General features: G+C 66.4%; 90 protein-coding genes, 3 tRNA genes, 1 other RNA gene and 1 CRISPR repeat array (2 of these 95 cut by a window edge). Of the genes, 20 read left to right on the top strand and 74 right to left on the bottom strand.

Annotated elements, in window-relative coordinates; all coding sequences use genetic code 11:
- Together FX134_RS00705 and FX134_RS00700 are read left to right on the top strand one after the other, a co-directional pair.
- On the top strand, nt 1–203 hold the 3' portion of the coding sequence (locus FX134_RS00705; RefSeq protein ID WP_080797073.1) for a sensor histidine kinase. It extends 1,216 nt beyond the left edge of the window; 203 of the gene's 1,419 nt are visible here — the last part of the coding sequence; its start codon lies beyond the left edge, outside the window; it ends in the stop codon at nt 201–203.
- An 85-nt stretch (nt 204–288) separates the two neighbouring features.
- Nucleotides 289–1,251: a hypothetical protein gene (locus tag FX134_RS00700; protein WP_080797072.1), complete on the top strand. Its 963-nt coding sequence runs from the start codon at nt 289–291 to the stop codon at nt 1,249–1,251.
- A gap of 239 nt (nt 1,252–1,490) precedes the next feature.
- Here the strand turns inward: FX134_RS00700 and FX134_RS00695 are convergent, their stop codons facing one another.
- Nucleotides 1,491–2,342 (bottom strand): DegV family protein, encoded by an 852-nt coding sequence (locus FX134_RS00695; RefSeq protein WP_080797071.1) that lies wholly within the window; start codon nt 2,340–2,342, stop codon nt 1,491–1,493.
- 176 nt (nt 2,343–2,518) lie between these two features.
- Between FX134_RS00695 and FX134_RS00690 the strand changes: the two genes are divergently transcribed.
- Both FX134_RS00690 and FX134_RS00685 read left to right on the top strand, forming a co-directional pair.
- Nucleotides 2,519–3,064 (top strand): DUF1836 domain-containing protein, encoded by a 546-nt coding sequence (locus tag FX134_RS00690; RefSeq protein ID WP_080797070.1) that lies wholly within the window; start codon nt 2,519–2,521, stop codon nt 3,062–3,064.
- Nucleotides 3,065–3,171: 107 nt separating this feature from the next.
- Entirely contained in the window at nt 3,172–5,217 is a 2,046-nt protein-coding gene (locus tag FX134_RS00685) for a cation:proton antiporter (RefSeq protein ID WP_080797069.1), read from the top strand.
- Nucleotides 5,218–5,275: 58 nt separating this feature from the next.
- Here FX134_RS00685 and argS read toward each other — a convergent pair whose 3' ends face one another.
- Entirely contained in the window at nt 5,276–7,003 is a 1,728-nt protein-coding gene (gene argS / locus FX134_RS00680; protein ID WP_080803599.1) for an arginine--tRNA ligase, read from the bottom strand.
- Nucleotides 7,004–7,225: 222 nt separating this feature from the next.
- Between argS and FX134_RS00675 the strand changes: the two genes are divergently transcribed.
- Nucleotides 7,226–7,660 (top strand): GNAT family N-acetyltransferase, encoded by a 435-nt coding sequence (locus FX134_RS00675; RefSeq protein WP_080797068.1) that lies wholly within the window; start codon nt 7,226–7,228, stop codon nt 7,658–7,660.
- Nucleotides 7,661–7,700: 40 nt separating this feature from the next.
- On the opposite strand, the gene FX134_RS00670 is transcribed toward FX134_RS00675, so the two are convergent.
- The 5 genes from FX134_RS00670 to arcA form a co-directional block, all read right to left on the bottom strand.
- Entirely contained in the window at nt 7,701–19,067 is an 11,367-nt protein-coding gene (locus tag FX134_RS00670) for a SpaA isopeptide-forming pilin-related protein (RefSeq protein ID WP_143412104.1), read from the bottom strand.
- 316 nt (nt 19,068–19,383) lie between these two features.
- Nucleotides 19,384–20,994 carry a YfcC family protein gene (locus FX134_RS00665; protein WP_080797066.1) on the bottom strand — a complete coding sequence of 537 codons (1,611 nt, stop codon included), beginning with the start codon at nt 20,992–20,994 and terminating at the stop codon, nt 19,384–19,386.
- Nucleotides 20,995–21,194: 200 nt separating this feature from the next.
- A complete protein-coding gene (gene arcC / locus FX134_RS00660) occupies nt 21,195–22,148 on the bottom strand; it encodes a carbamate kinase (RefSeq protein ID WP_080797065.1) in 954 nt (317 codons plus the stop codon).
- Between the two features lie 20 nt (nt 22,149–22,168).
- Complete coding sequence (gene argF, locus FX134_RS00655; RefSeq protein WP_080797064.1) at nt 22,169–23,164, bottom strand: ornithine carbamoyltransferase; 996 nt, start codon at nt 23,162–23,164, stop codon at nt 22,169–22,171.
- A 141-nt stretch (nt 23,165–23,305) separates the two neighbouring features.
- The gene (gene arcA, locus FX134_RS00650; RefSeq protein ID WP_080797063.1) at nt 23,306–24,523 is read right to left on the bottom strand and encodes an arginine deiminase; all 1,218 of its coding nucleotides are present in this window, start codon (nt 24,521–24,523) and stop codon (nt 23,306–23,308) included.
- A 540-nt stretch (nt 24,524–25,063) separates the two neighbouring features.
- On the opposite strand from arcA, the gene FX134_RS00645 reads away from it, so the two are divergent.
- Nucleotides 25,064–25,139, top strand: a tRNA-Arg gene (locus FX134_RS00645).
- Between the two features lie 296 nt (nt 25,140–25,435).
- Nucleotides 25,436–25,678, top strand: a complete 243-nt coding sequence (locus tag FX134_RS00640) for a glutaredoxin family protein (protein ID WP_080797062.1) — start codon at nt 25,436–25,438, stop codon at nt 25,676–25,678.
- Nucleotides 25,679–25,741: 63 nt separating this feature from the next.
- Here FX134_RS00640 and FX134_RS00635 read toward each other — a convergent pair whose 3' ends face one another.
- Nucleotides 25,742–26,662 (bottom strand): LysR family transcriptional regulator, encoded by a 921-nt coding sequence (locus tag FX134_RS00635; RefSeq protein ID WP_080797061.1) that lies wholly within the window; start codon nt 26,660–26,662, stop codon nt 25,742–25,744.
- Between the two features lie 224 nt (nt 26,663–26,886).
- On the opposite strand from FX134_RS00635, the gene FX134_RS00630 reads away from it, so the two are divergent.
- Entirely contained in the window at nt 26,887–28,617 is a 1,731-nt protein-coding gene (locus FX134_RS00630; protein ID WP_080797060.1) for an FAD-binding protein, read from the top strand.
- A gap of 378 nt (nt 28,618–28,995) precedes the next feature.
- On the opposite strand, the gene FX134_RS00625 is transcribed toward FX134_RS00630, so the two are convergent.
- A tRNA-Gly gene (locus FX134_RS00625) sits at nt 28,996–29,069 on the bottom strand.
- A gap of 95 nt (nt 29,070–29,164) precedes the next feature.
- Between FX134_RS00625 and ligD the strand changes: the two genes are divergently transcribed.
- Nucleotides 29,165–31,591, top strand: coding sequence for a DNA ligase D (gene ligD, locus FX134_RS00620; RefSeq protein WP_080797059.1), 2,427 nt, complete (start codon nt 29,165–29,167; stop codon nt 31,589–31,591).
- A gap of 7 nt (nt 31,592–31,598) precedes the next feature.
- Here ligD and FX134_RS00615 read toward each other — a convergent pair.
- From FX134_RS00615 to murI, 3 genes are all read right to left on the bottom strand, one after another.
- Nucleotides 31,599–31,675 (bottom strand) — tRNA-Pro (locus FX134_RS00615).
- Between the two features lie 327 nt (nt 31,676–32,002).
- Nucleotides 32,003–32,596 (bottom strand): RdgB/HAM1 family non-canonical purine NTP pyrophosphatase, encoded by a 594-nt coding sequence (rdgB, locus tag FX134_RS00610; protein WP_080797057.1) that lies wholly within the window; start codon nt 32,594–32,596, stop codon nt 32,003–32,005.
- A gap of 29 nt (nt 32,597–32,625) precedes the next feature.
- Nucleotides 32,626–33,507: a glutamate racemase gene (gene murI, locus FX134_RS00605; RefSeq protein ID WP_087881587.1), complete on the bottom strand. Its 882-nt coding sequence runs from the start codon at nt 33,505–33,507 to the stop codon at nt 32,626–32,628.
- 148 nt (nt 33,508–33,655) lie between these two features.
- Between murI and FX134_RS00600 the strand changes: the two genes are divergently transcribed.
- A complete protein-coding gene (locus FX134_RS00600) occupies nt 33,656–34,270 on the top strand; it encodes a flavodoxin family protein (RefSeq protein WP_080797055.1) in 615 nt (204 codons plus the stop codon).
- Nucleotide 34,271: 1 nt separating this feature from the next.
- Entirely contained in the window at nt 34,272–34,757 is a 486-nt protein-coding gene (gene ybaK / locus FX134_RS00595) for a Cys-tRNA(Pro) deacylase (RefSeq protein ID WP_080797054.1), read from the top strand.
- A gap of 17 nt (nt 34,758–34,774) precedes the next feature.
- Here ybaK and FX134_RS00590 read toward each other — a convergent pair whose 3' ends face one another.
- The 6 genes from FX134_RS00590 to FX134_RS00565 all read right to left on the bottom strand — a co-directional run bounded on the left by FX134_RS00590 (nt 34,775) and on the right by FX134_RS00565 (nt 39,956).
- Nucleotides 34,775–36,433 (bottom strand): L,D-transpeptidase family protein, encoded by a 1,659-nt coding sequence (locus FX134_RS00590; RefSeq protein WP_232050795.1) that lies wholly within the window; start codon nt 36,431–36,433, stop codon nt 34,775–34,777.
- A gap of 207 nt (nt 36,434–36,640) precedes the next feature.
- Nucleotides 36,641–37,009: a transfer-messenger RNA gene (gene ssrA / locus FX134_RS00585) on the bottom strand.
- Between the two features lie 114 nt (nt 37,010–37,123).
- Nucleotides 37,124–37,798, bottom strand: coding sequence for a hypothetical protein (locus tag FX134_RS00580; protein ID WP_080797053.1), 675 nt, complete (start codon nt 37,796–37,798; stop codon nt 37,124–37,126).
- Nucleotides 37,799–37,848: 50 nt separating this feature from the next.
- Nucleotides 37,849–38,313, bottom strand: a complete 465-nt coding sequence (smpB, locus tag FX134_RS00575) for an SsrA-binding protein SmpB (RefSeq protein ID WP_080797052.1) — start codon at nt 38,311–38,313, stop codon at nt 37,849–37,851.
- 6 nt (nt 38,314–38,319) lie between these two features.
- A complete protein-coding gene (locus FX134_RS00570) occupies nt 38,320–39,483 on the bottom strand; it encodes a M42 family metallopeptidase (protein WP_080797051.1) in 1,164 nt (387 codons plus the stop codon).
- Between the two features lie 191 nt (nt 39,484–39,674).
- On the bottom strand, nt 39,675–39,956 hold the full coding sequence (locus FX134_RS00565; protein WP_080797050.1) for a hypothetical protein: 282 nt from the start codon (nt 39,954–39,956) through the stop codon (nt 39,675–39,677).
- 207 nt (nt 39,957–40,163) lie between these two features.
- Here FX134_RS00565 and FX134_RS00560 point away from each other — a divergent pair, with 207 nt between their 5' ends.
- Nucleotides 40,164–42,509 carry a bifunctional alpha,alpha-trehalose-phosphate synthase (UDP-forming)/trehalose-phosphatase gene (locus tag FX134_RS00560; RefSeq protein WP_080797049.1) on the top strand — a complete coding sequence of 782 codons (2,346 nt, stop codon included), beginning with the start codon at nt 40,164–40,166 and terminating at the stop codon, nt 42,507–42,509.
- On the opposite strand, the gene FX134_RS00555 is transcribed toward FX134_RS00560, so the two are convergent.
- The 13 genes from FX134_RS00555 to FX134_RS00495 form a co-directional block, all read right to left on the bottom strand.
- Complete coding sequence (locus FX134_RS00555) at nt 42,506–43,054, bottom strand: hypothetical protein (protein WP_080797048.1); 549 nt, start codon at nt 43,052–43,054, stop codon at nt 42,506–42,508. The genes FX134_RS00560 and FX134_RS00555 overlap by 4 nt on opposite strands.
- The gene (locus tag FX134_RS00550) at nt 43,051–43,386 is read right to left on the bottom strand and encodes a GIY-YIG nuclease family protein (protein ID WP_080797047.1); all 336 of its coding nucleotides are present in this window, start codon (nt 43,384–43,386) and stop codon (nt 43,051–43,053) included. Before FX134_RS00550 ends, FX134_RS00555 begins: the two co-directional genes overlap by 4 nt.
- Nucleotides 43,387–43,390: 4 nt before the next feature.
- Entirely contained in the window at nt 43,391–43,846 is a 456-nt protein-coding gene (locus FX134_RS00545; protein ID WP_080797046.1) for a YhcH/YjgK/YiaL family protein, read from the bottom strand.
- A 3-nt stretch (nt 43,847–43,849) separates the two neighbouring features.
- Nucleotides 43,850–44,626: a plasmid pRiA4b ORF-3 family protein gene (locus FX134_RS00540; protein WP_080797045.1), complete on the bottom strand. Its 777-nt coding sequence runs from the start codon at nt 44,624–44,626 to the stop codon at nt 43,850–43,852.
- 377 nt (nt 44,627–45,003) lie between these two features.
- A CRISPR array of direct repeats spans nt 45,004–48,823; the repeat unit is 32 nt; unit sequence GTTTCAACCCGCGAGCCCGCGAGGGGCTCGAC.
- A gap of 184 nt (nt 48,824–49,007) precedes the next feature.
- On the bottom strand, nt 49,008–49,298 hold the full coding sequence (cas2, locus tag FX134_RS00535) for a CRISPR-associated endonuclease Cas2 (protein WP_080797044.1): 291 nt from the start codon (nt 49,296–49,298) through the stop codon (nt 49,008–49,010).
- A gap of 2 nt (nt 49,299–49,300) precedes the next feature.
- Nucleotides 49,301–50,326: a type I-C CRISPR-associated endonuclease Cas1c gene (gene cas1c, locus FX134_RS00530; protein WP_080797043.1), complete on the bottom strand. Its 1,026-nt coding sequence runs from the start codon at nt 50,324–50,326 to the stop codon at nt 49,301–49,303.
- Complete coding sequence (gene cas4, locus FX134_RS00525) at nt 50,323–50,946, bottom strand: CRISPR-associated protein Cas4 (RefSeq protein WP_080797042.1); 624 nt, start codon at nt 50,944–50,946, stop codon at nt 50,323–50,325. The genes cas1c and cas4 overlap by 4 nt, the downstream gene beginning before the upstream one ends.
- A gap of 3 nt (nt 50,947–50,949) precedes the next feature.
- Nucleotides 50,950–51,855: a type I-C CRISPR-associated protein Cas7/Csd2 gene (gene cas7c / locus FX134_RS00520; RefSeq protein WP_080797041.1), complete on the bottom strand. Its 906-nt coding sequence runs from the start codon at nt 51,853–51,855 to the stop codon at nt 50,950–50,952.
- A gap of 9 nt (nt 51,856–51,864) precedes the next feature.
- Entirely contained in the window at nt 51,865–53,691 is a 1,827-nt protein-coding gene (cas8c, locus tag FX134_RS00515) for a type I-C CRISPR-associated protein Cas8c/Csd1 (RefSeq protein ID WP_080797040.1), read from the bottom strand.
- Entirely contained in the window at nt 53,688–54,353 is a 666-nt protein-coding gene (cas5c, locus tag FX134_RS00510) for a type I-C CRISPR-associated protein Cas5c (RefSeq protein WP_080797039.1), read from the bottom strand. The genes cas8c and cas5c overlap by 4 nt, the downstream gene beginning before the upstream one ends.
- A gap of 54 nt (nt 54,354–54,407) precedes the next feature.
- Entirely contained in the window at nt 54,408–56,705 is a 2,298-nt protein-coding gene (gene cas3 / locus FX134_RS00505; RefSeq protein ID WP_172623321.1) for a CRISPR-associated helicase Cas3', read from the bottom strand.
- Nucleotides 56,706–56,804: 99 nt separating this feature from the next.
- Nucleotides 56,805–57,005 (bottom strand): helix-turn-helix domain-containing protein, encoded by a 201-nt coding sequence (locus tag FX134_RS00500; RefSeq protein WP_143412103.1) that lies wholly within the window; start codon nt 57,003–57,005, stop codon nt 56,805–56,807.
- Between the two features lie 125 nt (nt 57,006–57,130).
- Entirely contained in the window at nt 57,131–58,375 is a 1,245-nt protein-coding gene (locus tag FX134_RS00495; RefSeq protein ID WP_080797037.1) for a HipA domain-containing protein, read from the bottom strand.
- Nucleotides 58,376–58,733: 358 nt separating this feature from the next.
- Between FX134_RS00495 and FX134_RS00490 the strand changes: the two genes are divergently transcribed.
- Nucleotides 58,734–59,327, top strand: coding sequence for an NUDIX hydrolase (locus FX134_RS00490; RefSeq protein WP_080797036.1), 594 nt, complete (start codon nt 58,734–58,736; stop codon nt 59,325–59,327).
- Here the strand turns inward: FX134_RS00490 and FX134_RS00485 are convergent.
- Together FX134_RS00485 and FX134_RS00480 are read right to left on the bottom strand one after the other, a co-directional pair.
- Entirely contained in the window at nt 59,267–60,346 is a 1,080-nt protein-coding gene (locus FX134_RS00485) for a GNAT family N-acetyltransferase (protein ID WP_080797035.1), read from the bottom strand. The two genes, FX134_RS00490 and FX134_RS00485, sit on opposite strands and share 61 nt — an antisense overlap.
- A gap of 61 nt (nt 60,347–60,407) precedes the next feature.
- Nucleotides 60,408–61,145, bottom strand: coding sequence for an SH3 domain-containing protein (locus tag FX134_RS00480; protein WP_080797034.1), 738 nt, complete (start codon nt 61,143–61,145; stop codon nt 60,408–60,410).
- Nucleotides 61,146–61,397: 252 nt separating this feature from the next.
- Here FX134_RS00480 and FX134_RS00475 point away from each other — a divergent pair, with 252 nt between their 5' ends.
- Nucleotides 61,398–64,646: a DEAD/DEAH box helicase gene (locus FX134_RS00475; protein ID WP_080797033.1), complete on the top strand. Its 3,249-nt coding sequence runs from the start codon at nt 61,398–61,400 to the stop codon at nt 64,644–64,646.
- Nucleotides 64,647–64,700: 54 nt separating this feature from the next.
- Here FX134_RS00475 and FX134_RS00470 read toward each other — a convergent pair whose 3' ends face one another.
- From FX134_RS00470 to FX134_RS00380, 19 genes are all read right to left on the bottom strand, one after another.
- A complete protein-coding gene (locus FX134_RS00470; RefSeq protein ID WP_080797032.1) occupies nt 64,701–67,223 on the bottom strand; it encodes an acetyl-CoA carboxylase carboxyltransferase subunit alpha in 2,523 nt (840 codons plus the stop codon).
- 19 nt (nt 67,224–67,242) lie between these two features.
- A complete protein-coding gene (fabZ, locus tag FX134_RS00465) occupies nt 67,243–67,692 on the bottom strand; it encodes a 3-hydroxyacyl-ACP dehydratase FabZ (protein ID WP_080797031.1) in 450 nt (149 codons plus the stop codon).
- A 204-nt stretch (nt 67,693–67,896) separates the two neighbouring features.
- The gene (fabF, locus tag FX134_RS00460) at nt 67,897–69,186 is read right to left on the bottom strand and encodes a beta-ketoacyl-ACP synthase II (protein ID WP_080797030.1); all 1,290 of its coding nucleotides are present in this window, start codon (nt 69,184–69,186) and stop codon (nt 67,897–67,899) included.
- On the bottom strand, nt 69,183–69,947 hold the full coding sequence (fabG, locus tag FX134_RS00455) for a 3-oxoacyl-[acyl-carrier-protein] reductase (protein WP_080797029.1): 765 nt from the start codon (nt 69,945–69,947) through the stop codon (nt 69,183–69,185). Before fabG ends, fabF begins: the two co-directional genes overlap by 4 nt.
- A 12-nt stretch (nt 69,948–69,959) precedes the next feature.
- Nucleotides 69,960–70,919 (bottom strand): ACP S-malonyltransferase, encoded by a 960-nt coding sequence (locus FX134_RS00450; RefSeq protein ID WP_080797028.1) that lies wholly within the window; start codon nt 70,917–70,919, stop codon nt 69,960–69,962.
- The gene (locus FX134_RS00445; protein WP_080797027.1) at nt 70,916–71,887 is read right to left on the bottom strand and encodes a nitronate monooxygenase; all 972 of its coding nucleotides are present in this window, start codon (nt 71,885–71,887) and stop codon (nt 70,916–70,918) included. The genes FX134_RS00450 and FX134_RS00445 overlap by 4 nt, the downstream gene beginning before the upstream one ends.
- A gap of 66 nt (nt 71,888–71,953) precedes the next feature.
- Complete coding sequence (locus FX134_RS00440) at nt 71,954–72,175, bottom strand: acyl carrier protein (RefSeq protein ID WP_080797026.1); 222 nt, start codon at nt 72,173–72,175, stop codon at nt 71,954–71,956.
- A gap of 207 nt (nt 72,176–72,382) precedes the next feature.
- Nucleotides 72,383–72,835, bottom strand: a complete 453-nt coding sequence (locus FX134_RS00435; protein ID WP_080797025.1) for a MarR family winged helix-turn-helix transcriptional regulator — start codon at nt 72,833–72,835, stop codon at nt 72,383–72,385.
- 83 nt (nt 72,836–72,918) lie between these two features.
- Nucleotides 72,919–74,904 carry a ribonuclease R gene (gene rnr, locus FX134_RS00430; RefSeq protein WP_080797024.1) on the bottom strand — a complete coding sequence of 662 codons (1,986 nt, stop codon included), beginning with the start codon at nt 74,902–74,904 and terminating at the stop codon, nt 72,919–72,921.
- Nucleotides 74,905–74,907: 3 nt separating this feature from the next.
- Nucleotides 74,908–76,188, bottom strand: a complete 1,281-nt coding sequence (locus FX134_RS00425; protein ID WP_080797023.1) for a S41 family peptidase — start codon at nt 76,186–76,188, stop codon at nt 74,908–74,910.
- Nucleotides 76,189–76,206: 18 nt separating this feature from the next.
- Nucleotides 76,207–77,112 carry a permease-like cell division protein FtsX gene (gene ftsX, locus FX134_RS00420; protein ID WP_080797022.1) on the bottom strand — a complete coding sequence of 302 codons (906 nt, stop codon included), beginning with the start codon at nt 77,110–77,112 and terminating at the stop codon, nt 76,207–76,209.
- Complete coding sequence (ftsE, locus tag FX134_RS00415) at nt 77,105–77,947, bottom strand: cell division ATP-binding protein FtsE (protein ID WP_080797021.1); 843 nt, start codon at nt 77,945–77,947, stop codon at nt 77,105–77,107. Before ftsE ends, ftsX begins: the two co-directional genes overlap by 8 nt.
- A 56-nt stretch (nt 77,948–78,003) precedes the next feature.
- The gene (locus tag FX134_RS00410) at nt 78,004–78,969 is read right to left on the bottom strand and encodes a transketolase family protein (RefSeq protein ID WP_080797020.1); all 966 of its coding nucleotides are present in this window, start codon (nt 78,967–78,969) and stop codon (nt 78,004–78,006) included.
- Nucleotides 78,962–79,801 carry a transketolase gene (locus FX134_RS00405; RefSeq protein ID WP_080797019.1) on the bottom strand — a complete coding sequence of 280 codons (840 nt, stop codon included), beginning with the start codon at nt 79,799–79,801 and terminating at the stop codon, nt 78,962–78,964. The genes FX134_RS00410 and FX134_RS00405 overlap by 8 nt, the downstream gene beginning before the upstream one ends.
- A 54-nt stretch (nt 79,802–79,855) precedes the next feature.
- Nucleotides 79,856–80,950 carry a peptide chain release factor 2 gene (gene prfB, locus FX134_RS00400; RefSeq protein ID WP_080797018.1) on the bottom strand — a complete coding sequence of 365 codons (1,095 nt, stop codon included), beginning with the start codon at nt 80,948–80,950 and terminating at the stop codon, nt 79,856–79,858.
- Nucleotides 80,951–80,954: 4 nt separating this feature from the next.
- Nucleotides 80,955–83,759, bottom strand: coding sequence for a preprotein translocase subunit SecA (gene secA, locus FX134_RS00395; protein WP_080797017.1), 2,805 nt, complete (start codon nt 83,757–83,759; stop codon nt 80,955–80,957).
- 219 nt (nt 83,760–83,978) lie between these two features.
- Complete coding sequence (gene brnA, locus FX134_RS00390) at nt 83,979–84,230, bottom strand: type II toxin-antitoxin system BrnA family antitoxin (RefSeq protein WP_080797016.1); 252 nt, start codon at nt 84,228–84,230, stop codon at nt 83,979–83,981.
- Complete coding sequence (locus FX134_RS00385) at nt 84,208–84,513, bottom strand: BrnT family toxin (protein ID WP_080797015.1); 306 nt, start codon at nt 84,511–84,513, stop codon at nt 84,208–84,210. The genes brnA and FX134_RS00385 overlap by 23 nt, the downstream gene beginning before the upstream one ends.
- A 50-nt stretch (nt 84,514–84,563) precedes the next feature.
- Nucleotides 84,564–87,143 carry a BTAD domain-containing putative transcriptional regulator gene (locus FX134_RS00380; protein ID WP_080797014.1) on the bottom strand — a complete coding sequence of 860 codons (2,580 nt, stop codon included), beginning with the start codon at nt 87,141–87,143 and terminating at the stop codon, nt 84,564–84,566.
- A 248-nt stretch (nt 87,144–87,391) separates the two neighbouring features.
- On the opposite strand from FX134_RS00380, the gene asnB reads away from it, so the two are divergent.
- Nucleotides 87,392–89,374 (top strand): asparagine synthase (glutamine-hydrolyzing), encoded by a 1,983-nt coding sequence (gene asnB / locus FX134_RS00375; protein ID WP_080797013.1) that lies wholly within the window; start codon nt 87,392–87,394, stop codon nt 89,372–89,374.
- An 11-nt stretch (nt 89,375–89,385) separates the two neighbouring features.
- Here the strand turns inward: asnB and FX134_RS00370 are convergent, their stop codons facing one another.
- From FX134_RS00370 to dltA, 18 genes are all read right to left on the bottom strand, one after another.
- Nucleotides 89,386–89,694, bottom strand: coding sequence for an addiction module antidote protein (locus tag FX134_RS00370; protein WP_080797012.1), 309 nt, complete (start codon nt 89,692–89,694; stop codon nt 89,386–89,388).
- Nucleotides 89,687–90,013 (bottom strand): type II toxin-antitoxin system RelE/ParE family toxin, encoded by a 327-nt coding sequence (locus FX134_RS00365; RefSeq protein WP_080797011.1) that lies wholly within the window; start codon nt 90,011–90,013, stop codon nt 89,687–89,689. The genes FX134_RS00370 and FX134_RS00365 overlap by 8 nt, the downstream gene beginning before the upstream one ends.
- A gap of 288 nt (nt 90,014–90,301) precedes the next feature.
- Complete coding sequence (gene rsfS / locus FX134_RS00360; RefSeq protein WP_232050793.1) at nt 90,302–90,739, bottom strand: ribosome silencing factor; 438 nt, start codon at nt 90,737–90,739, stop codon at nt 90,302–90,304.
- Nucleotides 90,736–91,374: a bis(5'-nucleosyl)-tetraphosphatase (symmetrical) YqeK gene (yqeK, locus tag FX134_RS00355; protein ID WP_080797009.1), complete on the bottom strand. Its 639-nt coding sequence runs from the start codon at nt 91,372–91,374 to the stop codon at nt 90,736–90,738. Before yqeK ends, rsfS begins: the two co-directional genes overlap by 4 nt.
- A complete protein-coding gene (gene nadD, locus FX134_RS00350; RefSeq protein WP_080797008.1) occupies nt 91,371–92,048 on the bottom strand; it encodes a nicotinate-nucleotide adenylyltransferase in 678 nt (225 codons plus the stop codon). The genes yqeK and nadD overlap by 4 nt, the downstream gene beginning before the upstream one ends.
- Nucleotides 92,048–93,358, bottom strand: a complete 1,311-nt coding sequence (locus tag FX134_RS00345; protein WP_232050792.1) for a glutamate-5-semialdehyde dehydrogenase — start codon at nt 93,356–93,358, stop codon at nt 92,048–92,050. The genes nadD and FX134_RS00345 overlap by 1 nt, the downstream gene beginning before the upstream one ends.
- The gene (locus FX134_RS00340) at nt 93,355–94,209 is read right to left on the bottom strand and encodes a hypothetical protein (RefSeq protein ID WP_143412102.1); all 855 of its coding nucleotides are present in this window, start codon (nt 94,207–94,209) and stop codon (nt 93,355–93,357) included. The genes FX134_RS00345 and FX134_RS00340 overlap by 4 nt, the downstream gene beginning before the upstream one ends.
- Complete coding sequence (locus tag FX134_RS00335; RefSeq protein WP_080797006.1) at nt 94,199–95,872, bottom strand: Eco57I restriction-modification methylase domain-containing protein; 1,674 nt, start codon at nt 95,870–95,872, stop codon at nt 94,199–94,201. The genes FX134_RS00340 and FX134_RS00335 overlap by 11 nt, the downstream gene beginning before the upstream one ends.
- An 85-nt stretch (nt 95,873–95,957) precedes the next feature.
- Nucleotides 95,958–97,097, bottom strand: a complete 1,140-nt coding sequence (proB, locus tag FX134_RS00330; protein ID WP_080797005.1) for a glutamate 5-kinase — start codon at nt 97,095–97,097, stop codon at nt 95,958–95,960.
- Nucleotides 97,094–98,488, bottom strand: a complete 1,395-nt coding sequence (gene obgE, locus FX134_RS00325) for a GTPase ObgE (RefSeq protein WP_080797004.1) — start codon at nt 98,486–98,488, stop codon at nt 97,094–97,096. Before obgE ends, proB begins: the two co-directional genes overlap by 4 nt.
- Nucleotides 98,489–98,640: 152 nt before the next feature.
- Complete coding sequence (gene rpmA / locus FX134_RS00320; protein WP_080797003.1) at nt 98,641–98,892, bottom strand: 50S ribosomal protein L27; 252 nt, start codon at nt 98,890–98,892, stop codon at nt 98,641–98,643.
- 18 nt (nt 98,893–98,910) lie between these two features.
- Nucleotides 98,911–99,291, bottom strand: coding sequence for a 50S ribosomal protein L21 (gene rplU, locus FX134_RS00315; protein ID WP_080797002.1), 381 nt, complete (start codon nt 99,289–99,291; stop codon nt 98,911–98,913).
- Nucleotides 99,292–99,619: 328 nt separating this feature from the next.
- Nucleotides 99,620–102,247, bottom strand: coding sequence for a DNA polymerase I (gene polA / locus FX134_RS00310; protein WP_080797001.1), 2,628 nt, complete (start codon nt 102,245–102,247; stop codon nt 99,620–99,622).
- Between the two features lie 124 nt (nt 102,248–102,371).
- On the bottom strand, nt 102,372–102,533 hold the full coding sequence (locus FX134_RS14500; protein ID WP_172623320.1) for a hypothetical protein: 162 nt from the start codon (nt 102,531–102,533) through the stop codon (nt 102,372–102,374).
- Entirely contained in the window at nt 102,530–103,717 is a 1,188-nt protein-coding gene (gene dltD / locus FX134_RS00305) for a D-alanyl-lipoteichoic acid biosynthesis protein DltD (RefSeq protein ID WP_080797000.1), read from the bottom strand. The genes FX134_RS14500 and dltD overlap by 4 nt, the downstream gene beginning before the upstream one ends.
- Nucleotides 103,718–103,966 (bottom strand): D-alanine--poly(phosphoribitol) ligase subunit DltC, encoded by a 249-nt coding sequence (dltC, locus tag FX134_RS00300; protein WP_080796999.1) that lies wholly within the window; start codon nt 103,964–103,966, stop codon nt 103,718–103,720.
- Complete coding sequence (dltB, locus tag FX134_RS00295) at nt 103,959–105,143, bottom strand: D-alanyl-lipoteichoic acid biosynthesis protein DltB (protein ID WP_080796998.1); 1,185 nt, start codon at nt 105,141–105,143, stop codon at nt 103,959–103,961. The genes dltC and dltB overlap by 8 nt, the downstream gene beginning before the upstream one ends.
- A 12-nt stretch (nt 105,144–105,155) precedes the next feature.
- Nucleotides 105,156–106,694: a D-alanine--poly(phosphoribitol) ligase subunit DltA gene (dltA, locus tag FX134_RS00290; protein ID WP_172623319.1), complete on the bottom strand. Its 1,539-nt coding sequence runs from the start codon at nt 106,692–106,694 to the stop codon at nt 105,156–105,158.
- A gap of 319 nt (nt 106,695–107,013) precedes the next feature.
- Between dltA and FX134_RS00285 the strand changes: the two genes are divergently transcribed.
- Nucleotides 107,014–107,976: a glycosyltransferase family 2 protein gene (locus FX134_RS00285; RefSeq protein ID WP_197735956.1), complete on the top strand. Its 963-nt coding sequence runs from the start codon at nt 107,014–107,016 to the stop codon at nt 107,974–107,976.
- Between the two features lie 748 nt (nt 107,977–108,724).
- Here FX134_RS00285 and FX134_RS00280 read toward each other — a convergent pair.
- The 3 genes from FX134_RS00280 to FX134_RS00270 form a co-directional block, all read right to left on the bottom strand.
- The gene (locus tag FX134_RS00280) at nt 108,725–108,928 is read right to left on the bottom strand and encodes a hypothetical protein (protein ID WP_143412101.1); all 204 of its coding nucleotides are present in this window, start codon (nt 108,926–108,928) and stop codon (nt 108,725–108,727) included.
- A gap of 617 nt (nt 108,929–109,545) precedes the next feature.
- Nucleotides 109,546–110,220, bottom strand: coding sequence for a winged helix family transcriptional regulator (locus FX134_RS00275; protein ID WP_080796996.1), 675 nt, complete (start codon nt 110,218–110,220; stop codon nt 109,546–109,548).
- A gap of 14 nt (nt 110,221–110,234) precedes the next feature.
- Complete coding sequence (locus tag FX134_RS00270) at nt 110,235–111,578, bottom strand: glutamine synthetase family protein (protein ID WP_080796995.1); 1,344 nt, start codon at nt 111,576–111,578, stop codon at nt 110,235–110,237.
- Nucleotides 111,579–111,721: 143 nt separating this feature from the next.
- Between FX134_RS00270 and FX134_RS00265 the strand changes: the two genes are divergently transcribed.
- The 4 genes from FX134_RS00265 (at nt 111,722) to FX134_RS00250 (ending at nt 114,723) form a co-directional block, all read left to right on the top strand.
- Entirely contained in the window at nt 111,722–112,213 is a 492-nt protein-coding gene (locus FX134_RS00265; RefSeq protein ID WP_080796994.1) for a universal stress protein, read from the top strand.
- 156 nt (nt 112,214–112,369) lie between these two features.
- Complete coding sequence (locus tag FX134_RS00260) at nt 112,370–112,729, top strand: Hpt domain-containing protein (RefSeq protein ID WP_080796993.1); 360 nt, start codon at nt 112,370–112,372, stop codon at nt 112,727–112,729.
- A gap of 160 nt (nt 112,730–112,889) precedes the next feature.
- Nucleotides 112,890–114,107, top strand: a complete 1,218-nt coding sequence (locus FX134_RS00255; RefSeq protein ID WP_080796992.1) for a DegT/DnrJ/EryC1/StrS family aminotransferase — start codon at nt 112,890–112,892, stop codon at nt 114,105–114,107.
- 16 nt (nt 114,108–114,123) lie between these two features.
- The gene (locus FX134_RS00250) at nt 114,124–114,723 is read left to right on the top strand and encodes a sugar transferase (protein WP_080796991.1); all 600 of its coding nucleotides are present in this window, start codon (nt 114,124–114,126) and stop codon (nt 114,721–114,723) included.
- A 37-nt stretch (nt 114,724–114,760) separates the two neighbouring features.
- Here the strand turns inward: FX134_RS00250 and FX134_RS00245 are convergent, their stop codons facing one another.
- On the bottom strand, nt 114,761–115,343 hold the 3' end of the coding sequence (locus FX134_RS00245; RefSeq protein WP_172623318.1) for an acyltransferase family protein. The gene runs 656 nt beyond the window's last position; only the last 583 of its 1,239 coding nucleotides appear in the window; its start codon lies off the right edge, out of view; the stop codon is at nt 114,761–114,763.

Genomic DNA, 115,343 nt, shown 5'->3' with positions numbered 1-115,343 from the left:
CCACGCGCGAGGAGCTGGCCGCGCTCGAGGCGCGCCTGGCCCGCTCGCGCACCGCGAAGAGCGCCGCCGGCTCCTACGGCGAGGAGCACGGCCTGGGACTGGTGCTGGTGGACCGCATCGCGCGGGCCCACGGCGGCGCGCTCTCCCTGGCCAGCGACCCCGGCCACGGCTTCGCCGTGGAGATCTCCCTGCCCCTGGCGTGAGAAAACGGAGGGCGGCTCAAAATCCGCGTGCGGCGACAATATTTCTTTGAAGGAGCGCGGCCGTGAACCGTGGTATCGTCAGCGCATGGACCGCCCCGCGCTCTACATATGCGACGATTCCGCCCTCGCCTACTGGCGCTCCCTCGGACCGCACGGCAAGGTTTCCCCCGCACGCGTCGGAAGGCCCCCGATCACCTCCGGCAAACCCAGCCCCGAGCGCATCCGAAGCCTACTCGGCCGCCATCCCGCCCTTGCCCGCGAACCCCTCGACCTGCTCGTGCGCGCCGGCGACGACCGGTTCAGGGGGAACGACGTGCGATGCCGCGTACACGCCTCCCCGTTTCCCTCGGGAAGCTTCTTCGAGATGGAGCCGGGCGTCTTCGTGGCCTCCCCGGAGCTCCTTCTCATACGCCTCTCCCCGAAGCTCTCCCTCCCTCATCTGGCTCAGCTTGGAACGGAGTTCTGCGGAAGATACGGCCTCTCCCCCGAAGACAAGAAGGCGTATGAAAGGCCGCCTCTCACCGATGTCGTTCGGATCGAGTCGCTTGCCGAACGCTGCGCCGGGGAAAGCGGGATAGGAAGGATGCGCGACGCCCTGCGATACATCCAAGACGGATCCGAGTCGCCGAGAGAAACGACTATCTCCCTGCTGTTCGATTTGCCCGTCAGGCTCGGAGGAGGCGGCCTCCCCGTTCCCAAGATGAACTACGTCATTCCGACCACCCGCAACGTCTGGAGGGCTACGGGAAGGAGATCCTTGCGATGCGACCTCATCTGGCCCGATGCGAAGCTGGCCATCGAGTACGACAGCGACCTCCACCATTCCGGGGACGATCGCATCGCCAGCGACGCAACGCGCAGAACCGCCTTGGCCCACATGGGGATAGAGGTGGTAACCGTGGCGAACAGGCATCTGCACAATGCGGCGGAGTTCGAAATGGTCATACGCCACGTTGCCAGCCGTCTCGGCAAACGTCCGCGATTGAGCCCGGCGGGATGGTTGCCGAAGCACATCGAGCTGAGGAACCATCTGCTCGATCCATACTGAGGAGTCAGCCGGAGTGCCAGACCTCTAACGCGGATGCACGACACAAAAACCGGTCGGTTTGGCACTGAACGAACGGAAAAATCAGCCTTGAATGGCCGTCGGTCATTTTCGAATGAACGTTTTCCCAGCTCGCATCAAACAGAAGCGATGCGGATGCGCGCATCGAGTGCCAAACCGACCGGTTTTTGTGTCGTCGGGGCGATCCCGGGTGCACGGGAAGGGGGTCGCGACGCGCTCCCTTACGCGCCGCAGACGCCGATGCCGATGAGGCCGGGCCCGGTGTGCACTACGAGCACGGGGCTGATCTGGCCCTCGTACCACGCTTCGGCGTCGATGCGCTCTCCCAGCTCGGCGCGCACCTCGGCGGCCTCCGCGGCCGCGTCGCCGTTCACCACGGCCATCGTGCGGCGCGGGAACTGCGCGGCGAACTTCTCGGCGCACGCCATGGCCTTCTTGAGGGACTGGCGGCGGCCCTTCGCCTTCGACACCGTCACGTACACGCCCTGCTCGTTGCACGTGATGACCGGGCGCATGTCAAGGAGGCTGCCCACCGCGTAGGTCACGTTGCCGATGCGCCCGCCTTTGTGCAGGTACTCCAGCGTGTCCACGCAGAAGAACACCTTCGTGCTGGCCACGATGCGGTCGGCCTCGCGCCGCACGTCGTCGAGCGTCGCGCCGCCTTCCAGCATGCGCGCGATGGCGAGCACGACGAGCCCGGCGCCCATGCCGATGTTCTTCGTGTCCACCAGGCAGCATTCGAGGCCCGCGATGCCGGCGGAAAGCGAGCGCATGAGCTCGAAGGTGGCCGAGAGCCCGCTCGAGATGGTGACGATCACCGCCTGCTCGTACCCGTCGGCCACGACGCGCTCGAGCACCTCGCGCGCGATGGCCGGCGTGGGCGTGGACGTGGTGGGGATCTCCTGCGCGAAGCGGTCGTACACCTCCTGCGGCGAGATGGTCACCTTGTCGAGGAAGCTCTCGTTCTCGTAGTTCACCTGGAGGGGCACCACGTACATGCCGTAGCGCTCGATGTCCTCCGGCGGCACGTCGGTGCACGAGTCCACGATGAGGGCGATGCGGCTGGTGTCCATGATACCTGCTTTCCGGTCTGCGGGGCGACCCGTTCAATCTAGTTTCCAATACTAGGTTATTGGTTGAAGATAACCAAGTCAAGCGGTATCGAAGATTGACGCGAAACGCCCTTCTTGCTATCCTCGAAGGCGGCTTCGGCGCACACCGCCCCCGTCCAGAGCGAAAGGCACCTTCCGTGAACATCGCGTCCGTCAACGAATCCCCCTACGCCACCCGCCTCGCCGCATTCAGGCTGCCCCGCTACGACGACATCCCCGGCATCGACCTGTACATGGACCAGCTCATAGGCTACCTCGAGCAGACGCTCGAGCCCCTCTACCAGCCCGACGAGAAGATCATCACGCGCTCGATGGTGAACAACTACGTGAAGCAGGGCGTGCTGGCTTCGGCGGCCGGCAAGAAGTACACGCGCTCGCACATCGCCTACCTCATCGTCATCTGCACGCTCAAGCAGACGTTCTCCATCGCCGAGATCGACCGGCTCATCCGCATGCAGATAGCCAGCTTCGACACGCACGTGGCCTACGACTACTACTGCGACGCGTTCGAAGCCGCCCTGCGCGCGCTGTTCTCGCCCGAGCCGTCCAGCCCGCAGGGCCTGATGAGCGGCCTAAACGATGGGGATTTCGAGCGCGATCTGGTGCTGGCGTCCACGGCGGCGGTGGCCTACACCCTCCACATCAAGGCGAGCATCGCGGCGGCCGGTTCCCCCGATCGGTAAACATCCTGCGAACTTTCGGCGGCGCGGCGCGGCGCGCTCGGAGCGCTCGGGTACAATGAAGCTCCCGCCCATCACCCGCCGAACCGTCCGCCGTTAGGAGGCCCGCCTTGGAAGCGCTCATGCTCGCCCTCCTCATGCTGGCCGCGGTCCTCCTCTCCTCGGTGATCGACCAGCTCGTGCCCAAGGTATCCTCGCCGCTCATCCAGATCGCGCTCGGGCTGGCCATCGCGCTTCTCGCCCAGCAGCAGATCAACATCCGGCTCGACCCCGAGCTCTTCCTCGTGCTGTTCATCGCGCCGCTTCTGTTCGACGAGGCGAAGAACGTGGACAAGGGCGCCCTGTGGCGCAACCGCAGGCCCGTGCTGTCGCTGGCCGTGGGGCTCGTCATCGTCACGGCGGTGATCATCGGGTTCTCGGTGAACCTGCTTCTACCCGTGGAGCTGGCTGTGGCCATCGCGCTCGGCGCGGCGCTCGGGCCCACCGACGCCGTGGCCGTGGCGTCGCTCTCGAAGGAGACGGACCTCTCGCCGCGCGCGAAGAGCATCCTGGAGGGCGAGTCGCTCATCAACGACGCGTCGGGCATCGTGGCGTTCCAGTTCGCGCTGGCCGCCGCCGTCACGGGGTCGTTCTCGCTCGTCAACGCCACCACCGACTTTTTGTTCAGCTTCTTCGGCGGCATCGCGGTGGGGCTCGTGCTGGGATATCTCGGCAACCTCATCGTGCGCAAGGTGCGCTCCTGGGGGCTCGAGAACACGACGTTCCACGTGCTGTTCGAGGTGTTCACCCCGTTCATCGTCTACCTCGCGGGCGACGCCCTGGGCACGAGCGGCATCCTCGCCGTCGTGGCGGCGGGCCTGGTGAACGTCATCTCGCCGCGCACCATCGGGCCGTCCATCTCGCGCATGAACATCGTATCCACGAGCGTGTGGCGCGTGGTGTCCTTCGCGCTCAACGGCGTGGTGTTCGTGCTGCTGGGAACCCAGCTGCCGCGCGCCATGCAACGCTCCTGGGACGATGCGAGCATCGAGAACGGCCTGCTCATCGGCGTCGTCCTGCTGATCACGTTCATCTATCTGGCCGTGCGGTTCCTGTGGCTTCTCGGCGTGGAACGCGTGCACGACCGCTCCTTCCCGGCGGAGAGGCGCACGGGCTGGAGGCAGGCCGCGCGCTCGGCGCTCACGATGGCGCTCGCGGGCCCGAAGGGGACCATCACCCTGGCGGTGATCTTCACCATCCCCTTCTACCTGCCCGCCGACGCTGCGGGGGCCTCGGCTCCCTTCCCCCAGCGCGACCTCGTCATCTTCCTGGCATGCGGCGTCATCGTGGTCACGCTGCTGCTCGCCACGTTCGTCGTGCCGCTGCTCGCGCCCAAGAAGCCCGCCTCCGACGAGGACATACGTTGCGACGAGACGCAGGTGAGCCTTCAGATCCTGCGCTCCGTCATCGAGGAGCTGGCCTCGCGCCAGACCCCCGAGACCCGCGCGGCCACGCAGGTGGTGCTCCGCTCCTACAACCAGCGCGTCGCCCGCATCAAGAGCACCAACGACATCGAGCAGGAGCCGAACATCGCGCTTCGGCTGCAGGCCGTCCACTGGGAGCAGGAGCTCGTCGAGGGGCTCATCAACCGAGAGGACATCTACCCCCTCGTCGGCTACCAGTACCTGAGCCGCCTCGGCCGCATCGAGAACATGCTCCGGCACCATCGGGGGCGCTGGTCGGTCCACAACTTCCTGTTGCGCGCCCGCGCCATCCTCCGCTCGGGGTGGCACCGCTTCGTGCGCGGCCTCCCGGGCGCAAGCATGACCGAGCGTACCCAAGCCGTCCGCGACCTGCAGATACGCTCGGCCGAGCACGTCTCGGAGAAGCTGCGCGCGATTCTGGCCTCGCCCGAGGCCGACGTGCCCGCCGAGGACGTGAGCGCGCTTCTGCTGGAATACCAGCGCGCCGTGCGCAACCTGAAAAACGCCAACCCCTCCATCACCGCGATGGCCACCACGGCGGGCAAGGCCGTCGAGATCGAGCGGCTGGGCCTGCGCCTGGAGCTCGAGCAGATCCAGACCCGCTACGAGAAGGGCGAGCTCTGCCGCTCCTCCTACAAGCGCCTCCGCGAGAACGTCTACCTCATGCAGGTTGACCTGGAGGACAATGTGTGAGCGTGTAGACGAGAACGAAAAAAGCCGCCCGAGGGCGGCCTTTTTCGTTCGATCCCCGTTACATCTTCGCGGGGGCGCTCACACCGAGGAGGCCGAGCGACAACGCTAGGACGATGCGGGTGGCGTCCACCAGCGCCAGGCGGGCGTCGCGCAGGGCCGGCTCCTCGCCGATGACGTGGCAGTTCGTGTAGAACGAGTGGAACAGCGACGCGAGGTCCTGCGCGTAGTGCGTCAGGCGGAACGCGGCGCGGTCGCGGGCGGCCTGGGCCACGAGCGGGCCGAAATCGTCCATCTTGCGCATGAGCGCGAGCTCGGACTCGTGCGTGAGCGGCAAGAGGTCCACGCCCTCCGGGATCACCTTCGCGGCCAGGTCGTCCATCGACATCTCGCCGGCCTCCGCGGCCGCGGCGTCGGCCGGATCGGCGGCCTTGCGCAGGATGGAGCAGATACGCGCGTGCGCGTACTGCACGTAGTACACCGGGTTGGAGGCGTCCTTCTTCTTCGCCACCTCGATGTCGAAGTCGATGGGCTGGTCGCTCGACTTCGCGAGCATCAGGTAGCGCGTGGCGTCCACGCCCACCTCGTCGATGAGCTCCTCGAACGTGATCATCTCGCCGGTGCGCTTGGACATGCGCACGGCCTCGCCGTCGCGGAACAGGTTCACCAGCTGCCCCAGCATGATCTCGAGCGCGCCGGGCCAGCCCCAGGCCGCAAGCATGGCCTCGCAGCGGGCGATGTAGCCGTGGTGGTCGGCGCCCCAGATGTTGATGAGGTGGTCGAAGCCGCGCTCCATCTTGTTGTAATGGTAGGCCACGTCGCTCATGAAGTACGTCATCTCGCCGTTGGCCTTGATGAGCACGCGGTCCTTCTCGTCGCCGAACGCGCTCGACTTGAACCAGGTGGCGCCGTCCTCGACGTAGATGTAGCCCTTCTCGTCCATGGCCTCGAGGCTGCGGTCCACCGCGCTCTTGCCCGTCTCGTCGGGCTCGTAGAGCGAGTTCTCGGAGAACCAGCAGTCGAACGTGGTGCCGAAGCGCCCGGTCACGCGGTGCTGCTCGGCCAGCTCGTAGGCGTAGGCGCGGTCGCGGAAGTTCTCCATGCGCTCCTGCGGGTCGGCGTCGAGCCATTTGTCGCCGTCCTCGTCGATGATGGCCTGCGCGATGTCCTTCACGTAGGCGCCGGCGTAGCACGCCTCGGGCAGCTCGACGTCGCGGCCGAGCAGCTGCTGGTAGCGCACGGCCACCGACTCGCCGAAGTTGTCCATCTGGGTGCCGTGGTCGTTGATGTAGAACTCCTCGAACACGTCGTAGCCCGCGTGGCGCATGACGCGCGCCGTGGCGTCGCCGAGCGCGGCCCAGCGGCCGTGGCCCACGTGCATGGGGCCGGTGGGGTTCGCGGAGATGTACTCGAGGTTGATCTTGCGCTGCCCCTCGGGGATGGTGCCGCGGCCGAAGTCGCCCTTCTCGGCGCGCGCCTGGGCGGCCACGCCCTGCAGCGCGGCGGGGGCCAGGCGGATGTTGATGAAGCCGGGGCCGGCGATGTCCACGTTCTGCACGAGGTCGTTCTCGGGCAGGTGGTCGACGATGATCTGGGCGATCTCGCGCGGGTTCTTCTTGGCGAGCTTCGCCGAGCGCATGGCCACGGTGGACGCCCAGTCGCCGTTGGCCTCGTCGCGCGGACGCTCGAGAGCGGCCTCGGGCTTCTGCTCGAGCGCGAGGGAGCCGTCCTCGCACGCGGCCGACACGGCCGCGTCGATCAGCTGTTCAAGTTCTTCGCGAATTTGCATGATGCGCATCTTTCCTGTTCGGCAAGTCCTACATACATATCGACCGATTCTACCATCTTTTCGCGCTTTCGGGACGCACACGGGCCGCGAAGCGGGGCCGCGCCGTCCCCTTATGCAGAAAACATCCACACGACCTCGCGCGGAGCGGTTTTCGTTGGGCGTTTTCGCGGCGCTATGGTATCGTGTGCCCCTTGGGAAGGCGACCGGAAAGGCTGGCCGAGCATGAGCCTCATCTTCGAGCAGGGGAACTTCGAGGACGCGCGAGAGGTGCGCACGCGCGTGTTCATGGAGGAGCAGGGATTCGCGAACGAGTTCGACGAGATCGACGACGATCCCGCCGTCATCCACGTGACCGCCTACGACGGCGGCGCGCTCGTGGGGTGCGCGCGCACGTTCCCCGACCCCGACGCCGCCGATGAGCCGGGCCGCTGGGTGTTCGGCCGCCTGGCCGTGCTGCCCGAAGCGCGCGGTCGCGGCTTCGGCGCGGCGCTTTTGGCCGAAGCGGAGCGCAGGGCGCGCGAAGCCGGCGCGACCGAGATGCGCCTGCACGCCCAATGCCGCGTCACCGCGTTCTACGAGCGCGTCGGCTACGAGCGCTACGGAGACGTGGAGCTCGATGAGCACGTCCCCCACGTCTGGATGCGGAAACCCCTATAAAATGGCATAAAAGGGGACTGTCCCCTTTTATGCCATTATCTCAGCTTTTGCGGCGGCGCCTGAGCGAGGCGGCGCCGGCCACGGCTCCGCAGGCCAGGGCCACGCCTCCCGCGAGCAGCGCCATCTGCGCCGCAGGGTCGCCCGTGCGCAGGAGGGCGCCGGGCTTCGGGCTCGCCGGCACGGCGGGCAGCGGATGGTCGACCATCGTCACGTGCTGCACGTGGCCCTCGTCGGGCCCGAGCTTAGGATCGTCCACCGTGAACTCCACGTCGGCCGCCTTCTGGTAGCCCGTAGGCGCCTGCGTCTCCACCAGGCGGTACGTCTTCCCGGCCGTGAGCACGCCCTCGATGAGGTGCTCCCCGTCGGCCGACGACGTCCACGGCTCGCCCACCACGGCGCCCGCCTCGTCCACCACCTGCAGCTGCGCGCCCGCGAGCAGCGCGCCCGACGGGTCAGTCTTCGCGAAGCCCACTATCACCTGCGGCTCGCGCCACACGATGTTGCCGTTCTCGTCCACCTTGGCCGTGCCCGAGCCGTCCTCGAACGCGACGATGCGCGGCGCGCCGTCCTCCCCCATGGCGAACGTCAGCTTGACGGGGTTCTTCGACACGAGGCTGCCGTCGGGCGCCACCAGCTCCTGGATGACGTACTCGGTATCCATGAGGATGCCCTTGAACGTGAGGAAGCCGTCCGGGCCGGTGGTGGCCTTGGCGACGAGCTGCAGGCCGCCCTCGGGGCCAGCTGCCTGCGGAAGGATGGCCCGCGCGAGCATGCGAGGCGCAGGTGCCACGCGCTTGAACAGGCCGTACACCGAGTTCGGCAGCACCTTGCCCTCGTCGGTCTCCGCCACCTTCTTGATGCGGATGTCGGCGCGGTGCACGTCGTTCACCACCTGGGTGAGCACGCCCTCGCCCTGGCCCGTCGGCGCGAAGCGCGTCACCGTGCCGTCCGTCGCGATGTCGAGCGCGTACACGACGGGGTTGTCGGCGCGCCCGTCGGGCACCGCCGTCTCCTTCACGAAACAGGATCCGGCCACCACGCGCTCGAAGCGCACCAGGCCGCCCGCATCGCTCGCCGCCGCTGCGGGGCTGCCGTCCGCCAGCTTCACCGGCTGCGTGCACGCCTCATCGGCGAACAGCGTGAACTCGGCGCCCTCCAGCGGGCGCACGGCCGCCGGGTCCTCGGCCCCGAGCACCGGGTCCGAGCAGCTCTCGGCGTACAGCTCGAGCTTGTCGAACGAGAACACGATAGGATCGTTGCCCACCGTGCCGAGGTCGATCGAGAGCTCGGTCGCGCCGATGGAGAACTCGCGATGCGTCGCATCGAGCTTGTAGCCGTCGGCCCGCGCCTCTTGCAGATAGTAGTCGCCCCAGGCCAAATCCGCGATGGACAGCACGCCGTCGCCGGCAGGATCGCCGGTCGTGTAAGTGCCCAGCAGCGTGGCCGGATCGCCCGCGGCGTACAGCTCGAACTCGGCGCCGTTCAGCGGATCGCCCGTGGAGGCGTCGGCCTTCGCGAGCGTCACCGTGCCCAGCTTGCGCTCGTTGGCCACGAAGCCGTCCTTGTACCGGGCGTTCTCCACCGTCAAGTCGTACTTCGCCGCCGTGGCGGCATCCACGTTCTCCGCCAGCTCGAGCGTCTCGTTCTGGAACGCGCGGGTGTTCTCCACCGTGAACTCGGCCGTGTAGGGCGCGCTCGCGTCGTACACGTAGCCCACGGGCGCGGCCGTCTCCTGGACGCGGTAGGTGCCCCGCTCGCCCATCGTGAACGACACCATGCCGTGCTCGTTGGTTGACACCGGCGAGCCCACCGGCTGGAAGGCGCCGCTGCCGTCCTGCTTGAACAGGGCGAACTGCGCGCCCGCCAGGGCCTCGCCGCTCGTGCCGTCCACCTTCGCAAGCGACACGGAGGTCTTGAAGCTCGTGTTGTCCATGGCCACGGGGACCACCGTATGGTGCTGGCCCTCGCCCACCGTGAACGTCTGGTGGTCCGTGTCCACCACCGCGCCGTCCACCGTGGCCGTCTCCACGAAGTAGTAGCTGCCCTCGGGAAGGCCTTCCACCTTGATCTTGCCGTCCGCATCGGTGACGAGGCCGGACTTCAGGGGAGAGCCGGCGCCCTCCTCGTACAGGTCGAACGTCACGCCCGAAAGCGCGCCGGCGCCGTCGAGCGTCTTCGTCAGCTCCACGTCGGCCGCGATGGCCACGTTCAGCAGGTTGAGCCGCAGGCCGTTGTCCACGAGGGAGGCCGCGTCCACCATGCCGTCCGTGCCGTCGAGCTGCTGGTTGCGCGTGATGGACAGGACGCCGTCGTCGCCCACGGCCAACTCGATGCCTTCGGCGGGCAGCGTGAGGTGCCCGGCCAGGCGCGGCTCGGTGAGCGTGTACGTCTCGCCCGCTATGAGCTTCCCGTCGAGGTTCCACGCCTCGGTGCCCGACGACGTCCAGGTCAGCTTCGTCTCAGCCGTGTTGGCGAACTTCCCCGCCAGTTCCAGCGTAGCGCCGGCCAGAAGCCCGCCGTCCTCGCCCACCTTCGCAAGCGACGCTTTGATCTGCTCGTTCTTCACCTTGATGGCGTTGCCGTCACGGCTCACGCCGTCCGGCGTGCCCACGAGCGAGAGCGTGCCGTCCGCGCCCATGGTCACCTGGAAGTCGCCCACCGGCTTGTATCCCTCCGGCGGCGTCTTCTCGTGCAGCGTGTAGGAATTGCCGCCCACCAGCATACCCGGGTTCGTCTCGGACTTCGCGCCGTTCAGCAGCTCGCGCGTCTCCTCAGCCGTGCCGCCTGCGAACGTGCCCGCGATCTCGAACGTGGCACCCGCCAGCTCTGTCGTGCCGTCCTCGGCGTACTTCGCAAGCGTGAAGGTGTTCTGCACGTCCTTCACGACGATGGCATGACCCTCGATGGACACGCCGTCCGGCAGCGTGCCGTCGGCCTTGACGGTGCCGTCGGCGTTCATGACGATGGCGAAGTCGTCCATCTTCACGTAGCCGTCGGGCGGCACGACCTCGTGCACCGTGTAGGAGTTGCCGGCCACGAGCTCGCCGGTCAACGTCGCGGACGACGCGCCGTCCAGCATCGTGCGCACCCCGGTCGTACCGTCGGCGAACGTGCCCTTGATCTCGAACGAAGCACCTGACAAGGGATTGCCGCCCTCATCTTGCTTGGACAGCGTAAGCGCGTTCTTAGCGTCCTCGACGACGAAGCGGTTGCCCGCCTCCGCGACCCAGTCGGAGCCGTCCTTGCGCTCCAGCTGGCCGTCGTTCGTCATGCGCAGCGTGGCCGGCAGCGTGGTCGGCAGCGTGTAGCCGGGAGCCGGGGCTTCCTCAGTGAGCACATATTCCGCGCCAGCGACGAGCAAGCCTTCCAGCGGTTCGTCGGACGCAGTCGAGGTCCACGTGCGTTCCGTGGAGCCGTCGGCGAACGTGCCGGACAGCTTGAACCGCGCGGCGGCGAGGTTGGCGCCCTCGGCGTCTACCTTCGCGATGGAGGCCGTGTTCTTGGGATCGCTCACCTTGATGGTGGTGGTGCCGTCAAGCATCACGCCCTCGTGCGCGCCAGGGAAGGACAGCGTGCCGTCCGCGTTCATGATGACGTCGAAGGCAGGCACCGTCTGGTAGCCCTTCGGCGGGACGGTCTCCGTGATAGCGTAGGTGCTGCCGCCCACGAGCTGGCCCGTCCACGTGACGGACTGCGCGGCGTCGAGCAGCGTGCGCGTCTCCTCACCCGTGCCGTCGGCGAACGTGCCCGTGATGGTGAATGTGGCACCGGAGAGCCCCGTCGCGTCGCCGGCCGCGTATTTCTCAAGCGTGAACTCGTTCTGCTTGTTCGTGATAGCGCCATCGCCGGCAACGGTGAAGTTCTTGGTCAGCACGCCCTTGCCGATGGCGAACCCATGAGGCGTGTCGTCGAGCACGTAGCCGGCGGGCACAGCCGTCTCCACCAGGTAGTAGCTATCCCACGGCAGGTCGGCGAACGTCGCTTTGCCCTGGCCATCGGTCGTCTTCGAGGCGACCGCCTTGTCGTCTGACGCCTTGCGCACCTCGAACGTCACGCCCGCAAGCGCGTTGCCGCCCGCATCCTGCTTCTCCACGTTCACCGTGCCGGGCACGCGCTCGTTGGAAAGCGAGCCGGCCAGCAGGTGTGCCTCGTCGGCGGCGATTGTCAGGTTATACGGCGCCTGGCCCACCGCATCCCTACCGATGACGAGCGGCACGTCCTGGCAGCCGTCGGTCACCGTGAACGTGGCCTCGAAGCCGCCGTTCTTGTAGCTGGCGTCCGTCCCCGTCTCCTTGAGGGTGTAGCTGCCCTTGCCCAGGTTCTCGGCCTTGATCAGGCCGTCGGATCCGGTGGTCAGCGTGGTCGTCGTCGAGGAGGTCGACCCCGCAGGCGTGTAGGCAAGATCGAACGCAGCGCCCTCGACGGGCGTCGCGGTAGCCGACGCGTCCACCTTGAGCAGGCTCATGGACGCGTTCATCTTCTCGTTCACGGCCTCCTTCTCAACCGTCGTGCCGTGCGTCGCGTTGTCGAGCGTGAACGCGAGGTGCGTCGCATCGTCTAGCACATGGTCGTTGTCCGTGGCGGTTTCGACGAAGTAATACTCGCCGTTCGCCAGGCCCTCGCTGAACGGCTCGCCCGTGTCGGGATTCGTGCCGGAAGCGCTCTGCGTCGACCACGACGCCTTCCCGTCGCCGTCGATCGCGAGCGTGATGCCGCCGATGAGGACGGTGCCGTTCTTCTTGCACAGGTCGAACGTGGCGCCGGTGAACGGCGCGCCGCCCGTTTCGGTCTTCACGATCTTCGCGTGCGCGAGCGACAGCTCGTTCACGAACGCGAGCGCGTTGCCCGCCACGTCGTCCCAGCCGCCGGAGGCGTTCTTCACTTGCAGCTGCCCAGCAGCCGTCATGCGGATGACCTGGTCGGCGGCCGTCAGGTAGCCGTCGGGCGTCGCGCTCTCATGGAGCGTATACTCGTTGCCGGCGATCAGCTTGCCCGTGATGTCCTTCGGGTTATCGGTCGAAGTATTCCACTCAATGATGGGACTCGTCACATCCCCGACCGTTTCCAACAACTGCAACGTCGCTCCAGAGACAGATTTGCCGAACTGGTCTTTCTTCGCAATAGACAATTTGTTGAGTTCGTTCGTCACCGTGAGCTTGTTGTTCTCCACCGGCGTCCATGGCCCGGCGGCGGACGTGCTCTGCTGCAGGTCGCCATTCTTCGTCATCTGCAGGTACACGTCGGCGGCCAGCTGATAGCCGGGAGCCGGCGCCGTCTCGGCGAGCTTGTACACGCTGTCGGCAATAAGCTCTCCCTCGATTACATGGTTGGTCTCGGAATCCGTGACCTCCCAGGAAATCGGGCCGACGCCCGCCTCGGCGAACGTTGCGCCATCCACACCTGAGAGTTCGAACTTCGTCCCTACGATGCTCTGACCGCTCTGCCCGGCCTTCTCGACGGAGAATTCATTGACTTCATTGGTAATCCAACCGCTGCCATCCGTATCCACCCGATACTCAACATTGGCGCGCTCTCGCGTAACGACCACTTCTTCAATCTTCTGCGTGGGATCAAGTTTGCAGCCGGGAGGCGGAACCGTCTCCACTACTTCATAGGTGCCCTCTGGCACATTCACGAACAAAAGCGATCCACTCATGAAATTCGACGCCGTAGGGATGTTGCCGTTTGAGTCGGTCTCCTTGATTGTGTTTTTAAATACACGATTTCCCCAGTTCGTCTTTTGGCGGTCGACCACTTGGCCCGTAGCCTTATCGCGCAACTCGAACGTAGCACCAACGCCTGGGTACTGCATTTCCGTTCTACTTTTCCAAAGGAGCACCGTTGCGTTCAGCGGCTCGTTCGTTATAATGCCGCCGTCCTTGGTCACGGTTGCCACATCGCCGAAGGAGCCGCCGCTCTTCCAGGTGAAGTGCTGGCCCGCTCCGTCCACGGTGAACGTGTCGGTGACGAGGGGATTGTCCTTGTCGAACACGAAGTCGTCGTACGTGGCGACTTCCTTGAAGTAGTACGTGCCCTCGGGCAGGCCCCGGCTGATGGGCTCCCCCGCCATCGCCGTGTCCAGGTCGCTCGCAAACTTGAGCGTCGAGTCCTGCGTGGTCACCTTTCCGTTCGCGTCGCTCACGAAGTGGCCGGTATTCACCAGCGTGTCGCCTGTCGTGCCCTTCAGGTACAGGTCGAAGCTCACGCCCGCGAGCGTCTTGTTCGTGCCGTCGTCCTTCAGCGTGGTATCGTGCTTCACGAACTCGGCGTGGCCCACGATGCGCTCGTTGCGCATCGTGAACGAGTTGCCGTTCTGGGAGTTCTTGAACGTCCCGTTGGCCCCGTCGAACGCTTGGCCGTTATGCAGGTCGGTATTGGTTACCTTGCCGTACTCGTCGATGGTGAACTCGATCACCTGCTGGGCCTCATGGTTCGCCGTCACATAGCCCGCTGGCAACGTCCCCGTCTCGACCACGCGATAGGTGGCATCGCGCTCGAGCCCGCCGAAGTCGTGGCCGGCCGCAGCATCCACCGCCGTCGCCGGCGTCCATGCAGCGCCGGGCACGGGTACCCACGTCGCGCCGTCGCGCTTCTGCAGCTCAAGCGTCGCGCCGGCGACGCCCGCGCCCCACTGGTCGAGCTTCTTCACGGACACCTTGTTCGCCTCGTCGACCACCTTGATGGTCTGGACGTCGGCGCTGCCGCCGCCCGAGAGCACCGAGAGCTTACCGTACTTGTCGACCTCGAACTTCACATCCTCGAACCTGCCCACGTCGGGGTCGGTGGGAGCGGTGTCCTCGCTCAGCCAGTACGTGCCCGCCGGCAGGCCGGCGATTTCCCAGGTGAACGATTCGCCCCTCGAAGCCGTGTACTCGAAGGGGCCGTCGGAATCGAAGGGATCTTTCGCAAGCCCGCCCTTCGTCCCGGCGTTGTCCTCGTAGATCCTCAGAACCGCGCCGGCCAGGTCGTTGCCCGTAGGCGTGGTCTTATTCACGGCGATGAGCGTCTTCGCGTTCTCGATGCCAGCGCTCGCGCCGACGGCTTCCGGAGCGTTCGCGGGCGCGTAGTTCACGCTCCAAGCGCCGCCCGCAACGGCGGGTGCCGCCACCGAGAAGCACTTCATGCCCTCGTAGGCGGCGTACCCCCGCGCGGGGTCGACCTCCTCCAGGCCGTAGTCGCCCCACGGCAGGCCCGAAATCACAAGCGTACCGTCAGCGGCCCTATTCTGAAGCTCCTCCGAACCGACGCCGTCCGCATAGCTATACGAGCCATCCGCGTTAGCTTCCACCTTCACGGCCACCTTCTTGCCGCCGTTGAAGCCGTTGGGGTACAGGTACAGCTTGAACGTGGACTGCGGGTTCAAGCTCCCCGCGCCCTCGAACGTCTTCGCGATCTCCACCGGCACTTTGCTCGTAGTGCGCTTGTTCTTCACGGCGGCGGATGCGATGGTGCTCGACCCCGCATCGCCGGTGGTGAACTGGCATGTGGCCTCGCTGTAAGCCAGCACCTGGTACTTGCCGGGAACGCTGGCCAGGTCTTCCTCGTAGTAGTACGTCGTGTACTTCTCCAGTCCGTAGAACGCCACGATGCCCTGGGCATTCGACACGGCCGTCTTGACGAGCTTGGTGCGCGCCGCGTCCTCGTACAGCTTGAACACGATCCCCGCGATGGGCGTGGCCTTCTCGCCGAACTCGTCGGCCTTCACGAACTTGTAGATGGCCTTCTTCGTGAGCCATCCCCACGAGCTGGAGTCGACCTCCGCCTCGCAGCGGTCGAAGCCCTCCTGGCCATCGGTGGAGACGAGGTTCACCTTGTTCGTGACGGAGTTTCCTGAGGGCGCGCTCACCACCCGCGCCCGGTACTTCAGCACGTAGGACGCGGTGCCGTCAGGCAGCCCCACCTTGAGCACGGCGCGATCCGCGCCCGCGTCGTAGGCGAGCTCCTTCGTCCATGCGGATGCGTCCACCGCAGCGCCCACGGCCTCGGCGATCGCGCCGCCCTCCTCATGCTTCGCGCGGTAGAGCGCCACCGAGTCCGGATCGATCTCGATCGACGGGTCGGGCGTGTCGGTGATGACGGCGCCGGCGAGATCCGAGCCGTTCGGGTTGATGTTGATGCGGTATTCCAGGTAGCCGTCGGCCTGGTGCGACCCGTCGGCGCTCTTCGCCACCAGGCGGTTGTCGATGTCGTCCGAGTCGGCCGCACCCGTGCACGTCACGTCAACCGGCGTGCCGCCTTTGAATGTATCGGACGAGGCCGTGGCCTTGTTAACGGGCCGAAGCGAGAACGAGCCGCCGTACTTCTTCTGCAGCCGCTGCAGCTCGGCCTTGTCGAGGGTGAGCCAGAGGTCCACCGTGTAGCATGCCGAGGTGTCGCCGAACGACGCGTCGATCTTCCTGTCGGCGATCCACTTCGCCACCTGCGTGGCATCGGTCACGTCAGCCGTCGTATCGCCCTCCGTCTTCGTCACCTTGATCGCGTGCGCCGCGTCTGTGGCGATGTTCCACTTGTCGGCGGGCACGTCGTCGATCTTGGCGCCCGACGCGTCCACCACCTGCGTCGCCAGCGCGCCCAGGTTGTCGGAGAGCTTCAGGTTCTTGCTCGGCATCTGGTTTTTGTTGAGCACGATTTGGTAGTGCACGTAGCCCGTGGAACCGCCGCTCGGGTCGTCCACCACGGAGTAGTCGCTCGTCTTGGCCAAGAACTCGTTCTGGAACGTGCGCCGGGCGGTGTCGTCGGCCTGGAACTTGCGGTCGGCCCCCTGGTACACGTCGAGATGCGCCGCGTTCACGTACTCATGGTTCACCATGTTCTCGTTTTGGAAGTTGAGCGCCTTGGTTTTGAAGGATATCTCGATGTCGTTGAGATCGTAGTCGGTCTTGTCGAACGTGAAGGTCAGGCGGGATCCGGCGCGGCTGAACACGGCGGCCAGCTCGGCGGCCGAGAGCGGGACGCCCCCGCGCTTCACGACCACGGAGCCGTCGACGAATTCCTGGTCGGCGGGGATATCGTCGGTTATCACGCCGCGCGTGTAGTTCCCGGTGCGCGTGGAGGGCTTGATGGTCCAGTCGATGACGCCGGTATGGGAATCGTAGTCCGGCGTCTCCTTGTCCAGGTACACCACCTGGAAGTCGGTGCCGATGTTCAGCGGCCTGGGTGCGACGCCCGGCCCGACGCCTGTGCCGCGCGGCCAGTTGTAGGTCATCCACGCCGTGTTCGGAAACTTTATGGTCTCGTCGGGTTGGGCGGAGGCGTTGATGTTCGTGTCGAACGTGATGTGCCGCTCGTCGCTCACCGTGCCGGCGAAATGGATCTCCATGAGCGTGGATCCGGGATTGTCAAGATCGGGCGTGATGAGGGCGTAAGTCTGGTCGGTCGGGGTCGGATTGGGATTCACTGGCACCTTGTCCTTGCCCACCATGAGCGTGCCGTCGATGTAGGCAGCGCGCTGGTCCAGCCGGTCGTACACCACCACGTTCTGAGCGCTGCCCGCGGCATCCTTGTTCACCACGATATCCCAGGCGATGATGCTGCTGTTGAGCGGCGTGCCCTGCTTGTCCAGGCCGAACGGGGGCACGGTCGCGGAGCCGGCTGCGTGCGGATCGCCCGTCACCGTGACCGACGAGTTGACGGGAGCGCTCATCTGCGCCTCGTTGCCCAGCGTCTGCTCGCCATTGGCGGCGGCCTTCAGCACGTCGTCCGCCACGTCGGCCGTCACGGTAAGCTCGTAGGGCGCCACGGCGGTCGAATCGTCCGGGAACGTGTACTCGAAGCCCGCGGGCGTCTCGGTCACGGAAAGCTCGTTGCCCTGCGCGTCGCGCACGACGACGCGTTCCTGCTTGGCCTTGTCGTACGTGTCGGCCACGGTGACGCCCTTGAGGGGCGCGCCGGCCGACTTGGGATCGGTGCCCACGGCGATGGTCCACGTCACCGTACCCTCGCCCTTGTTGAAGACGCCGGTCTTCTCGATGCCCTCGAGGTCGGTGGACGACTTGGGGGCTTCGAACACGTACGTGGTGCCGCCCGTCTGCAGCGTCCACTCTTCCTCGATCGGGCCGGTGCTGCTCAGCTCGTCCCCGTTGAGGTCGAACTCGCACGCCACGCCGCCGACGATGTCGATGTTGCCCTCGTCGATGTTCACGGCCTCCGCGAACTCCACGCGTATCACGCCGCCCACGATGGTGAACGTGCCCAGCACGTCGCCGGTGGGCGCCACGATGTTCTGCGGAGTCGGATTGTCTGCGATGGTGAATATGCGCGGGAGCTTGTAGCGGTAGTAGTCGCCCTTCTCGATGGCGCGGGTCGCGTCGTCGAGCAGGATCTGGAAGTCCACCTCCATGCTCATCTTCCCGATGGAGGCGAAGGGCACGCTGGAGAAGTCGAGGTGCTTTTTGCCGGCGGCGTCCTCGGTGACGGGCACCTCGTGCTTCTTGCCGGCGGCATCCAGGTAGGAGAACGTCACGAGCCCCAGATCGAGCTGGTCCGTGTCCTGCGTGACGTCCGTGCCGGTGGAGGCCGGCGCGGCGAGCATCATCGGAGCCGCGCCCAGGACCGCGTCGTCCTCGGGGGCCGGACCGGCGTCCTGCGGCTTCGCAGGGAGCGTGAGCGTGGCGGCCGCGCCGCCTTGCAGGGGCAGCTCCACGGTGGCGGGCTCGTCCTTCAGCGCGCCGTCGGCGAGCGCGAGCGGATAGGCCAGCCCCAGCTCGAAGGCTTCCACGGCCTCGGCGGCCGCCTCGGTGAACGTGACGACCAGCGCGCCGTCCGCAAGGGCGAGCGTCGCCCGGTCGCCCAGCTGATCGTTGGCAGCGGCCAGCTGCTCGCTCGCGGGCAGGGCGCACCACGCCTGCGGCACGGACACGGCGAACGTGTCGCCCGCGCGCACGGCGCCCGGCTGCACCGTCGCCTTGAGGCGCAGCTCGGCGTCGGCCAAAAGCTGCGGGTCGACGCCCGAGGCATCCACGTCGCCCTCGGCATCGGCCGCAACGAGGGCCTCGGCGCCGTCGGCGTCCACGTAGGCCAAACCAGCCAACGCGATGTCCAGGACGCCCTCGTCATCGGTGAGATCGCGCGGCTGAGGATCCTGCGGGGCCTCGCCGGCGGGGCCGTCGGTCTCGGGGCCCTCCCCTTCGCCCTCGCCTGCGGAGGGCGCGCCCGTGCCGGGCTCGGGGTCTGCGCCGAGCTCGCCCGTAGGAGCGTTCGAGCCTTCGACGGGCGGCGCGGTCTCGACGACCTCGGAGCCCTCGCCTTCGCCGACGGCCGCCAGCTGGGACCCGGGCTCGGCGCCCGGATCGGCCTGGGCCGCGAACGCCTCGAAGGGCACGCCCATGAAGGCTATGAAGAATGCGAGGGCGACCGCAGTCGCCTTTCGTCCCAGAGCAGTGGCGTGTTTGAGCGATGTTGATGCCATGGTTCGATCCCCCGTTGAAACAGATGCTGCGCATCAGGTGTCATTCTGGTGCTTATGGTATCCCTCCCGCTCTTGAAATGCATGCTGAACGGGGGTTTTACCGTTCGTTTCAACGAAGTTTTTAGGGGATTTGCCCCAGCCCGACCGATGTGCTAGCCGTCTGCGTCGCGCGCTGCCCGGCCGCCCCGCCCCGGACGCAGGGAAGGCCCCCCGAAGGGAGCCTTCCCGAAGGCGCAGGGAAGGCCCCCCGAAGGGAGCCTTCCCGAAGGCGCGGGGACGAAGGAGCCCCGCAGCCGGTCGATCGGAGCCGGTCGCGCTAGGCCATCGCACCCGGTATGATCATCATCGCCGCAGTGAGGATGATGATGCAGGCCACACCCAGGATGATGAACAGCTTGCCGCCGAACTTCAGCCAGGTCGAGTACTCGACCTTGGCCAACGCCAGGCCGCCCATGATGGCACCGGACGTGGGGGTGAACAGGTTCACCAGGCCGTTGCCGGCGCTGAAGATCATGATCATGACGTCAGGCGAGAAGTTGAGCGAAGCCGCCAGCGGGCCCATGATGGGCATGGACACCGTGGCCATGCCGGACGACGACGGGATGAGGAACGACAGCACCACGTAGAGCAGGAACGACATCGGGGCGAAGATGATCGCCGACAGGCCGTTCAGCGCGTTGGCCGCGTTCTCGAGGATCCACATGTCCAGGCCGGTCTCGCCCATGAGCACCGTGATGGAGCGGGCGAGCGCGATGATCAGCACGACGCTCATCATGTCGGCCGCGCCGTTGATGAAGGCCTTGACGAAGCGGCTCTCGGACACGCCGCCCACGACGCCGATGATCAGCGCCATGATGAGGAACCACGTGGAGGCCTCGTCGAAGTACCACTGCCCCAGCGGAAGGCCGGTCAGGAACGCGGACCAGCCGTCGGAGATCTGCTCCTCGGTGGTCACCGTGCCCTCGACCTCGCCGTTGAAGGCCAGCTCGCCCATGTCTCCGTCAGCGTAGACCGCGGAGATGTCGTCGCCGCTGACCTGGGTCGTCATTTCCTCGGTGGCAGCGCCGGCGTCGAAGATCTCCACGCCGAAGTCGCCCCACGGGATGAAGCCGATGATCATGACCACGAACGTGAGCGCGAACACCACGAGCGTCCACTTCTGGCGCCCGGTCATGAGCTTCTTCTCCGTGTTCGCCTCAGCCGATCCGGCCTCCTGCTGGGCCTCGCCGAATTCGGCCTTCATGGTCTCCTGCTCCTGCAGCGACAGGATGGTGGAGCCCTTGTTCTCCTTGACCTTCTTCGCGTAGCGCATGACGAAGACGATGGAGATGGCCAGCGTCACGAGCCAGAGCACGACGCCGAGCAGGATGATGGTGCCCTGGTTGATCTCGATGCCCGTGCCGGACAGCGAGTCGACGGCCGCGCCCACGGCGAACGGGTTCACCGTCGAGCCGAGCACGCCGCAGCCGGCGCCTAGAAGGACGACCGCCGCGCCGACGACGCTGTCGAAGCCGGCCGCCACCATGGTGGCCGCGAGCAGCAGGTAGAACGGGACCGTTTCCTCGCACATGCCGTACGTCGTGCCGCCGATGGAGAAGATGAACATCAGAATCGGGATGAGCACGAGTTCGTTGCCCTTGAGCTTCTTCACCAGCGCGGCGATACCCGCGTCCAGCGCGCCCGTCTCCGTCACGATGCCCAGGAAACCGCCCAGGATCAGAACGAACAGGCACACGGGCAGGGCATCGGTGAAGCCCTTGACGGGAGCCGTCGCCACGTTGGCGATGGTCGCTCCCTCGACTCCCTCAACGCCGGCGAAAGACATCGCCACCGTGATCAGAGCAAGCGCAACGAGCATGATGAGCAGGATGGTGAATGACGATATAGATCGCTTCTTCTTGCTTTTTTCCTTCGCTTTCTCGGTCATGACAACCCCTCCTTATAGAGGATCGAGATGAATACTGTGGCGAACGAGAAATTGCACGCGAGCCGGCCGGAAGCATAACCGCACGACCCGCGGGTACCCCTTTTCCGGGCGGCACCCGTTCTACGCGGATGCCGCCCGTTCAACGAACTGCCGGGTCATCGAGGCGAGTGGCGCGCCCCGAGCCCGGGTGAAGCAGGTTCTTACGCCGTGATGACCGTGCCGGTCTCGCCGCGCAGGCCCGCCGCGGCGCACTCGAGGCTCGTGATGAGGGCCTTGCCGGCCGGGTACTGCTCGACGTACTCGATGCACGCCTCCACCTTAGGCAGCATCGAGCCGGGGGCGAACTGGCCCTGGGCGATGTACTCCTCGGCCTCGGCCACCGTCATCTCGGAGATCTCGGCCTGGTCGGGCTTGTTGAAGTTCACGCACACCTTCTCCACCGCGGTGAGGATGATGAGCATGTCGGCCTTGAGCTTGCGGGCGAGGAGCGCGCTCGAGCGGTCCTTGTCGATGACGGCCGGCACGCCCTCGTAGGCGCCGTCGACCTCGAACACCGGCACGCCGCCGCCGCCCGTGGAGATGACGACGTAGCCGTCGTTGACCAGGTCGCGCACCGCGTCGAACTCGACGATGCGCACGGGCTTCGGGGAGGCCACCACCTGGCGCCAGCCGCGGCCCGCGTCCTCCTTGTAGGTCCAGCCGGTCTCGGCGGCCTTGGCCTTGGCCTCCTCCTCGGAGAGGAACGCGCCGACGGGCTTGGTGGGGTTCTGGAACGCCGGGTCGGCGGGGTCCACCACGGTCTGGGTGATGACGTTGGCCGTGGAGCGCAGGATGTTGCGGGCCTTGAGCTCGTTCAGGATCGCCTGGGAGAGCTGGTAGCCGATGTAGCCCTGGCTCATGGCGCCGGCCTCGGGGAAGGGCATCTCCGGCGTCTTGCCGTCGTTGGCGCTCGCGTAGGCGAACGCGTTGTTGATCATGCCGACCTGCGGGCCGTTGCCGTGGGAGACCACGACGTTGGTGCCGTCCTCGATCATGTCGACGATGTGGGTCGCCGTGTTCTTCACCAGGTCGAGCTGCTCCTGGGGCGTGTTGCCCAGCGCGTTGCCGCCGAGCGCGATGACGACGGTCTTGCCTTCGCCGATTGTGTAGGGCATATCAAATCACCTTCGACTTTCTAGGAGAGCGTCGCGTACATGACGGCCTTGATGGTGTGCATGCGGTTCTCGGCCTCGTCGAACACCTTGGACTGCTTGGACTCGAAGACCTCGTCGGTGACCTCCATCTCCGTGACGCCGAAGCGCTCGGAGATGTCGGCGCCGATGGTGGTGTTGGTGTCGTGGAACGACGGCAGGCAATGCAGGAAGATGGCGCTCGGATCGGCCATTTCCATGCACTCCTTCGTCACGCGGTACGGCTCGAGGAGCTTGATGCGCTGAGCCCACACCTCATCGGGCTCGCCCATGGACACCCACACGTCGGCGTAGATGGCATGAGCGCCCGTGCAGGCCTCCTTGATGTCCTCGGTCAGCTTGACCGTGGAGCCGTTGCCGGAGGCGATCTCCTCGCAGGTCTTCACGAGGTCGGCGTCGGGCATGTTCTCCTTGGGGCCGCAGGCGACGAAGTTCACGCCCAGCTTGGCGCACACGACCATGAGCGAACGGGCCACGTTGTTGGCGGCGTCGCCCATGAACACCAGCGTCTTGCCCTTGATGTCGTAGTTGAAGTTCTCCTGCATGGTGAGGATGTCGGCGAGCATCTGGGTGGGATGCCACTCGGTGGTAAGTCCGTTCCACACCGGGACCGTCGCGCCGTCGGCCAGCTCCTGCACGTCGGACTGGGCGAAGCCGCGGAACTCGATGCCGTCGTAGAAACGGTCGAGCACGCGGGCGGTGTCCTCGATGGACTCCTTCTTGCCCATCTGGGAGCTGCCCGGATCGAGGTAGGTCACGCCCATGCCGAGGTCCATGGCGCCGACCTCGAACGCGCAGCGGGTGCGGGTGGACGTCTTCTGGAACAGGAGGACGATGTTCTTGCCCTCCAGGTAACGATGGGGGGTACCCGTCAATTTCAGGTTCTTGAATTCGCGGGACAACTTCAGCAGGTACTCGATCTCCTCGGTCGTGAAGTCGAGGAGCCTCAAGAAGTCGCGTCCGCTCAGGCTAGTAGGCATAATCCGATTCCTTTCGTCGTGCGTGATAGACAGACAACACTATCGGCAGGCAGCGCCAAGTTACCGCCCGCCTCTTTTCGGCAGCCAGGGCCGCTTGCGACGGCCCCGGCCAACCGGAAAAGACAAAACAGGCGCGCGGGCTTAGTCCTCGCGCTCGAGCGGCATGCTCATGCAGCGCGGGCCGCCACGGCCGCGGGAAAGCTCTGCGGAAGGCATCTCGAGGACCTTGAGGCCCTTCTCCTTCAGCAGCGCGTTCGTCACGTCGTTGCGCTCGTACACCACGATGGTGCCCGGAGCGATGCACAGCGTGTTCGAGCCGTCGTTCCACTGCTCGCGCTCGGCCGCGATGCGGTCGCCGCCGCCGCAGGGGATGAGCTCCACGGGGTTGCCGACGTACTTCTCGAGGATGTCCTCCAGCTTGCCCGTCATCTCCTTGACCTTGATGCCGGTGCCCTCGGGGGTGATCTCGAAGACGGTCAGCGGGCCCATGATGCCGGGATGGATGGTGAACTTGTCGACGTCGATCTGGGTGAACACCGTGTCGAGGTGCATCATGGCGCGGTTGTTGGGGATGTTGAACGCCAGGATGGTCTCGACCGGGCTGGTCTCGTCGTTGAAGATGTTGTGCGCGATGGCGTCGATGGCGTCGGGCTCGGTGCGCTGCGAGATGCCGATGGCCAGGACCTTGTCGTTGATGTTGAGGATGTCGCCGCCCTCGATGTGGAACGTGTTGTAGCGGCTGTAGTACTCGGGGACGTCCTTGAAGTCCGGATGGTTCCCGAAGATGTACTCGGCGTAGATGGTCTCGCGGTTGCGCGTGACGGAGTACATGCGGTTGATGGACACGCCGTTGCCGATGGACGCGAACGGGTCGCGGGTGAAGTACAGGTTCGGCATGGGGGCGACGACCATCTTGGAGGCCTCGCTCACGAGGTCGACGAGCGAGTTGGACTTGTCCGTGTGAAGCTCGGTGAGGTTGATGCCCTCCATCGTCTTCAGGACCAGCTCGAAGTTGTCAGGGTAGTTGTCGTTCATGTAGTCGTAGATGATCTTCTGGTAGCGGTCGGTGCGGATGCCGGCCTCTTCGATCCACTGCTTGAGGAACTTCTCGCGCAGCTCGGGGTTCTGATCGAGCACTTCCGCCATGAGCTTCTCGAGGTAGACGACCTCGACGCCGTTGTCACGCAGGATCTGCGCGAAGGCATCGTGCTCTTCCTGGGCGACCTTCAGAAACGGGATGTCGTCGAACAGCAGCTCTTCGAGCGTGTTCGGCGTCAGGTTCAGAAGCTCTCGGCCCGGGCGGTGCAACAATACTTTTTTCAAGGGCTTGATTTCGCTCTTGACGTTCACACCAGCCATAGCAACCCTCCTTTTCTTTATGCATTTTCCAGATTTTCGACCATCGGAGCAGCCCGTTGCGCACCGGGCGTCCGGTTGACAGGGTCAAAATCTCATGGTTCGAGGTAAATTGCAACCACAAAAACGAAACAAAATCGAGGGCCGGGAAATACCGCGTGGTTTTTCGGCGAACGGCAGGCGCTAATTATGACTGTCTTCACAGTTTATTCATATTTGCTTTGGCGCGATAGAGCAATGAAGTAGGTGAATCGGGATCGAAACGGGCTTTGGGAAAGGGCCGAGGCGGTGCGAGGGCCGCTGATCTGATTAATCGGAATGCATAAATATTCAGAAACATGCATTTCCGATGCAAGCGCGTCATCGATGGGGCGGCCCGTCGGCTGCCGCAGGGGCCCCCGTTTGCCCAAGGCGCTCCCCTGCCGCCCGCAAAAGCCCAGATGCACCGGCACATTTGCACGAGAGCCGGCAGAGCGCGCCCCCTGTCGCATCCGTTCTTCCCGCGCGGGGGTTTTACGGTATAATACCGGTGCTCGATAAAACGCGCTCGTGGCTCAATGGATAGAGCAACGGACTTCTAATCCGTCGGTTGCAGGTTCGAGTCCTGCCGGGCGCACCAGAATCCGCCCGCCGTTCCGCCCAAGCGGGACGGCTTTTTTGCGACTTCGATAACAAAATTAATATAGCATCGCACAAACCAATGGCAAATGCAAGAATTTTTTCTCAAGAGCGCCGTTCCGAAACCACTCGGGCACCTTCGCGGCACCCCTCCCTTTCCCTCTTGTTAAGGTAGTATACCGATTGGCAACAGTCGCCCGCGCCGAGCCGCACGCTCGCGCGCGATACCGTAGAATTGGAAGCTCCATCAATCCAAGCTCACTCGCCTCTCCGATCGAGCATCGAAAGGAGCCCCGCATGCCCTACTTGGAGGACCATACGCTCTATTACAAGAAGTCCTGCCCGTTCTGCCAGAAGGTCCTGCGCTTCATGGACGAGAACAAGATCATGATGGACACGCGCGACACCCTTCAGCCGGGCAACCAGAACGACCTCGTGCACATCGGCGGCAAGAAGCAGGTGCCGTGCCTCGTCATCGGGGGCAGGCCCCTGTACGAGTCCGACGACATCATCGCCTACCTGCGCGAGCGCCACGTCTGACGCCCTCGCCCGAACCCTGCGAAACGCCCTCGAGACGCATCGGCCTCGAGGGCGTTTCCCTTTTCATCGGGCGACGATGCCGCGGGCGGATGCCGTGCGCAGGGCCCCCGCCCGTTTGGCCACGTAGTCCACGAAGTCCTGCTCCCGGCGGCTCAGGCTGCGCGTCTTCAGATGCGAGATGCCGAACGCCCAGGCGAGCCCCTCGAGCGGGACCGCCCTCACCTTCTCCCCCGCGAACACGTCGAGCCGGGCCAGGTGCGGCAGGCAGAACCCCAGGCACTCGCCTCTTTGGGCGAACTCGTAGATCCAGAATATCTCGGAGCATTCCACCAGCTCGGGCGGCTCGACGCCCGCGCGCTCGCACGCGGCGAGCAGCGCGTGGTGGCATTTGTACTCCCGGCCCGGGATGGCCACCTTCCTGCCGCTCAGATCCGCCAGCCCGAGCCGCTCCCGTCCGCTCAGCGGGTCATCGCGGTGCACCCAGTACTCCACCGGCGAGGAGTACAGCGGCACGGTGGCGAAGTCGTCGGGGCTCGGGAGGATGGTGAGCGCAAGGTCGTAGAGCCCGTCGCGCAGAAGCGATTCGCACAGCGAGTCGGGCAGCTCGTTGATGGTCACCGAGGCGTCGGGGTGCTCACGCTTGAAGCCGTCGAGGAAGTCCGGGCCCAGCATGCCGAACACGCCGAGCGACGACGCGATGCGTATCTCCAGGTAGCCGCTCTTCGCAATGCACTCGAAGGCGCCGGCCAGGAGGTTGCGCTCGGATTGCACGTGCCGGGCGTACTCGTAGAACTCCTCGGCGTAGGGCGTCGGGCGGCGCACGCCGTCGTCGCCCAGCACGAACAGCGGAACGCCCAGGTCGCGCTCCAGGTTGTGGATGGCCTTGGCGAAGCCCTGCGGCGACATGGGCACCTTGGCCGCCGCCGCGCTGAAGCTGGGCGAGTCGTAGGCCAGGATGAAGTAGTCGCACCTGTCTTCCAGCATGTCGGATCCCCTTCCCTCGCCGGCCATTGTACTACGCCGCCGGCGTGCCGAGGCCGCGGCAAGCCGGCTGAAACCAAGTGTTTCACCTGCAAACAGTTAGCTGAATGTCAACCTATTGTGCTCGATACGCCGCTTACTCCACAATAAACCCATGCCGCAGGAGGGCGGCACGGCAAGGGGCAGCCCCTTCGCCAACGGGAGGACCGAATACCGAGGAGGACATCATGATGGAGAATGCGAAGCAGATGAGCAGGCGCTCGTTTCTGGCAGGAGCCGGCGTGCTCACGGCAGGCCTGGCGGGCGCGGCGCTGACGGGCTGCGCGCCCCAGCAGACGAAGGGCGCGTCCGCCGACGCCGCCGAGCCGAATGCCGCCGGAGCCGGGGCCGCCGCTCCCGAGGCAGCCGCCGCGAGCACCGACGCCATCTGGGCCATCCCCGAGCTGGCCGAGCCGAGCGAGACCATCAAAGCCGACGTGTGCATCGTGGGCGCGGGCGGGACGGGCACAGCGGCGGCCATCCAGGCCATCGACCTGGGCCTCAAGCCGGTTGTGATCGAGCGCTTGGGCGGATATGGCGGGTCGTTCATCGGCACCGAGGGCATGACGGGCCTCGAGACGCACTTCACCGAGGCCGACGGCGGCGTGAAGTTCGCCGGCGCGTACAGCCCCGACGCGCCCTACGGCGTGAGGAACGCCATCAACACCTGCCTGAACTACCATCATTGGATCCCGCAGCACAAGCTCTACGAGAACTTCTTCGGCCAGACCTCCGAGACCATCGACTGGCTCGAGAGCCACGGCATCAAGTTCGAGGGCAATATCTCCATCGGCGTGGGCCCGAAGGTGTGGCACGTCTACGACAAGGGCGACAACGCGAGCCCCGGCGGCTACTTCATGCAGTGCTTCGGCGAGGAGGCCGAGAAGCTGGGCGTGGAGGCGCGGTTCAACACGTTCGGCCGCAAGCTCATCGTGGAGGACGGCAAGGTGGCCGGCCTTCTGGCCGAGACCGAGAAGGGCGACGTCATCAAGGTGGAGGCGCCTGTGGTGATCGTGGGCACCGGCGGCTACGCCAACAACTCCGAGTTTTTGTACGCCGTTTCCGAGACGAAGAACGAGAACATCCAGGCGCTCGGCATGGACTGCCGGGCCGGCGACGGCATCAAGATGGCCAAGGACGCCGGCGCGGCCATGGCCGAGGGGCTCGGCACGGTCATGTGGTGCGGGCCGGTGACCATCGGCGCGGTGAACGCCACCTGGACGACCGACGCGTACTCCGCCGGCGTGCAGCCGACGCTGTGGCTCAACGAGAAGGGCGAGCGCTTCTGCAAGGAGGACCTCTGGCTCGACGACTTCGCCGGGGCGGGCATCTGCGTGCGCAACCAGGAGAAGACGTTCGCGCTGTTCACCGAGGCCGACATGCTGCGCTGGGAGAAGGAAGGCCCCGACGGCCAGGTGTTCTCGTTCGGCACGCCGGGCACGCCGCTCGCCGAGGCCCGCGCGGTGCTCGAGAAGGCCGAGGGCTGCCATGTGGGCGACACACTGGAGGCCGTGTGCGGCGAGGTGGGCCTCGACGCGGCCGCGGTGAAGGCCACGCTCGACCAGTACAACGCCTACTGCGATGCGGCCGCCGGCCTCGACGGCGATGACACGAGCGCCGACGAGGAGTTCGGCAAGCGCGCCAAGTTCATGCACAAGATGGACGCGGGCCCGTACTGGCTCTGCGAGACGGCCGACGGCTTCTACACCACCTGCGGCGGTATCAAGGTGAACGAGAAGGCGCAGGTGCTCGATGAGAACGGCCAGGTCATCGGCGGCCTGTACGCCGGCGGCTCGGACGCGGGCGGCCTGTACGGCGACTCCTACGACGTGAAGTTCGCCCCCGGCTCGCAGGCCGCGTGGGCCGTGAACTCCGGGCGTTTGGCCGTGAAGGACGCCAAGGAGTACCTGGGCAAGTAACCGCCTCCCCTTCCCCGCGCGCCGGCAGCGACTCCCCTCCCGCTGCCGGCGCCTCCTGCTGTCGAGACGGCGAGCATTCGCAGGTACCCGCACCTCATCGGCCAATCGCGCAGCGGCAAAGGGAGTCATGGACAAAATCGGCCTTCGGGACTGATTTTTTGCCCAACACCTTTGGCTCGGCTTTTCGTCACCTGGGGTTTCTCTATTCTTCAGCGGCGGCAGCGCGACAAAATCAGTCCCGAAGGCCGATTTTGTCCATGATGCTGCAAGTTATATATGATGTGCGAAGGGATGAGGAGGGGCTTTTCGCGAGAAATCGGCGGTTCGCCACGAAGAAGGGCCGGGTCGCTTGCGGCGATCCGGCCCTTTCGCATTCGGTGGAGCGGGTGACGGGAATCGAACCCGCGTCATGAGCTTGGAAGGCTCAGGTTCTACCATTGAACCACACCCGCGTGACGCGTCGGCTATTGTACCGCAAGATGGCCGCGCGCGAGCGAGAATGTGCCCAGCATCCAAGCAAAACGCGGAAGACACGGAGGTGCCCGCCATGGCCGCGAAGCTGAGCGCCTACAACACGAAACGCGACTTCGAGCGAACCCCTGAGCCGGAGGGCGGCGACTCCCTCGCACCTGCCGGCGGGCCGCTGCGGTTCGTCGTGCACCGCCACTGGGCCTCACGCGAGCACTACGACCTGCGACTCGAATGGGACGGCGTGCTGCTGAGCTGGGCCGTTCCCAAGGGCCCCTCGTACAACCCGCACGACAAGCGCCTGGCCGTGCACGTGGAGGACCATCCGCTCGACTACCGCACGTTCGAGGGAACCATCCCGAAGGGCGAGTACGGCGGCGGCGAGGTGATGCTGTGGGACGAGGGCACGTGGGAGCCGCACGGCGACGTTGACGCGGCGCTGCGAGACGGCGAGCTCAAGTTCGCGCTGCGCGGGCGACGCCTCAAGGGCGACTGGGTGCTCGTGCGCCTGAAGCCCCGGCCGAAGGAGCACGGCGAGAACTGGCTGCTCATCAAGGAGCACGACGGCCTCGAGCGCGATGTTGCGGGCATCGAGGGCCTCGACACGAGCGTGGCCACCGGGCGCACGCGCGCTCAGATCGCCGAGGGCGACGACGGGCAGCTGGCGCGCAACCCCTTCGACCAGGTGGACGTGGAGCTGGCGAAGCTCGTGAGCGAGCCGCCTGCGCGGGGTACCTGGCTCTACGAGGTGAAGTACGACGGCTACCGCATCGTCGCGTTCGTCGAGGCGGGCGAATCGCGGCTCGTCACCCGCAACGGGGTGGACTACACCGGCCGCTTCCCTTCTGTGGCTTCGGCGCTCGCCGACCTCGCGGGCGGGCGCGCGGCGGTGCTCGACGGCGAGCTCGTGGTGACCGACGAGGAGGGTCGGTCGGACTTCCAGGCGTTGCAGGGCTTCCTGAAGCACCCCGCCGGCAAGCATCCCTCCTACGTGGCGTTCGACCTGCTCGCGCTCGACGGCGAGGACCTGCGGGCGCGCCCCTTGGCCGAGCGCAAGCAGCTGCTCGCGGGCGTGCTCGCGGCCGCGCCGCCCGAGGTGCGCTACAGCGAGCACGTGGAGGGACGGGGCCAGGAGAGCTTCGAGGCCGCCTGCAAGCTGGGGCTCGAGGGCGTGGTGGGCAAGCGGGCCGACTCCCCCTACCGCGGCGCGCGCACGGGCGACTGGATCAAGCTCAAGTGCGACCACCGCCAGGAGTTCGTGGTGGGCGGCTTCACCCGCACGGCCAAGAAGCCCGGCGGCGTGAGCGCGCTTCTGCTGGGCGCCTACGAGGGCGGCGCGCTCGCCTACGCGGGACGCGTGGGGTCGGGCATCGGCGAGGACGACGCGCGCGAGCTGCTGGCGAGGTTCGAGGGCCTCGAGCGCGCGGACGCCCCGTTCGCGAACCCGCCGAAGCCGCGCTCGGGCGAGGAGTCGTTCTGGCTCGAGCCCGAGCTGGTGGCCGAGGTGAAGTTCGCCGAGTGGACCGACGACGGCCAGCTGCGCCACCCGAGCTACCAGGGGCTGCGCATCGACAAGGACCCGCGCGACGTGCGGCGGGAGGAAACGGAGGACGGCATGGCCGAGAAGAAGGCGGTTACAAGCAGCGAGCTGGTCGTGGACGGCGTCACCATCACGAGCCCGGGAAAGCTCCTGTTCACCGACCCCGACGTGACGAAGGAGGACGTCGTGCGCTACTACGCGCGCGTCGCCGACGCGATGCTGCCCTTCGCAGGCGGGCGCGTCTTGAGCATCGTGCGCTGCCCGCGCGGCATCGGATCGGCCTGCTTCTTCAAGAAGCACCCGTCGCCGCACGCGCCGGGCATCGTGACCGTGGAGGTGCCGTCGAGCGACGGCGAGCCGGAGGAATACTTCTACGTGGACTCCGCACGCGGCATCCTGGAGGAGGCGCAGATGGACACGCTCGAGTTCCACGTATGGGGCAGCCGGGTGGAGACGCTTGAGCAGCCCGACCTCATGGTGTTCGACCTCGACCCGGACAAGGGCCTCGGGCTCGATCACGTGCGCCGCGGCGCGCGCGACCTCAAGGGCCTGCTGGAAGAGCTGGGGCTCGAGACGTACCTCAAGACGAGCGGCGGCAAGGGCTACCATGTGGTCGTTCCGTTCCAGCCGGAGGCTTCGTGGGACGCGTTCCGCGACTTCGCGAAGCGCATCGCGCAGACGATGGCCGAGAAGTGGCCCGACCGCTACACGAGCAACGTGCGCCTGGCCAAGCGCACCGGCAAGGTGTACATCGACTGGATGCGCAACGGCCGGGGCGCCACGAGCATCGCGCCCTACTCGCTGCGGGCGCGCACGGGCGCGCGCGTGTCGCTGCCGATAAGCTGGGACGAGCTGGACGACGTGGCGCCCGACGCCGTCACCATGGCCGATGCCCTCAAGCGCGTCGAGCGCGGCGCAGACCCCTGGAAGGGCATCTTCGAGCACCGTCAGGCCTTGCGGGGGTGAGAGGAAATGGTCGGGATGACAGGATTCGAACCTGCGACATCCTGCTCCCAAAGCAGGCGCGCTACCAGACTGCGCCACATCCCGACGCCGAAAACAGCAGAAGCCAGTATACCAGAAGTCTGACTCTGCGCTTAACGCATAATCCGGCGACAGCGCCCTCCTCTTGCACGCGAATCGGGCCCTCTCGACATGACGAGCCGCACGTAGTCCTGCGTCTGGCGAAACACGTGGGCGACCACGAACGAATCATAACCGTCCATCGTCAGCGTGACAGGGGCAGAAGGCTCCTCCACGAGCGCGGTGAACGCAACCATGTTCTTCATATCATGACGATAAGGTCTTTCCTGGGGCTGCGACATTTCAAACTCACCTCATTTCGTGGCCAAACTGCACCACAACCCCACTGCGTTCCTACGCCAGCTTCGCGCGGAGCTCGCGGAGGGCGTTGCCTCGGTGGGAGACGGCGTTCTTCTCCTCGGGCAGCGCTTCGGCGAGCGTGCGGACGCCGTCGAACACGTCGGGCAGGAACAGCGGGTCGTAGCCGAAGCCGTGGCTCCCCCGCCCCTCGTGCCCGATGCGGCCCTCCACGGTGCCGCGCGCCACCGTCTCGGCGCCGTCCTCGTCGATGAACGCGAGCGTGCAGACGAACCGCGCCGTGCGCCCCTCGTCGGGGACGTCGGCCAGCTCGGCGAGCAGCTTCGCGTTGTTGGCCGCGTCGTCGCACGGATCGCCCGCGTAGCGGGCCGAGAACACGCCGGGCGCGCCGCCGAGCGCGTCCACCTCGAGGCCCGAGTCGTCGGCGAGCACGGCGCGTCCGCCGCTCGCCTCGCGGGCCGCCTGCGCTTTGATACGCGCGTTGCCCTCGAAGGTGTCGGCGTCCTCGGCCGGGTCGGACTCGATCCCCAGCTCGCGCAATGTTCGGAACTCCCAGCCGGGGAAATCGAGTGCCTCGGCGATCTCGCGCGCCTTGTGGGCGTTGTTGCTGGCGATGACGACGGTCTTCATGGGCTTCTCCTCTTGAATAAGCGGCGCGCCTACGCGCCGAAATCGACGTGGCCCACCGTGTCCACGGGCAGGCGGAACACGCGGCTGCCGAACGAGCGGAACTCCTCGACGTCGGCCCCCGTGGTGTAGAACTCGTGGCTCGGCACACGCCCCGGCTCCGCAAGCGCCCCGCGGCGCTCGAGGATGGCCGCCACGTCGCGCGCGGCCTCCTTGGCCGACGAGATGAGCGTGACCTCGCGGCCCACGACGCTGCCGATGAGCGCCTTGAGCAGCGGGAAGTGCGTGCAGCCCAGCACCAGCGTGTCGATGTCGCACCGCCGCAGCGGCTCGAGGTACTCGCGCGCGATCTCCTGGAACGCCGGGCGCACGTACACTTTCGACGCGAGCGAGGTGAGGTCCTCGATGGGCCCCTCCGCCATGCGCAGCCCCTGCTCGGCGATCTCCACGAAGCGCGGCGTGGCCGTGGAGAACACGGTGATGCCGGCGTCGAGGTGGCGGATGGCCGAGGTGTAGGCCCCCGAATCGACGGTGGCCTTCGTGGCGATGACGCCCACGCGGCGGCTTTTCGTGGCATGCACCGCCGCCCGCGCGCCGGGCTCCACGACGCCGACCACCGGCACGGGAAAGGTCTGCTGCGCGTGCGCGAGGCCGGCCGCCGTGGCCGTGTTGCAGGCGATGACGATGAGCTTCACGCCGCGCTCGACGAGCCAGCCGCCGATCTGCTGCACGAACCCGTCCACCTCCTCGAGCGAGCGCGGGCCGTAGGGGCAGCGGGCCGAATCGCCCAGGTACACGATGGACTCGTCCGGCAGCGCCTTGGCCACCTCGCGCGCCACGGTGAGCCCGCCGAACCCGGAGTCGAACACCCCGATGGGCGCGTTGTCGAACGAGGGGGCCGCGTTCTCGTCCATTTCGGCGTTCGCGCCGGTCAATGTCAGGTTTTCTTCCATGGGGACAGTATAGCGCAGCTCTGGCGGTTGTCTGCAAAAGGGCGCGCGCGGCCACGGTTTCTGCTAATCTGGATGCGAACGAAACGCCCGCACAAGGAGAGGATGCCCCATGAAGGTCCTGCTGATCAACGGAAGCCCGAACGAGAAGCGCTGCACCTACACCGCCCTGAGCGAGGTGGCCGGCGCGCTCGAAGCCGAGGGCGTGGAGGCCGAGATCGCCTGGATCGGGCGCGAGCCCGTGCGAGGCTGCCTCGGCTGCGGCGGCTGCGCCAAGCGCGGCGAGGGCCGCTGCATCTTCGACGACGACGCGGTGAACGGCCTCATCGCCAAGGCGGAGGCGGCCGACGGCCTGGTGGTGGGCACCCCGGTGTTCTACGCGGGCGCGAACGGGGCGCTCCTGGCCGTGCTCGACCGCATGTTCTACGCCGCGTCGGCCCGGCTGCGCTTCAAGCCGGCGGCGGCCGTGGCCTCGGCGCGTCGCGCGGGCACGACGCCGGCCATCGACCAGGTGAACAAATACTTCCAGTTCAACTGCATGCCGCTGGCCTCGGCGAACTACTGGCCCATGGTGCACGGCCAGAGCGCCGAGCAGGTGCGCCAGGACGCGGAGGGGCTCCAGGCCATGCGCGTGCTCGGCCGCAACCTGGCCTGGCTCGTGAAGGCGACGGCCGCCGTGCCCGCGCCCGAGCTGGAGCCCAAGATAGCCACGAGCTTCATCCGCTAGCATGGCGCGCGACCGCGACGCGAAGACGAACGCCCTGCGCGAGCTGGACGCGGCGGGGCTTCCCTACGAGGCGCGCTTCTTCGACTGCGCGCAGGCGCTCTCGGGCGTGGAGGTGGCGCGCCTGCTCGGCCTCGACCAGGACCGGGTGTTCAAGACGCTGGTCACGCAAGGCAAGTCGGGCGCGCATTACGTGTTCATGATCCCCGTGGCCTGCGAACTCGACCTCAAGAAGGCCGCGGCCGCGGCGGGCGAGAAGGCCGTCGCCATGGTGAAGTCGCGCGAGCTTCTGCCCCTCACCGGCTACGTGCACGGCGGCTGCTCGCCCATCGGCATGAAGCGGGCCTTCCCCACCGCCATCGACGAGACGGCGGACCTCTACGACCGCATCGCGTTCTCGGGCGGCCGCATCGGCTGCCAGGTGGAGATGGCGCCCGACGACCTCGCGCGCATCGTGCCACTCAAGCGCGCCGACCTCGTCGTGGTGTGAGCCGGGGGAACGAAGTCCTACCAGTGGCAGACCACCACGTCGCCGCCTTGGAGCAGGGCGTAGAGCTCGGCGGCCTTCGACGGCGGCAGGTTGACGCAGCCGTGGCTGCCGGCGCCGTCGGCGTAGAGCGTGCCGCCGAAGTCGGTCTGCCATTCGGCGTCGTGCAGGCCGATGGCGTTGCCCACGAACGGCATCCAGTACTGCACCTCGGTCTCGTAGATCTTCGTGTCGCCGTTGTAGCCGATGAGCTTCGAGGGGCTTTGCTTCTGGTTGAGCCAGTACACGCCGCTCGGGGTGTCGTGCTCGCCGTCGGGGATGCCGGTGATGCACGCCGACTCCCAGGCGAGCGCGCCGGAGTCGTCGTAGAAGCGCACGTACTGCTCGGACAGGTCGATATCGACGTAGCGGCTGCCCCAGTCGCGCGCGCCCGCGCCGTTGTAGGCGGTGCCGGTGGTGGTGCAGGGCACGTCCACCGTGTCGACGCGGCCCGAGGCCACGCCCTCCTTCACGAGCGAGAGCAGCGCGTCGTGGTCGACCGACCAGCCGTAGACCCCGCCCGACACGGTGAGCGCCTTGCCGTCGGCGCGCGTGTAGGCGCGCGTCGTGCCCACCGTGTCGCACTTGGCGGCCAGCTCGTCAACCCACGCCGCAAGCGCCCCTTCGTCGAGCGTGACGTCGAGGTTCTCGTCGAGCTTCACCCACTGCGACACGAGGTCGGCGTTCACCTCGCCCGCCGTCGTGCCCGACATCTGCAGCACGAGGTCGGCCTGGATCATGGTGTTGGCCTTCTCGGCGGCCCCCACCAGCTTCTTGTCGGTGGAGAACGCCTTGGGCCGAAGCAGGAAGCCCTCGTCGAGGGTCACGCTCTGCTCGAGGTTGGCGATGGCCTCGTCGGCCGCCTTCACCACCTTGTCGGCATCGAGCGCCGTGCCCTCGGTCTCGGGCACCACGACGAAGGAGGCCTGAGCCGCATCGTAGGTGATCGAGGCGTCCACGGGCTGGACGGCCGAGGCGTTGAACTCGCCCACGGCCGTGCGCACAGCCTGGTCGAGGCCCGATTCGCTGTAGCGCGCGACGAGCTTGTCCGTCTCGTCGTGCTGCTTGGCCAGCTCGAGGGGCCAGCTCCACGGATTCACGTCGGCCAGCATGTCGCGCACGACCGCCGCTCCGTCGAAGAACATGTCGGCCTCCGCCGCGGTGAGCGAGAGGCTGAAGCCCTGGCCGTCGATAGAAAGCGCGTAGTCGTCCATCGCGTCGGCGAGCAGGCCCTCCACCTCGGAGGAGGACATGAGCGACACGTCGCGCTCGCCCACGGCGGTGTTGGGCATGAACCGCCCCGTGAAGTACAGGGCGATGCCCACGTAGGCCACGAGGAGCAGCGCGATGAGCACGCCGATGACGATGCCGACGATCTTGAGGGGGCTGCGGCGCTTGTCGGGCATGGCCATCTGGTGGCCCGCCGCCACGGGGCGCATCGGGGCGCCGGGAGCGTAGGCGGGCTCGCCGGCGCGATGCGCGGCGCGTCTGCCGGCGGCCTTCGGATCGGCCGGCCGCACCGGCTGCGGCATCGGGCGCGTCGCGTCCGGAGGGATGACGGGCGGAACGGAGATGCGGGGAGCCTCGGGCTCGCCGCCCTCGGGGCGGGCGTGCTTGTTGTCAGGCGTGTTCTCGGTCATACTCGTCCTCATGCGCTCGGATTATCGTGTTCCATTGTACCAAGGGGCTCGTGCTTCCCCGGTAACAAAAACGTCCGGCGCCCCCTCGATGTTGCGAACGCCACAATATCGCCACGCCGCAAGCACGCGGCCTCCGCAACCCGAGCGGGCAACCCCGGATGCAGCGACGCCCCGCCGGTTGGCCCGGCGGGGCGTCGATCGTTTGTGTGGTGGAGGCGCGGAGAATCGAACTCCGGTCCATACTACCTTCTCCATGAGGCCCTACAAGCTTAGTCGGCGATCGGCGTTCGGTCGCGCGCGGCACGCCGACAGGCGTTGCGCTTCCTAGCCGGTTCGATCTTTGCCTGAGCCATACCGGCTACGTGCTCAAGCGCATTCCCCTAAGTTGATGCCGAACCGCGAGTCGGGGACGTCACGCGGACGACAGCCAGGCGCTATTAAGCAGCCATGGCGAGCGCCGGAGCGCTCTGAGTCTTAGCTTTGCCAATTAAATTGACGGTACCCCTGTTTAACGTGGCGAGGAGACCACGGCCTGCTCCTCATTTCGAACGTACCATGTCGAAACCAGTCGCCCCCAGGAAATCGAGCGGGGTCGAAGGCCCACCTTTTCAACGTGCGTTCGCGATGCGCTGGGCGCTTCGCGAACATCCATTCTATACGCCGCGCGCCGTTTGTCAAGCGACAGGCCGGCTACTTCTTCAGGAAGCTGAAGTCCAGCGCGCTCTTGATGTCGTCGAAGGCGCCCTTGAGCTCGGCGGCTATAGCAACGCCGTCCTTGTAGATGGCGTTCACGTCCTGGGTGGCCTCGGCGACGCCCTCCTTCGTGATGCCGAGGTCGTAGGGGTTGTCCTCCTCGTCCGCGTCCGCCTCGTCCTCGCCGGATTCGACGTAGAAATACTCGACCTCCTCGCCGTCCTCGAGGAGCACGAAGCCGATGGCCTCGCCGTCCTCGTCCTCGAGGTAGCGCACGATGTCGTCGTCGTCCAGCTCCAGCTCCACCAGCTCGTAGCCGTCGTCCTCGTCGGAAGGCTCCATGATGGACGCCTCGTCGGCCTCGTCGGCCAGCTCGTCGCCGTCGACCAGGTGGAAGCCTTCCTCGGACAGATCGATGCCCTCGGCACGCTCCACCACTGCGGCCAGGCCGCCGTCGTAGCCCTCGGGGCTCGTCTCCCCCTCGCCGTCGGGGCCTTCCTCGGCGAAGAAGCCCTCGTAGGCATCCTCGAGGTCGGACTCCTGGGCGTTGGGGTCGAACTCCTCGTCGTCCTGGAACTCCTCCACATCCAGAAGCTCCGTCTCCTGGTCGATGCGCTCGGCCTCCGTTTCGGCGCCGTCCTCGATGTTCTCAAACTCTTCGTCCAAGCCCATGTCAGGCCTCCTTCGCATCGGGCGCCGCGCACGGCGCCGGGATTCACGTCCTACCGGCTGCGTTCCTTGAGCGCGCGCTCCACCTCGCGGCGCGAGTCGCGCTCGGCCATGCTCGCGCGCTTGTCGTAGAGCTTCTTGCCGCGGGCGACGGCCAGCTCCACCTTCACGAGCGAGTTGTCCTTGAAGTACATCTTGAGCGGCACGAGCGCCATACCCTTCTCCTTCACCTGCTCCTGCAGAAGCCTGATCTGGCGCTTGTGCAGGAGGAGCTTGCGCTTGCGGTCGGGGTCGGGGTTGGCGATGTTGCCGTTCACGTAGGGCGGGATGTGCACGTTGTGCAGCCACGCCTCGCCGTCGCGGATGAGCGCGAAGCAGTCGGTGAGCTGGCAGTGGTTCTCGCGCAGCGAGCGCACCTCGGTGCCCGTGAGCTCGATGCCCGCCTCGTAGGTCTCGAGGATCTCGTACTCGTGGAGCGCCTTCTTGTTCTTGGCGATGGTCTTCTCTTCGCGTTTCATGAGGGGCTACTCCACGCCCGTCTCGTCGAACTGCGCCTGCTCGGCGGACTCGGGCGCCTCCTCTGGGGCGGCGTCGTCCTCCTGCGAGGAGAAGCCGCCCATGCCGGGCACGAAGCAGGCGTCCTCGCCCAGGTCGCGGGCGAAGCGCACGATGAGGGCGACCGCGCCCTCGAGGTCGTCCAGGCACACCACCTCCGTGGGCGTGTGCATGTAGCGCAGCGGCACGGACACGAGGCCCGTGGGCACGCCGCCGCGGGCCATCTGGATGGCGCGCGCATCGGTGCCGGTGACGCCGGGCTCGGCCTCTATCTGGTACGGCAGGCCCTCGGCCTCGGCGGCGGCCACCAGGCGCTCGAACACCTCGGGGTTGATGTTGGGGCCGCGCGCGATGACGGGGCCCTCGCCGCAGACGATCTTGCCATGCTTGGCCTTGTCGATGCCGGGGTAGTCGGTGGCGTGCGTCACGTCGAAGGCCAGGCCCACGTCGGGGAACACGGAATACGCGCTCGTCTCGGCGCCGCGCACGCCGATCTCCTCCTGCACGGTGGCCGCGAACGTGAAATCGCCCGCAGGGCGCTCGCCGTGCGCGAGCTCCTCCATGACGCGCGTGCCTATCCACACGCCGGCCTTGTCGTCGAACGCGCGCGACACGGCCATGTTCCGGCCGAAGCGCTCGAAGCCCACACCGAACGTGATCACATCGCCCACGCGCACGAGCTTCTTCACCTGCTTGGCGGGAAGGCCGAGGTCGATGACCAGCTTGTCGAGCGGCGTCACGCTCTTGCGCTCGTCGGGCTCGATGAGGTGGATGGGCTTGCGGCCCACCACGCCGCGCAGGGGTTTAAGCGAGTTGGAGGCGTGCACGTCCACGCGCAGGCCGGGCAGGATGGCCGCATCCACGCCGCCGACGGCCGCCACCGAGAGGAACCCCTCGTCGGAGACGTAGGTGACCATGAGGCCGATCTCGTCCATGTGCGCCGACAGCATGAGCGACGGGCCCGCGCCGGCGCCGCGCAGCGTGGCGTGGACCGATCCCATGACGTTGGTCTGCACCTCGTCGGCCGCGCCGGCCAGGCGCTCGCGCACGAGCTCGGCCACGGCGATCTCCGTGCCGGTGGCAGACGGGGTCTCGAGCAGCTGCTTGAGGAATTTGACCTGCTTCTTCTTCATGATGCTCCCTGGATGTCTGATCGGGGGCCGCGCGCCGAGGCCTTCGGGAACCCGGAGCGCGGCGGTTGTCGTTTCGAAGCATTATAGCGCCTCGCGCGGACGGAGTGCGCCCTGGGGGACACGATGACGAAAGGACGTCACCGGGACTTCACGGGCGGATGCGCGCGGCGCGGCGGACGGGCGCAGGCGGCCTACCACCACTCCTTCTTCTTCGCGCGCTTGCGCTCGGGCTTGGGCGGGCGGAAGTCGAGCTCGAGCTGGCCGTCGGACGCGGGCGCGGCCGCCTTCTTGCGCTCCACGCGGTCGACGTTCCACGACACGGCGTCCTTGCCGAAGAGCTCGAGCATCTTCAGGCGCGCGTCGCGCAGGTTGCCCTTCGTGCCGGCGCGCGACTCGCTCTCGAACTCGAACAGGCCCGTCCCGCGGACGTCGGCGGCGGCGGGCGAGCGGTAATGGGCGATGTAGGTCTGCATGTCCTTCCTTCGGCGCGTCGGGGGGAGCGGTTCGGTTTCCCTGCATCATACCGCAAGGACCCGCCGGCGGGCGCGAAGTTCAGATATTGACCGCAGCGCGGCGCGGTTCACGAAGGCCTGACGGGCGCGCAACAAGGGCCCTACCGCTTCGGCGGCGCGCGGGGAGCTTCCCTACAATGGGAGGAAAGGACAGCAAAGGCGGACTCCATGAACACGATCTACAGCAGCACGGCGGCGCGCGACGGCAGAAGCGCGCTCCTCGAGCGCCTGCCCGAACCGGCGGCGGCCTTCGAGCGCCCGGCGGCGGGCGCGGCGGCGGCTCCTCGGCTGGCCGCGCGCACGATGGACGGCGAGGGCCGCGAGGGCCGGCTCGTCATCGTGTCGAACCGCCTCCCCTACCGCTTCGAGGACGACGGACGGGGCGGCTTCGCGTTCGAGCGCAGCGTCGGCGGGCTGGCCACGGGGCTCGGCCCCCTGCACGAGCAGGCGGGCAACCTCTGGATCGGCTGGGCGGACGCGGGCGACGCGCTCGACGCCGAGGGGCAGCGGGAGCTCGCGGAAGCCCTCGGCGAGCGCGCCTGCCGGCCGGTGTTCCTCGACGAGGACGACGCCGAGCGCTACTACGAGGGCTTCTCGAACTCCGCCGTGTGGCCGCTCTTCCACGGCTTCCCGCAGAACACCCGCTTCGAGGAGGCCGAATGGGAGGCGTACCGGCGCGTGAACGAGCGCTTCCGCGACGCGGTGGTCGCCGAGGCGCGGCCGGGCGACACGCTGTGGATCCAGGACTACCACCTCATGCTGCTGCCGTCGCTTCTGCGCGAGGCGCTGCCCGACGCGCGCATCGGCTTCTTTCTGCACATCCCCTTCCCCGACTACGAGACGTTCCGCATGCTGCCGTGGCGCGAGGAGGTGGTGCGCGGCCTTCTGGGCGCCGACCTGCTGGGCTTCCACGCCTACGACTACGTGCGGCACTTCCTGTCGAGCTGCCGGCGCATCGCGGGCATCGAGAACGCGAGCGGCACGCTCACGGTGGACGGGCGCCTCGTGCAGGCCGACGCGTTCCCCTTAGGGATCGACTACGGGCGCTACCGCGACGCCGCGCGCAAGCCCTCGGTGCGCCGCGCGGCCGCCGAGTTCAGCGCGGAGAAGGGGCATGAGGGCTGCAAGGTGATGCTGTCGGTGGAGCGGCTGGACTACTCCAAGGGCATCCCCGACCGGCTGCACGCCTTCGACGCGTTTCTGGACCGCCACCCCGAGTGGAAGGGCAAGGTGGTGCTCGCGCTGGTCACCGTGCCGTCGCGCGAGAACGTGGAGTCCTACCGCGCCCTCAAGAAGCGCATCGACGAGCTGGTGGGCCTCGTGAACGGCAAGCACTCCACGATGGACTGGACGCCGGTGGACTACTACTACCGCTCGCTGCCGTTCGACCAGCTGGCGAGCCTGTACGTGGCGAGCGACGTCATGCTGGTCACGCCGCTTCGCGACGGGATGAACCTGGTGTGCAAGGAGTACCTGGCCTGCCACGACGGCGAGGGCGGCGTGCTCGTGCTCTCCGAGATGGCCGGCGCGTCCTACGAGCTGCACGAGGCGCTGACCGTGAACCCGTTCGACCTCGAGGGCGTGGTGCGCGCCATGGAGCAGGCCCTCGCGATGCCGCCCGACGAGCAGCGCCGCCGCAACGCCCCCATGCAGGAGCGCCTCGCCCGCTACACGTCGCGCAAGTGGGCGCGCGAGTTCTTGGGCGCGGTTGACGAGGTGAAGCGCCGCCAGGAGGGCATGAGCGCGCGCCTGCTGGGACCGGCTACGGCCGGCAGGCTGGTCGAGGCGTACGGCGGCGCGCGGAGGCGGGCGCTTCTGCTGGACTACGACGGGACGCTCATGCCGTTCTCCGACGATCCGGGGCGCGTTGCCCCCGACGAGCGGCTGCTGGAGCTGCTTTCGCGGCTGGGCTCGACGGAGGGGACGGACGTGGCGGTGGTGTCCGGGCGCGACCGCGACACGCTGGAGGCATGGCTGGGCGCGGCGCCGGTGGACCTCGTGGCCGAGCACGGCGTGTGGTTCCTCGACCGCGCGCAGGGCCGCTGGACGCTGGAGGAGCCGCTCGACGCCGCCTGGAAGGACGCGCTGCGGCCCGTGCTGGCCGATTTCGTCGACCGCACGCCGGGATCGCTTCTGGAAGAGAAGGATTACTCGCTCGTGTGGCACTACCGCATGTGCAGCCAGGAGCTGGCCGAACGTCGCGTCATCGAGGTGAAGAACGCGCTGGGCGGCCTGGCCGACCGGGGGCTCTCGCTCATGGACGGCAACAAGGTGATCGAGATCAGGCCGCGCGGCGTGGACAAGGGGCACGCGGCCCACCGGTGGTTCCGCGACCCGGCCTACGGCTTTCTGCTGGCCGCCGGCGACGACCGCACCGACGAGGACGTGTTCGAGGCCGCGCCCGATCAGGCCTGGACGGTGAAGGTGGGCGGCGGGCCGACCCGCGCGCGGTTCGCGCTGCGGGACTGCCGCGAGATGCGCGAGCTTCTGGAGGCGCTGGCGCGGGCCCGCTAGAACGTGCGGGACACGAGCGCGACCGGGCCTTCGGGAGCGAAGGGGCCGTCGGGGAGCTCGCCTAGGAGGAACGCGAGGACGAGGCCGAGGAGCGCGTCGAGGTCGTCCTCGGAGAACGTGCGGGCCAGGCCGCTGTCGGCGAGGTTCTGGAACGCGGCGGCGTCGCGGTAGCGGATGCCGTCGAGGAGGAGCGCCTTGCGGCGGTTCTCGCGGTCGCGCGCGACGAGGATGGTCTGGGACGGCAGCGCCTCGTAGGCGGGTCCGTCCACGCCGAGCTTTCGGCCGTACCATTCGGGAACGCTGCGCACCCCCTCGTCCGCGAAGAACTCGCGGATCTCGCCGCAGCCGGCGAGCGGGTACGGCGGGAGGTCGTAGCCCTGGCGGCGCGCGTGCGCGAACAGGTAGCGGGACGCGTCGCCCACCTGGATGCGGTCGCCCAACAAATGCGACAGGAGGTCGGCCAGGCGATGGGGCCGCAGACGGCCGGCTTCGAGCTCGAGCAGGCGCGCGAGGCGGGTGACGTTGGCAGCGCCGTCGGCGGTCATCGGGGCCCCTCCCCTTCTTCCGCGTCGGGCATGAGGGCGCGCAGGACCTGCTCGAACGGCTCGTCGGCGGCACGGCGCACGAGGCGTTCCTTCTGGCGGCGCGTGAGGCGCTTGAAGCGGTACTCCGCGCTCATGGCCTCGTGCTTCGAGGCGAACCGGGCCGACGCAACGAGCGTGGCGGGCGTGCGTCCGCGCGTGTACTTCGCGCCCTCGCCGGCGTTGTGGGCCCGCACGCGCTCCTCGACGTCCACGGTATAGCCGGTGTACCAGGTGCCGTCGGCGCATTCGAGCACGTAGAGGTAGAACGAGGCCTGTGGATCCTGCGGGGCCATGCGATTACGCGCGCACCTTCACGACCACCTTGCGCACGCGGGCCGGCGCGGCGAGGGCGCATCCCGGCTTGTGCGCGTCCTCGGGCGCGAGCACGGCCACGTCCCCCGCGCGCAGCACGATCGAGGAGGGCCGGTCGGGCGGAAGGTACAGCCCGAAGTCGCTCCCTTCGTCGAACGGCTGCGCCGCGGCCAGGCCTTCGAGCGGCGCGTACTCCATGACCTCTTCGCCTGAGACGACGAACTGGACGTCGTAGTAGCGCCGATGGGCCTCCATGAGCTTCTCGCCGGCGGGGACGGTGGCGTACTCCTGGACGTTCGCGAACACCTCGTCGCCATCGATGTCGACGCGCCCGAGCGGCAGAGAGGCGAGATCCGCGCGCTTCAGGAACGCGAAGGCGGACTTGAAGCGCGCGGAGAGGTAGTCGTTGTCGGCGACGTGGCCGATCGTCGATGCGAGCATGGGCTACGCCTCGTCGTCTTCGCCCGCCACGCCGTCCATCGACAGGCCCACCACCATGACCATCTGCTGCGCCAGAAGGTCCTTGCACAGCTCTTTGAGCTCGTCGGGGTCCTCGGGCAAAAAGTCGTCTTCCATCGCGTCGACCATGTCGTAGGCGAACTGCTCGTTGAGGCCGAGGATGTCGAAGAACTCCGGGTCGAAGTCCGCGCCGTCGTCGTAGCCGGCCCAGTCGCACGCGTCGCGGTAGCCGGGATCCTTCGGATCGGCGAGGGTGCGGCACAGGTCCTCGTAGCCGCCCATGCCTCCCGAGTCCTCGAGCGGGGCGTGGCGCTCGCCGTCAAGACACACGGGGAGGAACGGGACGAACGCCTCCTCGGCGGACACCTCGTCCTCCACCTCGACGGCGACTTCCCAATTGTCGCCCAGGTCGTAGGTGTAGACGAGGGAGTCGCCCACGCTCAGCGTTTCGCCGATGCCCGCCTTCGACGCGTCGCGGTGCGCGCCGTTGAGCGCGGGCGATGCGGCGAGCTCGTCGCAGAGCTGCGGCGCGTCGTAGGACATGCCGTCTTTCTCGAAGGTGTACAGGTGGTAGCCGGCCCACCCGAAGGAGCGCGCGAGGAATTCGTGGAGCGCGTCCATGTCGACGGCGACGGGAACCAAAAGCCTGCGCCAGATGGGCGGCTCGGATTCGAGGATGGTGGCTTTCACCTGGTAGAGCATGATGTCGCGATCGGAGCCGGGCACGTCGGCACCGGGGAATTCGATGATCTTGGCAGCCATGGGCGGCCTCCCTTCCGTTGATGATCCGGGTAAGTGTAGCAGGTTTCCAAGCGCAACGTCCGCGAGAAAGGACTTTGGCGGACGACGGGAAGGATCTCGTTTCTCGAATCAACCCGCAGCCTTTCGCGAAGAAGCGGCCGGCGAGCGCGAAAGGCCGGAGCTCCGCCGAATCGTTGATGCGGCTCCGCCATGATGTTTCTGGCGACCCCATGGCGGACTTGCGTTTCGGAGCTTTCGGCACAGCCTCTTCCAACCAGCGAGTTCGCGAGGGTTCAACGTAATGACCGGCGCAAGGCTGAAATGCATATCGCGCTTCAGTCGGCGAGCCCATGAGGACTCTACAACCAGGTCAAGCGCGGTGATATGGAGTTCGCCAAATATCAACCCGCGAGCCCGCGAGGGGCTCGACGCGAGGTGCTCGACGCGTGGCGGCCTCGGTCGTCTCGGCCTCCACGTCGTTTCAACCCGCGAGCCCGCGAGGGGCTCGACGAGAAGCCGAGGGACAACGGGCTCCGGCTCAGCGTTTCAACCCGCGAGCCCGCGAGGGGCTCGACCATTCCGGAATAAGGAGGATTGAAGCCCGGATAGTTTCAACCCGCGAGCCCGCGAGGGGCTCGACCGCTGTTGGGCATGTACGGGGCGGGACGGTCGAAGTTTCAACCCGCGAGCCCGCGAGGGGCTCGACTGTCGCTCCGAGGAGGCCAGCGAGTGGGCCGAGAGGTTTCAACCCGCGAGCCCGCGAGGGGCTCGACCCAAACGGCTAGGCCGTCACCTCGGCGTCCCCATGTTTCAACCCGCGAGCCCGCGAGGGGCTCGACCGACCAAGTGCGAGACGCCTACATTTGCACTCGTGTTTCAACCCGCGAGCCCGCGAGGGGCTCGACATTGACGTCCTCTACCGCTTCCTCGACCTTCTGCGTTTCAACCCGCGAGCCCGCGAGGGGCTCGACCGCGTAGAGCGTCTGGTAGACCGATCCGGGCGTGTTTCAACCCGCGAGCCCGCGAGGGGCTCGACTGAGATGCAAGCAGGACTGCTCTTCGAGACGCGTGTTTCAACCCGCGAGCCCGCGAGGGGCTCGACGTCACTTCGGCGATGCCGCTCGATTTGGAGGGGGTGTTTCAACCCGCGAGCCCGCGAGGGGCTCGACGCGCCTTGGGTATAACGGCGAGTAGGTGCGAAGCATGTTTCAACCCGCGAGCCCGCGAGGGGCTCGACGTTTACGCCAACACCGAAGCAGCAACGGGAGTGGGTTTCAACCCGCGAGCCCGCGAGGGGCTCGACGTACTCGGCGAGCACCGTGCCGTCCGAGTTCCTCAGTTTCAACCCGCGAGCCCGCGAGGGGCTCGACCGTGATTGATGACTTAATCGAGGTCGCCGAGGCGTTTCAACCCGCGAGCCCGCGAGGGGCTCGACACGGTGAGATGATGGCGATGCGAGCGCACATCATGTTTCAACCCGCGAGCCCGCGAGGGGCTCGACTTTAACGAAAGGTGGTGTTTGATGGGCGTATCTGAGTTTCAACCCGCGAGCCCGCGAGGGGCTCGACCTCGGCATGGTCGCGCACGTCCTACATTCCCGGCACGTTTCAACCCGCGAGCCCGCGAGGGGCTCGACATCCGAGAAGTCCATCGTCGCCGTCCTGCCCATGTTTCAACCCGCGAGCCCGCGAGGGGCTCGACGCCGCAGTCTCACTAGTAAAGACACGTGTGATAGTTTCAACCCGCGAGCCCGCGAGGGGCTCGACCCAACGACGCAGCGTGGGACGGCGCGCGTGTTGACGTTTCAACCCGCGAGCCCGCGAGGGGCTCGACCGAGCTTGCTTGACCTTCTCGCCCTTGTCGCCCTTGTTTCAACCCGCGAGCCCGCGAGGGGCTCGACCAACCTCCTGGAGCACGCCAGTATAAGGATCGGGTTTCAACCCGCGAGCCCGCGAGGGGCTCGACGCCGAGCGAGATCGCGACCAAGGCCAGCGACAAGTTTCAACCCGCGAGCCCGCGAGGGGCTCGACTTCGTGGCTCGCCGGGCAAGCGCTCGTGGTGTTTGTTTCAACCCGCGAGCCCGCGAGGGGCTCGACGGCCAGTTCGATACTTTCGATGACGTTCCCGGCAATGTTTCAACCCGCGAGCCCGCGAGGGGCTCGACCGACATCGAGGCCGAGTACCGCATGCGGCTGGAGTTTCAACCCGCGAGCCCGCGAGGGGCTCGACCTTGACATATTCAGCGTGTCGTTCGCTCAAAGCGGTTTCAACCCGCGAGCCCGCGAGGGGCTCGACCTGCGGCAACAGCACGCACGCATCCCTAGATCAGCTGTTTCAACCCGCGAGCCCGCGAGGGGCTCGACGCCAGGCCGGTGAGGCCGGTTCCGAGGGATGCCAGGTTTCAACCCGCGAGCCCGCGAGGGGCTCGACGAGGGAGCCGACGCGGGCGGGCGCGCCGTCGAGGGTTTCAACCCGCGAGCCCGCGAGGGGCTCGACTCTTTCGGATCGTCGCCCATGTCCCCACGGAAGGGTTTCAACCCGCGAGCCCGCGAGGGGCTCGACCTGTATCCGTCGCCGTTGCGCTGTACTGGGCTACCGTTTCAACCCGCGAGCCCGCGAGGGGCTCGACGCCGGCAACAAGGCCAAGGCCGTCAAGGTGGAGTGGTTTCAACCCGCGAGCCCGCGAGGGGCTCGACAGCAATGACGTACTCCATGCGATCACTTGGCCCTGTTTCAACCCGCGAGCCCGCGAGGGGCTCGACAGCACGTCCGCGCCGGCCTCGGCCATACCGTCAACGTTTCAACCCGCGAGCCCGCGAGGGGCTCGACTAGGGCGCGGGGCGCTTCCCACCGAGGTCATGCAGTTTCAACCCGCGAGCCCGCGAGGGGCTCGACCATAAGTGAGAACGTAATTATCCGAGGCCCGGATAGTTTCAACCCGCGAGCCCGCGAGGGGCTCGACTTGTATCTAGCTCTTCATCTTTCGCTTTATCTTTCGTTTCAACCCGCGAGCCCGCGAGGGGCTCGACCGGCGGCTTCGACGCGATAGACGACCTTGCCGAGTTTCAACCCGCGAGCCCGCGAGGGGCTCGACCTTCGGCTCGTACTTCACGTCGTCGTTGGCGGGGTTGTTTCAACCCGCGAGCCCGCGAGGGGCTCGACCTGCATGACGGCCGTCAGGAGCAGCATGGAGTTGTTTCAACCCGCGAGCCCGCGAGGGGCTCGACCCGACGCACATCAGCGACCGCCAGTCCTGCTCGGTGTTTCAACCCGCGAGCCCGCGAGGGGCTCGACTTGGCGTGCCGCTCGACTTTGACGCATCGTTGCTTGTTTCAACCCGCGAGCCCGCGAGAGGCTCGACGTACCACATAAACGATGTGTCTGTTTCCTATCTCGTTTCAACCCGCGAGCCCGCGAGGGGCTCGACACACCTCCGCAAACAGCGGCGGCTACGTGTACGGTTTCAACCCGCGAGCCCGCGAGGGGCTCGACAGCCATCGGCGGATCGACGCCTCGGCCGTCAGCGAGTTTCAACCCGCGAGCCCGCGAGGGGCTCGACCGAGCGCAGGGAGAGCAGATAGACGACATGCACGCAGTTTCAACCCGCGAGCCCGCGAGGGGCTCGACCTTGAGGATGATGCCGATGGCGACGATAGCGCCGTTTCAACCCGCGAGCCCGCGAGGGGCTCGACCTCGCCGCAAGCGCGGCGGCGGTGCCGGATGACGTTTCAACCCGCGAGGCCGCGAGGGGCTCGACGAGCTGTTCGCCGATGCGTTCGCGGCCTATATCGTTTCAACCCGCGAGCCCGCGAGGGGCTCGACCGTCGCGGGAAAGTGGGAGGAGCTCCCAAGCTTCGGTTTCAACCCGCGAGCCCGCGAGGGGCTCGACGGTGATCTTGTAGAGCCCGGACCCATGGGCCGCGTTTCAACCCGCGAGCCCGCGAGGGGCTCGACCCCACCGGCACGCCTCCGGCGACATGCTCGATGAGTTTCAACCCGCGAGCCCGCGAGGGGCTCGACGTTCTCCATGCGTCCTCCTCTTCTCGATGGATGAGTTTCAACCCGCGAGCCCGCGAGGGGCTCGACGCACCTCGTCAGGGGCCTTCATCGAGACGACAGACGTTTCAACCCGCGAGCCCGCGAGGGGCTCGACACGCATGATCGAGCGGTCGCCGTCCTCGAACGTGTTTCAACCCGCGAGCCCGCGAGGGGCTCGACTGTCAGAATATGCATATTTCTGTATATTCCGACTACATTTTTCATTTTCAAGAGATATGTCATTCCCTGATGCCACCTACTGCTAGTTTACCCCGTGAATTCCTGCGCGAACCTCCTGAATGGCGTGCCAGCACTTGAGGTTCGCGCATCAAAGCTCTTCCGTTGTCAAGGTGCATAGCGCCGTTCACACGCATAGAAACCCTTCGGGGTCGTACGCTTCCTTTGCTCCCACGTGCTCCACTTTTCGCTTCCAGTTCTTCCCAAGATTATAAAACCTTAGGCTATCGCGAGTTAGGTCAGCTGCTTTCATTAGCTCGTGTTTCATCGTCTCGAACTGCGCCGGATCGAGCGAACATTCGAACACTGAGTTTTGCACGCGCTGCCCGTACTGCACGCAGATCTTCGCCACGCGGCGCAGTCGGCGAGCCCCCTGCGAACTCGCCGTCTCCACATCGTATGTCACCAGCACGTACATCGTCACCTCCAGAGAAACGCCGGGTAATCGTCCAAATCGCCGCGCAAGTGGCGCGCCAGCAGCTGGACCTGCAGAAATGGCACGAGTCCCACCGGCACCTTCTCCTTCAGATAAGGGTGCATGACCTGCTCCTGCTTGCGCTGCTGCCACAGGCCGAGCGCGTTCTTGCGGGCCGCGTCAGTCAAGATGACGCCCGAAGCCTCGCTCGAAGAGAAATCGGCCTCACTCACCTGTCGCCGATTGATCAGGGAGACGACGAAGCGATCGACGTACCACGCCCGCAGCTCTTCCATGGCGTCCAGCGCAAGGCTCGCCCTCCCCGGCCGGTCACGATGGAAGAAACCCACCTGTGGATCGAGCCCGACCGTCTCGCACGCGCTTGCCACCTCGCGTGCCAGCAGCGAGTAGAAAAACGACAGCAGGGCGTTCACCGGATCCCGAGGCGGCCGCCTCGTGCGCCCCGAGAACGCGAACCCGTCCCCTGCCCTCAGCAACCGGTCGAACACGGCGAAGTACCGGTGCGCCGCATCGCCCTCGATTCCCCTCAGCTCGTCGGCGTCGACCGTCGAGAATGCTCCATTCTCGTGAATCCTGAGCGCCTCGATAGCCTCGTCGAAGGCTTCGTCCACATCTTCGGGATAATCGCGTCTGCAACGCTGAAGGACGGTCCGGGCATTGCGGATCTTGGCCGCCACGAACCGCTGCGCGAGGCGCAGGGCGGCAGCGGGATCGTCGGAGGCTCGGTACTGAGCGCGCCGAAGAAGCACGTTTCCCGAGACCGGCCCCTCGACCCGCGCGAGAAACCGCCCAGCATCGTCCAAGAACGAGATGGTGATCCCCCGCTCGGCGCAGGCCCCCAGAACGGCAGGCGAGCAGCCAAGATACCCGAACATGACGATTCCCTCTAGGAGGTGGAACGGCAGCTGCAGCGCCTTCTCGCCATCCACGCGCACCACAAGCGCGTCGTCGCCCTTGCACACGTACGCCTCGGGATTCGTCACGTAGAGCGTGTTGAGGAGCTTCTTCAAAACCCGGCCTCCTTCCAATACGATGCGGCATCATGGTCGAACGTCTCGGGGAGGCAGGAGTCGGCCAGCGAGCATCGACGGCACTTAGGGCCGCGCACGGCGCGAGGCGTCTCGCCCCGGTCGAAGAGCTCGTGCATGCGGCGCGCCAGCCCCGCGACGCGCTCGCGCAAGGCATCGTCGAGCACGACGCGCTCACGGCGACGGGTGGCGCCGTAGAACAGGTTGCCCTGCCCTACGGCGCATCCGAGCATCTCCTCCAGGCACAGAGCTTGCGCGCACACCTGGATGCGATCCCACTCCTCGATCTTTGGTTTCCCCACCTTATACTCGACGGGTCGCACCGCCGCCTCGACACCATCGCAGTCCGCGGCGAACTCCACGACATCAGCGATGCCTGATATACCGAGGTTGCGGCTCACAAGCCGATACCCCCGCTCGGACCTGACCCCCTTCGACGCGGAGTAACCTTCCAAGTGCACCCGCCCGTGGAACAACTCGCCGCGCACCGTGTCGTAGCTCTCGTCCCATATCTGCTCGAGGTGGATCAGCGCCCATTGCCGCTCGCAGTATGCGATGTGCTGCAGCCCCGATAGCGGCAGCAGCTCGTCATCGGCGTACATCGGCTACTCGTCGGGAAACTTCAGCAGCTCCACCTCGCCGGGAATCGCAGCTTCATCGATGACGATCTTGTAGTCCGAGAACGCGCGGGCCTCCGCGCCGTCCTCGATGAGTCGCTTCACCGACACGGTGTCAAACAGGCAGTGCGCCGGCGCGTTCCCCAACTTGCTCTCGTGTTTGAACGCGAACAGCTTGCGCGAGGTCATGAGCCCGCGCGCGGCGCTGCGGTCGTTCTCGAACATATTCATCAGCGCCTCGAAGAACAGGTCGAGGTCGTCCTGCGAGAACCCGGTCTTCTCGGCGAGCGCCGCGGAGATGAAGCCTTCAGCCCGGTACAGCCCATAAGGCACGTACTGCTTGCGCCCCATAGTCTTCTCCTTCTCGGCGTCCTTCTCGTTGGTCACGGCCATGCGCGTGATGCTCATCTCAAGAGGCAGCACCGGGTCGATAGACTCGGCGAAGCACAGCTGGATGGGGCCGCGCACCTGTCCGCAGTTCACGTCCGTGGTCATGACCGCGCCGAACGTGCGGATGTCATAGAAGTTGTCGCACATGAACTTCGTGACCTTGAGCTGGTCTTCCTTGGCCTTCGGCAGCTTCTTCGGCGTGGACTTCATATCGTAATGCACGTATGCCTTACGGTTGCGGTCGTTGAGCACGGCCGCCTCCTGCACGTAGATCTTGTACCCGAGCTCGCCCTCGGCCACGTCGGGGTCGTCGATCTCCTCGCCTTTCACCAGGTCGACGTAGTTGCGGATCTTGCGCTTGAGGCACACGTCCGATACGATGCCGCGGCTCGTGTCGGGGTCGATGCGCGGCATGTTGCCGGCATCCGGGTCGCCGTTGGGGTTTCCGTTCTTCACGTCGAAGAAGAAGACGAAGTCGTAGCGGTTCTTGATGGGCTCTGCCATGGTGTCCTCCTAGTTGGTTTCGGTCTCGTCGTCGATGCCGTCGGCGTCCGCCGCCGCATCGGCCTCATCGTCGTGTTTCTTCCACAGGTCGACGCGCTGTTGGTAGTACCCCACGAAGAACTCGCCTTGGTCTTCCGCGTCGAGCGTCTTGGGGAACAGAACGGAGCCGTCGAGCATCGCCATGATCTCGTCGTTCGCCTTCTCGAACTTCACGTAGAGCCCGTGATTGAACTTGCTCAGCTTCGAGAGATGGTGCTGCGTGTTGTGCAGCAGGTGCGGGAACACCCGGGCAGGCGTCGTGGAGGCGGCCCCGATGTAGCGGTCGCGGATGGTCGCATTCACCTCGCCGAGCGCGCTTCGCTGCGCGTGCTCCATGACGGCGAACAGCCTTCCCAGCACGTAGCCGCGGTTAGTCCTTTCCTTGTCCAGATACATGTCCAGGCTCCTTTCTCCGTCGACGCGCTCAGCGCCGTTTCGTCCATCCGAATTGTCCGCCCCGAGCCGCGCCTTGCGCACAAGGCACGCCTTGAGCAGCGCCGCTCGCTGGCCCATGTCCCATGAGTTGCGCCGCGCATGGTCGGAGCGCATGCGAGAGAGCACCTCGTAGTAGAGCGCCTGCGGGAACGCGCGCCCGGTGAGCATAGCCTCCATGCAGCCGTTCACCAGCGTCGAGGGCAGCTGGTCGGCGGAACCCATGGGCGCCGTCTGCTGCAGCAGCGTACGCAGCGAGCGGGCGCGCACGTCGGCCATGGACACGTCGCGCAGGAACGCGCCGAAGCTCTCGGCCATGCGGCCGAGCGTGTCCGTCTCGAAGAACCGCACGGCCAAGCGCGCCGCGTTGGGCGCGAGCCCCAGCACGAAGTAGCGCGTTTCCGTGTCGACCCCCGTCAGGGGAAGCCCGCGCTCCATGCTCTCGAGCGCCGCACGCACCTCCTGCACGGCATCCTGATCCTCGGCCCTGTCAAGCTCGTCGGGATCGAGCATCCCCAGCATGACCAGATCCTCCGCCGGTGCCGGGCGGTCGGCCCAGAACACCACCGTCGTCTGGCCAAGGCGCACCCGATGCGAGCGGTCGGCGCAGAGCTGCCGAAGCGCCGAGCCGGCGTTGAACGCTACCGCTTCCGAGACCGATGCGTTGTACGCCTGCGACTTGCCGTACGACTCGAACGACTGCAGGTTGAACGACACGAGCGACGCTCCGGCCGACTGCGCTCCGGGAACGCCGGTCACCTGGGGGAACAGGCGCGCGAGCGGCCCTTCCTCGCCCGTGACGGCGCACTGGCCCACCACCTCGCCTGCCGTTCGGTCCTCGCAGTAGGACGTCCACGCGGCAACGACCGCAGGCCGTTCGTGCAGCCGATCTCGGTCGCCGTCCAGCCGGAACACCGCGAAGCCGCCGCCTTCCGCCAGATCGGAGCGCACGCCCTCGTCGAGGTCGGCGTCGCGATCCTCGCGTTCGAAGAAGCGCAGCACGGCCTGCGCGCCCTCGTCGTCGCACTCGCCCAGCACGGCCTCGTGCAGGGCACGCGCGCTCGCCAGCTTCTCGGGTCCGCGCTTCTCGTCATAGCCGAGCAGGTAGGCCGCGTTGTCGCACAGGAAGAACGGCAGCATGCCGGTTCCGCTGCGCGTCGCATGCTCGGGCACGCGCAGCGAGATGAACTTCCGCAGCTCCTTGCCCGCGCCCGACGTGAGCGGGTGCGCGCCCAGCAGCCTGCCGTCGCGGGAGATCCTGAGCTCCCACGCCGCCTTCTCCACGCTCCAATGGCGGGCGGGCACATCGCGCTCCGGGTCGGCCAGCAGCCGCTCGTAGTACTTGTTGAGCTCTTGCAGGATCATCTGACCACCGCCTCGCGCGCGCGGGCGACGTCGATCACGCCGTCGCGCATCGAGGCGCGGAAGAACTGGGGTTCCATGTCATGATCGAAGTCGATGTCGAACAGCATGAACCCCAGGTCCCGCTCGCCGGAGCCGGCGTAGAACGACGCGGGACGCTCTTCCGTGCCCTCCACAAGCGACACGTCGGCGGGGAACTCGCGGCAGCCGAAGTAAGGCTGGTTGAAGCACTGCCCCTTGCGCAGGCGGCGCAGGGCGATGTTGTAGTGCTTCTCCACCGTATCGTCCTCCCCCGCCTGCTCCGTCAACGCGAAATGGGCGTCGATCAGGTATGCGACATCCTTCAAATACATCGTCGCGCGCTGCTGGCGGTCGTCGTTGGCGGTCGCGTACACCTCCTCGCCGCGCTCCATGGCGCCTTTGGCGTTGCGGTAGCTCAGCTTGCCGCCCAGCTCGTTGCGCCTGAATGTGTCGAAGCGTATCTCGTTGAGCACCTCGATACGGTCGATGTGCCAGCGGATCGCCGGCTTCCAGTACACGGCCTCGATAAGCCCGCGCGCCGCCGACGGCGTGATGGCGTCGTAGCTGACGCGCTCGGCCTTCATCTCGGGTCGCGTAAAACACGCCCGGGGGCCTTGCGCAAGCACCTTGATGCCATATCCCATATCGAACCTCCTTCCTCTCTCGTCCTGGCCGCGCTCGCAAGGGCGGCCCCTGTATCAGCAGCTCAGCAGCTCGAGAGCCTCCTCTCCCACCGCGACCAGCCCCACATCCTCCCGGTAGAAGGATCGGCAACCATCCTCTTTCAAGATGAGGAACGGCTCAAGCTCTTCAACGGCGCCTGCTTTTTTATACTTATCGATGTTCCAGATGGGCACCCCCACGCTGAACCGCTGCAGGCGCATGGCCATGCCCGCAGGGCTCTCGCTTCCGAGCAGCTCCTTGAGGAGCGCGCGCCCTTCGACGCCCCACGGCACGAACACGGGGACGGAATCATCTTCGATGATGCGGTAATCCAGGGCGCACTGCTCGAACGGCATGGTTTTGAATCCGTCCAAGATCAGGTCCTTCGTGGCCGTTTTTTGGAAGATGCCTTTGGCGTCGAGGCATTCGGAGTCGTAGCGCGTTTTAAAGAACGTGGGAATCAACCCCTCGTCGACTTTCCCGCCGTTTTCGCGGACCACGTCGCGGGCGATGCCCTTCATCTTCTCGAGCCACGTTTCCGTCTTCTGCCGCTCGCCGTCGATGGACAACTCGAACACGTGCACCGTGCCCGCGCCCGGCAGGCGTCCTTCGCGGTTGCAGCGCCCGGCGGCCTGCACGACGGAGTCGAGCCCTGCGAGCTCGCGGTACACCTCGGGGAAATCGACGTCCACGCCCGCTTCCACGAGCTGCGTGGACACGACCACGCAACGCTCCTTGTCGCTCAGGCGCTTGCGGATGCGCTCGAGCATGGCGCTGCGGTGGGCCGGGATCATGAAAGCGCTCAGATGGAAGAACCCCTTGTCGAACGCGCGCTTGGCGTCCGAAAGGTCACCACGCTCCACTGCCCGAGCTACCACATCGTCGTAGATAGTGCGAGCGAGGCCGCGCGTACCCACCACGCAGAGCACTTCGTGGCAGTCGACGATGCAATCAACGAGGTTAACCTCCTCTATCGTGCCGAGCGACTCGTAGGCCACCCGCCCGCCGAACGCCTCGTCGAACGAGTCGCGGCGCTGCACGATCTCGCGCGGCTCGGCACCGAACGGCCAGAGCCCTTCGAGCGCCGGCTGCGTGGCCGTGCACAGCACGACGCTCGCGCCGTAACCCGCCACCAACTCCTCGAGCATGGCGAGCGAGGGCTTGAGCAGCTCGTCGGGAAGCGTCTGCGCCTCGTCGAGGATGATGACGCTTCGCGCAATGTTATGCACCTTGCGGCTCTTGCCCGGCTTGTTCGAGAAGAGCGACTCGAACAGCTGCACGTTCGTCGTCACCACGATGGGCGCGTCCCAGTTCTGGACGGCGAGGCGCTGCTTGACTTTCTCCTCGCCGTCGAGGTCGCGGAAGTCGTAGTTGGAGTGGTGCTCCAGCACGTTCGCCGCTCCGAAGACGGCTTTGAGCGTGGCGGCCGTCTGTTCGACGATGCTGGTATAGGGTATGGCCACGATGACCCGTTCCATCCCCTGTTCAACCGCATGCTGCAAGGCGAAGGCCAGCGAGCTGAGCGTCTTGCCGCCGCCGGTCGGCACCGTCATAGTGTAGAGTCCGGAAGGCCGCACGGCGGTTGCGAGGCAATCCTCGTACACCGAGCGGCGTGCTCGATTGACCGGCGTATCGCTTGCCTTGCCCATGAGTTCAGTCATGTGGCTTTCGAGCTTCACCAGGAGTTCTTCCATGCTGGCGAGTTCCCGCGCCTCGCGCGCTTCCGCGGCCTCGGGCGTCATGAAGCGCTCGGTGTCCAGGTAATCAGCATCGACCAGGCTGGAATATATGAAATGCTCCAGTACGAACATCGAGAACGCCTTGCGTGCAGTACCCTCGAACGTTCGCCCAGAGCGAATAGGAGCCCCTAACTGCGCAAGGTCGGGAAGGCTGACTTCCCCCGCTTCTACTAGTTCGAAGAAGGCATCGTACGGTTCGACCTCACTGTCGAGGCGATCTTTGAGCGGCTTGCGCAAGGATCCCATCAGGGAACGCGGGCATTCCGACCAAATTTTGCCGTTAGGCAGCCCTCCGTGGTGGCCGCAGAGCGCGTAGGCCATGAATTGCCCGCACATTCCGTATCGCTCGATAGCGACCTTCGCTCCCGCCGTCGAATGATCGACCGACTTGCCGCCCTCCAAACGCTTCCGGAATCCGACGCTCACCTTTCCCGCGTCATGCAGCAATCCCAGCACGCGACCCCATATCCCCATGCCGAACTTCTCCGAGAACGTCTCGGCCCGTCGTGCCACCTCGTTCACATGCTCCGAAAGCGTCTGCCACGTGGAAACGTCATCAGGATCAGAACCGGTATGCGCGTAGTACTCGGTCATGGGACACCCATTCATTGAAATGTTTAGCAATAGAATGATTATATACTTTCCTTTTTCATCGCATGTCCCACTATCGGGTCAAGCGAGAAAAAGAAATTGTTATTGTTCTAAATTTCGGTATCTCTTGAGATCTTCAATGTCAAAAGCCCAACAGTTTCCGATTTTTTCGGCTTTTACATTACCGTCTAAAGCAAGCTGTCGCATTCGGCGAGCCGAAAGATTAAGCAACTTGGCGGCATCATTGGTATCAACAAGTGTGTTCGCCATAATTTCCTTCATTTGATTGGTGATTATGGACATTTTTGCTCTTTGACAAGCACACAATACCACAGCGCGAGGGTCAACGCAATCGCGTTGACCCTCGCGCTACCATAATCAACAAACAAATGTTTCAATCCACGCACCAAAAGTGCGACAAAGACAGTTTACCCGATATCTCCCAATATCTTCTCAGGATCAACGGTCGGCAGCGCAAGAAGCGTCTCGGCACGGCGAGCCACGTAATCGTTCAGGATACTTATGCGCTCGTCGCTGAAGAAGTTGCGGGTATCGCCTTCCTCGAACTCGTCCATGACCGAGTGTCGCTCGAACGCGAATCCGTCGAGTCTTTCCAGCTGCTGCTTCTGCACGGGGCCGATCACGAGGGCTGCCTGCTCGTCGAGCGAGGGGGCGAACGCGCCACGGCCGATCGAGGCCTTCCCCATCATCGCGCCCACGTTCAGCTCGTCGGGCATCGCCCCCGCGAACAGCGCCATATTGTGGTCGAACAGCGGCGCCATCCCCTGCACGACGCCCGTGGAGCCGTCGCGCAGCACGCCGTAGTTTCCCATGTGGCGGTCCTCGTTGCAGATGAGCGCATCGAACACGAGCATCGACTTGAACTTCTCAAGCTCCCCCTCGCCGAGACCCGCGAAATACGCGAGCGCCTCGCGCAGGTTCATGTTCTTGAAGCGCTCGGAGGAAACCGCGAAGCCGAAGGGAACGAACGCTACATCCTTCGAACAGAACAGCTCGCAGGTCGAGCAGAGCTTCCCTCTCCACAACGCCAGATCGTACGGAACCGCGTCGATACCTATGCGGTACGCGATCTGCGAAGCGAGGTATTCCGAATAGGGCTCCTTGCCCACGTTCGCGCCCTCGAACAGGTGGCCGGCTTTGTACAGGAAGCGCTTAGACCCCCTCGCGCGCCACGCTTTGGGGAACATGCCGCTGTTGGTGAGCTCGCTCGGGATGCCGCCGTCGGCGAGCGCGTCGGAGGCGACCCCCGTGTACGCGACGAGTTGCAGGGCCGTGCTCATCTCGTTCTCGTAGAGGTTCCATTCGGCGAACGTGCCCTCGAGACCCTGGGGGACGACCCAGTAGGAGTCGTTGAGCGAGAGGCCCTTGCTCACGTCGATGATCGATTTCGCGTCGTCGGATTCGATACCGCATGACTTGAGGATCTCGTCGACATAGGCGCGGTTCTTCGGGATGCGGCGCCGGCGGATCCATTCGAAGAGACGCTCATCGGTCGCCTCGCCGGCGAACGAGAGCGGAAGGAGGCGATTGGCTGACGAATCGGTCGAGAGCACTTCGACCGAAAGATCGCCGTATTCGCCGCGCGACATGCGGAAGACGATCAGCACCTGATCGAACAACCGCAGCTCGTATATGTCGCTCTCGCGTATCATAGGTGCAATTGTAGCATGAGGGCAGCGCATCCACGCCCCCCCCCCGGGGCTCCCGCCGGCCCGACCCTGCGCGCACGCGAACCGGTCTTTCGTGGCAGTTTTTGACGCTAATCGATCATCGCCTAGCACCGTCGGGACGGACGCGAAAAACGCCGCCTAGCTGAACTGGGGCGATGCACGGGCGTGGGGCCGGTGGCCGCGCCGGGGCGGAATCCGACGCCTCCAAATGATCGATTAGCGAAAAAACCGCCACGAATCTGAGATTCTGCTGCGCCCTGCGCCGTCCCGGCCTCGGGCGCGGATGAAAGGCTGCGAAGCTCCCGTTGCCCCGGCATCGCCGACCGCGTACAATGCCTCCATGGCACTCATCGACGACATACGCGCCTACCGGCCGTTCAACGAGCAGGAGGAAGCCGACCGCGCGGTCATCCTGCGGCAGCTCGAACGCGACCCGCACGTGTTCGAGCGCACGTCGCTCGCGCATATGACGTGCTCCGCCTGGACGGTGGATCCCGCCAAGGCGCGCACGCTCATGGTCTACCACAACCTCTACGACTCGTGGAGCTGGATCGGCGGCCACGCAGACGGCGAGCGCGACCTCGCCCGCGTCGCCCTGCGCGAGCTCGAGGAGGAGACGGGCGTCGCCGACGCGCGGCTCGTCGACTCGTGCGGGCCGGGCGGCATCTTCTCGCTCGAGGTGCTCACCGTGGACGGGCACGAGAAGCGCGGCCGCTACGTGGGCTCGCACCTGCACCTCAACGTCACCTACCTGGCCGTAGCCTCGCCCGACGCCCCCTTGCGCGCCAAGCCCGACGAGAACGGCGGCGTGCGCTGGTTCAGCCTCGACGACGCCCTCGCCGCCTCGAACGAGCCCTGGATCCGCGAGCGCGTCTACCGCAAGCTCATCGACAAGCTGGCCTGCATCGACACCCAGCGCTCGCGCGTGAGGTAGTACGTCTCAAGGTCCTGCAGCATGCCGTCGGGCGCGGCCTCGGCAGCGTGGAGGGTCCCCTCATGGACGAACCCCGCCTTCTCGATCACGCGCCGCGAGCGCTCGTTGAACGAGTAATGCGTGCACGAGATCATCCCCAGGCCCAGCTCCTCGAAGCCGTAGCGCACAACCTCGCGCGACGCCTCGGTCATGTAGCCGCGCCCCCATGCCGTGCGCGCGAGCGCGTAGCCCAGCATGAGGCAGTCCACGTTGCGCCGCTGCGGATCGGCGATGAGGCCGATCGACCCGATGCACGGCCCCGTCGCCCCCTCGCCCGTCTTCTCGAACACGCCGAACACATGCGGCTCGCGCGCGATCACCTCCACGAACATCCGGGAGTCCTCGCGCGTGCGGTGCGGGGCCCATCCGGCGTCGGGGCCGATGGCCGGATCGCTGCAGTAGGCGAACACGTCATCGATGTCGCCGGACGCAAGCGGGCGCAGCACGAGCCGGCCGGTCTCAAGCGCGGGGCACTCCGCCGACGTCGCCGCGAGCAGTGCCACCGGCTGCCCCGGACGGCGCGCCTCGCTCGCGCGCAGGCACGCCGCGAGCAGCACTTCGTCCACCGTGCGCACGCCCGCCTCCCGCAGCGCGCGGGCGGCCACGCCGTATCCCGGCACGAGCGTCCCCGAGAACGCGCCGTCGTAGATGCGCCCGCATCCGCACGCCGGGCTCTTCGCCTTCAGCACGGCCAGCCTGCAGCCCCGCTCCTGCGCCCGCTCCACCGCCTTCGCCGCGCCCGCCAGGTACGCGTCCGTCACGTCGGCCCCCTCGGCGTCCACGACGCGCAGGGCGCGCTCGGCCGTCACGATCTCGCTCGGCATGCGCGGCGTCGGCAGTCCTCCCAGCTCCTCCGGGCACAGGGGCACCAGCTCGACGCCCGACACGTCGCGCAACGACCGCACGGCCTCGTCCGGGCACGACCGGCCGTCGTAGCGGCACGGCTCTCCCAGCAGACAGGAGCTGACGGCTATCTTCATGAGGGGCCTTTCTCGAAACGAGGCTGACAAGGCCCCCATTCTAGCACGCTTCGGCGAACGCCTACTTCAGGTACTCGCCGTAGCAGTAGCCCGCCTGATCGCCGTACTTCACCTTGTACCAGTCGCCTTCCACCGAGATCGTGCCCACGACCTCGCCGGCAGAGAACGACCCCAGGATGCGCGCGTCGGTGCTCGGCTCGGCGCGCACGTTCAAGGGCGCCGTGGCGGTGAGGTCGTTCATGTGGCTGTTCGACACGTCCTCGGCCGGGGTCGCCTGGCACGCGGCACCCGTCTGGCCGAAGCCCAGGTACTCGCCGTAGCAGTACGCCTCCTGGCCGTTGAAGCTCACCTTGAACCAGCCGTCGTGCTTGCTGATCACCGGCACGTACTGCCCCTCGGCGAGCGAGCCGTAGATCTGCGCTCCGGTGTTGGGCTGCGCGCGCACGTTGAGCGGCGCCGTGGCGTACATGTCGGTCACATGGCCGTCATGCACGGTGCCTTCGGCCGTGCCCTCGAAGTTCAGGTACTGGTACCAGCAATGGCCGCGCCGGCCGTCGTATTCCACATCGTACCAGCCGTCGGCCGTCATGCCGAACACCTGCACCGACGTGCCCTGGGGCATGGTGGTCACGATGTTGGCATCGATGCTCGCCCCGTCGCGCAGGTTGAGCGGAGCGGTGGTGGCCATGGTGGTGACGCCCTCCTCGGCGAACGCGCACGGCACGGCGATGGCCGTCGTGAGCACGATCGCGCCGCCCACGGTGCCGAACGCGAGCCTGGCGATATCCTTCAGCTTCATGCGAACTCTCCTTCTCATCGTCGCGCGGCGCATGGCAAGCCCGCGCGTCCTTCCCCCGAGATTATGGGGCAGCCGCCTCCGCTTTCCTGCCTGCTTCTCTTCATTCAGCTGATCGTTGAATGAGACGAAGCGGGCGGGGCAGACAGACGGCATTGTGAAAACGCCGCGCGCGCTCGCAAACAAACGTTCCCCTGCGGTACAATGGCAGGATGGCCGCCAGGAGGGCGGGAGGACGCACGGCGAGAGGCGCGCATGGTTTCGGAACACGAGATAGGCCGGCACTGCAACGAGCGGGCGCTCGCGCGGGCGCGGGCCATCGCGGCCTCGGACCGCAACATCCTCACGAAGCAGGTGCGCTACGACGGCGACGAGACCACGCTCTCCGCATTCGTGGCTTCGAGCAGCGGCTGGGACGACCGCTACCGCACGTCGGCGTGCTTCGAGGACGACAGCGGCATCGTGCTGGACTACTCCTGCACCTGCCCCGCCTACCGCGAGTACGACGGCATGTGCAAGCACTGCGCGGCGCTGATGCTCTCTTACATCCGCGCACCCCAGCGGTTCTTAGGCTACCAGGCGCAGCGCACGCGCACGACCTCGGCCTGCATCGATGACTTCATGAAGCGCGCGGAGCGGCTGGCCGGCGCGCAAGGGGCGGCCGGGAACGTCGACATCGAGACGACGCTCGCCTGCGGCTACCGCTCGTGGTCGGCGCGCTTCCGCCTTTCGGGGCCGCAGGGCTCCTACGTGATGAAGAGCATCTCCGACTTCATCGAGCGCATGCGCGCGGGCGAGTTCTTCTCCTACGGCAAGAAGCTCGCGTTCCACCACGTGCCGGCCCAGCTCACCGAGCACGCCCGACAAATCGCGCGCTTCCTCGACCGCGCCGTGGCCCTGCGCGAGCAGACGAGCGCGGCGGCGTACTGGCGCTACCGCTCCTCGAACGTGGTGGGACGCGATCTGGAGCTCTCGGATGCCGAGGCCGTCGAGCTGCTCGACCTCCTGGCCGGACGGGAGTTCGCCGTGGAGGAGGACGAGCGCGGCGCGCGGCGGTGCGTGCGCACGCATGTCGTCGAGGAGGATCCGCGCATCGCCGTCGCCCTGCGCCCCTCCGAGCGGGGCGGCTACCTCATCGAGCGCGCCGATCCTCTGGCCCTGGCCGCGCAGGGCGAGCGCCTCTACGTGTGGAAGGACGGCCTGTTCTACGACTGCTCGCCCGAATTCGCCCGATGCGCCGACTTCCTGCGCAACGTCTACGACAGCAGCGAGGACGACCTGTACGTGGCCGAAGCCGACATGCCGCTTTTCTGCGCGGCGGCGCTGCCGGCCATCGAGGCGCACCTGCACGTGGACGCGCCGCCCGAGATCGCGGCGTACAAGCCCGTGCCCTGCCAGCTGGAATTCTTCTTCGATCGCGACGACGCGCGCGTGACCTGCGACGCCTGGGCGGCCTATGGCAGGACGCGCCATCTGCTGTTCGGCTTCGAGAACGGCGAGGCGCCCGGGCGCAAAGAGGGCCCGGCCCCGCTGCGCGACGAGCGCCTGGAGGCGCGTGCGGGCGAGCTGGCGGCGAAGTACCTCGACGCGCCGGACGCCTCCCTCCCCCTCGCCGACGACGAGGCCGTGGGCGCGCTTCTCTTCGGCGGCCTCGCGGAGTTCCGCGCGCTGGGCTCGGTGTTCACCACGCCCGCGTTCGACCGCCTCATCCGCGACAAGAAGCCGCGCGTGACGCTGGGCGTGTCGCTCGCGGGCAGCCTCATCAACCTCACGGTGGACTCGGGCGACCTGCCCGCCCGCGAGCTCGCGGCGCTTCTGGCGAGCTACCGCAAGCGCAAGCGGTTCCACCGGCTGCGCGACGGGGTGTTCCTCGATCTGCAGGACTTCGACCTCGCGCAGATCGACCGCCTGGCGGCCGATCTGGGGATCACAGCCAAAGAGCTGGCGTCGGGCTCGGTGGAGCTGCCCGCCTACCGCGCGTTCTACCTGGACGAGGAGGCCGACTTTGCGCGCGACCGCTCGTTCACGCGCTACGTGGAGGGCTTCCGCGCGGCCGACGAGCGCGCCTACGACGTGCCGTCCTCGCTCGCGGGCGTCCTGCGCCCCTACCAGGCCGAGGGCTTCCGCTGGCTCTCGGCGCGCTGCGACGCGGGCTTCGGCGGCGTGCTGGCCGACGAGATGGGCCTCGGCAAGTCGGTGCAGCTCATCGCGCTTCTGCTCGCGCGACGCGACGAGGCGCGCGCAGTCGGCCCCTCCCTCATCGTATGCCCCGCGTCGCTCGTGTACAACTGGCTGGCCGAATTCGAGCGGTTCGCGCCCGCGCTCGACGTGCGCGCCGTGGCGGGCACGAAGAGCGAGCGGGCGCAGGCGCGTCGCGAGGCGTTCGAGGGCGGCGGGTGCGACGTACTCGTGACCTCGTACGACCTTCTGCGCATCGACGCGGCCGCGTGGGCGGAGCGCGAGCTGTTCTGCTGCGCGCTCGACGAGGCGCAGTACATCAAGAACCCGGCCGCCCTCACCACGCGCGCCGTCAAGCGCGTGCGGGCGCGCCACCGCTTCGCGCTCACGGGCACCCCCATGGAGAACCGCTTGAGCGAGCTCTGGAGCATCTTCGACTTCCTCATGCCGGGTCTTCTGGGACCCTACCCGCGCTTCCGAGAGCGCTTCGAGTCGCCCGTCGTGGGCGGCGACGAGGAGGTGGCGCGCCGTTTGCAGGCCGCCGTGGGGCCCTTCATGCTGCGCCGCCTGAAGACCGACGTGCTGCGCGAGCTGCCCGACAAGCTGGAGTCCATCGTGTACGCGCCGCTTACGGGCGAGCAGCTGCGCCTGTACGCCGCGCACGAGCAGCGCCTGCGCGAGGAGCTGACCGCGCAGCGCAAGAACAAGAACGACCGCTCCTTCGACCAGCGCAAGGTGGAGGTGCTCGCCGAGCTCACGAAGCTGCGCCAGCTGTGCTGCGACCCGCGCCTGCTCTACGAGAACTACGACGGACCCGCGGCCAAGCTCGACGCCATCATGGAGCTCGTGGGCTCCGCGCGCGACGCCGGCGAGAAAACGCTCGTGTTCTCCCAGTTCACAAGCTTCCTCGATCGCATCGCGGAGCGGCTCGACGCCGCAGGGGCGGGCTACTACACCATCACCGGCGCCACGCCGAAGAAGCGCCGGCTCGCCCTGGTGAACGCGTTCAACGCCGACGGCACGCCGGTGTTCCTCGTGTCGCTCAAGGCGGGCGGCACCGGCCTCAACCTCACGGGGGCGTCGGTGGTCATCCACGCCGACCCCTGGTGGAACGCCGCCGCGCAGAACCAGGCCACCGACCGCGCGCACCGCATCGGACAGGACAAGGTGGTGAGCGTGCAGAAGGTCATCGCGCAAGGCACCATCGAGGAGCGCATCGTGCGCCTCCAGCAGGCGAAAAGCGAGCTGGCCGAGCAGATCATCGGCGCGGGCGGCATCTCGCTCGCCTCCTTGAGCCGCGAGGACCTCATCGACCTGCTGAGCTAGCGGGCGGCTCCAATGTCCCAAAAGGGGACAGTCCCCTTTTGGGACATCCGCGCGCTAGAACTTGGCGAAGCGCTCGTGGCGGACGGCTAAGAGCTCGTCTGCGGGCTGCTCGCAGAGCTCGGCTAAGGCGGCGCACACGTAGGCGCGCACCTGCTCGGCGGCGGCCTCGGGGTTCTCGTGCGCGGGCGCGGGGCCCTCGGAGAGCACGGCATCCACGATGCCCATCTGCCGGACCTCGGCGGCGCTCATCCTCATGACGGCGGCTGCCTCGGGCGCGCGCGTGCGGTCCTTCCAGAGGATGGACGCGAAGCCCTCCGGCGAGAGCACGGAGTACACCGCATGCTCCTGCATGGCCACGCGGTCGGCCAGCGCGAGCGCGAGCGCCCCGCCGCTGCCGCCCTCGCCCAGAAGCACGCTCACCACCGGCACGCGCAGGCCCGCGAGCCCGACGAGGTTGTCGGCGATGGCGTTGCCCTGCCCGCGCTCCTCGGCCTCCATGCCGCAGAACGCGCCCTGCGTGTCCACGAGGCACACCACCGGGCGGCCGAACTTCTCGGCCTGGCGCATGAGGCGCAGGCTCTTGCGGTAGCCCTCGGGCTGAGGACAGCCGAAGTTGCGCGCGATGCGCTCCTTGAGGTCCGCGCCCTTTTCCTGGGCGATCACCGTGACGGCCCGGCCGCCGATCCAGCCGAGGCCGCATACCACGGCCGCGTCGTCGCCGAAAGCCCGGTCGCCGTGCAGCTCCACGAAGCCGTCCACGATGGCGTCGATGTAGGAAAGCGCCGTCGGCCGGTGCACGTTGCGCGCCAGCTGCACGCTCTCCCAGGCGCGGTTCGACGACGCCGCCACGTCGTGCGCCGACGCGTCCTCCAGCGACACGCCCGCCTCGGCATCGAAGCCGCCCTGGCTGAGGGCGCGCTCCAGGCGCTTGCGCATCGTGGCGCTGCGGCGGTCGAGCTTGCCGGCCAGCTGCGCGAGGCGCGCGCCGATGCGCTGGGGCGCCCAGCCCGCGGCGTCGGACAGGGGCGAGCCCACCGACAGATCGCCGTAGGTCACCGTGTTGTACGTGTCGGTGCCGTGCGCCAGGTTCTCGCACACGGCCTCGTAGCTCACGAGGATGTCGCGGTCGCCCGGCTCGTGCTCCACGCGGTTCGACGTGGCGGTGGCCAGGTGCAGCGCCAGCAGGTGCGCGAGCGTCGCGCGCATGTCGCCGCGCTCCACGATGGCGTCGATGAGCCCATGCTCAAGCGCGAACTCGGCCGTCTGGAAGCCCTCGGGCAGCTCCTGCTTGATGGTGTCCTTGATGACGCGCTGCCCGGCGAAGCCGATGAGCGCGCGCGGCTCGGCCAGGATCACGTCGCCCTGCATGGCGAAGGATGCGGTCACGCCGCCGGTGGTGGGGTCGGTGAGCACCGAGAAGTACGGCAGCCCCGCCCGCCCGTGACGCTCGAGCGCGCACGACACCTTCGCCATCTGCATGAGCGACACGAGGCCCTCCTGCATGCGCGCGCCGCCCGACGCGGTGAACACGACCACCGGCAGGCCCTCGTCGGTGGCGCGCTCCACGAGCCGGGCCACCTTCTCGCCCACCGCCGAGCCCATCGAGCCCATGAAGAACTGCGACTCCATGATGCCGATGGCCAGGCGCAGGCCGGCGATGCGGCCCTCGCCCGTGCGCACGGCCTCGTCCAGGCCCGTCTTCTCGCGCTGCGCCGCCAGCTTCTCGCCGTAGCCGGGAAAGCCGAGCGGATCGGACTCGGGCACGGAGCGGTTCCACTCGACGAAGCTGTCCGCGTCGAGCGTGTCGTCGATGCGCTCGGCCGAAGACATGCGCAGGTAGCCGCCGCACGAGGGGCATGCGTAGTGCCCGGCGGCCAGGCTCGCCTCGTCGAACTTGAGGCCGCAGTGCGGGCAGGTGCGCCACGCGCCTCCGTCGAACGCCGGCTTGCCGGTGGTGCAGAGCACCCATCCCAGCAGCGGCGCGTCCGCGCTGAGCGGGCGGAACACGCGGATGCCGCGGGCGGCGGCGCGGGCGAGGAAGCTGTCCACCTCGGCCAGCGGAAGCGCCTCGTCGCACAAAAGCACCGTCGACGCGCCGCACTCCTCGGCCGCCGAGAGCACGGCGAACGCGTTGCAGAACAGCGCATCGGAATACTTCTCGCCCAAGCAGACCGCAAGGGGCGCGGTCTTGAGGTGCGCGTCGAAGCGATGGTCTTGCGTGTAGACGGCGCAGGGAGCGAACCCGGCATCGGACACGGCCTGGAGCAGGCGCTTCGCCGTCTTCGGGCGGGCCATGACGAGCGCTGTGGGACGAGGGCCCGCCGCAGCGCCGTCATCCGCCGGCTTGGGAGCAGACGATGCCAGCGACGCGGGGACCGCGGTGTACTCGGACATGTCCGCCGCATCGAGCGCGTTCGGGGCGACCGGCATCGACGACGCGGCCTCCTCGGCCATGCGCGGGAGGCGGTAGGCGACGTCGGCGGCCTCGGGCCCCTCCGCGGCCTCGCGCGCGGCACCCGCCGCGAGCACGGTCCCGTCGGACGCGATGGTGATGTAGTCCTGCTTGGCACTCTTCATCGGATGCTCCTTCAAGCCCTTACGCCTCGGCCCTCGCCAGCACGTACTTCTGCGTGGCGGTGGCGCATACCTGGCCGTCCACGCTCGCCTCCACCTCGGCCACGCACAGCCGCGACGACGACTTCACGATGCGGCCCTTGAGCGTGAGCGTCTCGCCCGGCTCCACCTGGCGGCGGAACTTCGCGCCGTCGATGCCGGTAAGGAAGCCGATGGAGCCTTCCGCGCCGCGCTCCACCAGAATGCAGAACGAGGCCGCCTGCGCGAGCGCCTCCATGATGATGACGCCCGGCAGCACCGGATGCCCGGGGAAGTGGCCCGCGAACAGCGGCAGCGCCGGATCGACGTCGAGCTCCGCGGTCACCTGCACCCCCGGCTCGCACGCCACGACGCGGCTGACCCACAAGAACGGATCGCGATGCGGCAGCACCGCCTGAACGACGTCCCGCCCGCAAGGATATTCGATGTCCATGTTGACTCCTTCTTTCCTTCAAAAACGCACTGCCCGCACCTCGGTGACGCTGCGGCCTCGGTCGGCGGCAAGGGCAGAGCCCTTGCCCTACGTCGACCAGCGAGTCTGCCCCGCTTGAGGGCGGGGAGGCCGTGCAGTACGACGAGCTTTCGCGAAGTGTGCGAGGAGTGCTGCACGGCCTCCCCGCCCGCCCCGCAGGTAGAACTACCCCCGATACGGCGAAATAGCCAAAGAGGCGTTGTGTCCACCGAAGCCAAGGCTGTTCGACAGTGCCACCTTCTGCGGGTAGTCCGTCTTGGCCTCCGTCACCACCCTCACCGGGCACTCCGGGTCGGCCTCGGCGAAGCCGGCCGTAGGCGGCACGCAGTCGTTCATCACCGAGAGCGCGGTGACTATCGCCTCGATGGCGCCCGCAGCTCCCAGCGTGTGGCCCGTCGTGCCCTTCACCGAGGTCACCGGCACGGCGCGCCCCGCCTCCTCGCCGCAGAGCGCCAAGAGCGCCTTAGACTCGGTGGCGTCGTTCGCAGGCGTGCCGGTTCCGTGGGCGTTCAGATGCCCCAGGTCTGCCGGCGTGAAGCCGCCTTCCTCAAGCGCCTGGCGCATCGCGCGCGCCACGCCCTCGCCGCTCGGCTCCGGGGCCGTCATGTGGTAGGCGTCGCCGGTCGATCCGAAGCCCGTGACCTCGGCGAGCACCTTCGCGCCGCGCGCCTGCGCGTGCTCCAGCGACTCGAGCACCACCGCGCCCGCGCCTTCGCCCGCCACGAAGCCGGCGCGGCGCACGTCGAAGGGCAGCGACGCCTGGGAAGGATCCTCGGCCTTCGAGAGCGCCCCCAGGTTCGCGAACCCGGCCAGGCAGATGGGCGAGACGGACTCCTCCGAGCCGCCGGCTAGCGCCGCGTCGATGTAGCCGTGGCGGATGTCGCGCACGGCCGCCCCGATGGAGTGCGCGCCGGTGGCGCAGGCGGTAACCACGTTCAGGCACTCGCCCTTGAGGCCGTAGCGGATGGAGAGGTTGCCCGCCGCGATGTTGCCGATCATCGTGGGGATGAACAGCGGACTCACGCGCTTGGGCCCCTTCTCGGCCAAGGTGAAGAAGCCGCTCTGCAGCTCGTCGATGCCACCGATGCCCGTGCCGAACACGCACGCGATGCGCGTGGCGTCCTCGGCCTCCCTATCGAGCCCCGCCTGCGCCATGGCCTCGTCGGAGGCCACGATGGCGTACTGCACGAAGCGCTCGAAGCGGCGCGCCTCCTTCTTCGAGATACCGTGCTCAGTGGCATCGAAATCGCGCACCTCGGCGGCGATATGCACGTCGTAGTCGGCCGTGTCGAAGCGCGTGACCGGCCCGATGCAGCACACGCGGCCCATGACCGCGTCCCAGAGCGCCTGCACGCCCACGCCGGCCGGCGACACCGCGCCCATGCCGGTGATGACCACGCGGTGCGTGCCGTCCGCACGGCGCGCAGACGCCGCACCCGTACTGTTCTCGCTCATAGCGACATCCCTCCGTCGATGCATACGACCTGCCCGGTTACGTAGCCGGCCTCCTCGCTTGCCAGGAAGCGCACGAGCGCCGCCACGTCCTCGGGCGCACCCAAACGCTTGCTCGCGATGCGCTCCACGATGGTCGCGCGCTGCTTCTCAGAGAGCGCGTCGGTCATATCGGTTTCGATGAAGCCCGGCGCGACGGCGTTCGCCGTGATGTTGCGCGCGGCCAGCTCGCGGGCGAGCGACTTCGTGAGCCCGATGACGCCCGCCTTCGAGGCCGCGTAGTTCGCCTGGCCCGCGTTGCCGGCCACGCCCACGACGCTCGAGAGGTTCACGATGCGCCCGTAGCGCTGCTTCATCATACGCTGCGCGGCCGCCTTGCAGCAGTTGAACGTGCCTTTGAGGTTGACGTCGATCACCGCGTCGAAGTCCTCCTCCTTCATACGCGCGATCAGGCCGTCGCGCGTGATGCCGGCGTTGTTCACCAGCACGTCCACGCGCCCGAAGGCCTCCTGCGCCGCCGCGATGAGCGCCTCGGCCTCGTCCGCGCGGGCCACGTTGGCGGCTGCCGCGATGGCGCGCACGCCGTGCTCGGCCGCAAGCTTGTCGGCGAGTTCCTGCGCGCCGGCCAGGCCGCGCTCGCTCGAGCAGTTCACGCACACGTCGAAGCCCGCGCGCGCGAGCTCCTCGGCCACGGCGCGGCCGATGCCGCGGCTCGAGCCGGTGACGACCGCGCTTCTGCGCGGTGTTTCGGTTTGGTCGGTCATAGGGGTTCGCTCCTATTCGGAATCGGTCGTGTCGACGCGCGCGGCGAGGAACGCGTCGAAGCTCGCGCGGTCCTGCACGCAGGCACGCGCGGCGGTCTTGTCGATGCGCTTCACCAGATTGGCGAGCACCCCGCCGAAGCCCGCCTCCACGAACGTGTCGGCCCCGGCGCGGATAAGCGCCTCGACGCTCTGCTGGAAGCGCACGGGGCTGGTGAGGTGGCGCGCCAGGTGCTCGCGCGCGTCGGCGGCGGCGAGCGGCGCGGCGTCGACGTTGCAGATGAGCGGGATGCGCGCCTCACGGAACTCGACGTCCGCCAGGTAGGCGGCCACGCCCTCGGCCGCCTCGGCCATGAGCGGGCTGTGGAACGCGCCTGACGTGGCCAGACGCGACGAGCGCTTCCCCGCCGCCGCCCACGCCGCCTCAGCGCGCTCGACGGCCGCCGGGGCGCCCGCGACCACGATCTGCCCCGGGCAGTTGAAGTTCGCCGGCACCAGCACCTCGTCCTGCGCGCACTCTTCGCAGAGCGCCTCCACGCTGGCCTCGTCGGCTTTCAGCAGCGCGCTCATGGCGCCGGGGTGCGCCTCGGCCGCCTGGGCCATGAGCTCCGCACGCGCCTTCACGAACGCAAACGTGTCCTCGTCGGACAGTATGCCGCTCACGGCGAGCGCGCTCACCTGTCCGAGCGAGAACCCGAGCACCGCCGCCGGCTGCACCCCGCGCGCCATGAGCGCCCGCGCGATGCCCACCGACAGCGCGCACAGCGCCGGCTGCGCGAACCGCGTGTCGTCGAGCTTCTCCGGCGCGGCGTTCAGCACCAGGTCGGCCACGTCGTAGCCAAGCACGTCGGACGCGCAGGCGAACACAGCGGTCACCTCGGGCACGTCCAAGAGGTCGGCGCCCATCCCCGGCTTCTGCGCCCCTTGCCCGGAGAGCAGGAAGACGGGCGCGCCTGCGGGAACCGCCCCGATCATCGGGCGCCCCCGCGCGCCGCGTTGCGCGCCGCCAGCGCCTCGAGATCCATGCCGCCCAGAGCCTCGGCCTCCGCCACCATCGCAGCGATCGCGTCGGCCGCCGTGCCGCCCTCGTGCACGAGCGCCGCCGACTGGCCCGCCATCATGGTGCCGTTGTCCACGTCGCCCTCCACGGCGCGCTTGAGCGAGCCCGCGTACATGGCCTCCAGCTCGTCGCCGTTCGCGGCCACGTCGCCCTCCAGCTTGCGCACGGTGCGGGCGAACTTGTTCTTCAGGCAGCGCACCGGATGCCCGCTGCCGCGGCCCGTGACGATGGTATCGGCGTCCTTCGCGGCCAGCACGCGCTCCTTGTACGCGTCGGCGATGGTGCACTCCTCCACCGTGAGGAAGCGGGTGCCCACCTGCACGCCCTCGGCGCCCAGCGCGAAGGCGGCGGCCATGCCGCGCCCGTCGGCGATGCCGCCGGCGGCGATCACGGGAATGGACACCGCGTCGCGCACGGCCGGGATGAGCGCCATCGTGGTGAGCTCGCCGATGTGGCCGCCCGCCTCGGTGCCCTCGGCCACCACGGCGTCGGCCCCCAAACGCTCCATGCGCACGGCGAGCGCGCTCGAGGCCACCACGGGCACCACCTTGATGCCGGCTTCCTTCCACATGCCCAGGTAGTTCGCCGGACTGCCCGCGCCCGTGGTGATCACGTCCACCTTGAGCCTCGCCAGAAGCGCGGCCACCTCGGCGGCGTTCGGGTCCATGAGCATGACGTTCGCGCCCAGGGGCTTGTCGGTCATCGAGCGGGCTTTTGCCACCTGCTCCTCGATCCACGAAAGCGGCGCGCCGCCGCACGCGATGATGCCCAGGCCGCCCGCCTCGCTCACCGCGCCCGCCAGGCTCGCGTCGGCGATGCGCGCCATCGCGCCCTGCACGATGGGCGCCTCGATGCCCAAAAGCTCCGTAACCCGCGTCTTCATGCCGTGAACCCTCTCTTCCTCGTGCCGATGGAGCGCGGGCCCCCTGCGGGACCCGTTCGCCGTGCGCTATTTCAGGGAGTCGATGTGGGCGACCAGATTTCCCACCGTGTCGATACCCTCGGGCTCGCCGAACTCCACGTCGCACTTCTCCTCGAGGTCGCAGATGAGCTCGACCATGTCGAGCGAGTCGATGCCGAGCGACTCCAGCGTGGCGTCCTCGGTGACCTTCTCGGCCTCAAGGTCGAGGTTCTCCACAAGCACGTCCCTCACGATATCGATGGTAGCCATAGCGCGTCCTTTCACGTCCAAATTAGTTTGATAATCAAAGTATTTCCGCATCGGTAATGATACGGGGCCGCCCGACGCTCGGCAAGGCCCCCGCCGCACCCTTCACGATTTCTGCGCGCCGCCCGTCCCGCGCCCCTGATGTTTCACGTGAAACATCCGTACGCGCAAACAGATGTTTCACGTGAAACATCCGGGTTTGAACAGGGGCTACGCCTGCGCGTCGAAGAACCCCTTCACCTTCCCCAGCGCCTCGGCGAACACGCGCTCCTCCTCCTCGGTGAGGTCGGCGAGCGCCTCCTCGATCATCTGGTGATGGAACAGGTTGTGCGCGCGCAGCACCTGGCGGCCCTTCTTGGTGAGCGACACGAGCACCTTGCGCCGGTCGTCCTCGGCGCGCGTGCGCTCCACGAAGCCCTTCCTCACCAGCTTGTTCACCGCCGTGGTCAGCGTGGCCAGCGTCACGCCGAGGCGCGCGGCCACCACGTTCATGGGGTTCTCCTCGTGCAGCCCGACGGCCACGATGGTGTGCACCTCGGTGATGGTGAGCCCGTGCGTCAGGCGGTTGTCGAGCGACTGCTCCTCGATGCGCAGGATCGAGTTGAACGTGCCGGACAGCAGATCATCGATCTCCTCGCGCCGTTTGCGCGCCGCGTCGGCCATTCGCCTCCCCCTCTCGCTCGTCGTTTCACGTCCCCTGCATCATACCGCAATTAGTTAGATAATCAAAGTATTTCGCACGCGGCTCAAACGTTGCGCGCCAGGCGGAAGTCGAGCCTGCCTGCACGCGGATCGGCCGCCTCGAGCACGACGGCGAGGCGCTGCCCCAGGCGAAACGACGCGCCCGTGTCCTGCCCGACCAGCCGGTGCAGCACCGGGTCGAGCGCGAAGAACTCGCCGCCCAGATGCCGCATGGGCACGAGCCCCTCGGCCGTGTTGTCGAGGCGCACGAACAGGCCGTGGGCGGCCACTCCCGACACGACGGCCGAGAACGTCTGCCCCACGAACCCCTCGAGGTACTCGACGATCTTGAGCTCCTGCGACTCCCGCGCTGCCTTCTCGGCCACGCGCTCCATGTCCGAGGAGTGCTCGGCGATCCACGGCAGGGAAGATGCCTCCTGATCGAACCTCTCCGGGCGGCCGAACAGCTGGGCCTTGAGCATGCGATGCACCACGAGGTCGGGATAGCGCCTGATGGGAGACGTGAAATGCGTGTACGCCGCGCTCGCCAGCCCGTAGTGGGGCTCGCAGGAGGGGCGGTAGACGGCGCGCTTCATCGAACGCAGCAGAAGCGACGAGACCAGCTCGGCCTCGGGCCGGCCCGCGCTCGCCGCGAGCACCCGCTGCGCCATGTGCGGGTCCCCCTCGACGAACGCATCGACGTCCACGTCGGCGAACCAGGGGAACTCCTGGAACACGGGCACGAGCGCGGCCAGGCCGTCGGCCGCGGGCCGCTCGTGCACGCGGAACAGGCTCGGGAACCGCGCGTCGCGCAGATGGGCCGCCACCGTCTCGTTGGCGAGGATCATCGCCTCCTCGATGAGCGAGGTGGCCTCGGTCTTGCGCCGCAGGTCGATCGCCTCGGGGCGGCCCTCGGCGTCGAGCCGCACGCGCGCCTCCACCGTGGCGAAGTCGAGCCCGCCGGCCCGCTCGCGCAGAACCGCCCGCCGCTTCGCCAGGCGCGACAGCACGGCCAGGCGCCGCGAGAGCCCGTCGTCGTCCGCCGCGTCGTCGAGCAGCTTCTGCGCCTCGTCGTAGGACAGGCGCGCCTTCGAGCGGATGAGCGCGGGATAGAGCTCGTAGCCCACGAGCCGCGCCCCGTCGTCGAGGAACAGGTCGGCCGTCATCGTGCGGCGCGCCTCGCCGGGCTTGAGCGAGCACAGATCGCCCGAGAGCTCCTCGGGCAGCATCGGGATCACGCGGTCGACCAAATACACGCTCGTGGCGCGCCGCCGCGCGTCGAGGTCGAGCGAGCCGCCCCATCCCACGTAGTGCGAGACGTCGGCGATGTGCACGCCGAGCCGCCACGCCGCCCCGGCCGGCGCGCCCGGCAGCCCCTCGGCCGGCTCGAGGCTCACCGCGTCGTCGAAGTCGCGCGCGTCGGCCGGATCGACGGTGAACGCGAAGCGGTCGCGCAGGTCGCGATATCCCGAGGCCAGGGCCCCGTCCTCGTCGAGCACGGCGGCGCGCGCCTCCTCGAGCGCGCCCTCCGAGAACCGCGTCTCCAGCTTGTGCCGCGCGATCACCGTCTCCACGAACGCGCGCTCGTCGTCCGCGCGCCCGAGCACCTCCTCCACCACGCCGGTCGCGGCGGTGTGGCGCGTGGGGAACGCCGTGATGCGCACGCGCACGAGCGAGCCGTCCTCGATGTCGGGCCGCTCGGCGCGCATGGTGAAGACGTCGTAGGGGATGCGCGCGTCCTCGGGCACCACCACGCCGAAGGGCTCGGCCACCTCGTAGCGGCCCACGAGCGAGTCGTGCGCGCGGTCGACCACCCGCAGCACGCGCGCCGCCGGGCGCTCATGCGCGTCCCTGCCGCCGCGCCCGCCCTGCGCGGGCAGGGGCGCCACCTCCACGAGGTCGCCGTCGAAGGCGCCCGCCATCTTGGATTCGGGAACGTAGAACTCGCCTTCGGCCGTCCGCACGAAGCCGAAGCCGCCCGCATGGGCCGAGAGCACGCCGCGCGGGTTCGCCCGCGGACGGCGGCGCGTGTGGGACCGTGCGCGCGCCATGCCCTACCCCTTCACGAGGGACTGGGCCGTTTCGATCGCGAGCGTCCTCTGGTTGTCCTCGCCCTCGGCGAGCCCCACCGCCACGTCCGGCGTCACGCCCACGCCGTCGATGTCGTGGCCGAGCGGGCTTTTGTAGTACGCGGCCGTGTAGCGCAGCGCGCCGCCGAAGCTCAGATCGCGCGTCACCTGCACCGACCCCTTGCCGAGCGTGGTCGTGCCCACGAGCGTGGCGCGCTGGTTGTCGCGCAGCGCCACGGCGAGCACCTCGGCCGAGGCGGCGGTGTTGCCGTTCACCAGCACGACGAGCGGCTTGTCCGTGACGAAGTTGTCGGTGGCCGTCTTCGTGGACTCGTCCACCTCGCGCGTCTGGATCTTCACGAGGGTGCCGCTCTTCACGAAGAGGCTGGCCACGTCGACGGCCTGCGTCAGGTAGCCGCCGGGGTTGTCACGGATGTCGAGCACGAACGAGGTCGCGCCCTGCGCCTCGAGGTCGGTCACGGCCGCCTTCACGAGGTCGGCGGCGTTCTGCGTGATCTGCTTGAGGCCTATGTAGCCCACCGACCCCTCGAGCGAATGCTCCACGTTCTTCACCGTGGAGTTGGAGACGGCAAGCGTCGTGGTGTACTCCTCGCCGGCCTCGTCGTCGAGCGACGCGGCGCGCCGCCACGTGACGACCACGCTCTCGCCCTCGTCGCGCCGAAGCGCCGCCGCCACCTCGGTGGTGGTCCAGTCGTGCCCGCGATCGCCGTCGATGGCGACGACGAAATCGCCCTCGAGCACGCCGGCCGCCTGGGCCGACGACCCCTCGAACACGTCGACGGCATAGGCGCGCCCCTTGTACTCGGAGAACAGCACCCCCACCCCGGCGTAGCTTCCGGAGCTGTCCTGCACGAGCGCGGCGTAGCGCGCGGCGTCGTAATAGCGCAGGTAGGGGTCCTCGGTCGTGTCGGTCAGCGCCTCGAGCACGTTGGTCGTGGCCATGGACAGGTCGTAGGAGTCCAGGCTCTCCTGCTCGATGACGCCCTCCACCTCCTCGACGCGCGCGCCGAGGGAGTCGTAGGTGTCGCCCGAGGTGGTGGAGCCGGGGTTGCGGTCGACGTCCACCACGAGCGAGGAGAACCCGAGCGACTCGAGCAGGGGCGCCTCCCCGCGCACGAAGAAGCCGGCCGCGAACGCGACGCCCACCACGATGACCGTGGCGAGCGTCCTGATCAGGCGCACGTTGCGGGCCCGCGCCCTGCGCTCGGACGCCGCGAGGGTGGAGCTGTCGGTATGCTTCGCCATCAGCCCTGACCGCCGAAGCTAGACCTTCAGGTAGCGGCGCATGGCCAGAGCCGAGCCCAGAAGGCCGATGACCAGGCCCGCGCCCACCAGCACCGCGTAGATGAACAGAAACGCGGTCGCGCTGAGGTCGAGCGGCAGGAACATGAGCGCGCCCTGGAGCCTCGGCAGCGCGAGGTTGCGCAGAAGCTCGAGCACCCCCACCGCAAGAAGCGAGCCGATGATGGCGTGCATCGCGCCCTCCATGAGGAAGGGCCCGCGGATGAAGCCGTTCGACGCGCCCACGAGGCGCATGATGGCGATCTCCTTGCGGCGCGCCAGGATGGCCAGGCGGATGGTGTTGTTGATGAACACCATGGCGACGAACACGAGCAGGGCCACGAGCGCGATGCCGATGTAGCGCACGTAGGAGGTGAGCGTGAACAGGCGGTCGACCGACTGCTGGCCGTACTTGAGCGACTCGTCCACCGTGTCGTAGCCGTGGATCCGCTGGAACGTGGCGTCGGAGCGGATGGAGTCGGCCACCTGCTCCACCAGCTGCGGGTCGGACAGCTCCACCTCGATGGAGGCCGGCAGCGGGTTCACGCCGTCGAGCGTGTCGAGGATGTCCGAGGCGTTCGTCTCCTTGAACTTCTCGATGGCCTGGTCCTTCGTCGTGAAGCCCACGGAGGCCACGCCCTCGAGCCCCTTGATGGCGCTCTGCACCGTCTGGATGTCGGCCTCGGAGGCGTCGTCGGCCACGTAGGCCGTGATGGCCACCTCGTTCTCCACCGAGGACACCACCTTCTCCACGACGAAGCCGCCGACGAAGAACACGCCGATGATGAGCAGCGACAGGAAGATGGTGACGATGGAGCCGAGCGCGGTGGAAAGGTTGCGCGTGAAGCCCTTCAAGGACTCCCGTATGAAGTAGAAGAAACTAGACATCGAAGCCGTACACCCCCCGGTCCTGGTCGCGGGTCAGGTGCCCTCGGTCGAGCGCGATGACGCGCCGGCGCATGTTGTCCACCATCTCGCGGTCGTGCGTGGCCACCAGCACCGTGGTGCCCGTGCGGTTGATGCGCTCGAGCAGATCCATGATGCCCCGCGAGGTCTGCGGGTCGAGGTTGCCGGTGGGCTCGTCGCAGATGAGCAGCGGCGGGCGGTTCACGATGGCGCGCGCGATGGACACGCGCTGCTGCTCGCCGCCGGAGAGCTGGTCGGGGCGCTTGTTGAGCTTGTCCTGCAGGCCCACCAGACGCAGCACCTCGGGTACCTGCGTCTTGATGACGTGGCGGGACTTGCCGATGACCTCGAGCGCGAACGCGACGTTCTCGAACACGGTCTTGTTCGGCAGCAGCTTGAAGTCCTGGAACACGCAGCCGATGTTGCGCCGCAGATACGGCACGCGCCAGTTGCGCATGGTGGTGAGGTCCTCGTCGGCCACGTAGATGTGCCCCTGCGAGGGCTTCACCTCGCGGATGAGCATGCGGATGAACGTGGACTTGCCAGAGCCGGAATGGCCCACGAGGAAGATGAACTCGCCCGCGTAGATCTGCAGGGATATGTCGCTGAGCGCCGGCTTGTTGGGCTGGGCCGGGTACACCTTCGTCACATGGTCGAACGTGATGACCGGGGTGCCCGTCTGCTGGGGGATGTCGTCGACTTCCAGCACCGGCAGCGACGCTGACAGCTGCGACGTCGTCTGCCGCACCGGCGCCGCATGGGCCCCGCCGCGGCGCGCCGGGCGCGCAGGAGCCCCTTGGCTGATGTCGTTCGTCACAGAGTGCTCCGTTCAAATAGTGATGTACTGAGACGGGATGAATTCTAGCAGAAGCGTTATCGGGCCATAACCCTCTTCACAGCTTCGACAATCGCCCCCGACCCCAGGTTGAAGTAGTCGAGCAGCTCCTCGAACTCGCCCGATTTGCCGAACGCGTCGCGCATGCCCACGAACTCGGCGGGCGTCGGAAGCTCGCGCGCGAGCGCCTCGGCCACGGCCGACCCGAGGCCTCCCATCACGCTGTGCTCCTCGGCGACGACGACGCGCCCGGTCTTGCGCGTCGAGGCGAGGATCGTCTCCTCGTCGAGCGGCTTCACGCTGAAGGCGTCGATCACCTCGGCCTCGATGCCCTCCGCGGCGAGCGCGTCGGCAGCCTTGAGCGCCTGCTCCACCTCCACGCCGCACGCGACGATGGTGGCGTCCGCGCCCTCGCGCAGCACGTAGGCGCGGCCCATCTCCAGCTCCACCCCGTCGGCGTACACGGCCGGCACGCTCGCGCGGCCCATGCGCACGTACACCGGGCCGGGCGTTTCCGCGGCCAGGCGGATGGCGGCTGCGGCGGCTGCGTAGTCGGCCGGCACGAGCACGCGCATGTTGGGCAGGCCCCGCATGAGCGAGACGTCCTCGAGCATCTGGTGGCTGCCGCCGTCGGGGCCCACCGAGATGCCCGCGTGCGTGGGGGCGATCTTCACGTCGAGGTTGGAGTAGCACACCGTGTTGCGGATCTGGTCGTAGGCGCGCCCGGTGCCGAACACGGCGAACGAGCCCGTGAAGGCCACGTGCCCCGTGATGGCGAGGCCCGCGGCCACGTCCACCATGTTCTGCTCGGCGATGCCGCAGTTGAACAGGCGCTCGGGATACCCCGCATCGGCGAGCTTCTTCGTGGTGGTGGAGCCCGTGAGGTCGGCGTCCACCGCCACGACGGGCGCGCCCTCGGCGGCGAGCTTTGCGAGCGTCGCGCCGTACGCGGCGCGCGTGGCGCGCTTGACCTGGGACTCTTTCTCGTCTGCCAGCTTAATCACGGCCGGCCTCCTCTCCCGCGAGCGCCGCCAGCTCGGCCAGCGCCGTCTCGGCCTGATCGGCGTTCGGCGCCTTGCCGTGCCAACCCGCCTGGTTCTCCATGAACGACACGCCCTTGCCCTTCACCGTGCGCGCGATGAGCGCGTGCGGCTGAGCCCCGCGATCGGCCTTGGCCGCCGCGAGCGCCTCCACGAGCGCCGGGATGTCGTGGCCGTCCACCTCGCGCGCGTCCCAGCCGAACGCCTCGAACTTGGCGGCCAGGTCGCCCGGGTCGCACACGTCGGCGGTGTCGCCGTCGATCTGCAGGCAGTTGCGGTCCACGACGGCCACCAGGTTGTCGAGGCCCTGGTGCGCGGCGAACATGGCCGCCTCCCACACCTGGCCCTCCTGGCACTCCCCGTCGCCGAGGAGCGCGAACACCGTCTGCGGCTTGCCGTCGAGCTTGAGGCCGGCCGCCGCGCCCGCCGCCACGGAGAGCCCCTGCCCGAGCGAGCCGGTGGACACCTCCACGCCGGGCAGCTGGTTGGAGTCCGGGTGGCCCTGCAGCCGGCTTCCCAGCTTGCGCAGGGTCAGAAGCTCCTCGCGCGGGAAGTAGCCCGCCTGCGCGAGCGCCGCGTAGAGCGCCGGCGCCGCATGGCCCTTCGCCAGGATGAAGCGGTCGCGCTCCTCCCAGCCGGGGTTCTCCGGGTCGTGCTCGAGCACGCCGCCGAAGTAGAGCGCGCAGAGGATGTCCGCGCAGGAGAGCGACCCGCCCGGGTGCCCGCTGCCCGCCTCCGCGATCATGCGCACGATGTCAGCGCGCACCTCGTTCGCCCGCCGTTCAAGCTCGGTCATGCCTCAGTCCTTTCCTCGAGTGTCCCAAATGGGGACTGTCCCCGTTTGGGACATCTATTGCGAAACCCGCCACCGGTGATAGCCTATCACGAACTCGTCCAGATCGCCGTCGAGCACAGCCTCCACGTTGCCCGTCTCGATGCCGCTGCGCACGTCCTTCACCATCTGGTAGGGGTAGAGCACGTAGTTGCGGATCTGGCTGCCGAACGTGGAGTCCATGCGCTCGCCCCTCAGCTGCGCGAGCTCCTCGGCGCGCTTCTGCTCCTCCAGCTCGTAGAGCTTGGCCTTGAGCACGCGGAACGCCGCCTCCTTATTCTGCAGCTGCGACTTCTCGTTCTGGCACGTCACCACGATGCCGGTGGGCATATGGGTGAGGCGCACGGCCGAGTCGGTGGTGTTCACGCACTGGCCTCCCGGGCCGCTCGAGCGGTACACGTCCACGCGCACGTCGGCGGGGTTGAGGTCCACCTCGATGTCGTCGGGCAGAACGGGCAGCACCTCCACGCCGGCGAACGTGGTGTGGCGGCGCTTCTTGTCGTCGGTGGGGCTGATGCGCACGAGGCGGTGCACGCCGTTCTCGCTCTTCAGCATGCCGAAGGCGTTGCGGCCCTCCACCTGGATGGTGGCCTTGTCGAGCCCGATGCCGTCGCCCGGCACCACGTCGAGGATCGTGACCTTCCAGCCGCGCTTCTCGGCGTAGCGCGTGTACATGCGGTAGAGCATGTCGGTCCAGTCCTGGGCCTCCAGGCCGCCCGAGCCGGGGTTCACCGTGAGGATGGCGTCGCCCGAGTCGAAGCGCTCGCTGAACCACGAGCTGATCTCGAGCGCGTCGAGCAGCGCGTCGAGGCGGCCGAGCGCGTCGTCGGCCTCCTCGGCGAAGGCCTCGTCCTCGGAGGCGAGGTCGAACGCGGCGCGCGCGTCGTCGAGGAGCGCGGCCGCCTGCTCGTATTCCCCCACGGTGTCGCGCAGCACGCTCGCGCGCTTCGACACGCCCTGCGCGTGCGCGGCGTCGTCCCAGAAGCCGGGCGCGGCGCTCTCGGCGTCGAGCTTCTCGAGCTCGGCGCGCACGTCGTCGATATGCAGGTAGCCGCACGCCGCCTCGACGCGGCCCGCGGCCTCCTCCAGGTCCTTCTCGGTTCTCTCGGCCATCGTCTTACTGGTCCCGTCCGTGGCACTTCTTGTACTTGAGGCCGCTGCCGCAGGGGCAGGGGTCGTTGCGCCCCACGTTGGCGAAGGGGTCGTCCTTGTCCTTCACATAGGTCTGCGGCTTGGCGGCGGCGGGCTTGGGGGGCGCGGCCGGCACGCCCTGCGCCGCAGCCGGGGCCTGGCGGCGCGCCGCGCCGACGCCCGTCTGCTCGAGCGCCTGCTCGGGCGACGAGTAGCTCACCTTGCCGTCGAGCGGGCTCCGCTCCTCCTCGAGCGCCGGCTGCTCCTGCTTCACGGCCACCTGCAGGCGCAGGAGCGTGCGCAGGTAGTCCTCGTACATGCCGGCCGTGAGCCCCTGGAAGGCGTTGTACGCCTCGTTCTTGTACTCCACCAGCGGGTCGCGCTGCCCGAAGGCGCGCAGGCCGATGCCGGCCTTGAGGTAGTCCATCTCCTGGAGGTGCGCCATCCAGCGCGTGTCGATGATGCGCAGCATCACCTGGCCCTCGAGCATGCGCATGACCTCCGCGCCCAGCTGATCGGCCTTCTCGGCGTACACCTGGCCGAGGTAGTCGACGATGGCCTCCTCGAGCAGCGCCGGGTCGTCCTCGTGGTCGACCTCGGCCGACGCGAAGTCGTCGCGGCCGCACATGGTGGCCACCCACGTGTCGACGGCCTTCAGATCCCAGTCGTCGCTCGGCGACTTGGCCGGGCAGTTCTCGGCCACGACGCCGGCCACGGCGTCGCCCATGATCTCGGGGATGCGCTCGTCCATGTCCTTGCCGTCGAGGATGGCGTTGCGCTCGCTGTAGATGGCCGCGCGCTGCAGGTTCATGACGTCGTCGTATTCGAGCACGTTCTTACGCGCGGCGAAGTGCATGCTCTCCACCTGGCGCTGGGCGCCTTCGATGGCTTTCGACACCATGCCCGCCTGGATGGGCATGTCCTCGGGCATGTCGGTCTTCTCCATCATGCGGGCGATGCCGTCCATGCGGTTGCCGCCGAACAGGCGCATGAGGTCGTCTTCGAGCGACAGGTAGAACTGCGTGGTGCCCGGGTCGCCCTGGCGCCCGGCGCGGCCGCGCAGCTGGTTGTCGATACGGCGCGACTCGTGGCGCTCGGTGCCGATGACCGTGAGGCCGCCTGCGGCGATCACCCGGTCGTGCTCGGCGGCGCAGGTGCGCTTGGCCTCGGCGAGCGCGTCGGCGCGGTCGGCCGCGGAGGGCGCGGGCATCTTGCCCTCCTCCGCCTCGGCACCCTCCTCGAGCTCCGGGTCGAAGCCGCGCTCACGCAAAAGGTCCTCGGCCATGACGTCGGGGTTGCCGCCGAGCAGGATGTCGGTGCCGCGGCCGGCCATGTTCGTGGCGATGGTCACGGCGCCCACGCGGCCCGCCTGCGCGATGATGTGCGCCTCGCGCTCGTGGTTCTTGGCGTTCAGCGTCTCATGGCGGATGCCGCGCTTATCGAGCAGGCGCGAGAGCTTCTCGGAGCTCTCGATGGACACGGTGCCGATGAGGCAGGGCTGCCCGGCGGCGTTGCGCTCGGCCACGTCGTCGGCCACGGCGTTGAACTTCGCCTCCACCGTGCGGTAGATGAGGTCGTCCTCGTCCTTTCGCGCGACGGGGCGGTTCGGCGGGATGGCCACGACCGGCAGCTTGTAGATCTCGCGGAACTCGGCGTCCTCGGTCATGGCGGTGCCGGTCATGCCGGAGAGCTTCTCGTAGAGGCGGAAGTAGTTCTGCAGCGTGATGGTGGCGAGCGTCTGGTTCTCCTCGCGCACGAGCACGCGCTCCTTGGCCTCCACGGCCTGGTGCAGGCCCTCCGACCAGCGGCGGCCCTCCATGATGCGGCCGGTGAACTCGTCGACGATCTTCACCTCGCCGTCCACCACCACGTAGTCGACGTCGCGATGGAACAAAAACTGCGCCTTGAGCGCCTGCTGCAGGTGGTTGGCCAGCTGCCCCGACGGGTCGGCGTAGATGTCGTCGATGCCGAGCATGGCCTCGATCTTCTCCAGGCCGCTCTCGGTGGCGTTGATGGTCTTCTTGGCCTCGTCCATGTCGAAGTCGATCTCGGGGGTGAGGCCCACCATGACGCGCGCGAAGCGGTTGTACGTCTCGGCAGCCTGCGTGCCCGCGCCCGAGATGATGAGCGGGGTGCGGGCCTCGTCGATGAGGATGGAGTCCACCTCGTCGACGATGGCGAAGTGATGGCCGCGCTGCACGCGTGCTTCCGCGCGCGTGACCATGTTGTCGCGCAGGTAGTCGAAGCCGAACTCGCTGTTCGTGCCGTAGGTGACGTCGGCGGCGTAGGCGGGGATCTTCCTGTCCGGGCGCATGCCGTTCTGGATGAGGCCCACCTCCATGCCGAGGAAGCGGTAGATGCGGCCCATCCACTCGCTGTCGCGCTTGGCGAGGTAGTCGTTCACGGTGACGATGTGCACGTTGGTGCCGTTGAGCGCGTTCAGGTAGCCGGCCAGCGTGGACACGAGCGTCTTGCCCTCGCCGGTCTTCATCTCGGCGATCTGGCCGTCGTTTAAGGCCATGCCGCCGATGAGCTGCACGTCGAAGTGGCGAAGCCCCAGCGTGCGCACGCTCGCCTCGCGCACGGCGGCGAACGCCTCGGGCAGGAGGTCCTTCAGGTCCTCCCCTCCCGTTGCGCGCTCGCGGAACGCCGCGGTGAGGGCGCGCAGCTCCTCGTCGGTCTTGTCCTGCATCTGGGTCTCGAGGCCGTTGATCCTCTGAACGGTGCCCTCGTAGGCCTTCATCTGCTTGCCCTCGCCGAGCGTCAGCAGCTTGGATAGGAATCCTGCCATGTATGCGCCATCCTTCTTCGTGGCTCGCGTCCTGGGAAGCGCGCGTCCGGATGGCTCCGGGGCGCGCGGCATCCTCGCGCGGTTGAATACAGCAGGGATCACTCTAGCATAACCTGCTCATGCGCGAGAAGCCGCCGGGAATCTCAACACCTTTTTCGCACTGGCGGGCGCCGGGGGCAGACGGGCGGGGCCGTCGGCTCTCTCCCGCCCGCCGCGCGCTCACGCGCTCCTGCGCGCCTCCGCGTCGAGCCGCTCCGCGATCCACGTCTTGATGACGGCCTGCCGGCCCACGCCGATGCGCCGCGCCTCGCGGTCGAGCGCGTTCACCATCCACAGCGGGAAGTCCACGTTCACGCGCTTCGAGCCGAGGTTCGGCTGCTTCGGGTTGTCCGTGTCGAAGTACTGGAGAACGTCTTCCTCGCCCTCATCGAACACGCGATCGAGCTCTTCAGCGCTGATTTGCTTCGTCATAATACGCAACCTCCTTTTCGCGGGAGCGGCGAACCGAGATGATCCTCGCCGTTTGCCCTCGATACGTCACGATAGCCGTCCAATGCTTTCCGCCCATGATCCCGAGCACCAGGAATCGCGGCTCAAGGCTATACGGAGAGGAGAGCTCGACGAGGTTCTCGTCAGCCCACAGCTCCTTCGCGTCCTCGAAGTCGATGCCGTGCTTGGCGCGGTTCCGCGCGCTCTTCGCCGGATCGTATTCAAAGTGCAGTATATCACCATTTGGTATAAAATATATACTCATATTATATCCTTTTCGCAACGTTTATATCGATCACCTTGAAGGCGCACGTCCTAGTAGTCCTCCAGCACCGCCTCCGTCTCGATGATGCTGCGGTAGAGCTCCATCGTCTCGAGCGAGGGGTCTATGCCGAGCTCGTCGGCGAGGAAGCGCCGGCACGAGAAGTACGTGTCGAGCGCGGCGGTGCGCTGCCCGGCTGCGATCTGGGCGCGCATGAGGGTGGTGTAGGCGTCCTCGCGCATGCGGTCGCGCTGAAGGGCGGCGCGCGCGAACCAGAGCCCCTCCTGCGCCTCGCCGGCCGCCACGAGGCGCGTCGAGGCGCCGACGAGGGCGTCGACGAGGCGGTTGCGGTAGTCCGCGCGCATCGCCGCGATGGCGCCGTTGTCGTCCTCGCTCGGCAGGAGGTCCTCCGAGAACTTCTCGTTCACCTGGGCGAACAGCTGCGCCCATCCGCCATAGCCCGGCTGCTCGAACAGAAGCGTGCGGCACACCCCCTCGAGCTGCGTCACGTCGGTGGACAGCAGGCGCGCATCGAGCCGAAGCCCGTTCTGCTGGCGGATGAGATAGGGGCAGGAGCCGTCGGGCGCGGTGAGCGCGCGACGCAGCATCGACCAGATGCTATAGAAGTTCTTCCGAGCCGCCGCAAGCTCGCTGTCGGGCCACAGGATGCTCACCAGCTTGTCGCGCGAGAACTCCTTGCCGCGGTTGAGCACGAGCAGCGCGAGCAGCGTCTTCACCTTCTGCCGCCTGAACTTGACCGCGTCCACCGGCTCGTCGCCGATGCGCACGTCCAGCCCGCCGAACAGGTTGACGGTGAGCAGCGGCTCCGATGCGGAGACGGCGGGCAGACCGGCGTCGGCCGAATCGCCCCATCGGGCGTCCGGGTGCGTCGCTGCGAAGGAGCGGCGGATCTCGGAGCGCTGCCGGTCCAGGCGCGCGAGAGCCACGCGCTGTTTGAACAGCGCCATCTCCATGCCGTGGACCGCGTGCGCCGCGCGGGTGTCAAGCGTCGGCGACGATACGGCGCCGCTCTCGCATGCGTGCTCGAGCGCGGTTCCCGCCACGGCGTCGAGCAGGCCCATGCGGATGCTTGCGGCACGCGAGACGCGCGAGCGCACGATGGACGCGACGCGCTCCACCGCCTCCTCGCCCGCGAACCCGCGGCCGGAAAACCGGGGATCCTCCGCCGCGCGATCGAGCACCCAGGCGGCGGCCTGCGCGACGGCCGGGCCCCTCGCGCCACCTTCGTACCAGGCCAGCCACGTCTCGGCGCCCTTCTCGCAGGAGGAGTCGAGCGCCGTGCGAACCACGGCGGGCGGCATCCACTCCTCCGCCTCGCCGCGCGCGGGCCCGCCGGCGCTCCGAGCGAGGGAGGCGACGACGTCGCACGCACGCCGCCGCTCACGGCCCTCGGCGCAGGAGGCCAGCACGAGCGCGGCCACGGCCCGCTCCTCCTTGGCCGCCGACGGGTTGCCCGCCACGCGCCGCGCGGCCGAGCAGGCCGAGGGGCCGTCCCCCAAGGCGGCCCTCCGGCATGCCTCGTCCACGTCGAGACGCGGGCCCCGCCCGGCCGTCTCGCCGCCCAGGGCGCGGTAGGCCTCGCACGCGGGCATGACGCAGGCCGCCTCGAGCAGCTCCGTGCCGCGATCGGCGAGCCAGGCGGCGCACGCCGCGCGCGAGCCGAGCCCGCACGCCGTCGCGCACGCCCGCTCGGGGCGTCCGCGGGCCATGAGGGCATCGGCCATCCGCGTCACGAGCGCGTCGCGGCCGGGAAACGGCGAGCGCCTGGCCAGAAGGTCGAGCTTCGGCGAGAACGCGCGGGCGATCTCCTCCACCTCGAAGCGCGCCGTGCTGAAGCGCCCGCTCAGCACGTCCACGCCGAGATGGGGGTACTGCCCAGCGAAGAACTCGGCCTGGTCGGCCTCGAAGGGGCCGAAGACGGCGATGTCGGCGAAGGAGCCCTCCCCGAGCACGAGCATGGCGAGCATCGGGAGCAGAAGGTCGCTCGGCAGCTCCTCGCGCAGAGCCCCTTCGAGGAACCCCGCACCGCCCTGCTCCCTCCACACGAGGCCCGCCGCGCGCTCGGAACGCGCGATGGCGCTGGCCGGGGCGGAGGCGCGCTCGGCCTCCGTGCGCGGCGCGTCGATCTCGTCGTCGGCCAGCAGCAGGTCGGCCGCCGAGAGCTTGACGCGGTCGCGATGGCGGGCGAACGCGTCGCAGGTGGGCACGCAGGTGACGAGCACCTCGCACCCCCGGTCGAGCATGAGGTCCATGTCGGCGGACAGGCGCTCGAGCCGCTCGGGATCGAGCGGCGGCACGTCCTCGAGCACGGCGAGGAACGGCATCGGATCGCTCTCCAGAAGGGTGCTTCCCACGATGCCGCGATCGAGGTCGCGCAGGAAGCAGGGGCTCTTGCCGTCGAGCCAGAACACGTGCTCGAAGTGGAACACCGTGTCGGCGTACATGAGCGCGAGCGCCGTCTTTCCGTAGCCGCCGGGCGCGACGACGAAGCGCGCCACGTGGCGCTCCCTCAGGAGGCGCGCGATGAGATCGGGGCGCGGGAAGAGGCGTCGGGAGGCCAGGTTCTGGGGCCGACGGCCGCGGCATGACGCTTTGGCAAGGTAATCGGGCATGGCTATCACTCCTATCTATGAGGAGAAAGGCGTGACGGCCTGAAAGGGCATCCACCGTACCACCAGCGCATCCGCTTCGCAAGCCGACATCGGTTCGACTTTGACCTTTTTACACATCTTTTAAGGAAGAGGCCGACGGCGCCTGGCCCGAGGCCCCTTCGAAATCTGCGGTCTTGGTTGAGGCGCTTGGGCGGCGGCGGGGTTTCCTCTATCATGGTCGGCAGACCACGCGAGAAGGAGAACTGCCCATGTGCGGCATTTGCGGATTCACCGGGGCCACCGAGGCCGACCTGCCCGTCCTGAAGGCCATGTGCGACGTGATGGCGCACCGCGGGCCCGACGGCGAGGGGCGCTACCTTGACAGCGGCGTCGCGCTCGGGCACCGGAGGCTCTCGCTCATCGACCTGGCGGGCGGCAACCAGCCCATGGTGCGCGCCACCGGCGAGCACGCCTCCGCCATCACCTCGCCTGCGCTCGCGGACGACGGCTCCCCCATCGCGGGGCCCGAGGCCGCGGCCGCCAAGGGCGACTTCGCCATCGTGTTCAACGGCGAAATCTACAACTACCGCGACCTGCGCGCAGAGCTCGAGGCGCAAGGGTGGGCGTTCGAGACGAATTCCGACACCGAGGTGCTGCTCACGGGCTATCTGGCCTGGGGCGAAGGCGTGCTCGACCGCTTGCGCGGCATGTTCGCGTTCGCCATCTGGAACCGCGCGGCCCGCGAGCTCTTCTGCGCGCGCGACTTCTTCGGCATCAAGCCGTTCTACTACACGGTGCAGGGCGGCGACGCCGGCCCGCAGTTCATCTTCGCGTCCGAGATCAAATGCATCCTCGAGCACCCTGCCTACGAGCGCGCGCTCAACGAGGAGGCGCTCGAGCAGTACCTGTGCTTCCAGTTCTCGGCGCTCGATGAGACGTTCTTCAAGGGAATCTTCAAGCTGCCGCCCGCGCACTGCATGACCGTGCGCGCCGACGGCTCGACCGAGACGCGCCGCTACTGGCGGCCGGAGTACGCCTTCGACGAGGCCCGCAGCCGCGAGGACACCGTGGAAGCCATCGACGCCGCCATGCGCGAGAGCGTGCGCTACCACAACGTGGCCGACGTGGAGGTGGGCTCGTTTCTGTCGAGCGGCATCGACTCCAGCTATATGGCCGCGTGCCTGGCCAAGGAGAACCCCGCCATCAAGACGTTCACCGTGGGCTTCGCCGAATACGAGGGCGAGCGCGACGAGATAACCTGGGCGCGCGAGCTGGCCGACGAGCTGCACATCGCGAACAGCTCCAAGCACATCGGCGAGGAGGAGTACTGGGCGAGCCTGCCCCGTGTGCAGTGGCACATGGACGAGCCCTCGGCCGACCCCAGCGCCGTGGCGCTCTACTTCGTCGACCAGATTGCGGCAAAGCAGGTGAAAGCCGTGCTCTCCGGCGAGGGCGCCGACGAGTTCTTCGGCGGCTACCGCATCTACCAGACGCCGTTCGCGAACGCCAAGCTGTCATGGGTGCCGAAGGGCCTGCTGCGCGGCGCGTCGAAGGCGGCCCGGGCGCTCGGGGTGCGCGGCGCGAACTACCTCGAGCGCGCAAGCGAGCGGCCCGAGGACTGGTACTACACCAACGCGAACGGCGTGGCGTTCAGCCCCGAGGAGCGCGAGCGCCTGCGGGCCGGCAAGCGCGCGGCGGGCACGGCGCGGCCTGCCCTGCCCCAGGAGCTCATCGCACCGGCGTACGCCGAGGTCGCGGGCCTCGACGACACCACGCGCATGCAGTACGTCGACCTGTTCTTCTGGCTCGTGGGCGACATCCTCTTGAAGACCGACAAGATGTCGATGGCGCACTCGCTCGAGAGCCGCGTGCCGTTCTTGGACAAGCGCGTATTCGAGGTGTCGGCCACCATCCCCACGCGCCTCAAGGCCGATGGCGAGCAGACGAAGCTCACGCTGCGCGAGGCCGCCGAGCGCGCCATCCCGAAGGACTGGGCGCAGAAGGAGAAGCTCGGCTTCCCCGTGCCCGTGGTGAACTGGCTGCGGCAGGACCGCTACTACGACGAGATCAAGCGCTGGTTCACGGGAGAGGTCGCGGAGCGGTTCTTCGACACCGGCGAGCTCGTGCGCCTGCTCGACGAGCACAAAGCCGGCGCCGACCGCTCCCGCAAGATCTGGATCGTCTACATGTTCCTCATGTGGTACCAGATCTACTTCGTGGATCAGAAGGCCCCGGAGAAGCCGCAGGCGTAGGGGCTGCGCGGCTACGGGCTGGGGACGACCTCCAGCTTGAAGCCGAGCGCGGCCAGCACGTCCACGATGGTGCCGAAGCGGGGGTTGCCGTCGGCCGAGAGCGACTTGTACAGGCTCTCGCGTCCGACCCCCGCCGCCTCTGCCACCTGCGCCATCCCCCCGCGAGCTTTCGCTACATCTTTGAGCGCCACCTGGAAGAACTCCGGGTCGTTCTCCTCGAGCGCGGCAGTGAGGTAGGCCGCTATCGTTTCGTCCGTGTCGAGGTAGTCCTCCACATGAAATTCGCTAATCTCGATCGGCCTTCTAAAGGGATTACGCATCGAATCCTCCTTCGCGCCGTATACTAGCTGCCATCCTTTTCGCCCGCGCGACATCCTGCGCCTGAGATCCTTTGTCGCCGCCGCAGAGGAGCAGGATCACGCGATCCCCCTGCCGGATTCCGTATATACGATATCCGGGCCCATGGTCAACCCGTAGTTCGAACACGCCCTCGCCCACTCCTCTGACATCGCCGAAATGGCCGAATTGCAAGCGGCGGATACGCATAGCCACAAGGGTTCGGGCTTCGACGTCCTTCATCCTGCGCATCCATCGCTCGAAAAGCGACGTCTTTCGCACTTCCAACTCAGGCACTTCCATCCTCGCTCCTTTGTATCTTATGGGATACAATTCCCCCTGTCAAGCAGAACCACACTCGACGGAGAACAGCTTAGCAGCGGGGATCCAGCGGATCGATGACCGCGATCCAGCGGAAACGCGCGCGCTTCCAGCGTGGATCCGACGCGGTTCCAGCCGGAATCAAGCGCGGATCAAGCGCCGTTCCAGCGCGGATCCAGCGGAATTCAAGCACATAAGAGAAACGCCTGATGAAAAGCAAGACGGGGCCGAAGCCCCGTCGCCTTTACGTGCTTTTGCCCGGCGGAGGACTCAGGCGCGGCCGAGCAGCTTCGCGATGCGGTCGGAGTACTCGAGCTCGGTGAGGCCGGCCTCCGCCGCCAGGTCGATGACCGGCGCGTCGTTCCACAGCGCCTCGAGGCGGTAGTACTCGCGCGTCTCGGGCTGGAACACGTGCACGACGATATCGCCGTAGTCCAGAAGCGACCATGTGCCGTCCTGGGTGCCCTCGCGGTGCAGCGGCTTGCAACCTCCCTGCTCGCGCTCGGCCTCCTCGATCTCATCGACGATGGCCTCCACCTGGCGGTTGTTCGCCGCCGTGGCGATGACGAAGTAGTCCGTCACGCCGATGAGGTCGCGCACCTCCTGCACCATGATGTCGGTGGCCTTCTTCCCGTCGGCCGCGCGCGCCGCGATGAGGGCGCGCTCCCGGGAAGTCGTCTCGTCCTGCTTGTTCTTCGGTTCGCTCACGCTGTTCCTTTCGATTCTTCCTTGCCGCCCGCCGCGTTCCTCGCGCGGGCCAGGTAATGGTTCCATATCTCGATGCTTTGCGGATGGATGCGCTTGCGCCGCTCCACCAGGTTCATGAACACCTGCCGAAACGTCGCCAGGTACAGCTCCTCGAGCGGCACCTGGCCCGCGAGGGCCCGTATCTCGTCGAGGCCCGAGTAGTCGCGCCCCGGCTCCAGCGCGTCGGCCACGTACACGACCATATCGAGGTCGGTCATGCCCACCGCACCCGCCGTGTGGCGCTCGATGGCCTGCACCACGTCGCGCGGCAGGCACGGGAACGCGCGGGCGAGCGCGGCCGCCGCCGTGGGCCCGTGCAGCAGCTGGGGCATCTCCTCGAACACGTAGGGGTCACTCGCCAATCCCAGCTCGCGCACGCGCGCGCGGATGCCCTCGTCGTCGTAGCTCTTGTCCCAGTCGTGCAGAAGGCCCGCCAGCCGCGCCTTGCGCTCGTCCACCCCGTAGAGCCGCGCCAGGCGCGCGGCCATATCCGCCACGCCGAGCGTATGCTCGAAGCGCCGGCGGCCGAGCCTCTGCGCGAGGTCGCGCTCGCGCGCCTCGTAGAACTCCCGGGACAGCGCCTCGTCGCCCTTCATCGCGCGCCTCCTTCGCCGTCTGCGGCCGTGCGGTACAGGCCGTGCTCCCGGATGTAGTCGAGGACGACCTGCATCGTCAGGTACCGGATGGACCTGCCCCCGGCCACGCGGGCGCGCAGATCGCTCGACGAGATGGCAAGCGCCGTGACCTCGAGGTAGTCGATCGCGTAGTTGCCATGTCCCTCGATGAACGCGCGGCGCTCGTCGGAGAGCGCGTAGCCGGGACGCGTGACCGCGATGAGGCGCGCGAGGTCGGCGATGGCCGCGCTCTCGCGCCACTTCACGATGTTATAGACCGCGTCGGCGCCGGTGATGAAGCGCAGCTCCACGTTTTCGGGATAGTGGGCGCGCAGCTGACGCAGCGTGTCCACCGTGTAGGTGTCGCCGCCGCGCTCGATCTCTATCGGGCTCACGCAGAACGCCGGATTGCTCGCCACGGCCAGCCGGCACATCTCCAGCCGCTCGGCCGCCGGCGTGACGGCCCGATCCTTCTTGAACACGGGAATGCCCGCCGGCACGAACACGACCGCGTCCAGCCCGTAGGCCTCGCGCGCCTGCTCGGCCGTGGCCAAGTGCCCGATGTGGATGGGGTCGAACGTGCCGCCCATGATGCCGAGGCGGGCCGGGCGGCCGTCCCGCCCCAGGTCGTCGAAGCGCTCGCAGATAACAGCCACTACGCGCGCACCTGCCCCGAGCCGCGCAGCACGTACTTGTACGACGTGAGGGCGTCGAGCGCGAACGGGCCGCGCGCGTGCAGCTTCTGCGTGGAGATGCCGATCTCGGCACCGAGGCCGAACTGCGCCCCGTCGGTGAACGCCGTGGAGGCGTTCGCGTACACCGCCGCCGCGTCGACGCGCGCAAGGAAAGCCTCGCAGACCGCCTCGTCCTCGGCCACGACGGCCTCGGAGTGCTTGGTGGAGTAGCGGTTCACGTGCTCGATGGCCTCGTCGACGCCGTCCACCACGCGCACGGCCAGCTCGGGTGCCAGATACTCGGTCGCCCAGTCCTCCTCGACGGCGGGAACGGCCTCGACGCCGCTCGCCGCGGCCAGGGCGAGCGCGCGCTCGTCGGCATGCAGGACGACGTCGCGCTCGCGCAGGTCGGCCATGACGCCGGGCAGGAACGCCTCGGCGACGCCCGCGTCCACGAGCAGCGTCTCGGCGGCGTTGCACACGCCGAAGCGGCGGCACTTCGCATTGAGCACGATGCTGCGGGCCTTCGCGAGGTCGGCGCTCTCGTGCACGTACACGTGGCAGTTGCCCGTGCCCGTCTCGATGACCGGCACCTTCGAGTTCTCAACGCAGCGGCGGATGAGGCCCGCGCCGCCGCGCGGGATGAGCACGTCCACCACGCCGTGCAGCTGCATGAGCTCGTCGGCGGCCGCGCGGTCGGTGAAGGCCACGAGGCCGATGCACCCCTGCGGCATGCCGGCGGCCTCGGCCGCGTCGGCGAGCACGCGCGCCACCGCCTCGTTGGAGGCCGCCGCCATGCTCCCGCCGCGCAGCACCGCCGCGTTGCCGGACTTCAGGCAGATGCCGGCCGCGTCGGCCGTCACGTTCGGGCGCGCCTCGTAGACGACGGCCACCACGCCGAGCGGCACGCTCACGCGCGTAAGCTCGATGCCGCTGTCGAGCGTGCGCGCCTCCTGCACGCGCCCAAGCGGGTCGGGCAGCACGGCAAGATCCTCGAGCGCGGCCGCCATGGCCTCGATGCGCGCCTCGTCGAGCATGAGGCGGTCGATGAGGCTCATCCGAGTCCCGGCTTCGCGTGCGGCCGCCACGTCCTCCGCATTCGCCGCGATGATGTCCGCCGCATGCGCTCGCAGCGCCGCCGCCATGGCCCCAAGCGCCGCGTCGCGCTCCTCGGCGCTCGTCTGCGCGAGCGCCCCGCTCGCCGCCTTCGCGGCCTGCGCGATGCGCCGCACCTCCTCGCGCACGGCGCCAGACCCCACCTCTGGGCAATGTTCGGTGTTCGTCTTCATCATTGAACACCCTTTAGCATTTTGGCTCTTGCAAGCTCATGAGAATCGAGAGACGCTCTCAACAGGGTCAGCGAGACCACCTCAGAAAAGAAATGGCCCGCCGAAAGGTGTTTTGGCACTAACTTGTTCGACTCCGATACCCGAACAGAACCCGGCTGGCCGAAATCGGCCAACATGAGGCATACGACGTCGTACGCGTCAACCTCCATCTGTAATTTTTCAAGCATAGAAATAGCTTTGGCGTAGCTATTGGCCTCGTCAACTATATCCGCATTGACTAAGAAGAAAAATCCCAAGGTTGCAAGAGGATGTCTTCCTTTAAGGTTTTTGGCATCGCCATAGGCCTCTTCAAAACGATTCGCGAGATTTTTTCCAAAGGACGACCCCATCGTTTTGGTGGAAATCAGAATTTCCGGCCCCGTCATCCAAGAAGACAAGCCGACGTCGACCTGCTTTCGATACGCAGAGCCAAGAACGTTCGCATTGGAGCTTGCATATCGAGGCAAAGCCTTGCAGCAAGCTTCTGCCGCAGCCGCATTGAGGGTGCCGATGAACCGCAGAACCGAAGGATCCAGCACGCGAGGAGCGTGCAGTCTCGGCCATACAGCTTCACCGTCAAAACCAGCAGCGCGCAATTCTTCCGCTATCCACATATCGAGCGCTTTCGCCAGTCCGCCGGATCGTACAGTGTCACAATCCGCAGCCGATTTTGAAAGAAGCCGCTCGAGCAAAGCTAGCTCGAGAAGAGGCTCACCGCTCTCGTTCCAGTAAACACGAGAAGCGCTATCCGACTCCTTTTCTTCCCAATATGCCAGTATCAGCTCTTCGTACTTTTTGCAAGAATCAGACGACACGACAGCCTCCTCCCCTTCTCTTCCTTCTCAAGCGCATCATTGTGCAGCTCGAAGCCATTTGAGCGAAGCCGCACTCTCCTTCAAGCGCCGAAACCAGGATCGCGTCAACCAGATCAACCACGGCATCATAATCTCTCTGCCTCATGAGCTGCAAAGCATAGGGTTTAATAGCACGCAGCCTCTCGGCAGATTCGAGAATCACCTCCATCGAGGGTACCGGCAAACCGGATGCTTCTTTCGGCTCCAGCTTGAGCATTCCGCCGCCATATGCCCTTCCAACAATCTCCGAACCAAAGAACGTTGCAGAATTCATACACGCTAAAGGAAGAAGCTCCCGACCGAGATCAGCGCGCTCCTCTCTAAAATAAAGGCCATGGCAAGAATTGAGCGCAATGACGCCTGCACTGTTTGAGCAAATATTCGGACCATAGGAGTTCATATACGTGACAAACGCATCGGGCGCATCGCCGACGGGGACACGCCACCAAGGAGACCGTTTGCGACATTTATAGGCATGATGGACTCCTTGAGCAATTCCCGTATTCACATACTCCGTCGCAGCCGAGGACAGAGCCTCGTTTCGAGGATAAAACAATTTTGTTTTATACCCCTCATCGTTCAAGCGAGCGTAATCCTCTTCCGAGAAATCCAGAAATCGCAAATGTTTCGAACCTGGCGGACACAGTGGCACATAGTCGTCTGCGTCCATTTTGCAGAGAGAGGCTTGTTCATCCGAAAGAGCAAAGAATCCATTATTGCCCGTCACAACGCCGAGCGATATCTTCCCCCAAGTCTCCAGAGGAACAAAAGCCCCCGAGCTTAAAAGCCCTTTCAAATACCCAAGAGCGCTCCCAGACGCGAATAAGCCAGACCAGCGATCGTCGCGAGAAGACGGCACGTAGTCAACGAGAGACGAAGACCTCAAATCAGACAAATCGGAGCACTGACGCCACTTTATCACGTGCGCTTCGCCCGACAGGTAGCCATCGGCCAAGAGAATGACAACTTCCTCCTGCACTTCGGGAAATACGAGCTCATCGAACGTCACAAGCTGTATAGAAGCAAAAGAATTCAGAAGAAATGACCTGATGGGGGCTGCGTAATTGACGGACAGTAATTCTGCCGGCAACACAAGCCCAAGCCGACCGCCTTGTTTAAGCGATAAAGCTGATTGCACAACGAAAGGAGCCCAAGTGGAGGAAAGTGCGCTCATCTTTACTTTGCCGCGTGCAGATATCTTCTCGATCGCAGCCCTTTGCGAACTGGTAACCGCCTGAAACCTAATATAAGGAGGATTTCCGATGACCGCACCAAACTCCCCCGAAGCTCTCGTTCCAAGAAAATCCCCGAGCTCAATTGAGCAGCTATACCCACATGCAGCCAACTGCTTCTTAGCGGCTTGAGCGCTTTTATCGTGGATCTCTATTCCGCAGACAGAGTTTCCAGCGCTCTCGATATCGGCCCCTAAGGAAACAAGGCGATCGAGAGCCGCCAGCAGAAAAACCGCTTCACCACATGCAGGCTCCAGCACTCGTTCTGAACTGGAACGAATAGCCCAAGAAGCAATATAGTCCGCGAGAAGACGAGGCGTGAAATAAGCACCGCGCTTTTTTCGATTATGCTGAGAATCCTCGTTTACACTAAGAGAGGAACCGTAAGGCATCGTGTCTCCTCGAAATCAAATAAACCGAATATTTGTTCCATTATACAACAGTATTATCACGAGCTAGCATGCAAATAGCGCTATCCTACTCGAACACCACGAGCTCGTCGCGGTGGACGAGCGGCTTGTCGGCCAGGCTCGCGAGCAGCCGGTTGCCCTGCAGCTCGGCGCGCGTGCGCCCGATGGCGAGCGCCGCCTCGTCGCATGAGAACGCAACCTTGCCGCGGGCGAACAGATGGCCCGCGCCGTCCTTGATGTCCACGACGTCGCCCGCCTCGAAGCGGCCTTCCACCGCGCTCACGCCCACCGACAGAAGCGAGCTGCCCCGGCCCGTGAGCGCGGCCTTCGCGCCGTCGTCCACCACGAGCGCCCCGTGCGCCGCGTCGCCGAGCGCGATCCACAGCTTCTTCGGCGTGATCTCGTGGGGCTTACGCGCGGCGACGAAGCGGGTGCCCACGTCCTCGCCGCGCGCCGCGTCCACGATGGCGCCGGCACGCCGGCCGTCGCACACCACCATCGGGATGCCCGCCACCATGAGCACGCGCGCGGCCTTGATCTTCGTGATCATGCCGCCCGAGCCGACGGTGGTGCCCGCCCCGCCCGCCACGGCCATGATCTCGGGGCCGACGGCCTCCACGCGGCGGATCAGCTTCGCCTCCGGATCGAAGTGCGGGTTCGCGTCGAAGAGCCCCTCGATGTCCGAGAGGATGACCATGAGGTCGGCCTCCACGAGGCAGGCGACGAGGGCCGCGAGCGTGTCGTTGTCGCCGAAGCGGATCTGCTCCACCGAGATGGTGTCGTTCTCGTTCACGATGGGCACCACGCCGAGCGCGAGCAGCCGGTCGAACGTGTCGCGCGCATGCAGGTACGCGCGGCGGTCGGCCGTGTCGCGCCGCGTGAGCAGCACCGTGGAGGTCACGATGCCGTGCGCGGCGAACGCCTCGGCGTACGCGGTCGAAAGCGCGCTCTGCCCCACCGACGCCGCCGCCTGCAGGCTCGGCATGTCGTGGGGGCGCCTCTCGATGCCGAGGCGCTCGAGGCCGCAGGCGATGGCCGCCGAGGTGACCACGATCGGGCGCCACCCCTCCTTTTTCGCCTGGGCGATCTGCGCGGCGACCTCGGCCAGGTAGCCGTAGTCGATCTTGCTCTCCGACGTGGTGAGCGTCGACGATCCTATCTTGATGACCAGGCGCTTCCCGCGCGCGCCCTCTTCCGTCTTCGTCACAGGTCCAGCTCCTTGTACGCGTCCTCCGCCGTGCGCGCCGACTCGAACTCGAACGCCCGGCCTACGATGCGGATCTCATCGCCGTCCACCGCGCCGGCGCGCTCGAGCGCCGTCTCCACGCCCAGGCGCTTCAGGCGATGCTGCAAAAAGGCGATGGCCTCCTCGTTCTCCCAATCGGTCTGCACCACCATGCGCTCCACCTGCGGGCCCGACACGCGGAAGATGCCCTCGGAGAGCTTGACCGCCTTGAACTGCTTGTCGCGCAGCGCGCGCTTGTGCTCCCACACGTGGTCGTACTGCACGTCGGACGCGGCCTCGGCGCGCGCCTCCTCGCGCAGCTCGTGCACCTTGCGCGCGATGGCGGCCTTGAGGCCGTCCACGCCCTCGCCGGTGAGCGCGCTGATGCGGTAGAGCGTGGGATCGATGGGGCTCGGGGCGAACTCGTCGCCGCCCGCGGCCGCGACGGAGTCCGCGCGCACGCGCGCCGCGAGGCGCTCCGCCGCCTCCTCGGTGCCGGCGACGTCGATCTTGTTCGCCACCACGATGCGCGGGCGCGCCGCCAGCTCGTCGGCGTAGAGCGCGAGCTCCCGGTTGATGACGTCGTAGTCCTCGAGCGGGTCGCGCCCCTCGTAGTCGCCCGTCAGGTCCACCACGTGCACGATGAGGGCCGTGCGCTCGATGTGGCGCAGGAACTCATGTCCCAGCCCCCGCCCCTCGTGCGCGCCCTCGATGAGGCCGGGGATGTCGGCGGCCACGAAGCTCAGATCGCCGGAGCGCGCCACGCCGAGGTTCGGCACGAGCGTGGTGAACGGATAGTCGGCGATCTTCGGACGGGCCGCGCTCATCTTCGCGATGAGGGAGGACTTGCCCGCGCTCGGCATGCCCACGAGCGCCGCGTCGGCCATGAGCTTCATCTCGAGCTCGATCCAGCCCTCCTGCGCGGGCTCGCCGAGCTCCGCGAACGCGGGCGCACGGCGCGTCGACGTGACGAAGTGGATGTTGCCGCGGCCGCCCGTGCCGCCCTCGGCCACGACGACGCGCTCGCCGTCGCACGTGAGGTCGGCGATGAGCTCGCCGGTTTCCCTGGAGTCCTCGAAGTACTCGCGCACCACGGTGCCCACCGGCACCTTCAGCACGAGGTCCTCGCCCGTGGCGCCGTGCATGCGGCTGCCCTTGCCGTGCGTGCCGCGCTCGGCCTTGAAGTGGTGCTTGAAGCGGTATTCGATGAGGGAGGACAGGCTCGCGTCCGCCTCCACCACGATGCTGCCGCCGTGGCCGCCGTCGCCGCCGTCGGGCCCGCCCTTCGGCACATGGGCCTCGCGGCGAAACGACATGCAGCCGGCGCCGCCGTCCCCGCCCTTCACATGGATTCTCACTTTGTCGATGAACACGTGGATGTACCTCTATTTCGATCCGCTCCGTCGGGGAGCGCCTGGATGGCCGTCAAAACCGCACCATCGCGATTGTATATGAAACATGCCCCCTGCAATACAGGGGGCATGCAAAAACAGACAAGGTGTGGCAGCCTCGAAGGGAGGCGGTTTTACGCCTCGCGACGCACGTGGACCTTGTGCTTGACGCCCTTCGTGAACTCCAGCGTGCCGTCGCAGAGGGCGAACAGCGTGTCGTCCTTACCGCGGCCGACGTTCTCGCCCGGATGGATGTGCGTGCCGCGCTGGCGGACGATGACGTTGCCCGTCTTGACCGTCTGGCCGGCGAACATCTTCACGCCGAGGCGCTGCGCGTGGGAATCGCGGCCGTTACGGCTGGAACCGAGACCTTTCTTGTGAGCCATGGTGTTCCCTCCTTCTGCTTACTCGGCGTCTTCGGACGCGGGCTTCTCGGCCTTCTTCGCGGCCTTCTTGGCAGCCGGCTTCTCAGCCTTCGCCGCGCCGACGGCCTCGATCTGAACGCGCGTGAGCTGCTGGCGATGGCCGCGCAGCTTCTTGTAGTTCTTGCGCTTCTTGAACTTGAAGACGAGCTGCTTCTCGCCCTTGAACTGCTCGAGCACGATGGCGGTGACCTTCGTGGCCGCGGCCTTCGCGGGGTCAGCCTCGACGTTCGCGCCGTCGACCACGCAGATGGCCTCGAGCTCGACCTTGTCGCCCACGGCGGCATCGAGCTTCTCGATGTTCAGCTTGTCTCCGGGCGCGACTTTGTACTGCTTGCCGCCCGTTTTTACGATTGCGTACATGAGTGTCTCCTTGTATGAAATAAAACGCAAGGCGATAGCTTACCAGCGGGACCGTAGCAAGTCAATGTGATCGTATGCACAATCTCCGCGTATCATCGCACTCTTACCGACGCTGTGCCTCCACAAAGCACAACATTCGCATGGTATCAGATAATCGTAGCCACACGCGGCGGCGTGGCATGTTTTTTTCGCTAACCACACAGGTCCTGCAAAGTCGCAGGAGGCGTGACAGGGGGACGGGGTAATTGCCACGCTCACGGAAACCCTGCGAGCCCCTATCGCATCCGGGAGCGTGGCAATTACCCCCCTGCCACGCCTCCTGAAACCCCTAGTGAGACTCGGCCCAGTTGTCGCCGCAGGAGACGTCCACGTCGAGGGGCACGCGCAGCTCGGCGATGTTCTCCATGACGTCGCGCACCATGGCCGACAGCGTCTCGATCTCATCCTCGGGCACGCTGAAGTCCAGCTCGTCGTGCACCTGCAGCAGCAGCTTCGCCCGGAATCCCCCGGCCATGAGGCGGCGCTGCACCTCGCCCATCGCGAGCTTGATGATGTCGGCGGCGCTGCCCTGCATGGGGTGGTTCATGGCCGTGCGCTCGCCGAAGCCGCGCTGGTTGGCGTTGGAGGCGCGCAGCTCGGGGATGTGGCGCTTGCGGCCGAACATCGTCTCGGCGAAGCCCTTCTCCTTGGCCTCTTTCACCGTGGCGTCCAGGTAGGAGCGCACGCCGGGGTACGCCTCGAAGTAGCGGTCGATCATGTCCTTGGCCTCGCCGAACGAGATGCCCAGGCTCTGCGACAAGCCGAAGGCCTGCTGGCCGTACACGATGCCGAAGTTCACGGCCTTCGCGCGGCTGCGCAGCTCCGGCGTCACGTCCTCCACGGCCAGGCCGAACACGCGCGCGGCCGTGGCGGCGTGGAAGTCCGCGCCGGAGCAGAACGCGGCCACGAGGTGCTCGTCGCCGGAGAGGTGCGCGAGCAGCCGAAGCTCGATCTGCGAGTAGTCGGCCGAGAGGAACTTGGCGTCCGCCTCGAGCGGCACGAAGCACTCGCGGATCTGCCGTCCGAACTCGGTGCGCACGGGGATGTTCTGCAGGTTCGGGTCGGAGGAGGACAGGCGGCCCGTCGTGGTGACCGTCTCGTTGAAGCAGGTGTGCACGCGCCCGTCGCCGGCGCGCATGCGGGGCAGCGCGTCGATGTAGGTGGACTTGATCTTGGCCAGCTCGCGGTAGCGCAGCACGAGAGAAGGCAGCTCGTGGTCGGCGCACAGCTCCTTGAGCACGGCGGCGTCGGTGGAGTAGCCGCGCTGGTTCTTCTTCTTGGGCTTGAGGCCGAGCACCTCGAACAGGATGCGCGAGAGCTGCTTGGGGCTGTCGAGATTGAACTCCTCCCCTGCCATCTCGAAGATGCGCACCTTGAGCTCGTCGAGCTCGGTCTGCGTGGACGCGCCGAGCTCGGCCAGGCGGTCGCAGTCGAGCGCCGCGCCCGTGCGCTCCATGACGGCGAGCACCGCCACGAGCGGCAGGTCGATGTCGAAGTAGGCACGCGCGCTGCCGTCGCGCTCGAGCGCCTCGGTGAGCGGACCCACGAGCATGCGCGCGGCGGCGGCCTGGGCGCAGGCGAGGTCGGCCTCGGCCTTCGTCTCGGGCAGCACGCCGCCGCAGTACGCGTCCAAGAGCGCGTCGAAGGAATACTCGGATACCGAGGAGTTCAGCACGTAGCCGGCAAGGCCCAGGTCAAAGGCGCGCATGTCCATGAGGTCGGCGTCGTCGACGAGTGCGGGCTCGGCGGTGTCGGCCGGGTAGATGCGGTGGAGCGCCTGCTTCACGTCGAGGGCGGCGAACGGCGCGCCGCGCACGATGCACGCGAAGGCGGCGAGGCCCCCGTCGTCCTCGAAGAGCGCGGTGCCCTGGGAGGTGGCGACCGCGCAGGTGAGGTCGGCGTTGAAGAGCGAGGCCTGCTCGGGCTCCACGAACGCCACGCCGAGCGACTCGCCGCGCGCGATGGCCGTGTCCACGAGCGCGTCGGCCTCGGGGCCCGCGACGACGGGCTCCCACGCGATGGGCGCGGCCTTCTTCTCCAGCTCCTTGCCCACCAGCTTGAGCACGCGGCTCAGATGAGCGTTGAACTGCACTTTCTTGAACGCCTCGGTCACGGCTTCCGGCTCGAAGGAGGGGAAGCTGCACCCCTCGAGGTCGAGCGGGAAGTCGAGGTCGCGCACGATGGTGGCCACCTCGCGGCTCGCGAAGGCGGCGTCCTTGTTCTCGACGATGCGCTCCTTCTGCTTGCCCTTGAGCTCGTCGACGTGCTCGTAGAGGCCCTCGAGGCTGCCGTACTGCTGCAGGAGCTTGGCGGCCGTCTTCTCGCCGATGCCGGGCACGCCGGGGATGTTGTCGGAGGAGTCGCCCTTGAGCCCCAGGTAGTCGGGCACCTGCGCAGGCGTCACGCCGTAGCGCTCGAGCACCTCGGCCGGGCCGTAGATGGCCACGTCGGTGATGCCCTTCTTGGTGGTGACGATGCGCGTCGTGTCGCTGGCCAGCTGGTAGGCGTCCTTGTCGCCCGTCACGAGCAGCGTCTCGTAACCCAGCCCCTCGTTGCGCGCGGCCACCGTGCCCAGGATGTCGTCGCCCTCCCAGCCCTTGATGCGCACCACGGGGATTCCCATGGCCTCCAAGAGCTCCTCGATGATGGGGAACTGCACCTTGAGGTCGTCGTCCATGGGCGGGCGCTGGGCCTTGTACTGCTCGATCGCGCGCATGCGGAATTCCGGGCGGCCCGCATCGAACGCGCAGATGAGCGCGTCGGGGCCGGCGATGTCGATGAATTTCAGCAGCATGGCCAGGAAGCCGAACACGGCGTTGGTGGGCCGCCCGTCCGGCGCGTTCATGGTGGGGGGCACGGCGTGGTAGGCGCGGTGCATGAGCGAGTTGCCGTCGATGACGGCGATCTTCTTCGGCATGGGGCATCCTCCGTCGCTAGGTTTCGACGGGAAAGTATAGTGCACAGGCGCGCCCGCCCGCCCGAGGCCCGCGAGGGAAACAGAGAATCAGCGGGAAGGAGGTGCTCCGCCCCGCTCGAAGCGCTTAGAACTGCTCGTACACGAACTCAGGAGGCTCGCCGTATCCCGAAAGCAGGAAGAACCAGACGAGGATGGCGATGCATGCTATCGCCCCGAGGAACCACAACAGAGCCTCGACGTTTGGATGTGCTCGCACCCACGCTTTCAAGCTTTCGATCAGCTTCACGACGCCTCGCCTCCAAAGAACTCGTAGAGCGCTTGATCAACGTGAGCCCAGCCCGTCCACCCAAAGTGCATGACATCGCGCATGAAGTACGTGTCGTACTCGTACTCCGAGTAGTCTGCATACTCGACCCCATACTGCTCGCACGTTGAGCGAATCATATCGTAATAAATCTGTCTGCTCTCGTAACTGTGAATAGACCGGTCGTAATACATCCCCTTGACAGGCATGATGATGATCAAAGGTTCGATGCCCGTCTCCTTGCACACCTGCAAGTAAAGCTTGAAATCCCCGAGTTCTTTTTGACTCCATTCTGCCGTCGGCTCAGGTATCGGCATATCTTTTGTTTCTTCAAGCCATGGCATGATGTACGTTTCGTAGTATTCGTCGAAAACGCCTATGTCGTTTGTGGTGCAAGCCGACTCCCCCTCGGCAACGGAAAGCTCTATCAAGGCATCCCAGTCAGGCTCGGAAGCGGGATCGAACCGACCTTCAGGAATAGGCGTATTATCGGACACGGCCTGTCTCAATTCTTCCAATTTTTCCGAGCTACCGAAAAGCTCGTCAACCTCAGCATCGATACGATCCGGGAAAAACTTAGAAGAGGAGCGCTCCAAAGACTCGCGATCTTTTCCCAACTGCGACGCACGCTCGGTGATAGCCCTCTTCGTTTCTTCAGAGATGCTCGAGTTGGCCATGCAGGCACGATATGCATCTTCCGAGAAGCTGTTAAGAAACGCCTCCGACGAACATCCGTCCCCGAAGAACCATTGCATACCGACGATTAAAGCGACCTTGTTTCCGGGAACCGCGTCGAGGTGCTTCAGGGCTCCCACCTCCATAGCCTGCCATAAACTCTGAAATCCTGCATCTCCGATCGAGATCGTATCAAAGCCGTAGTTGTGCTCACCAAAAAAATGCGTCGGATGCGAAGAACAGGGATCGCGACGGGTTAGCTCTGACGACCCCATGAGAAGCCGGGGGTTGTCTCCTTGCGAAACTCGCACCTCGATGAGCTCGGAGAGCACATCGAGATCGTTAATCTCCACAGGCTGAGGAAACACATAGAAAGGGGAATCCACGAATGCACGTCGCGCCTCTGCCTCCGAGGGCGAGCTCGCAACATACCAAGCCCCCGCGCCCAAAGCGACGGCGAACGCGCAGAGAACTGCGATCAAGCGTCTCATCTACCCCACCCTGATCGCGATCTGGTGGATGATCTTGTTGACCGAGTTCATCTCCTCGCGCTCGACGGCGGTTGGGGCTATCTCCACGCCGAACTCGTCCTCGATGCCCACGAGCACCTCGATGGCCGCCATCGAGTCGAGCAACCCCGCCTCGAACAGGTCGATGTCGCGCTCCTCGTACACCACCTCGTCATCGCAGATCTCCGCCAGCAATGCGAGGGTCCTCTCTTCCACTTCTGCCTTATCCATGAATCAAACCTCCTACAATCGTATGCAATTGACCTGAGAAGATGGACATGCCGAGCATCACCAGGTTGATGGTGAGCACCCACTGCAGCCCCTTGTACCAAAGATCCTTCTTATGCGCCTTGTGGAACTTCGACTTCTTCTGGTACACATCCGTGGCCGCCAAGAGCACGCCGTAGTAGAGGCCGTACACAAGGTAGTCCGCAGTCAGCCCGTGCCAAGCGCCCATGAGCGCGAAGTCCACGATGTAGCCCCAGCACGCCGTCTGGAGGCGTGAGGCGAACGCCTTGCGCTTCGTGGCCCAGCGCGTGAAGCGCATGAACACGAAGTCACGCAACCAGAACGAGAGCGTCATATGCCAGCGGTTCCAGAACTCCTTCACGTCGAGCGCGGCGAACGGAGCCCGGAAGTTGCGCGGCGTCTTAATGCCGAAGCAGTAGCTCGCCCCCATGGCCATGAGCGAGTAGCCGGCGAAGTCGAAGAAAAGGTAGAGCCCGTAGGCGTAGGCGTCTTTGACGGCGGCGGCCATGTTATGGACAAGCGACGCGTCGCCGAACGCCTCGGGCGTGAACTGCGTGAACAGAATAGTGGCGATCACCATCTGGTAGACCGCGCCCGCAAGCAGAAGCATGATGCCCCGCGCGAGCAGATCGGCGTACTCCGAGCGCGAGTAGACGCGGTTGGCGTCCTCTGAGAACCGCCGGCTCCGATCGATGGGGCCGGAGGTGAACGGCGCGAAGAACACGAGGAAGTACAAGTAGTCGAGGGGAGGCAGATCTTCAATCAGCCCGTCGCGCACCTCGATGACAACCTGCACCGCCTTGAACGTGATGTAGGAGATGCCGATAAAGCCGAGCAGGTTCTGGTCGAACACCGCTCCCACCTTGTACACGACGAGCGGTGCGAGCACCGCAACGAGGGCGAGGCGAAACTTCCAGAGCGCCTTCTCGCCCGTCTTCCAACTGCGCAGCTCCCAGAACGTCGCCCCGAAGGCGATGGCGAGGAACAGCAGGAACGCGATCAGGCCGGCTGGGTCTTTTCCGAACAGAAGCAAGAGGAAGGCGCACGAGGCGACGAGACCGTAGCGCTTGATCCGCTTTCCCATGAAGCCGAGCACAGCCGCCGGCACGACGGCAATGGCAAGCAGGATGAAGAACGACGGTTGCAGGTAAAACGACATCGGACGCCTTTCCTACGCGAGCGCTTTGCGATCGACTTTGCCGTTCGTGTTCAACGCGAAGGCCTCGTGGAAGACGACTTTCTTGGGCAGCATGTACTCGGGCAAAATATGCTTGAGATCCTGACGCAGCATCTGCGCGGTCTTGAACGTGCGCGGCAGATCGGGGTCGGACAGGACGACATGCGCGACAAGATGGGTGGGCTTTCCCTCTTTGAAGGCGGGCAGCACCACCGAGTTCTCAACGTACGGCACGCCGTTGATGTTCTGCTCGACATCGCCCAGCTCGATGCGGAACCCGTTCAGCTTCACCTGGAAGTCGAGGCGGCCCAGGCAGAACAGGCGGCTCGCCTCGTCGAGGAAGCCCTTGTCGCCCGTCTTGTAGCACAGGAGCGTTCGGCCGGGCGCGACTTCGCGCTCGACGAACACCTTGTCCGTGAGGTCGGGCCGTCCGTAATAGCCCAGCGACACCGTGGCGCCGGCAAGGTAGATCTCCCCTTCCACGCCCGTCGGAACAGGCTCGAAGCTTTCCGGATCGAGGATGAACGCCTCCATGCCCGAGCTCATGAAGCCCACCGGCAGGGGGTCGAAGCCTCGCGCGACATCCTCGTCGACGACGATGTCGCACACCGCCTGAGTCTCGGTCGGGCCGTACGTGTTGAGGATATTCGTCGAAGGGAATCTCTCGATCAGGGCCTTCGCCACAGAAGTGCGAAACACCTCGCCGCAGAGGATCATCGTCTTGAGGTTAGGGAGGAGCTCCCGCGAGAACTGAGGGTCAGCCAGACATATCTCGACGAACGAGGGAGTCGAGATCCACACGGTCATGCCGCTTTCGCCGAGGGCACGGTACATCTCAACCGCGCTTTGCTCGCATTCCTTCTCGAGCGCGAACAGCGTGGCACCCGTCGCCAAGCCCGGGATGATATCGAACAGGCTCACGTCGAACGTGTAGGGCACGCGGTTGAAGCACACCTGCGAGTCGCAGTCGGGAAGAAGCGTGACGAAGTAGTCCATGAAGGCGTCCACGCAACGACTGGGCATCTGCACGCCCTTGGGCCGCCCCGTGCTGCCAGATGTGAACAGGAGGTAGAACACGTCGTCGCCCGACACCCATGCGGCAGGATCGGCCGGCTCTGCCGGTATCTGCGCGATGCGCTCGACTTCGTCGAGCTCCAGAACGGCGGAGGCGAGCGACGGATCGCCGACGAAGCCGTCGTCGGCCGTCGAGATGACGAGGGGATGGCCGATCTGGTCGAGGATATCGTTCACGCGATCCTCAGGGTACGCCACATCGATGGGAGCGTAGGCGCGCCCGCTCTTCAACGCGGCCAAAAAACTCACGAGCATGAGCGGCGACTTGTGGCCGTACACGACGACGGGCTTTCCCGCCGGCGCGTGCTCGGAGAGGTGCGCGGCTAAAGCATTCGACTTGTCACGAAGCTCGCGATAAGTGGCACCCCCCCCCCTGCGCGTATTTGCGAACGCCAGTCGGTCGGGATGCGCGTCGCACATGGCTTCAACGGCACGCAAGAACCTGCTCTCCTCGGGCACGATCATTCCTCACATCTCAATTGCGGTCACTAAACGATTGAGTATAGCTTAATATTCATCATTCACAAACTTACGAATCTAAGTGACACGAAGCAAATCAGCAAACCACATTAAATCTTGAATTACTAAGCGCCGACAGGCGGAAACACGCTTCAAGGCTGCTCCTGCGAAAGAATAGTCGGCGTTTTGAGCACGCAATAGAACGCGAAATGTTAGTATAAGATGCTTTTAGTTTTTGAAGTGTTGCCGAAAGCGGTTTTGCAAGGAGTTCACAAGCAATGAGAGAAGATACCCCCCCCCATATATACTTGCAAAGCCCGTGCTCTGGATAGTGGTGCCTTGTTATAACGAGAGCGTTGTCCTTCCCCTCACAGCCCCGCTCTTTCTCGAAGAGCTATCTTCACTCATCGAAAAGGACATGGTGGGCGACCAGAGTCGTATCGTCTTCGTCGATGACGGCTCGAAAGACGAAACCTGGGACATCATCCTCTCGCTCGCAGGGTCTGACGAGCACTTCCAGGGCATCGCCCTTAGTCGCAACAGAGGCCATCAAAACGCATTGCTTGCCGGACTCATGGAAGCTCGGGGTTATTGCGATGCTGCTATTACCATCGATTGCGACGGACAAGATGATATACATGCAATTTCGCAGATGGTCGAGTCATACCTCGAAGGATATGAGGTTGTGTACGGAGTCCGAAGCGACCGCAGCAGCGACTCGACTTTTAAAAGACTTTCAGCAGAAGGCTTCTATCGCTTCATGAGGGCGATGGGCGTGGAAACCGTCTTTAACCATGCGGATTATCGCCTTATGAGCGTCGATGCCCTAAACGCCCTTTCCGAGTACAGCGAAGTAAATTTGTTTCTTAGAGGGCTGGTGCCCCTTGTGGGATACTCCAGCACAACGGTAAGCTTCAGCAGGGCAAGTAGAGTGGCCGGTGAGAGCCACTATCCGCTAGGAAAGATGCTTCACCTAGCTTTTGATGGCATCACAAGTCTTTCCATCAAACCCATCCATGTCGTCAGCGGCCTAGGCATCGCAATAGGAATTTTGGGATTCGCAGGAACGCTGTGGGTTATCGCATCCTATCTTGCGGGGAGCACGGTTTCAGGATGGGCAAGCACCGCTTGCATTATCCTGTTGCTAGGAGGAATCCAGCTTGTCTGTCTGGGTGTTGTTGGTGAATATATCGGAAAGATCTATCTGGAATCGAAGGCTCGCCCTCGGTACGAAATAGCTGACCGAACGTGGAATCGTCGAATTCGTCATTACAAGGGATAGGTATGATCACGTCGCGCAAGCCAACACGCAGACGAGTGAACGCTCGTCCCAAGCAGTCGGCCGCAGAGTCCTCACTGACGCTTCCTCGCATTGGCTGGAAGATCACCCTCGCCTGTTTCAGCGTAGCGCTCTTGCTTGTGCTCACTCTTGCACCCTTCGTCTCCTACGCTTGCAAGGTCGACGTAATCGCGAATTCCAACTGGGCTTATGCCATAGCTGCCGCTGTTTTGGGGGGACTGCTGCTTTTTATCGGAAAAAGGTTTTACTCCTTTTTTTCGTCAAAGGCATTCAAAGAACGGTTTTCGCTGATCGTTTGCGCAAGCGGTGTTGTACTTTTTGTTCTTCAGATATTCCTACTGAATAGCATCTCCTTTAAAACGGGCTGGGATGTTCATGTGATTATCGATGAGCTCATGAACGAGAGTGGCCACGAGGACTACTTTTCCCGTTATCCTAACCAGCTGGTCTTGCTTGCCGCCTTCAAAGCAATCGCCCGGGTAGGGTCACTTTTGGGGTTCTCTGATGCCTACTTCTTTCTTACTGTAGCAGGAACGCTCTGCGTGACGGCGAGCGTAGTTCTCAGCGCATTTGCGGCGAGGTCACTCGCAGGCGCGCCTGTTGGATATGCGACCTTGGCTCTTGGTGCTGTATACCTCAGCCTCTCGCCATGGATAGCGGTTCCTTATTCGGATACCTTCGGAATGCTATGTCCCTCCCTTGTCCTGTTCTTTTATACCTGCATCAAAAATCATCTCTTGAAGTTGTTCGGCGTAGTAGCTTTCTCACTGATGGGATACTTGATCAAACCAACGGCAATTTTTGTCTTGCTTGCAATTGCGCTCGTGTCCCTGCCAGGATTTATCCAAAAGATGAAAAGTAGTTTAACGCAAGGAGCACCAAGCAGCAGCATGAAAAGCATGGCCGGAATAGCCGCGTCTTTGGCGCTTGCCATTATTTTACCCTTATCGCTCAATACACTTGCAAAACAGACGGGCCCAGACATCAATAAAGAGAGCAATTATTCCGCTACCCACTTTTTGATGATGGGATTCAATTCAGCCTCAAAAGGAATATACTGGGGGGACGATGTCCGATATTCAGCTTCATTCCCCGACAAGCAATCCCGACAAAAGGCAAACATCGAAGAGTGGTTGCGTCGGGTTTCGGATCTCGGCCCGACGGGCAGCGCCAAACTGCTTCTCAAAAAGACTGTGACCAATTTCGGAGACGGTACGTTTGCATGGGAGGCAGAAGGAAGCTTCTACCAAGAGGTAAGCAATCCAAACTCCCTCGCAAGCAGATATTACGGAATCGGAGGCCAGGATAACTTCCTTTTCCGCTCCGTTTCCCAAGTCCTTTGGTTCTTCATCCTTGCAGGGATAGTACTGTGCTGGCTGATCAAAAAGCCGAACCGCGCCGAATGTGCGATTGCGATCACTCTTTTGATGCTAGCGGTATTCCTCACTCTATTCGAGGCCCGTGCACGCTACCTCTTCCTTTACGCCCCTTATTTCATAGTGCTGGGCATTCTGGGCTGGCAGGAAGTGTACCGTCGTATCGATGCCAGATTTACGCGCTCCAGAGATACCCCACCCCGCGCACCGTCTCTAGGTGCTGGGCGAGGTCGGGACCGAGCTTGGCGCGCACGCGGCGCACGTGCACGTCCACGGTGCGCGAGCCGCCGTAGTAGTCGAAGCCCCAGACGCGCCTCAGCAGCGCGTCGCGGGAATACGTCCGCCCCGGGTGCGTCACCAGGAAGGCCAGCAGCGCGTATTCCAAATACGTGAGGTCGAGCGGCTCGCCTGCGACGTCCACCTGATAGGTGGCCAGGTTCACGGTCATGTCGTCCACGGCGAGGATGTCGGAGGTCGAGCTCTCGTTGCCCGGCCACAGAAGGTGCCGGATGCGCGCCGCGCACTCGTCCGGCGACGCGCCGTGCACGACGAAATCGCTTTTCACCTGCACCGGAAGGCGGAACTCGCCAAGCTGCCCCCGCTCCACGATGACGAGCAGCGGGCACGACCCGTCCTCGGCGAGCGCCGCCTCCACCTGCGCGACGTTGGCGAGCGCGTCCCCGCGCGCCTCGTAGACGACGAGGTCGTGCGCGGGATGCAGGGCCAGCAGCTTCTTGAACTGCAGCGACGACCCCGCCGCCACGTCCACATCCAGGCCCGCGAGCACCTGCTGGAACTTGTGGGCGTTGTCCAGGCTGTCGGCCACGAATATGACGAGCTTGCGCTGCATCGCCCCTCCTTCCCTCAGAGCACCGCGAGGTAGCGGTCGCGCTCCCACTCGGACACGGAGCACTGGTAGTCGTTCCATTCCGCGCGCTTCGCCTGGACGAGGTAGTCGTGGATGTGCTCCCCCAGCGTCTCGCGCATGAGCTCGGAGGAGGCGAACAGCTCCACCGCCTCGCCCAGGCTCTCGGGAAGCGTCTGCACGCCCTGGCGGCGCAGGTCCTGACGCGAGAGCGAGAACAGGTCCTGGTCCTCGGCGGGCGGCTGGAGCTCCAGCTCGTCCTCGATGCCCCTGAGCCCGGCGGCGAGCATCGCGGCGAAGGCGAGGTAGGGGTTCGCGGCCGGGTCGGGGCTGCGCAGCTCGATGCGGCAGGCATCCTCGCGATTGGGCCGATAGCCCGGAATGCGCACGAGCGTGGAGCGGTTGCGGCTCGCCCACGACAGGTACGTGGGGGCCTCGCCGCCGGCGACCAGGCGCTTGTAGGAGTTCACGTACTGGTTCGTCACGGCGCAGAACTCGGGCGCGTACTTGAGGATGCCGGCGATGTAGTGCTTCGCCACGCTCGACAGGTTGTAGCCGAGCGGGTCGCCCGGATCGAAGAACGCGTTTCTGCCGTCGAGGTCGAACAGGCTCTGGTGCACGTGCATGCCGCTGCCGGGCTCGCTGGCCAGGGGCTTGGGCATGAAGGAGGCGTACACGCCGTGCTTCATGGCGATCTCCTTCACCACCAGCTTGTACGTCATCACGGCGTCGGCCATGGACAGCGCGTCGGTGAAGCGCAGGTCTATCTCGTGCTGCGAGGGGCCCATCTCGTGGTGGCTGTACTCCACGGGGATGCCCATCTTCTCCAGCGTGAGCACCGTGTCGCGACGCAGGTCGCTTGCGTAGTCGAGGCTCGTGAGGTCGAAGTAGCCGCCGCGATCGAGCACGTCTGTGCCCTCGGGCCCCTTGAAGTAGTAGAACTCCAGCTCCGGGCCCACGTTGAACACGTAGCCCATCTCCTGGGCCTTCTCCACCGTGCGCGCGAGCACGTGGCGCGGGTCGCCCTCGAAGGGCCGCCCCTCGGGCGTGCGGATCTCGCAGAACATGCGCGCGACCGCGTTGGCCTCGGGGCGCCACGGCAGCACCTGGAACGTGGAGGCGTCCGGGTAGGCCAGCATGTCGGATTCCTGCGTGCGGCAGAAGCCCTCGATGCAGCTGCCGTCGAAGCCCATGCCGTCGGCGAGCGCGTCTTCCAGCTCGCCGGGAACGACGGCGAACGACTTCATGGCGCCGAGCACATCGGTGAACCAGAAGCGGACGAAATGCACATCGCGGCTCTTGACGGTTTTGAGGACGAAATCCTGGTCGGGGTTCGCGGTCATCGGCGGTCCTTTCTCTCAACGGATCATTATACCCCGCCACGTTTCCGTTTCGTTAACACGTCCGCTCGGCGTTGGGGGCGGCACGCACCTCCCTGTGCTATACTCGACCCGTCAGATCAGCGACGACCAGGAGGAATGCCGTCATGAAGTTCTCTAACATTCTGGTTCCGTTCGACAAGTCCGAGCACGCCCAGCACGCGCTCGCCCTCGCGCGCGGCATGGCCGAGGAGGATCCTGCCATCAAGCTGCACGTCATCGACGTGATCTACATTTCCGAGATCCCGCCCGCGACCGGCCTCGACGCGAACCCCTACGAGAGCGCCCCGTCGCTCGTCATCGATCCGGAAACCTACGCCAAGCTCGTCGAGGGCGCCGAAGCGCGCGAGAAGGCTTCCATGGAGGAGGCCATCGGCGGCGCACTCGACGGCCTTGCCAACGAGGCGACCATCGCCGTGGTGAACGAGCCCTCCGTCGTGGACGGCATCACGGGCTACGCGCGCGATCACGGCTGCGACCTCATCGTGATGGGCTCGCGCGGCCTAGGCGTGCTGCGCGGGATGCTCGGCAGCGTGAGCTACGGCGTGCTGCGCTCGGCCGAGATCCCGGTGCTCGTGGCCAAGACCCCCGAGGAGTAGGCCCGGCCGGGCAGCCGAGCCGTCAACGGGCCGTTCGCGCGCCGTTTGCTACGGGAGCGTGACAGATTCGGCCGGCGTCGCCCCCGACGCCGGCCGAATGGCTATACTGCGGTACTCGCATGGCATGAGGCAAGGATTTCGCGAGAAGGGACCGGCATGGCCGCTGAGCACATCGATACGACGACGAGCAGGGTCATCGACTACGACGAGGCCATGGAGCGCTTCTGCGGGAACAGGGCCCTCTACGAGCGGCTCGCCCTCAAGTTCCTCGACGACCCGCATTTCGAGGCGCTCGAGAACGCCTTGGCCGAAGGGCACCTCGACGAGGCCCATCGCGCCGCCCATTCGCTCAAGGGCGTCTCCGGCAACCTGTCGTTTTACGACCTCTTCCAAGCCGCCTGCGTCATCTCCGACTCGCTGCGCGACGGGGACGCGGCCACCGCGAAGGAAGCCATGCCCCGAGCGCGCGAGGCCTACGCCGCCGTGATGGAGGCGGTGAAGGGGTTGCGGGGGTAAGCGTTCCGATTGCGGGGTACCTACCGCTTCAAAACCTCGTTTCATAGTAAAATGGCGCTAATTTTGCAGCGACCCCGTTGAATCATTTGACCGCGCTCGCTCCCCCGGTATAATTGAGCAGTTAATCCACTGAAACCGATTCGACGCACAAGGGGTTTCCATGCAGAATCGCCATATCGCCTTCTCCCCTCCCGATGTGGGGGAAGATGAGATCGAAGCCATCGCCGAGGCGCTGCGCAGCGGCTGGATCACCACCGGCCCGAAGACCAAGCAGCTCGAGCGCGAGCTCAAGGAGTTCACCGGCGCCGACGGCTTCGCCTGCCTGAACTCCGCTACCGCAGCGCTTGAGTGCTGTCTGCGCGCGCTCGGCATAGGGCCGGGCGACGAGGTCATCACCTCAGCCTACACCTACACCGCCAGCTGCTCGCCCATCTGCCACGTCGGTGCGACGCCGGTGCTCTGCGACACGGCTCCCGACTCCTTCGAGATGGACTACGAAGCGCTTGCCGGCCTCGTCACCGAGCGCACGAAAGCCGTCATCCCCGTCGACCTGGGCGGGCGCATGTGCGACTATGACCGGTTGTTCGCCGCGCTCGACAGCGCGAAGAGCCTCTGGACGCCTGCCAATGAGCTGCAGGAGCGCTTCGAGCGCGTCATCGTCATCTCCGACTCCGCGCATTCCCTCGGCGCCTCGTTCCACGGCCGCCCGTGCGGATCGGTCGCCGACTTCTCCACATTCTCGTTCCACGCCGTGAAGAACTTCACCACGGCCGAGGGCGGCGGGCTCGCCTGGCGCGACGCCGGCTTCGACTCCGATGCGTTCTACCGCGAGATCATGCTCTTGAGCCTGCACGGCCAGACGAAGGACGCGCTTTCCAAGAACAAGGTGGGCGCGTGGGAGTACGACGTCATGTACCCCGGCTGGAAGTGCAACATGACCGACATCCAGGCGGCCATGGGCCTCGCCCAGCTCAAGCGCTATCCGAGCATGCTCTCGCGGCGTCGCGAGATGATCGAGCGCTACGAAGCGGGCCTCGCCGAGCTCGACGTGTCGACGCTCGCCCACTACGACGAGGGCAACGCCTCTTCGGGGCACCTCATGCTCGTGCACCTGAACGGCAGGGACGAGACGTTCCGCAACGCCGTCATCGAGCACATGGCGCTCGCGGGAGTTGCCACGAACGTGCACTACAAGCCGCTGCCGCTGCTCACCGCCTATCGCGACCTCGGCTTCGACATCGCGGACTTCCCGAACGCCTACGAGCAGTACCGCGGCGAGATCACGCTGCCCTTGCACACGCTGCTTTCCGACGACGACATCGACTACGTCGTGGAGGCGCTCAAGCGCGCCTATGCCGACGTGGCCGAGCGGGCCTGACGAGGGATCGAGCCGAATGTACGCCCACTTCATCAAGCGCGTCCTCGACCTTGTCATCGGCATTCTCGTGATGCCGCTGCTGCTCCTGCTCGTCATCGTCATCGCGCCATGCATCTACTTCGAGGACAAGGGGCCTGTGTTCTACAACGCCCCACGCGTCGGCAAGAACGGCCGGCAGTTCAAGATGTTCAAGTTCCGCTCGATGAAGGTGAACGCGCCCGACCTCACCATGCCCGACGGGTCAACCTACAACGGCCCGGACGATCCGCGCATGACGAAGGTCGGGGCATTCCTGCGCAAGACGAGCCTCGACGAGATGCCCCAGTTCCTGAACGTGGTCATCGGCAACATGAGCGTGATAGGCCCCCGGCCCGACCTCGAGCGCGAGACGCTGCTCTACGAGGGCGACGAGGGCGAGAAGCTGCTCGTGAAGCCCGGCATCACCGGCTACGCCGCCGCCTACGGCCGCAACTCGCTGCCTTGGCACGAGCGCCTGGCCATGGACGTGCATTACGTGCACAACGTGAGCTTCGCGTTCGACGTCAAGATCTTCTTCAAGACCATCGCCACCGTGTTCAAGCAGGAAGGCGTGTACGTGGAAAGCGAGCAGGACTAGTTCCCATCGCAACCAAAGAAGCCAAGTTCCGTCGGTGTCATTGGTTCATCACCTTGTCGACGCCGTCAAGCATACGGGAGACCCCGCCCTTGTCTAGAGTCGTCATGAAAGGCTTTTCCAAGAAACGCGCTCGAGCCGCATCGACGAGAGAGCACATGACGAACACGCAGACAGCCACCCCAATACCCACCAACAGTAAACGTGCGGCACTCTGCGGCTGCACAAAGGAAAGCGCTTCCCACAGACGCTCTCTAACAAGTGGGTTGTCATGGATGAGGTAGACCCCGAAGACCGTCCGTGCCACAGCGTTGATGGCGGGATGACACCCTAGATTCAATCGAGAGAACAGCAGGAACGCCGCTGCCGAGAACACAGCATCAGGAAGCATCCACATCTCCATGAAGTATGTGCCTTGGCCTTGAAGCGTTCCATTCCGAAATCCTGCCATGCAAAGGGATAAAACGCATAAAACCACGAATACGACGAGTGCAATCCGCATATTAATCGCATGCTTAAAGAACCGCAAGCCTGCATAGCCCGCGGCGAAGAGACCTGCCAGTAGACAGACCACCTGCAGCCCCCATCCCCGAGACTCGAACAGCCACGACGGCAAAAGGCCC

The sequence above is a fragment of the Arabiibacter massiliensis genome, from assembly GCF_902386925.1.
GTDB classification, from domain to species: Bacteria; Actinomycetota; Coriobacteriia; order Coriobacteriales; family Eggerthellaceae; genus Arabiibacter; species Arabiibacter massiliensis.
The sequence above is the reverse complement of the archived record's forward strand: the minus strand, read 5'-3'. Positions and strand labels throughout refer to the sequence as shown.

Coding starts and splice junctions, on each gene's coding strand:
- FX134_RS00700 (WP_080797072.1), top strand. CDS start 289: ATGGACCGCCCCGCGCTCTACATATGCGACGATTCCGCCCTCGCCTAC.
- FX134_RS00695 (WP_080797071.1), bottom strand. CDS start 2,342: ATGGACACCAGCCGCATCGCCCTCATCGTGGACTCGTGCACCGACGTG.
- argS (WP_080803599.1), bottom strand. CDS start 7,003: ATGCAAATTCGCGAAGAACTTGAACAGCTGATCGACGCGGCCGTGTCG.
- FX134_RS00675 (WP_080797068.1), top strand. CDS start 7,226: ATGAGCCTCATCTTCGAGCAGGGGAACTTCGAGGACGCGCGAGAGGTG.
- FX134_RS00670 (WP_143412104.1), bottom strand. CDS start 19,067: ATGGCATCAACATCGCTCAAACACGCCACTGCTCTGGGACGAAAGGCG.
- FX134_RS00665 (WP_080797066.1), bottom strand. CDS start 20,994: ATGACCGAGAAAGCGAAGGAAAAAAGCAAGAAGAAGCGATCTATATCG.
- arcC (WP_080797065.1), bottom strand. CDS start 22,148: ATGCCCTACACAATCGGCGAAGGCAAGACCGTCGTCATCGCGCTCGGC.
- argF (WP_080797064.1), bottom strand. CDS start 23,164: ATGCCTACTAGCCTGAGCGGACGCGACTTCTTGAGGCTCCTCGACTTC.
- arcA (WP_080797063.1), bottom strand. CDS start 24,523: ATGGCTGGTGTGAACGTCAAGAGCGAAATCAAGCCCTTGAAAAAAGTA.
- FX134_RS00640 (WP_080797062.1), top strand. CDS start 25,436: ATGCCCTACTTGGAGGACCATACGCTCTATTACAAGAAGTCCTGCCCG.
- FX134_RS00635 (WP_080797061.1), bottom strand. CDS start 26,662: ATGCTGGAAGACAGGTGCGACTACTTCATCCTGGCCTACGACTCGCCC.
- FX134_RS00630 (WP_080797060.1), top strand. CDS start 26,887: ATGATGGAGAATGCGAAGCAGATGAGCAGGCGCTCGTTTCTGGCAGGA.
- ligD (WP_080797059.1), top strand. CDS start 29,165: ATGGCCGCGAAGCTGAGCGCCTACAACACGAAACGCGACTTCGAGCGA.
- rdgB (WP_080797057.1), bottom strand. CDS start 32,596: ATGAAGACCGTCGTCATCGCCAGCAACAACGCCCACAAGGCGCGCGAG.
- murI (WP_087881587.1), bottom strand. CDS start 33,507: ATGGACGAGAACGCGGCCCCCTCGTTCGACAACGCGCCCATCGGGGTG.
- FX134_RS00600 (WP_080797055.1), top strand. CDS start 33,656: ATGAAGGTCCTGCTGATCAACGGAAGCCCGAACGAGAAGCGCTGCACC.
- ybaK (WP_080797054.1), top strand. CDS start 34,272: ATGGCGCGCGACCGCGACGCGAAGACGAACGCCCTGCGCGAGCTGGAC.
- FX134_RS00590 (WP_232050795.1), bottom strand. CDS start 36,433: ATGACCGAGAACACGCCTGACAACAAGCACGCCCGCCCCGAGGGCGGC.
- FX134_RS00580 (WP_080797053.1), bottom strand. CDS start 37,798: ATGGGCTTGGACGAAGAGTTTGAGAACATCGAGGACGGCGCCGAAACG.
- smpB (WP_080797052.1), bottom strand. CDS start 38,313: ATGAAACGCGAAGAGAAGACCATCGCCAAGAACAAGAAGGCGCTCCAC.
- FX134_RS00570 (WP_080797051.1), bottom strand. CDS start 39,483: ATGAAGAAGAAGCAGGTCAAATTCCTCAAGCAGCTGCTCGAGACCCCG.
- FX134_RS00565 (WP_080797050.1), bottom strand. CDS start 39,956: ATGCAGACCTACATCGCCCATTACCGCTCGCCCGCCGCCGCCGACGTC.
- FX134_RS00560 (WP_080797049.1), top strand. CDS start 40,164: ATGAACACGATCTACAGCAGCACGGCGGCGCGCGACGGCAGAAGCGCG.
- FX134_RS00555 (WP_080797048.1), bottom strand. CDS start 43,054: ATGACCGCCGACGGCGCTGCCAACGTCACCCGCCTCGCGCGCCTGCTC.
- FX134_RS00550 (WP_080797047.1), bottom strand. CDS start 43,386: ATGGCCCCGCAGGATCCACAGGCCTCGTTCTACCTCTACGTGCTCGAA.
- FX134_RS00545 (WP_080797046.1), bottom strand. CDS start 43,846: ATGCTCGCATCGACGATCGGCCACGTCGCCGACAACGACTACCTCTCC.
- FX134_RS00540 (WP_080797045.1), bottom strand. CDS start 44,626: ATGGCTGCCAAGATCATCGAATTCCCCGGTGCCGACGTGCCCGGCTCC.
- cas2 (WP_080797044.1), bottom strand. CDS start 49,298: ATGTACGTGCTGGTGACATACGATGTGGAGACGGCGAGTTCGCAGGGG.
- cas4 (WP_080797042.1), bottom strand. CDS start 50,946: ATGTACGCCGATGACGAGCTGCTGCCGCTATCGGGGCTGCAGCACATC.
- cas7c (WP_080797041.1), bottom strand. CDS start 51,855: ATGGCAGAGCCCATCAAGAACCGCTACGACTTCGTCTTCTTCTTCGAC.
- cas8c (WP_080797040.1), bottom strand. CDS start 53,691: ATGATCCTGCAAGAGCTCAACAAGTACTACGAGCGGCTGCTGGCCGAC.
- cas5c (WP_080797039.1), bottom strand. CDS start 54,353: ATGGGATATGGCATCAAGGTGCTTGCGCAAGGCCCCCGGGCGTGTTTT.
- cas3 (WP_172623321.1), bottom strand. CDS start 56,705: ATGACCGAGTACTACGCGCATACCGGTTCTGATCCTGATGACGTTTCC.
- FX134_RS00500 (WP_143412103.1), bottom strand. CDS start 57,005: ATGTCCATAATCACCAATCAAATGAAGGAAATTATGGCGAACACACTT.
- FX134_RS00495 (WP_080797037.1), bottom strand. CDS start 58,375: ATGATACGCGAGAGCGACATATACGAGCTGCGGTTGTTCGATCAGGTG.
- FX134_RS00490 (WP_080797036.1), top strand. CDS start 58,734: ATGGCACTCATCGACGACATACGCGCCTACCGGCCGTTCAACGAGCAG.
- FX134_RS00485 (WP_080797035.1), bottom strand. CDS start 60,346: ATGAAGATAGCCGTCAGCTCCTGTCTGCTGGGAGAGCCGTGCCGCTAC.
- FX134_RS00480 (WP_080797034.1), bottom strand. CDS start 61,145: ATGAAGCTGAAGGATATCGCCAGGCTCGCGTTCGGCACCGTGGGCGGC.
- FX134_RS00475 (WP_080797033.1), top strand. CDS start 61,398: ATGGTTTCGGAACACGAGATAGGCCGGCACTGCAACGAGCGGGCGCTC.
- FX134_RS00470 (WP_080797032.1), bottom strand. CDS start 67,223: ATGAAGAGTGCCAAGCAGGACTACATCACCATCGCGTCCGACGGGACC.
- fabZ (WP_080797031.1), bottom strand. CDS start 67,692: ATGGACATCGAATATCCTTGCGGGCGGGACGTCGTTCAGGCGGTGCTG.
- fabF (WP_080797030.1), bottom strand. CDS start 69,186: ATGAGCGAGAACAGTACGGGTGCGGCGTCTGCGCGCCGTGCGGACGGC.
- fabG (WP_080797029.1), bottom strand. CDS start 69,947: ATGACCGACCAAACCGAAACACCGCGCAGAAGCGCGGTCGTCACCGGC.
- FX134_RS00450 (WP_080797028.1), bottom strand. CDS start 70,919: ATGATCGGGGCGGTTCCCGCAGGCGCGCCCGTCTTCCTGCTCTCCGGG.
- FX134_RS00445 (WP_080797027.1), bottom strand. CDS start 71,887: ATGAAGACGCGGGTTACGGAGCTTTTGGGCATCGAGGCGCCCATCGTG.
- FX134_RS00440 (WP_080797026.1), bottom strand. CDS start 72,175: ATGGCTACCATCGATATCGTGAGGGACGTGCTTGTGGAGAACCTCGAC.
- FX134_RS00435 (WP_080797025.1), bottom strand. CDS start 72,835: ATGGCCGACGCGGCGCGCAAACGGCGCGAGGAGATCGATGATCTGCTG.
- rnr (WP_080797024.1), bottom strand. CDS start 74,904: ATGGCGCGCGCACGGTCCCACACGCGCCGCCGTCCGCGGGCGAACCCG.
- FX134_RS00425 (WP_080797023.1), bottom strand. CDS start 76,188: ATGGCGAAGCATACCGACAGCTCCACCCTCGCGGCGTCCGAGCGCAGG.
- ftsX (WP_080797022.1), bottom strand. CDS start 77,112: ATGTCTAGTTTCTTCTACTTCATACGGGAGTCCTTGAAGGGCTTCACG.
- FX134_RS00405 (WP_080797019.1), bottom strand. CDS start 79,801: ATGACCGAGCTTGAACGGCGGGCGAACGAGGTGCGCGCTGACATCGTG.
- prfB (WP_080797018.1), bottom strand. CDS start 80,950: ATGGCCGAGAGAACCGAGAAGGACCTGGAGGAGGCCGCGGGCCGCGTC.
- secA (WP_080797017.1), bottom strand. CDS start 83,759: ATGGCAGGATTCCTATCCAAGCTGCTGACGCTCGGCGAGGGCAAGCAG.
- brnA (WP_080797016.1), bottom strand. CDS start 84,230: ATGACGAAGCAAATCAGCGCTGAAGAGCTCGATCGCGTGTTCGATGAG.
- FX134_RS00385 (WP_080797015.1), bottom strand. CDS start 84,513: ATGAGTATATATTTTATACCAAATGGTGATATACTGCACTTTGAATAC.
- FX134_RS00380 (WP_080797014.1), bottom strand. CDS start 87,143: ATGCCCGATTACCTTGCCAAAGCGTCATGCCGCGGCCGTCGGCCCCAG.
- asnB (WP_080797013.1), top strand. CDS start 87,392: ATGTGCGGCATTTGCGGATTCACCGGGGCCACCGAGGCCGACCTGCCC.
- FX134_RS00370 (WP_080797012.1), bottom strand. CDS start 89,694: ATGCGTAATCCCTTTAGAAGGCCGATCGAGATTAGCGAATTTCATGTG.
- FX134_RS00365 (WP_080797011.1), bottom strand. CDS start 90,013: ATGGAAGTGCCTGAGTTGGAAGTGCGAAAGACGTCGCTTTTCGAGCGA.
- yqeK (WP_080797009.1), bottom strand. CDS start 91,374: ATGAAGGGCGACGAGGCGCTGTCCCGGGAGTTCTACGAGGCGCGCGAG.
- FX134_RS00345 (WP_232050792.1), bottom strand. CDS start 93,358: ATGATGAAGACGAACACCGAACATTGCCCAGAGGTGGGGTCTGGCGCC.
- FX134_RS00335 (WP_080797006.1), bottom strand. CDS start 95,872: ATGCCTTACGGTTCCTCTCTTAGTGTAAACGAGGATTCTCAGCATAAT.
- rpmA (WP_080797003.1), bottom strand. CDS start 98,892: ATGGCTCACAAGAAAGGTCTCGGTTCCAGCCGTAACGGCCGCGATTCC.
- rplU (WP_080797002.1), bottom strand. CDS start 99,291: ATGTACGCAATCGTAAAAACGGGCGGCAAGCAGTACAAAGTCGCGCCC.
- polA (WP_080797001.1), bottom strand. CDS start 102,247: ATGCCGAAGAAGATCGCCGTCATCGACGGCAACTCGCTCATGCACCGC.
- dltD (WP_080797000.1), bottom strand. CDS start 103,717: ATGAGACGCTTGATCGCAGTTCTCTGCGCGTTCGCCGTCGCTTTGGGC.
- dltC (WP_080796999.1), bottom strand. CDS start 103,966: ATGGATAAGGCAGAAGTGGAAGAGAGGACCCTCGCATTGCTGGCGGAG.
- dltB (WP_080796998.1), bottom strand. CDS start 105,143: ATGTCGTTTTACCTGCAACCGTCGTTCTTCATCCTGCTTGCCATTGCC.
- FX134_RS00280 (WP_143412101.1), bottom strand. CDS start 108,928: ATGGCAAGCGCCAAAGACGCGGCTATTCCGGCCATGCTTTTCATGCTG.
- FX134_RS00275 (WP_080796996.1), bottom strand. CDS start 110,220: ATGCAGCGCAAGCTCGTCATATTCGTGGCCGACAGCCTGGACAACGCC.
- FX134_RS00270 (WP_080796995.1), bottom strand. CDS start 111,578: ATGACCGCGAACCCCGACCAGGATTTCGTCCTCAAAACCGTCAAGAGC.
- FX134_RS00265 (WP_080796994.1), top strand. CDS start 111,722: ATGAAGTTCTCTAACATTCTGGTTCCGTTCGACAAGTCCGAGCACGCC.
- FX134_RS00260 (WP_080796993.1), top strand. CDS start 112,370: ATGGCCGCTGAGCACATCGATACGACGACGAGCAGGGTCATCGACTAC.
- FX134_RS00255 (WP_080796992.1), top strand. CDS start 112,890: ATGCAGAATCGCCATATCGCCTTCTCCCCTCCCGATGTGGGGGAAGAT.
- FX134_RS00250 (WP_080796991.1), top strand. CDS start 114,124: ATGTACGCCCACTTCATCAAGCGCGTCCTCGACCTTGTCATCGGCATT.